Origin of the sequence: Acinetobacter sp. ANC 3832 (genome assembly GCF_002135415.1) — a bacterium.
In the GTDB taxonomy this organism is placed as follows: Bacteria; Pseudomonadota; Gammaproteobacteria; order Pseudomonadales; family Moraxellaceae; genus Acinetobacter.
The window spans coordinates 57,672-173,014 of sequence record NZ_NEGJ01000008.1; the positions used below are offsets into that span (position 1 = coordinate 57,672).

122 protein-coding genes, 1 tRNA gene and 4 pseudogenes (1 of these 127 only partly in view) are annotated in these 115,343 nt (G+C 35.4%); 60 read left to right on the top strand and 67 right to left on the bottom strand.

Features of this window, described 5'->3' with window-relative positions:
* Positions 1-114: 114 nt before the first annotated feature.
* The 4 genes from B9T35_RS11745 to B9T35_RS11760 are packed head-to-tail and all read right to left on the bottom strand — an operon-like array spanning position 115 to position 3,617.
* Positions 115-693 carry a TerD family protein gene (locus B9T35_RS11745; protein ID WP_086191299.1) on the bottom strand — a complete coding sequence of 193 codons (579 nt, stop codon included), beginning with the start codon at positions 691-693 and terminating at the stop codon, positions 115-117.
* Positions 694-696: 3 nt separating this feature from the next.
* Entirely contained in the window at positions 697-1,800 is a 1,104-nt protein-coding gene (locus B9T35_RS11750; protein ID WP_086191300.1) for a DUF475 domain-containing protein, read from the bottom strand.
* A gap of 16 nt (positions 1,801-1,816) precedes the next feature.
* Entirely contained in the window at positions 1,817-2,392 is a 576-nt protein-coding gene (locus tag B9T35_RS11755; RefSeq protein WP_086191301.1) for a TerD family protein, read from the bottom strand.
* Between the two features lie 46 nt (positions 2,393-2,438).
* Positions 2,439-3,617: a TerD family protein gene (locus B9T35_RS11760; RefSeq protein ID WP_086191302.1), complete on the bottom strand. Its 1,179-nt coding sequence runs from the start codon at positions 3,615-3,617 to the stop codon at positions 2,439-2,441.
* A gap of 286 nt (positions 3,618-3,903) precedes the next feature.
* On the opposite strand from B9T35_RS11760, the gene B9T35_RS11765 reads away from it, so the two are divergent.
* From B9T35_RS11765 to B9T35_RS11785, 5 genes are read left to right on the top strand one after another with little or no spacing between them, the layout of a single operon-like run.
* Positions 3,904-4,917, top strand: a complete 1,014-nt coding sequence (locus B9T35_RS11765) for an ATP-grasp domain-containing protein (RefSeq protein ID WP_086191303.1) — start codon at positions 3,904-3,906, stop codon at positions 4,915-4,917.
* A 5-nt stretch (positions 4,918-4,922) separates the two neighbouring features.
* On the top strand, positions 4,923-6,044 hold the full coding sequence (locus B9T35_RS11770) for a phosphoribosyltransferase domain-containing protein (protein ID WP_086191304.1): 1,122 nt from the start codon (positions 4,923-4,925) through the stop codon (positions 6,042-6,044).
* Positions 6,034-6,813, top strand: coding sequence for an HAD hydrolase family protein (locus B9T35_RS11775; RefSeq protein WP_086191305.1), 780 nt, complete (start codon positions 6,034-6,036; stop codon positions 6,811-6,813). The genes B9T35_RS11770 and B9T35_RS11775 overlap by 11 nt, the downstream gene beginning before the upstream one ends.
* The gene (locus B9T35_RS11780; protein WP_086191306.1) at positions 6,806-7,966 is read left to right on the top strand and encodes a cysteine protease StiP domain-containing protein; all 1,161 of its coding nucleotides are present in this window, start codon (positions 6,806-6,808) and stop codon (positions 7,964-7,966) included. The genes B9T35_RS11775 and B9T35_RS11780 overlap by 8 nt, the downstream gene beginning before the upstream one ends.
* Positions 7,963-8,892: an HpcH/HpaI aldolase/citrate lyase family protein gene (locus B9T35_RS11785; RefSeq protein WP_086191307.1), complete on the top strand. Its 930-nt coding sequence runs from the start codon at positions 7,963-7,965 to the stop codon at positions 8,890-8,892. Before B9T35_RS11780 ends, B9T35_RS11785 begins: the two co-directional genes overlap by 4 nt.
* 18 nt (positions 8,893-8,910) lie before the next feature.
* Here the strand turns inward: B9T35_RS11785 and B9T35_RS11790 are convergent, their stop codons facing one another.
* The 8 genes from B9T35_RS11790 to cysK all read right to left on the bottom strand — a co-directional run bounded on the left by B9T35_RS11790 (position 8,911) and on the right by cysK (position 17,701).
* Positions 8,911-10,440 (bottom strand): helix-hairpin-helix domain-containing protein, encoded by a 1,530-nt coding sequence (locus tag B9T35_RS11790; RefSeq protein ID WP_086191308.1) that lies wholly within the window; start codon positions 10,438-10,440, stop codon positions 8,911-8,913.
* 56 nt (positions 10,441-10,496) lie between these two features.
* Complete coding sequence (locus tag B9T35_RS11795; protein WP_086191309.1) at positions 10,497-12,278, bottom strand: PP2C family serine/threonine-protein phosphatase; 1,782 nt, start codon at positions 12,276-12,278, stop codon at positions 10,497-10,499.
* A 43-nt stretch (positions 12,279-12,321) separates the two neighbouring features.
* A complete protein-coding gene (locus tag B9T35_RS11800; RefSeq protein WP_086191443.1) occupies positions 12,322-13,374 on the bottom strand; it encodes a TerY-C metal binding domain-containing protein in 1,053 nt (350 codons plus the stop codon).
* A gap of 98 nt (positions 13,375-13,472) precedes the next feature.
* Positions 13,473-14,108 carry a vWA domain-containing protein gene (locus B9T35_RS11805; protein ID WP_086191310.1) on the bottom strand — a complete coding sequence of 212 codons (636 nt, stop codon included), beginning with the start codon at positions 14,106-14,108 and terminating at the stop codon, positions 13,473-13,475.
* A gap of 20 nt (positions 14,109-14,128) precedes the next feature.
* Complete coding sequence (locus B9T35_RS11810) at positions 14,129-14,770, bottom strand: TerD family protein (protein ID WP_086191311.1); 642 nt, start codon at positions 14,768-14,770, stop codon at positions 14,129-14,131.
* Positions 14,771-14,788: 18 nt separating this feature from the next.
* A complete protein-coding gene (locus tag B9T35_RS11815) occupies positions 14,789-15,427 on the bottom strand; it encodes a vWA domain-containing protein (RefSeq protein WP_086191312.1) in 639 nt (212 codons plus the stop codon).
* 248 nt (positions 15,428-15,675) lie between these two features.
* On the bottom strand, positions 15,676-16,590 hold the full coding sequence (locus tag B9T35_RS11820; protein WP_086191313.1) for a bestrophin family protein: 915 nt from the start codon (positions 16,588-16,590) through the stop codon (positions 15,676-15,678).
* Between the two features lie 112 nt (positions 16,591-16,702).
* Positions 16,703-17,701 carry a cysteine synthase A gene (cysK, locus tag B9T35_RS11825; protein WP_086191314.1) on the bottom strand — a complete coding sequence of 333 codons (999 nt, stop codon included), beginning with the start codon at positions 17,699-17,701 and terminating at the stop codon, positions 16,703-16,705.
* 231 nt (positions 17,702-17,932) lie between these two features.
* Between cysK and plsB the strand changes: the two genes are divergently transcribed.
* Positions 17,933-20,119, top strand: a complete 2,187-nt coding sequence (plsB, locus tag B9T35_RS11830) for a glycerol-3-phosphate 1-O-acyltransferase PlsB (protein ID WP_086191315.1) — start codon at positions 17,933-17,935, stop codon at positions 20,117-20,119.
* Positions 20,120-20,401: 282 nt separating this feature from the next.
* On the opposite strand, the gene B9T35_RS11835 is transcribed toward plsB, so the two are convergent.
* The 3 genes from B9T35_RS11835 to B9T35_RS11845 all read right to left on the bottom strand — a co-directional run bounded on the left by B9T35_RS11835 (position 20,402) and on the right by B9T35_RS11845 (position 23,674).
* A complete protein-coding gene (locus tag B9T35_RS11835) occupies positions 20,402-21,079 on the bottom strand; it encodes a class I SAM-dependent methyltransferase (protein WP_086191316.1) in 678 nt (225 codons plus the stop codon).
* Positions 21,080-21,240: 161 nt separating this feature from the next.
* On the bottom strand, positions 21,241-22,929 hold the full coding sequence (locus B9T35_RS11840; RefSeq protein WP_086191317.1) for an AMP-binding protein: 1,689 nt from the start codon (positions 22,927-22,929) through the stop codon (positions 21,241-21,243).
* Positions 22,930-23,047: 118 nt separating this feature from the next.
* Positions 23,048-23,674, bottom strand: a complete 627-nt coding sequence (locus tag B9T35_RS11845; protein ID WP_086191318.1) for a TetR/AcrR family transcriptional regulator — start codon at positions 23,672-23,674, stop codon at positions 23,048-23,050.
* 146 nt (positions 23,675-23,820) lie between these two features.
* Between B9T35_RS11845 and B9T35_RS11850 the strand changes: the two genes are divergently transcribed.
* From B9T35_RS11850 to B9T35_RS11885, 8 genes are all read left to right on the top strand, one after another.
* A complete protein-coding gene (locus B9T35_RS11850; protein WP_086191319.1) occupies positions 23,821-24,993 on the top strand; it encodes an isovaleryl-CoA dehydrogenase in 1,173 nt (390 codons plus the stop codon).
* 72 nt (positions 24,994-25,065) lie between these two features.
* Positions 25,066-26,667 carry a carboxyl transferase domain-containing protein gene (locus B9T35_RS11855; RefSeq protein ID WP_086191320.1) on the top strand — a complete coding sequence of 534 codons (1,602 nt, stop codon included), beginning with the start codon at positions 25,066-25,068 and terminating at the stop codon, positions 26,665-26,667.
* 10 nt (positions 26,668-26,677) lie between these two features.
* Positions 26,678-27,475, top strand: a complete 798-nt coding sequence (locus B9T35_RS11860; protein ID WP_086191321.1) for an enoyl-CoA hydratase/isomerase family protein — start codon at positions 26,678-26,680, stop codon at positions 27,473-27,475.
* A gap of 92 nt (positions 27,476-27,567) precedes the next feature.
* Positions 27,568-29,562 carry an acetyl/propionyl/methylcrotonyl-CoA carboxylase subunit alpha gene (locus tag B9T35_RS11865; RefSeq protein ID WP_086191322.1) on the top strand — a complete coding sequence of 665 codons (1,995 nt, stop codon included), beginning with the start codon at positions 27,568-27,570 and terminating at the stop codon, positions 29,560-29,562.
* On the top strand, positions 29,559-30,476 hold the full coding sequence (locus tag B9T35_RS11870) for a hydroxymethylglutaryl-CoA lyase (protein ID WP_086191323.1): 918 nt from the start codon (positions 29,559-29,561) through the stop codon (positions 30,474-30,476). The genes B9T35_RS11865 and B9T35_RS11870 overlap by 4 nt, the downstream gene beginning before the upstream one ends.
* A gap of 89 nt (positions 30,477-30,565) precedes the next feature.
* Positions 30,566-31,273, top strand: coding sequence for a CoA transferase subunit A (locus tag B9T35_RS11875; RefSeq protein WP_086191324.1), 708 nt, complete (start codon positions 30,566-30,568; stop codon positions 31,271-31,273).
* A complete protein-coding gene (locus B9T35_RS11880) occupies positions 31,273-31,902 on the top strand; it encodes a CoA transferase subunit B (protein WP_086191325.1) in 630 nt (209 codons plus the stop codon). Before B9T35_RS11875 ends, B9T35_RS11880 begins: the two co-directional genes overlap by 1 nt.
* 329 nt (positions 31,903-32,231) lie before the next feature.
* A complete protein-coding gene (locus tag B9T35_RS11885) occupies positions 32,232-33,641 on the top strand; it encodes a short-chain fatty acid transporter (protein WP_086191326.1) in 1,410 nt (469 codons plus the stop codon).
* A gap of 177 nt (positions 33,642-33,818) precedes the next feature.
* On the opposite strand, the gene B9T35_RS11890 is transcribed toward B9T35_RS11885, so the two are convergent.
* The 5 genes from B9T35_RS11890 to B9T35_RS11910 all read right to left on the bottom strand — a co-directional run bounded on the left by B9T35_RS11890 (position 33,819) and on the right by B9T35_RS11910 (position 40,363).
* Positions 33,819-35,834 carry an FUSC family protein gene (locus B9T35_RS11890; RefSeq protein ID WP_086191327.1) on the bottom strand — a complete coding sequence of 672 codons (2,016 nt, stop codon included), beginning with the start codon at positions 35,832-35,834 and terminating at the stop codon, positions 33,819-33,821.
* A 216-nt stretch (positions 35,835-36,050) separates the two neighbouring features.
* Positions 36,051-36,944: a hypothetical protein gene (locus tag B9T35_RS11895; RefSeq protein WP_086191328.1), complete on the bottom strand. Its 894-nt coding sequence runs from the start codon at positions 36,942-36,944 to the stop codon at positions 36,051-36,053.
* Entirely contained in the window at positions 36,944-38,014 is a 1,071-nt protein-coding gene (locus B9T35_RS11900) for a GNAT family N-acetyltransferase (RefSeq protein ID WP_171264276.1), read from the bottom strand. Before B9T35_RS11900 ends, B9T35_RS11895 begins: the two co-directional genes overlap by 1 nt.
* A 20-nt stretch (positions 38,015-38,034) precedes the next feature.
* Positions 38,035-39,435, bottom strand: a complete 1,401-nt coding sequence (locus tag B9T35_RS11905) for an aspartate aminotransferase family protein (RefSeq protein ID WP_086191444.1) — start codon at positions 39,433-39,435, stop codon at positions 38,035-38,037.
* 121 nt (positions 39,436-39,556) lie between these two features.
* A complete protein-coding gene (locus tag B9T35_RS11910; RefSeq protein WP_228147130.1) occupies positions 39,557-40,363 on the bottom strand; it encodes a MipA/OmpV family protein in 807 nt (268 codons plus the stop codon).
* 350 nt (positions 40,364-40,713) lie between these two features.
* Here B9T35_RS11910 and B9T35_RS11915 point away from each other — a divergent pair, with 350 nt between their 5' ends.
* Genes B9T35_RS11915 through B9T35_RS11935 form a run of 5 tightly spaced genes read left to right on the top strand, consistent with a single transcriptional unit; the run spans position 40,714 to position 44,291 of the window.
* The gene (locus B9T35_RS11915) at positions 40,714-41,433 is read left to right on the top strand and encodes an MtnX-like HAD-IB family phosphatase (RefSeq protein ID WP_086191445.1); all 720 of its coding nucleotides are present in this window, start codon (positions 40,714-40,716) and stop codon (positions 41,431-41,433) included.
* Positions 41,430-42,323 carry an alpha/beta hydrolase gene (locus tag B9T35_RS11920; RefSeq protein ID WP_086191331.1) on the top strand — a complete coding sequence of 298 codons (894 nt, stop codon included), beginning with the start codon at positions 41,430-41,432 and terminating at the stop codon, positions 42,321-42,323. The genes B9T35_RS11915 and B9T35_RS11920 overlap by 4 nt, the downstream gene beginning before the upstream one ends.
* Complete coding sequence (locus tag B9T35_RS11925; RefSeq protein WP_086191332.1) at positions 42,320-42,679, top strand: EamA family transporter; 360 nt, start codon at positions 42,320-42,322, stop codon at positions 42,677-42,679. The genes B9T35_RS11920 and B9T35_RS11925 overlap by 4 nt, the downstream gene beginning before the upstream one ends.
* Positions 42,676-43,083, top strand: a complete 408-nt coding sequence (locus tag B9T35_RS11930) for a DMT family transporter (protein ID WP_086191333.1) — start codon at positions 42,676-42,678, stop codon at positions 43,081-43,083. Before B9T35_RS11925 ends, B9T35_RS11930 begins: the two co-directional genes overlap by 4 nt.
* Complete coding sequence (locus B9T35_RS11935) at positions 43,080-44,291, top strand: DegT/DnrJ/EryC1/StrS family aminotransferase (RefSeq protein WP_086191334.1); 1,212 nt, start codon at positions 43,080-43,082, stop codon at positions 44,289-44,291. The genes B9T35_RS11930 and B9T35_RS11935 overlap by 4 nt, the downstream gene beginning before the upstream one ends.
* A 118-nt stretch (positions 44,292-44,409) precedes the next feature.
* Here B9T35_RS11935 and B9T35_RS11940 read toward each other — a convergent pair whose 3' ends face one another.
* The 4 genes from B9T35_RS11940 to B9T35_RS18685 all read right to left on the bottom strand — a co-directional run bounded on the left by B9T35_RS11940 (position 44,410) and on the right by B9T35_RS18685 (position 45,557).
* The gene (locus tag B9T35_RS11940; RefSeq protein WP_086191335.1) at positions 44,410-44,640 is read right to left on the bottom strand and encodes a hypothetical protein; all 231 of its coding nucleotides are present in this window, start codon (positions 44,638-44,640) and stop codon (positions 44,410-44,412) included.
* Between the two features lie 327 nt (positions 44,641-44,967).
* Positions 44,968-45,044, bottom strand: a tRNA-Met gene (locus tag B9T35_RS11945).
* A gap of 172 nt (positions 45,045-45,216) precedes the next feature.
* Positions 45,217-45,402 (bottom strand): transposase, encoded by a 186-nt coding sequence (locus B9T35_RS18850; RefSeq protein WP_139842029.1) that lies wholly within the window; start codon positions 45,400-45,402, stop codon positions 45,217-45,219.
* Positions 45,351-45,557, bottom strand: coding sequence for a hypothetical protein (locus tag B9T35_RS18685; protein ID WP_086191336.1), 207 nt, complete (start codon positions 45,555-45,557; stop codon positions 45,351-45,353). The genes B9T35_RS18850 and B9T35_RS18685 overlap by 52 nt, the downstream gene beginning before the upstream one ends.
* 52 nt (positions 45,558-45,609) lie before the next feature.
* Here B9T35_RS18685 and B9T35_RS11955 point away from each other — a divergent pair.
* The 4 genes and pseudogenes from B9T35_RS11955 to accC all read left to right on the top strand — a co-directional run.
* A pseudogene (locus B9T35_RS11955) lies at positions 45,610-46,721 on the top strand (DUF4113 domain-containing protein); the annotation flags it as partial.
* A 235-nt stretch (positions 46,722-46,956) separates the two neighbouring features.
* Positions 46,957-47,406 (top strand): type II 3-dehydroquinate dehydratase, encoded by a 450-nt coding sequence (aroQ, locus tag B9T35_RS11960; RefSeq protein WP_086191337.1) that lies wholly within the window; start codon positions 46,957-46,959, stop codon positions 47,404-47,406.
* A gap of 23 nt (positions 47,407-47,429) precedes the next feature.
* On the top strand, positions 47,430-47,849 hold the full coding sequence (locus B9T35_RS11965; RefSeq protein ID WP_086191338.1) for an acetyl-CoA carboxylase biotin carboxyl carrier protein: 420 nt from the start codon (positions 47,430-47,432) through the stop codon (positions 47,847-47,849).
* 16 nt (positions 47,850-47,865) lie between these two features.
* On the top strand, positions 47,866-49,230 hold the full coding sequence (gene accC, locus B9T35_RS11970; protein WP_086191339.1) for an acetyl-CoA carboxylase biotin carboxylase subunit: 1,365 nt from the start codon (positions 47,866-47,868) through the stop codon (positions 49,228-49,230).
* 66 nt (positions 49,231-49,296) lie between these two features.
* Here accC and B9T35_RS11975 read toward each other — a convergent pair whose 3' ends face one another.
* Positions 49,297-49,779, bottom strand: coding sequence for a hypothetical protein (locus B9T35_RS11975; protein ID WP_086191340.1), 483 nt, complete (start codon positions 49,777-49,779; stop codon positions 49,297-49,299).
* 259 nt (positions 49,780-50,038) lie between these two features.
* On the opposite strand from B9T35_RS11975, the gene B9T35_RS11980 reads away from it, so the two are divergent.
* Both B9T35_RS11980 and B9T35_RS11985 read left to right on the top strand, forming a co-directional pair.
* Positions 50,039-51,496, top strand: a complete 1,458-nt coding sequence (locus B9T35_RS11980) for a GGDEF domain-containing protein (protein WP_086191341.1) — start codon at positions 50,039-50,041, stop codon at positions 51,494-51,496.
* A 24-nt stretch (positions 51,497-51,520) separates the two neighbouring features.
* Complete coding sequence (locus B9T35_RS11985; protein WP_086191342.1) at positions 51,521-53,014, top strand: amidase; 1,494 nt, start codon at positions 51,521-51,523, stop codon at positions 53,012-53,014.
* 78 nt (positions 53,015-53,092) lie between these two features.
* Here the strand turns inward: B9T35_RS11985 and B9T35_RS11990 are convergent, their stop codons facing one another.
* Together B9T35_RS11990 and B9T35_RS18855 are read right to left on the bottom strand one after the other, a co-directional pair.
* Positions 53,093-54,253 carry an MFS transporter gene (locus tag B9T35_RS11990; protein WP_086191343.1) on the bottom strand — a complete coding sequence of 387 codons (1,161 nt, stop codon included), beginning with the start codon at positions 54,251-54,253 and terminating at the stop codon, positions 53,093-53,095.
* A 686-nt stretch (positions 54,254-54,939) separates the two neighbouring features.
* Positions 54,940-55,250 (bottom strand): annotated as a pseudogene (locus tag B9T35_RS18855) (Bro-N domain-containing protein); the annotation flags it as partial.
* A gap of 141 nt (positions 55,251-55,391) precedes the next feature.
* Between B9T35_RS18855 and B9T35_RS12000 the strand changes: the two are divergent.
* Together B9T35_RS12000 and B9T35_RS12005 are read left to right on the top strand one after the other, a co-directional pair.
* The gene (locus B9T35_RS12000) at positions 55,392-55,874 is read left to right on the top strand and encodes an Arc family DNA-binding protein (protein ID WP_086191344.1); all 483 of its coding nucleotides are present in this window, start codon (positions 55,392-55,394) and stop codon (positions 55,872-55,874) included.
* Between the two features lie 122 nt (positions 55,875-55,996).
* Entirely contained in the window at positions 55,997-56,491 is a 495-nt protein-coding gene (locus B9T35_RS12005; RefSeq protein ID WP_086191345.1) for a hypothetical protein, read from the top strand.
* A gap of 8 nt (positions 56,492-56,499) precedes the next feature.
* Here B9T35_RS12005 and B9T35_RS12010 read toward each other — a convergent pair whose 3' ends face one another.
* The 7 genes and pseudogenes from B9T35_RS12010 to B9T35_RS12040 form a co-directional block, all read right to left on the bottom strand.
* Positions 56,500-57,120 carry a hypothetical protein gene (locus tag B9T35_RS12010; RefSeq protein WP_086191346.1) on the bottom strand — a complete coding sequence of 207 codons (621 nt, stop codon included), beginning with the start codon at positions 57,118-57,120 and terminating at the stop codon, positions 56,500-56,502.
* A 179-nt stretch (positions 57,121-57,299) separates the two neighbouring features.
* A complete protein-coding gene (locus B9T35_RS12015) occupies positions 57,300-57,674 on the bottom strand; it encodes a hypothetical protein (protein ID WP_086191347.1) in 375 nt (124 codons plus the stop codon).
* A gap of 16 nt (positions 57,675-57,690) precedes the next feature.
* Positions 57,691-57,888: a hypothetical protein gene (locus B9T35_RS12020; RefSeq protein ID WP_086191348.1), complete on the bottom strand. Its 198-nt coding sequence runs from the start codon at positions 57,886-57,888 to the stop codon at positions 57,691-57,693.
* A gap of 93 nt (positions 57,889-57,981) precedes the next feature.
* Positions 57,982-58,542 (bottom strand): annotated as a pseudogene (locus tag B9T35_RS12025) (ImmA/IrrE family metallo-endopeptidase); the annotation flags it as partial.
* Positions 58,520-58,771, bottom strand: a complete 252-nt coding sequence (locus B9T35_RS12030) for a DUF4236 domain-containing protein (protein ID WP_086191349.1) — start codon at positions 58,769-58,771, stop codon at positions 58,520-58,522. The pseudogene B9T35_RS12025 and the gene B9T35_RS12030, both read right to left, overlap by 23 nt.
* 12 nt (positions 58,772-58,783) lie before the next feature.
* A complete protein-coding gene (locus B9T35_RS12035) occupies positions 58,784-59,275 on the bottom strand; it encodes an SH3 domain-containing protein (RefSeq protein ID WP_086191350.1) in 492 nt (163 codons plus the stop codon).
* 16 nt (positions 59,276-59,291) lie between these two features.
* Entirely contained in the window at positions 59,292-59,555 is a 264-nt protein-coding gene (locus B9T35_RS12040; protein ID WP_228147132.1) for a hypothetical protein, read from the bottom strand.
* A gap of 179 nt (positions 59,556-59,734) precedes the next feature.
* Here B9T35_RS12040 and B9T35_RS12045 point away from each other — a divergent pair, with 179 nt between their 5' ends.
* A complete protein-coding gene (locus tag B9T35_RS12045; RefSeq protein ID WP_086191446.1) occupies positions 59,735-59,953 on the top strand; it encodes an excalibur calcium-binding domain-containing protein in 219 nt (72 codons plus the stop codon).
* Positions 59,954-60,086: 133 nt separating this feature from the next.
* A complete protein-coding gene (locus B9T35_RS12050; protein ID WP_086191351.1) occupies positions 60,087-60,530 on the top strand; it encodes a hypothetical protein in 444 nt (147 codons plus the stop codon).
* Positions 60,531-60,864: 334 nt separating this feature from the next.
* Here the strand turns inward: B9T35_RS12050 and B9T35_RS12055 are convergent, their stop codons facing one another.
* The 4 genes from B9T35_RS12055 to B9T35_RS12070 all read right to left on the bottom strand — a co-directional run bounded on the left by B9T35_RS12055 (position 60,865) and on the right by B9T35_RS12070 (position 63,635).
* Positions 60,865-61,101, bottom strand: coding sequence for a hypothetical protein (locus tag B9T35_RS12055; protein ID WP_086191352.1), 237 nt, complete (start codon positions 61,099-61,101; stop codon positions 60,865-60,867).
* Between the two features lie 139 nt (positions 61,102-61,240).
* Positions 61,241-62,596: an amino acid permease gene (locus B9T35_RS12060; protein WP_086191353.1), complete on the bottom strand. Its 1,356-nt coding sequence runs from the start codon at positions 62,594-62,596 to the stop codon at positions 61,241-61,243.
* Between the two features lie 280 nt (positions 62,597-62,876).
* On the bottom strand, positions 62,877-63,116 hold the full coding sequence (locus B9T35_RS12065; protein ID WP_086191354.1) for a hypothetical protein: 240 nt from the start codon (positions 63,114-63,116) through the stop codon (positions 62,877-62,879).
* A gap of 162 nt (positions 63,117-63,278) precedes the next feature.
* Positions 63,279-63,635 carry a hypothetical protein gene (locus B9T35_RS12070; protein ID WP_086191355.1) on the bottom strand — a complete coding sequence of 119 codons (357 nt, stop codon included), beginning with the start codon at positions 63,633-63,635 and terminating at the stop codon, positions 63,279-63,281.
* A gap of 60 nt (positions 63,636-63,695) precedes the next feature.
* Here B9T35_RS12070 and B9T35_RS12075 point away from each other — a divergent pair, with 60 nt between their 5' ends.
* Positions 63,696-64,100 carry a YybH family protein gene (locus B9T35_RS12075; protein WP_086191356.1) on the top strand — a complete coding sequence of 135 codons (405 nt, stop codon included), beginning with the start codon at positions 63,696-63,698 and terminating at the stop codon, positions 64,098-64,100.
* Between the two features lie 176 nt (positions 64,101-64,276).
* Here B9T35_RS12075 and B9T35_RS12080 read toward each other — a convergent pair whose 3' ends face one another.
* Positions 64,277-64,912, bottom strand: coding sequence for a DUF4882 family protein (locus B9T35_RS12080; protein ID WP_228147133.1), 636 nt, complete (start codon positions 64,910-64,912; stop codon positions 64,277-64,279).
* On the opposite strand from B9T35_RS12080, the gene B9T35_RS12085 reads away from it, so the two are divergent.
* From B9T35_RS12085 to B9T35_RS12120, 8 genes are all read left to right on the top strand, one after another.
* The gene (locus B9T35_RS12085; protein WP_228147134.1) at positions 64,887-65,540 is read left to right on the top strand and encodes a LexA family protein; all 654 of its coding nucleotides are present in this window, start codon (positions 64,887-64,889) and stop codon (positions 65,538-65,540) included. The two genes, B9T35_RS12080 and B9T35_RS12085, sit on opposite strands and share 26 nt — an antisense overlap.
* Before the next feature lie 106 nt (positions 65,541-65,646).
* Positions 65,647-65,949 carry a hypothetical protein gene (locus tag B9T35_RS12090; RefSeq protein ID WP_086191359.1) on the top strand — a complete coding sequence of 101 codons (303 nt, stop codon included), beginning with the start codon at positions 65,647-65,649 and terminating at the stop codon, positions 65,947-65,949.
* Between the two features lie 200 nt (positions 65,950-66,149).
* The gene (locus B9T35_RS12095) at positions 66,150-67,244 is read left to right on the top strand and encodes an ImmA/IrrE family metallo-endopeptidase (protein ID WP_228147135.1); all 1,095 of its coding nucleotides are present in this window, start codon (positions 66,150-66,152) and stop codon (positions 67,242-67,244) included.
* Positions 67,244-67,777 carry a DUF4411 family protein gene (locus B9T35_RS12100; protein WP_086191361.1) on the top strand — a complete coding sequence of 178 codons (534 nt, stop codon included), beginning with the start codon at positions 67,244-67,246 and terminating at the stop codon, positions 67,775-67,777. Before B9T35_RS12095 ends, B9T35_RS12100 begins: the two co-directional genes overlap by 1 nt.
* A gap of 388 nt (positions 67,778-68,165) precedes the next feature.
* The gene (locus B9T35_RS12105; protein ID WP_086191362.1) at positions 68,166-69,350 is read left to right on the top strand and encodes an acetamidase/formamidase family protein; all 1,185 of its coding nucleotides are present in this window, start codon (positions 68,166-68,168) and stop codon (positions 69,348-69,350) included.
* Positions 69,351-69,562: 212 nt separating this feature from the next.
* Positions 69,563-69,997: a hypothetical protein gene (locus B9T35_RS12110; protein ID WP_086191363.1), complete on the top strand. Its 435-nt coding sequence runs from the start codon at positions 69,563-69,565 to the stop codon at positions 69,995-69,997.
* Positions 69,997-70,356: a hypothetical protein gene (locus tag B9T35_RS12115; protein WP_086191364.1), complete on the top strand. Its 360-nt coding sequence runs from the start codon at positions 69,997-69,999 to the stop codon at positions 70,354-70,356. The genes B9T35_RS12110 and B9T35_RS12115 overlap by 1 nt, the downstream gene beginning before the upstream one ends.
* 139 nt (positions 70,357-70,495) lie before the next feature.
* On the top strand, positions 70,496-70,768 hold the full coding sequence (locus B9T35_RS12120) for a helix-turn-helix domain-containing protein (protein ID WP_086191365.1): 273 nt from the start codon (positions 70,496-70,498) through the stop codon (positions 70,766-70,768).
* 6 nt (positions 70,769-70,774) lie between these two features.
* Here the strand turns inward: B9T35_RS12120 and B9T35_RS18810 are convergent.
* Positions 70,775-72,042, bottom strand: a pseudogene (locus B9T35_RS18810) (tyrosine-type recombinase/integrase).
* Positions 72,043-72,716: 674 nt separating this feature from the next.
* Between B9T35_RS18810 and B9T35_RS12130 the strand changes: the two are divergent.
* Together B9T35_RS12130 and B9T35_RS12135 are read left to right on the top strand one after the other, a co-directional pair.
* Positions 72,717-72,950, top strand: coding sequence for a DUF2171 domain-containing protein (locus tag B9T35_RS12130; RefSeq protein ID WP_086191366.1), 234 nt, complete (start codon positions 72,717-72,719; stop codon positions 72,948-72,950).
* Positions 72,951-73,295: 345 nt separating this feature from the next.
* Complete coding sequence (locus B9T35_RS12135; RefSeq protein WP_086191367.1) at positions 73,296-73,718, top strand: DNA breaking-rejoining protein; 423 nt, start codon at positions 73,296-73,298, stop codon at positions 73,716-73,718.
* A 95-nt stretch (positions 73,719-73,813) separates the two neighbouring features.
* On the opposite strand, the gene B9T35_RS12140 is transcribed toward B9T35_RS12135, so the two are convergent.
* Positions 73,814-74,386 carry a lysozyme gene (locus B9T35_RS12140; protein ID WP_228147138.1) on the bottom strand — a complete coding sequence of 191 codons (573 nt, stop codon included), beginning with the start codon at positions 74,384-74,386 and terminating at the stop codon, positions 73,814-73,816.
* 435 nt (positions 74,387-74,821) lie between these two features.
* Here B9T35_RS12140 and B9T35_RS12145 point away from each other — a divergent pair, with 435 nt between their 5' ends.
* Complete coding sequence (locus tag B9T35_RS12145; RefSeq protein WP_086191369.1) at positions 74,822-75,283, top strand: universal stress protein; 462 nt, start codon at positions 74,822-74,824, stop codon at positions 75,281-75,283.
* A 51-nt stretch (positions 75,284-75,334) separates the two neighbouring features.
* Complete coding sequence (locus B9T35_RS12150) at positions 75,335-75,778, top strand: universal stress protein (protein ID WP_086191370.1); 444 nt, start codon at positions 75,335-75,337, stop codon at positions 75,776-75,778.
* A 166-nt stretch (positions 75,779-75,944) separates the two neighbouring features.
* On the opposite strand, the gene B9T35_RS12155 is transcribed toward B9T35_RS12150, so the two are convergent.
* Entirely contained in the window at positions 75,945-76,178 is a 234-nt protein-coding gene (locus B9T35_RS12155) for a hypothetical protein (protein ID WP_086191371.1), read from the bottom strand.
* Between the two features lie 423 nt (positions 76,179-76,601).
* Between B9T35_RS12155 and B9T35_RS12160 the strand changes: the two genes are divergently transcribed.
* Positions 76,602-77,078, top strand: coding sequence for a hypothetical protein (locus B9T35_RS12160; protein WP_086191372.1), 477 nt, complete (start codon positions 76,602-76,604; stop codon positions 77,076-77,078).
* A 69-nt stretch (positions 77,079-77,147) separates the two neighbouring features.
* Here the strand turns inward: B9T35_RS12160 and aroC are convergent, their stop codons facing one another.
* From aroC to B9T35_RS12185, 5 genes are all read right to left on the bottom strand, one after another.
* The gene (gene aroC, locus B9T35_RS12165; protein WP_086191373.1) at positions 77,148-78,242 is read right to left on the bottom strand and encodes a chorismate synthase; all 1,095 of its coding nucleotides are present in this window, start codon (positions 78,240-78,242) and stop codon (positions 77,148-77,150) included.
* Between the two features lie 15 nt (positions 78,243-78,257).
* Complete coding sequence (gene prmB / locus B9T35_RS12170) at positions 78,258-79,268, bottom strand: 50S ribosomal protein L3 N(5)-glutamine methyltransferase (RefSeq protein ID WP_086191374.1); 1,011 nt, start codon at positions 79,266-79,268, stop codon at positions 78,258-78,260.
* A 117-nt stretch (positions 79,269-79,385) separates the two neighbouring features.
* A complete protein-coding gene (locus B9T35_RS12175) occupies positions 79,386-79,781 on the bottom strand; it encodes a lysozyme inhibitor LprI family protein (RefSeq protein WP_086191375.1) in 396 nt (131 codons plus the stop codon).
* Between the two features lie 205 nt (positions 79,782-79,986).
* Positions 79,987-80,211 carry a hypothetical protein gene (locus B9T35_RS12180; RefSeq protein WP_086191376.1) on the bottom strand — a complete coding sequence of 75 codons (225 nt, stop codon included), beginning with the start codon at positions 80,209-80,211 and terminating at the stop codon, positions 79,987-79,989.
* Between the two features lie 240 nt (positions 80,212-80,451).
* Positions 80,452-80,832 carry a hypothetical protein gene (locus B9T35_RS12185; RefSeq protein ID WP_139842026.1) on the bottom strand — a complete coding sequence of 127 codons (381 nt, stop codon included), beginning with the start codon at positions 80,830-80,832 and terminating at the stop codon, positions 80,452-80,454.
* A 172-nt stretch (positions 80,833-81,004) separates the two neighbouring features.
* Here B9T35_RS12185 and B9T35_RS12190 point away from each other — a divergent pair, with 172 nt between their 5' ends.
* From B9T35_RS12190 to B9T35_RS12210, 5 genes are all read left to right on the top strand, one after another.
* A complete protein-coding gene (locus B9T35_RS12190) occupies positions 81,005-81,310 on the top strand; it encodes a hypothetical protein (RefSeq protein ID WP_086191378.1) in 306 nt (101 codons plus the stop codon).
* Between the two features lie 169 nt (positions 81,311-81,479).
* On the top strand, positions 81,480-82,853 hold the full coding sequence (locus B9T35_RS12195; RefSeq protein WP_086191379.1) for an ABC1 kinase family protein: 1,374 nt from the start codon (positions 81,480-81,482) through the stop codon (positions 82,851-82,853).
* Between the two features lie 252 nt (positions 82,854-83,105).
* A complete protein-coding gene (locus tag B9T35_RS12200) occupies positions 83,106-84,392 on the top strand; it encodes an acyl-CoA dehydrogenase family protein (protein WP_171264277.1) in 1,287 nt (428 codons plus the stop codon).
* A 31-nt stretch (positions 84,393-84,423) separates the two neighbouring features.
* On the top strand, positions 84,424-85,623 hold the full coding sequence (locus tag B9T35_RS12205) for an acyl-CoA dehydrogenase family protein (RefSeq protein ID WP_086191381.1): 1,200 nt from the start codon (positions 84,424-84,426) through the stop codon (positions 85,621-85,623).
* A gap of 156 nt (positions 85,624-85,779) precedes the next feature.
* On the top strand, positions 85,780-86,283 hold the full coding sequence (locus tag B9T35_RS12210; protein ID WP_086191382.1) for a GNAT family N-acetyltransferase: 504 nt from the start codon (positions 85,780-85,782) through the stop codon (positions 86,281-86,283).
* Positions 86,284-86,350: 67 nt separating this feature from the next.
* On the opposite strand, the gene B9T35_RS12215 is transcribed toward B9T35_RS12210, so the two are convergent.
* The 3 genes from B9T35_RS12215 to B9T35_RS12225 form a co-directional block, all read right to left on the bottom strand.
* The gene (locus B9T35_RS12215; protein ID WP_086191383.1) at positions 86,351-86,812 is read right to left on the bottom strand and encodes an MEKHLA domain-containing protein; all 462 of its coding nucleotides are present in this window, start codon (positions 86,810-86,812) and stop codon (positions 86,351-86,353) included.
* The gene (locus tag B9T35_RS12220) at positions 86,809-88,536 is read right to left on the bottom strand and encodes a thiamine pyrophosphate-dependent enzyme (RefSeq protein WP_086191384.1); all 1,728 of its coding nucleotides are present in this window, start codon (positions 88,534-88,536) and stop codon (positions 86,809-86,811) included. The genes B9T35_RS12215 and B9T35_RS12220 overlap by 4 nt, the downstream gene beginning before the upstream one ends.
* A 331-nt stretch (positions 88,537-88,867) precedes the next feature.
* Positions 88,868-90,082 (bottom strand): alkane 1-monooxygenase, encoded by a 1,215-nt coding sequence (locus B9T35_RS12225; protein WP_086191447.1) that lies wholly within the window; start codon positions 90,080-90,082, stop codon positions 88,868-88,870.
* A 189-nt stretch (positions 90,083-90,271) separates the two neighbouring features.
* Here B9T35_RS12225 and B9T35_RS12230 point away from each other — a divergent pair, with 189 nt between their 5' ends.
* Positions 90,272-91,195 carry an AraC family transcriptional regulator gene (locus B9T35_RS12230; protein WP_086191385.1) on the top strand — a complete coding sequence of 308 codons (924 nt, stop codon included), beginning with the start codon at positions 90,272-90,274 and terminating at the stop codon, positions 91,193-91,195.
* A gap of 132 nt (positions 91,196-91,327) precedes the next feature.
* Here the strand turns inward: B9T35_RS12230 and B9T35_RS12235 are convergent, their stop codons facing one another.
* From B9T35_RS12235 to B9T35_RS12245, 3 genes are all read right to left on the bottom strand, one after another.
* The gene (locus B9T35_RS12235; protein ID WP_086191386.1) at positions 91,328-93,196 is read right to left on the bottom strand and encodes a SurA N-terminal domain-containing protein; all 1,869 of its coding nucleotides are present in this window, start codon (positions 93,194-93,196) and stop codon (positions 91,328-91,330) included.
* A 129-nt stretch (positions 93,197-93,325) separates the two neighbouring features.
* Positions 93,326-93,598, bottom strand: a complete 273-nt coding sequence (locus tag B9T35_RS12240; protein WP_086191387.1) for an HU family DNA-binding protein — start codon at positions 93,596-93,598, stop codon at positions 93,326-93,328.
* Positions 93,599-93,765: 167 nt separating this feature from the next.
* A complete protein-coding gene (locus B9T35_RS12245; RefSeq protein ID WP_086191448.1) occupies positions 93,766-94,176 on the bottom strand; it encodes a phasin family protein in 411 nt (136 codons plus the stop codon).
* Between the two features lie 251 nt (positions 94,177-94,427).
* Between B9T35_RS12245 and B9T35_RS12250 the strand changes: the two genes are divergently transcribed.
* From B9T35_RS12250 to fdx, 8 genes are all read left to right on the top strand, one after another.
* Positions 94,428-95,081: a hypothetical protein gene (locus B9T35_RS12250; protein ID WP_086191388.1), complete on the top strand. Its 654-nt coding sequence runs from the start codon at positions 94,428-94,430 to the stop codon at positions 95,079-95,081.
* Between the two features lie 137 nt (positions 95,082-95,218).
* Entirely contained in the window at positions 95,219-95,692 is a 474-nt protein-coding gene (locus B9T35_RS12255) for an Rrf2 family transcriptional regulator (protein WP_086191389.1), read from the top strand.
* A gap of 1 nt (position 95,693) precedes the next feature.
* Positions 95,694-96,911, top strand: a complete 1,218-nt coding sequence (locus B9T35_RS12260; protein ID WP_086191390.1) for an IscS subfamily cysteine desulfurase — start codon at positions 95,694-95,696, stop codon at positions 96,909-96,911.
* A 129-nt stretch (positions 96,912-97,040) separates the two neighbouring features.
* Complete coding sequence (gene iscU, locus B9T35_RS12265) at positions 97,041-97,427, top strand: Fe-S cluster assembly scaffold IscU (RefSeq protein WP_086191391.1); 387 nt, start codon at positions 97,041-97,043, stop codon at positions 97,425-97,427.
* A 28-nt stretch (positions 97,428-97,455) separates the two neighbouring features.
* Positions 97,456-97,776, top strand: coding sequence for an iron-sulfur cluster assembly protein IscA (gene iscA, locus B9T35_RS12270; protein WP_086191392.1), 321 nt, complete (start codon positions 97,456-97,458; stop codon positions 97,774-97,776).
* A gap of 90 nt (positions 97,777-97,866) precedes the next feature.
* Positions 97,867-98,382, top strand: a complete 516-nt coding sequence (hscB, locus tag B9T35_RS12275) for a Fe-S protein assembly co-chaperone HscB (protein WP_086191393.1) — start codon at positions 97,867-97,869, stop codon at positions 98,380-98,382.
* Positions 98,383-98,419: 37 nt separating this feature from the next.
* Positions 98,420-100,279 (top strand): Fe-S protein assembly chaperone HscA, encoded by a 1,860-nt coding sequence (gene hscA / locus B9T35_RS12280; RefSeq protein WP_086191394.1) that lies wholly within the window; start codon positions 98,420-98,422, stop codon positions 100,277-100,279.
* 16 nt (positions 100,280-100,295) lie between these two features.
* The gene (fdx, locus tag B9T35_RS12285) at positions 100,296-100,634 is read left to right on the top strand and encodes an ISC system 2Fe-2S type ferredoxin (RefSeq protein WP_086191395.1); all 339 of its coding nucleotides are present in this window, start codon (positions 100,296-100,298) and stop codon (positions 100,632-100,634) included.
* Positions 100,635-100,750: 116 nt separating this feature from the next.
* On the opposite strand, the gene B9T35_RS12290 is transcribed toward fdx, so the two are convergent.
* The 12 genes from B9T35_RS12290 to B9T35_RS12345 form a co-directional block, all read right to left on the bottom strand.
* On the bottom strand, positions 100,751-102,202 hold the full coding sequence (locus B9T35_RS12290) for an adenylate/guanylate cyclase domain-containing protein (protein WP_086191449.1): 1,452 nt from the start codon (positions 102,200-102,202) through the stop codon (positions 100,751-100,753).
* A 55-nt stretch (positions 102,203-102,257) separates the two neighbouring features.
* Positions 102,258-102,692 carry an HIT domain-containing protein gene (locus tag B9T35_RS12295; RefSeq protein WP_086191396.1) on the bottom strand — a complete coding sequence of 145 codons (435 nt, stop codon included), beginning with the start codon at positions 102,690-102,692 and terminating at the stop codon, positions 102,258-102,260.
* Positions 102,693-102,928: 236 nt separating this feature from the next.
* Positions 102,929-106,387 carry a transcription-repair coupling factor gene (mfd, locus tag B9T35_RS12300; protein WP_086191397.1) on the bottom strand — a complete coding sequence of 1,153 codons (3,459 nt, stop codon included), beginning with the start codon at positions 106,385-106,387 and terminating at the stop codon, positions 102,929-102,931.
* A gap of 92 nt (positions 106,388-106,479) precedes the next feature.
* On the bottom strand, positions 106,480-107,241 hold the full coding sequence (locus B9T35_RS12305; RefSeq protein WP_086191398.1) for a hypothetical protein: 762 nt from the start codon (positions 107,239-107,241) through the stop codon (positions 106,480-106,482).
* Positions 107,242-107,362: 121 nt separating this feature from the next.
* On the bottom strand, positions 107,363-107,872 hold the full coding sequence (locus B9T35_RS12310) for a hypothetical protein (protein WP_086191399.1): 510 nt from the start codon (positions 107,870-107,872) through the stop codon (positions 107,363-107,365).
* The gene (locus B9T35_RS12315; RefSeq protein WP_086191400.1) at positions 107,873-108,226 is read right to left on the bottom strand and encodes a hypothetical protein; all 354 of its coding nucleotides are present in this window, start codon (positions 108,224-108,226) and stop codon (positions 107,873-107,875) included.
* A gap of 205 nt (positions 108,227-108,431) precedes the next feature.
* The gene (locus B9T35_RS12320) at positions 108,432-109,370 is read right to left on the bottom strand and encodes a Dyp-type peroxidase (RefSeq protein WP_086191401.1); all 939 of its coding nucleotides are present in this window, start codon (positions 109,368-109,370) and stop codon (positions 108,432-108,434) included.
* A gap of 182 nt (positions 109,371-109,552) precedes the next feature.
* Positions 109,553-109,849 carry a DUF6678 family protein gene (locus tag B9T35_RS12325; protein ID WP_086191402.1) on the bottom strand — a complete coding sequence of 99 codons (297 nt, stop codon included), beginning with the start codon at positions 109,847-109,849 and terminating at the stop codon, positions 109,553-109,555.
* Positions 109,850-110,044 carry a hypothetical protein gene (locus tag B9T35_RS12330; protein WP_086191403.1) on the bottom strand — a complete coding sequence of 65 codons (195 nt, stop codon included), beginning with the start codon at positions 110,042-110,044 and terminating at the stop codon, positions 109,850-109,852.
* 79 nt (positions 110,045-110,123) lie between these two features.
* The gene (locus B9T35_RS12335) at positions 110,124-110,909 is read right to left on the bottom strand and encodes a glutathione S-transferase N-terminal domain-containing protein (RefSeq protein ID WP_086191404.1); all 786 of its coding nucleotides are present in this window, start codon (positions 110,907-110,909) and stop codon (positions 110,124-110,126) included.
* A 56-nt stretch (positions 110,910-110,965) separates the two neighbouring features.
* Positions 110,966-111,487, bottom strand: a complete 522-nt coding sequence (gene rraA / locus B9T35_RS12340; RefSeq protein ID WP_086191405.1) for a ribonuclease E activity regulator RraA — start codon at positions 111,485-111,487, stop codon at positions 110,966-110,968.
* Between the two features lie 12 nt (positions 111,488-111,499).
* Positions 111,500-112,165 carry an NAD(P)H-binding protein gene (locus B9T35_RS12345; protein WP_086191406.1) on the bottom strand — a complete coding sequence of 222 codons (666 nt, stop codon included), beginning with the start codon at positions 112,163-112,165 and terminating at the stop codon, positions 111,500-111,502.
* Positions 112,166-112,380: 215 nt separating this feature from the next.
* On the opposite strand from B9T35_RS12345, the gene rpsT reads away from it, so the two are divergent.
* A complete protein-coding gene (gene rpsT, locus B9T35_RS12350) occupies positions 112,381-112,647 on the top strand; it encodes a 30S ribosomal protein S20 (protein ID WP_086191407.1) in 267 nt (88 codons plus the stop codon).
* A gap of 116 nt (positions 112,648-112,763) precedes the next feature.
* Here the strand turns inward: rpsT and B9T35_RS12355 are convergent, their stop codons facing one another.
* Together B9T35_RS12355 and B9T35_RS12360 are read right to left on the bottom strand one after the other, a co-directional pair.
* A complete protein-coding gene (locus B9T35_RS12355; protein ID WP_086191408.1) occupies positions 112,764-113,501 on the bottom strand; it encodes a histidine phosphatase family protein in 738 nt (245 codons plus the stop codon).
* Positions 113,502-113,565: 64 nt separating this feature from the next.
* On the bottom strand, positions 113,566-114,417 hold the full coding sequence (locus B9T35_RS12360; RefSeq protein ID WP_086191409.1) for a 3'(2'),5'-bisphosphate nucleotidase CysQ family protein: 852 nt from the start codon (positions 114,415-114,417) through the stop codon (positions 113,566-113,568).
* 17 nt (positions 114,418-114,434) lie between these two features.
* On the opposite strand from B9T35_RS12360, the gene B9T35_RS12365 reads away from it, so the two are divergent.
* Entirely contained in the window at positions 114,435-115,133 is a 699-nt protein-coding gene (locus B9T35_RS12365; RefSeq protein WP_086191410.1) for an HAD-IA family hydrolase, read from the top strand.
* Positions 115,117-115,343: the 5' portion of an RNA-binding S4 domain-containing protein gene (locus B9T35_RS12370; protein WP_086191411.1), read on the top strand. Its footprint extends 220 nt past the window's final position; 227 of the gene's 447 nt are visible here — the first part of the coding sequence; the start codon lies at positions 115,117-115,119; its stop codon lies off the right edge, out of view. Before B9T35_RS12365 ends, B9T35_RS12370 begins: the two co-directional genes overlap by 17 nt.

Sequence of the window (115,343 nt, forward strand, 5' to 3'; positions counted from 1 at the left end):
AATCATTTTCAAGTACTAAAAGATTACTCTTTTAGTACTCTTAATCTTAACCAGTGATCTTTACAAATAGTCTCTGTAAATCACTTTTACTTCTCATTAAAAAGAAGTCTTATATTAAACAGCGACACCGTAGCTTGCTGCTAAAGCACCAAGACCACCGCTGAAGCCTTGACCAACGGCTTTAAATTTCCACTCGCCACTATGACGATATAATTCACCAAAGATCATCGCAACCTCAGTGCTACCATCTTCAGATAAATCAAAACGTGCTAACTCTTCAGCATTTGCATCTTGGTTAATCACTCGGATATATGCTTTATCAACCATACCGAAGTTTTGACCATTTTGTTGTCCTTCATGAATGGTGACTGCAAAAATAATTTTTGCAACATCAGCAGGAACTTTACCTAAATCTACAGAAATAGTTTCATCATCACCATCGCCATCACCTGTACGGTTGTCACCATTGTGAGTTACAGAACCGCATGGTGATACTTTTTGATTGAAGAAAATAAAACCACCATCAACCAAAACTTTACCATTTTCACCTGTTAAAAATGCAACAGCATCTAAATCAAAAGCTTTACCATCAGTCACACGAGGATTCCATCCTAAACCTAAATCCACCTTGTTCATGGTTGGTGCAGTTTTAGAAAGGTTGATGTTACCGCCTTTTGATAAATTAATAGCCATGTTTTAATTTCCTTTTTCAGTTGTCGATTCAGTTAATTCTTGCTTTTTACTATATGAAATAGATGACATTACAGCCCAAACGATGAATGCTACACCAATTAAACCTGTCACTACTTCTGGTACATGAAGCCCTGTTCCACTCGCCAACATAATGAAGGCCAATGCACCAATGGCATAATGTGCGCCATGTTCTAAATATACATAGGCATCCAATGTACCTTTTTCAACTAGGTACACTGTCATTGAGCGTACAAATATTGCGCCAATGGCTAAGCCAAGCATAATAATGACAACATCACTGGTAATTGCAAAAGCACCAATAACACCATCAAAACTAAAAGATGCATCTAATACTTCTAAATATAAGAAACCACCAATACCACCTTTAACAATAGTTCCTGTGACTGGTGCACCATTAGATTTCTCTGTTTGTTCTTCATCTTCATCATTCGTGCCACCTTCCAGTAAGTGTCCAATGACTTGCACACCGACATAGACTACGATTCCCCAAATACCTGCCATCGTCACAACTAAACGTGACGCTTCAGATACAAAGCTTGCCATAACCAATAATGCAACCAATGAAATGAATACTGAGATGGCTTGAATGCTACCTAAATCAGCCAATTTTTTTTCTAGCCAATGAAACCAATGTTCATCTTTTTCATCATCAAATAAGAAATTGAGGAACACAAGTAACAAGAACATGCCACCAAATGCAGCAATTTCTGCATGATGCGCCATTAATTTTTCAGAATAACTTTTAGGATCATTCAATGCCAATTTAGCAACTTCAATCATGCCCATATCGGCGGTAACACCAACGATAAGTAATGGGAAAATTAATCGCATACCAAATACAGCGATAACAATACCAACAGTTAAAAACAATGTACGCCAAAAATGATTCCAATGCTTTAATACCGAAGCATTGACTACTGCATTATCAAAGGATAATGAAATTTCCATAACTGCCAAAATAGCAGTAATGGTCAATGCTTTCAGCATTGTCATTAGACCTGCTTCAGGCCCGTGGCTAAATCCCCAATATGCTGAAATAGCTAAGCAAATAATAGAAAATATAATTGAAAAACGAAAATGTTTCATTAAATTAACTCAAGGTTTATATGCTAATACCATATTGACTACACATGGCTTGTAAACCGCCGTTATATCCCTGACCTACAGCACGGAACTTCCATTCACCGTTATGACGATACAGCTCACCAAAAATCATTGCTGTTTCGGTTGAGTAATCTTCATTTAAGTCGAAACGAACAATTTCTACATTACTTTGATCATTCACAACACGAATAAAAGCATTTTGAACTTGACCAAAATTTTGACCACGGTTTTGACCCTCATGAATCGTTACCGTAATTGCAATTTTTTGTACATCTGCAGGTACTTTACTTAAATCAATTTTAACTGATTCATCATCACCATCACCCGCACCCGTACGATTATCGCCCGTATGTTCTACTGAACCTTCTGGTGAACGAGTTTGGTTATAAAAAATAAAGTCTTGCTCACTACGTACTTTATCATTTGAGCCTAACAAAAATGCTGAAGCATCAAGGTCAAAATCTACGCCATCAGTTGCTCGCGCATCCCAACCTAAACCAATTAACACATGTGTTAATGATGGATCAGTTTTACTAAGTGATAGATTGCCACCTTTATTTAATGAAATAGCCATATTGCCCTCTTATATGCTCTGGATTATTACTTAGATTTTATTTTGATTAATCTTTTGAACCTTGTGTCCAACGAAAACCAAATTGGTAATGCTGATCTAAATATTGCTGGTCTTTGAAATAAAGTACTTCTCTATTTGCTTGAATTGTATCATTCACATTTTTTAATTCTACTATCGCACACGTTGTGAGATGGTTACCTTCTGTTAAACGTACTTCAATTTCAGGTTGATCTGGTATTTTTATTGTTACGACACCATCCGTTGCAGCCCATTGCGCTGCTCCTTCATAGATATACGTATAGATCACGATTTTTTCAATCTTATCCCATTGATTTCCGTTTATATATAAATTTTCACCATTTACAGCCGTACCTGTTCGATCATCACCATCCAAATACATATAAGGTACTTGGTCAAAATGACCGAAACGATTTCCCAAGGGTTGAATTAAGTCAGTGCGACCATCTTTAAACTTAATCATTGCACCTAAATCTAAATCAATTGATCCTGGACCTTTTAATTTTTGAAAAAATGATTGAGATTTAGGCTGGTTTTTATTCCAATTTAAATTAACTGCAATTTTCCCAAAACCTGAACCTTTTTTGGTTAAATTGATACTTGAATTCGATTTATCCAATTTAATCTTAGACAGATTAATGTTTGATTTTGTAGGTGTAGGTGTAGGTGTAGCTTGATGGCTACTACCTGCAATATCAACTCCAAAGTTTTCAGCTAAGGGTTGTAAACCACCATTAAAACCTTGATCCACAAAGCGGAATTTCCACTTTTCATTATGTTTATAAATTTCCGCCAAAATAAGGGCTTTTTCAGTTTTAGTCTGAGTTTCCACACAAGCCGTTGCAATAATTTGCCCTTCAGATAAAAGCTCTAAACGAATTGGAGCAATACCTTTTAATGTATTTGGTTCATTTAGCGTGACACAAATTGCGATTTTTTGAATTTGGGCATCAATATTCTGAGTGTTTATTTTTAATTGCGTCAGGTAAGGATCTTTCGTGGTTGATTCTTTCAATACAACACTTTGATTTACCGTCTGAGTTTGACCATAGAAAATCATATCTTGATCGCCACGGACTTTTTGTGTGTTTTGCGCAAGTAAATACGCAGTAACATCTAACTCAACTTGTGAGGGAAAACTTGTTTTGATTAAAATTTCTAAGGTCTGAGCATTTAATGCAATATTTCCACCAGCGACAAGTTGCATATATAACCTCTAAAAGGAATCACTCTATTTTTTCTAACTTATTCATATTCTGAATAAATTAAATGAAATATGACTCGGAATTGAGTCAATTGTATTGTTTTACCATAAAAAATATTACATTTAATAGCATATTTTAATTTATTTTTAAGTTTCATCATGTATAGAAATCTTAAAAAATGATTGCTTCTCTGTTTTAAATAAATTATATAACGGAGGCATAAATATATTTTTGATCAAAGCACTTACTTAAACGCCATTATTAAAATTTTTTGAGATACAACACATAGTGAAACCGCAATATAAAATCTGGATTGCTGAAAGTTATTCTTGTCAAAAAGATATTCTTCAATTATTAAAAAACTCTCATTTATCAACATCATTAACTGTTTTTTGTTCACATCGCTATGTGCGACCTGAACTGGAATTATATGCAGATGTGTTCACTCAACAACCCAAAGTGGATGAAAGTGCACAATGGTTATTAGAACAATGTATATCTAATAAAATTGATTTATTATTCTGTGGTAAACATGGTCATTTTATTGAGCAATATCGAGCTGAATTTGAAAAAAATAATATTCAATTAATTACTGGGACATTAAGTGTTGAACAACATCAACAGATCAATAACAAATATCAATTCAGTCAAATTTGTGAATCTTTAGATTTACCTTTTATTCCTGCAACTTTAGTCAACTCAGTTGAAAGTTTACAGAATGCTATTATTGATGCTCAAAAACAGTTTGAAAATATCTGTGCTAAACCTGTTTATGGTGTTTATGGCTTCGGTTTTGTCAGACTAATCAATGATGTGTCTTATTTTAAAAATTTTACCTCACCCACTATTTGTAATACGCAACAGTTCCTTGAGGCTTATGCACAACTCGATGTTGCAACAGAATATTTAATCATGCCTTATTTGAATGGACAAGAATGCTCTGTTGATATTGCGTGTAATGCAGGAAAAATTTTAGCGCAAGTGACTCGTATAAAATATGACTTTTATCAAGAATGTTTTTTAGAGCACCCATGTCATACAATTTGCGCAGACTTAGTGCAACATTTCCAATGTGACGGACTGATTAATATTCAGCTTAAGCAAGATCAGAATGGGAAATGGCATATTTTAGAAATTAATCCACGCCCTGCAGGTGGTTTTGCCTATACCCAACATACAGGTGTAAATTTAGTTGTAGAACTGATTGCAGATAAACTGAATTTATCTTTAGACAAAGAAATAGCAATACTTTCTCATGTCAAAGTTTTACCTATAACTCAAAGCATGAAATTGGATTTTTAAAATTAATGACGCATATTGATTTAAGCCGTGGACGACTGAGTGTTCAAGTTAATCAACATCATCCTGATTGGAAATTGGATGATTTACTTGATTTTGCTGAACGTATTAATCCCAAAAGAGCATTCTTATTTGTTTCAAAAATTTTAGGTAAGCATATTCCTGTTGCACCTTCTGAAATGCAACGCAGTTATATCGATCTTGCACAATTAGTGCCTAAAGATGTGCCTTATCCAATTACTGTGATTGGTATGGCTGAAACAGCAGTTGGATTAGGTGCTGGTGTCTATCGTGAGTTAAAAAAAGATTTCTCTGAAGATGCAATATTTTTAACAACGACACGTCATCCTATTTCAACATTACCGACTTTGGGCTTGTTTTTAGAAGAACATAGTCATGCTCAAGATCAATTTATTTTAAGTAGCCATGATCAAGCTAAGCATGACCATATTATCAATACAAAAACCTTAATTTTAGTAGATGATGAAATTTCAACGGGTAAAACTTTTAAAAATTTAATTCAAAGTTTAAGAAATTCTGGCTTAGCGCACGTTGAGCGGATTATTTTAGTGACTTTGGTGAATTGGGCTGAACAGCATTTAGAAACACAAAGTTTAGATATCCCTGTCGACGTTGTTTCTTTATTACATGGTCATTGGCATTGGGAATCCAACCATAAAACGGTTCAAATTAACATGCCAGATGTCAGCTCGACGCATCAGCAGGCACAAAAAATTATTGCACCAAACGATTGGGGGCGTGAACCTAGCTTCTTAGACTGCTCAGCGTGGTCAAATATTCAAGCAAGTAAACCAAATGAAAAAATTTTGGTTCTTGGTTCAGGTGAATTTAGTTGGATTCCTTTTTTAATTGCAGAGAAATTAGAACAACAAAGCGCTGAAGTTTATTTTAGCTCGACTACACGCTCTCCAATTATGCAGGGTCATGCGATAGAAAGTATTTGTTCCTTTAAAGATAACTATGGCCTGAATATTGATAATTTTGCGTATAACGTTAAACATCAAGATTTTGATCGTGTACTTTTAGTGATTGAAACCGATAAAGACAGTGTAGATCCAAGCCTTTTTGATCAAATTAAAAATTTAGAAGTGGTCAGTTATGAATCCTAAACCATTGGTCTTTGTTGATTTAGATGACACACTTTTTCAAACCAATCGCAAACAGCAACCGACCCCACAACATAAACTAGCAACGACGGATAAAAATGGGCAACCTTTATCCTATATGCGTCCGAAACAGCAAATCTTTGTGAATTGGTTATTGGAATCCACGGAAGTTATTCCTGTGACAGCACGCTCAGTTGAAGGGTTACAACGCGTTCGTCTTCCTTTTCAACATGGTGCAATCTGTTCACATGGCGGAACAATCATTGGTCCAGACCAAAAAATAGATTTAGAGTGGCTGGAAATACAAAAAAAAGCCTCTGAACAACTGAATGGTATTCTTAATGATTTAGCAGATGCTTTGCATGATTACGCCCTGCCTTTGGGTGCAATTCGAACATGGACACTGAAGGAAAATGATTTAGCTATTTATACTGTAGCGAAACAGAATACGCCTAATTCATTGTTTTTAGATCAAATGGTTCAGTACTTACCTGCCCATATTTTAGAACATTGCTATGTCCATATTAATGGTAATAATCTTGCAATTATCCCTAAACATATATCGAAACAAAAAGCAGTCGAGTTTTTTCTTCAGAAATATAACCCGAATCATGAACGTGCAATTGTAGGATGGGGAGATAGTCTCTCCGATGCAGGTTTTTTAACTTGTTGTGATTGGTTTGGAATGCCAAAAAATAGTCAACTCGATCAGTTTTTAACACAAAGTTTAAATAATGATCATGAGACTAAGGGGTTTTTAGGACATGTCTAATTTCCCACATATCAATCAAACCTTAGCTGAATTAGGTTTTCATGGATCTTATCGACCTGAAGATATTACTTTTTTAATGCAGATTGATCATCTGCAGCCTACGTCTGTAGAAGAAAAAGAATATTTAATTCAATCAGGAAAAATGCATTATTCACAAATGATTAGTGTGGAAAATGCGCCCTCTGATGAGCACATACGTCATTATCAACACGCTTTTAATTATGGCGCTGAACGACTGGCTTTAGAGGTACAAAAATTAGGCAACGCTCTATTACAAGGCTTTGATCAAAAACCGATTGTTTTTATCAGTCTTGTTCGCGCAGGTGTTCCTTTAGGTGTATTACTAAAACACTATGTCGAAAAGTCACAGCACTGTTATCACTACGGAATCAGTATTATTCGTGATCGTGGTATAGATTTTGGTGCTCTGCAAGCCATTATTGAACAGCATGGCTGTGAAAATATTGTCTTTGTCGATGGTTGGACTGGAAAAGGGGCAATTTGTAGGGAACTTACCCGTAGCCTACAAAATTTCCCAGAACTTTTTGATTCAGGATGGGATATTCCCCGTTTAGTGACACTTTCTGATTTAGGTGGATATTCTTGGCTGAGTGCAAGTTGTGATGATTGGCTGATTCCTTTTGGTATTTTGGGTTCAGTTATTTCGGGGTTAACATCTCGTACTATTCTCAAAGAAAGCATTGATTATCAAGAAGCCCAAACGGATTGTTATAATCCACAAAAATGGCATAGCTGTTTAGTCTACGACCATCTCCAACCATATGATTTATCTGTTAAATTCATTGAAGAAATTTTAAATTTAATCGATCAACATCCGACATCAGCAACTGTTGAATGGAATAACATCATTCGGTTAAAACAACAGCAACAATCTTTAGAAACCATTGAATGGATTTCATCGCATTATGCTATTCAGAATATTAATCATATTAAACCCAGTATAGCTGAAGCGACTCGAGCTGTATTACGACGTGTACCTGACCGAATTTTATTAAAAGATGTGACCAATCCGCATGTACAACTTTTGCTACATTTTGCACAAGAAAGACAAATTCCTGTTGATATTTTAGGCGAAAAATTAGGCCCATATCATGCAGTAACACTGATAAAAAAAGTTGAGAAAAATAAATGAAACAATTGCAACATGCAATTCAATTGGGCGCAACCATGTACATCCCTGCAACACATTTGCAATTATGGGAAGTGACTGAAGGTATTAAATTTCCGCTATTAAAATCAATCGCGGTCTGTCTTGAAGATGCTGTTTTAGAACAAGATGTACAAACAGCGATGGTTAATTTAAAACACTTATTACAAAAGCGCTTAGAGTACCCAAATCTAAGTGCGCCAACTATGTTTATTCGCCCACGAAATATTGAGATGGCAAAACATATTGTCGATTGGGATTTAAATCATACTTATAATGGAATGATCTTACCTAAATTTACCACACAGCATTTAAAAAGTTGGATGGAGGTTTTACCACCCAACTTACAATATATGCCAACTTTAGAAACAAAAGAAATTTTTGATGTGGGACATAATATTGAATTACATCAGGCTTTAAAATATGATTTTTATAAAACATTATGTTTAAGAATTGGTGGCAATGATTTACTATCTTGTCTGAATTTACGTCGTCCTAAAAATACCACTATTTATCAAACACCAGTCGGTATGCTCATCCCCCAATTAGCAGGTCTATTCATTCCAGATGGCTTTCAATTGAGCTCACCTGTATGTGAGCATTTTGAAAATATCAATTTACTGACCCAAGAAATTAAGCAAGATATGAACAATGGTATTTATACTAAAACTGCCATTCATCCCTTACAAATAGAGCATATTCATTTGGCTTTGCAAGTTCATCCTGAAGAGTTTAATGAGGCTCAGCAGATCCTGTCTAGTGATGCAAAAAGTGTCTTTAAAAGTCATGGCTCCATGCTTGAACCTGCGACTCATAAAAACTGGGCTGAAATCATTTTATTGAGGTACAAAACCTTTGGCTTGATTAAATCACATCTTCCTGTCCATGATAAATTGATGCTGAGTTCTTAAAAAATACAAGTGTATATCTTAGGCTTCAACCATTTGTACAAGGGCTAAGCGACCACCATCTTCTTTTGATAGTAAAATTTGAGCACCATCTTTTAATTCAATTTTACCACCAATAGGGATGTTGGTTTTCGTAACAACATCTGTTAAATCGTGTAAATCTTCATTCACCAACCACCATACACCTTGATGTAAAACAAAATATCCTTTTCGTTTGGTTTGCTCTGACGTTAGCCGCTCATTCGGTGCAATCATGTTATTAACATGCCATGCAAAAATGGACTGACCTGTCCAAACCATTAAGCGATGATTATCGGGTCTAAAAATCCCTTGTTGTCTTGCAGAATATAAATTTAAAATTGGTAGCTTACCCTTAAAAGCGGTATGGCAAAATGGACATTCCGGTTGAGTCGTATTATCAAAGATATACCACTTTTGCCCACATCTGGGGTTATTGCAGGGTTGAATCAAGTCGACCGTTTTAACTAAAGCTGTTTCCCAATCATTTGCAGATGGTCTTTTACTTGGATCATGTAAACCATCAACAAAACTTTTGATAAATAATTCAGATAAATACGGTCCTGTCACTGTATATGGAACTTTATTTGGGTCTGCCCACGGTAACTGACTGATTTTCAATTGGTTAGATTTAACTTGGTTACTATGGTCTGTTGGATGTTCAATGAATAGTGCTTTTTCACCCATCGTTAAACTTTCATCTTTTTGCGGATCATTCATATCATGAATTTTTCCACCACGAAGCGGATGTCGATACAGTAAGTACATATAAATCAATACAGCTAAAGCATGTTTATCCGTTGCTATACTTGGCAATGACCGATTTGAATTATCCTTAGATAAATGATTAGTCATCACAACTTCTGGTGCAATAAAATCTGGTGTTCCGACCACATCAGGTGGATATTTCCCAGGCACAACCAAACCATCAACATCAATAACACAAGCCCCACCTGTAACTGGATCGACTAATATATTTTTATAAGATAAATCGGAATGTGCCAAACCTGCTGCATGCATGCGGCGCACTGCTCTAGAAATTAATATGCCTATTTTTAAATAGTTCAGCCAAGTTCCTTTTTCTCGATCATCTAAAAATTTGTTTTGATTATTGGCACTTGCAAACCATTTCCCTTCTTTTTCTTTACCTTGTATGTTCAAAAAATCATTATTTTTAGAACCATATTCAAAGAAAAATTGCTTTTTATAGGTAGGTGCGGTAATGCCCAATAAATTATTATATTCAACTAAACCATCTGGCCAGCAAAATATATTTTTCCAATAATCACCACCTACACCGTTAAATATTCCCTGCCACTTATTTCCTACTATTTCTTTTAAACGGTCTTTTTGTTGTTCTAGAGCTGCTTTAGATTCATAAAATTTATTTTTTTCTTTACTGAAAAAACACACAACATAACTACGATCTGGTGAAAAATAAACATCTTTCATTGCACCAGATCCAATCACTTCATCAACAAATTCAATGGCACGACCATCTACAGTAGTACATTTAATAATTTTTGCAGACATGTTCTTTTACCTAATTTTTCGTTTATTTCAATACACTTATCGGCAGATTAATAGTGCTATTTTTTCCATAATACTGCCATCGTTCGATCATCATGATGACCTGGTGTGAAAAAATACATCCATTCAAGTAATGCCGTATCTGCAGAATCAACCTTCATTAATGGATTTAATTCAGCATATAATTTTTTCCATTTTTCATGATTTGCTAAACCCACATCCGTTTCAAAAATTGGGTCTGAAATACCATCACTCATTAACATTACAGCATCAATATTGTTAAAACAGCCTATTTTAATGCGTGAACCAAGTTCCTGATTAATACTGCGATCTAGAAATTGAGTTTGCCCTGCATATTCACCACCATCTGGTACATTCATTATTCTTACACTGTCATTGCTATAAACAGCGATAGCGCCATCACCCACAGAGAATGTACTAATAAATGTTTTTTCTTTTTGACTACAAACCACAGCAACTAAAAGCGTCGTTGAGAATACTTTAGGATTCACACCTAACTCATTGGCTTGTTGTTCTATTTGAGCAATAATTGACTTATATATTTCATAATAAACATGAAAAAATTGTTGATTTAATTTCTTCGCAATGTCAGTCGTAATATTATCCTGACTGCCGACTTGCCATTGTTTTAAATCATCATTTAATGCATCAATTGTATGTTCATTTAAATAACGCTGAAATTCATTTTGTACAATATCAACAGCAATACGTGAACCTTCTCTTGAATACTGGGCACTGCCTGCACCATCTGCCACCGTCAGAATAGACCATTGGCTATTTGGAATTTGCACGATAGAAAAATCATCATCACGGAATGTTCCACCATGTTCGTGTGAACGTCCTCGACGACTTGCCGCAATAATTTTATACAAAGGCTCATTAATCAAGTTTTTATCTGTATGTATTTTTGCGAAAGCTTGTCCTGCTTCTGGTTCGATCACCTTCCATAAGCTTCTTGGATCAGGAATAATATTCAATCTGCATTTTGCTGTTCTTGTTTCATTTTCAGCATTTTTACCATAAAACTGAAAAGAAAATTCAAAATCTTCAGCAACATCCGGATGACCTAAAATTGTTTGTGTTTCCGTATCAAAATAAAATACATCACTAGGAAATTTAAAACTTTCAGCTTTAAATTTAATTTCATCTACATCATGTTGAGAAACCACATTAATTTTGGATTGATATTCTTGTCCAACACGGGCATTTTCAACTTGAAATTTTATATCCTGATAAATACTTCGACTAAACACAGATTCTATCTCTTGCCTCTTATTAAGCGTTTGTTGATCAATAACATCTTGAATATTTTCTGCTTGATCTTGAATATCCACATCCAATAACGAAATCTGTTCAATAGGTGACGGTTTTATTTGTTGTTCCTCTTGCAAAGTATCTAATTTATTCTCATTTTCTCTATCAAATTGATTTTGTTCTATGTCTAATAATTTATGAGTCATGAGTTGAACTTCTATTGGAGAGTTTTCATGCGGCGTGAGTTCATCATTATTTTTTTTAACATTCTCTCCTAGCTGATCTTTATCAGTTTTTTCAAGTTTTTGTAAGTTTCCATCATTAAAATCAAATTGATTATTATGTTCTAACTCAGCTATTTCACTCTGAATCAAATTCTGAAAACATTGAGGTTCGGTAATATATGTTGAATAAGATTGTACTTTTATTTTGCTTATTTCATTAAATAATTTAGACAATTGCTCTAAATTTTGTTCGTTATCTAAAATAAACCTTTTAAAACTTTCATTAAATTGATCTTGATCATCTATTAGAATCTGCTGAATCTTACATTTATGCTTTTCCATAAATCCCCCATCTAATCTCTAAATTTTATTTGTTTTTAATGTTTTAACCTTGCCCTCTATTTAAATTAAAATCTCCATCCGAAGAAGAAAAACTAATTTGGCGGTGACACCATGGGCAAACAACAGATTCACGATATCCGTCATAACACATTAAATTTCCACATGAACACACAGCAAAAGCCGTTTCTGCCAAGCAATATGGGCATTCAGGAAATCCATCTAATTCAGCAGTGTTAATTTGTTTAGTTTCTGTATTTAAATCTGACCATGTAAAATAATCTTCAGAAATAGCGCAACAAATATCCAGCTTAAAGTTATAAATATTAATGTTCAAATCAGGTGGGCTGCGATACTGTAATTTTCGCAAGTATTTAATAATATAAGGCTTATTCATTTTTTGACAACGACCAATGAAAGTAGCACATTGTTCATCCACCTTATTTTTACTAATTGATAATTTTTCTTTAGCCAAACGCATATAGCGTTCATCAATCGGTAATAATTCATGTGATTGTTGATGATGCCCAACACTGATACTTTGAGAAACCACTGAAGCTGTAATCCATTTACATAAGCTTTTTACATATTCTTGGTTAATTTCATCAATTGAAATCGTATGTTCTGTGAGTTTACTTAATGCTGAAAAATCGACATCGGTACCTAAGCCAATCGCAACAAGGCTGACTTTATTTGCATATTTTGCATTCCACTTTTCAATCGCTTGCGCATAGTCATCGGTTGGACGTCCATCTGTAAATAAATACACAATAGGTTTCCAATCCCCTTTCACTTCAGCTGATGTTTTCATTACATAACGGTCAATATCTTGACCTAAATGTTCAAGTGCTTTACCTAAATGCGTTCCGCCACCTAACGGTAAAGTAAAATGTTGAAAAGCAAATAATTCAGTCAAGGGCACTAAAGTTCGAACAATACCTGCGTAAGCGATGATAGAAACATAAACCGTTTCTAGAGCATAAGGATCCTTCCTCAAATTACTTAATATATATTCAACGCCGTCTTGTACAGCTTCTATAGGCTGTCCAACCATCGATTCAGAACAATCGATAACAAAAAACACAGGTAAACGTCGCATCATTTTCACCATTTTATTCTTATGATAAAACCATATAACATTGATTAAATTAAAATCTATATTTATTTGTATAGCATTCTTTTTTCAATTTACTACTTTTATAAAACCAACTGAATTTCTGATGGCGGTGGTGGTAGTGAAATAGAATCCGTCACTCCTACACTACTACTTCCTGCAACGACGCTAGCAGATACCCATTTAAAAAAACTCGAAAAACTATTCGAATCCATCGTATCTAAAACTACAACTTGATTGGTTAATTGCAATAGTGCTTCTGTTTTTGCTTTAGGACCTGCCGCACACGCGATAATTGTTGCAAAATTTAACTGTTTAATAGTTGGAATAATTTGTTGATAGGCATATACATCTGAAGGAGAACCATCCGTCATTAGAAATAATAATGGTCGCCAATCACCTTTTGCATCCTCACTACTTTTTTGAACATTCTGCTGCACTTCGTGAGCAAGTAATTCTAATGCCGCCCCCATAAAAGTCGCACCGACATTTGGCACATCTAAATCTGGAATTTGAACTTGCTCTAAGGGCGTTAAAGGCAGATAAATTTTAGCTTCCATATCAAAGGTAATCACACTTAAATATACACTTTCTAAAGCATAAGGATCTTGTCTTAAAGCACTTAACATCGACTGCAATCCAACGTTTACAGAATGAATGGGCTCTCCTCGCATAGACCCCGAGGTATCAAGTAAAATATATACAGGTAAGCGGCGCATTTTTTTCTCTTATTTGTGCTTTAAACGAATTGTTTTAGCCATTCAACAAAATTATCAGATGGCGATGAGGTACCTAATGCATTAAATTTCCAACCGTTGCTTTCACGTACTAATTCAGCAAATAATAATGAACGTTGTTGCTCATATTGCCCTGTTCCAGATAAATCAAAACGAACCATTTCTTTACCTGAAGCATCAACAGCCCGAATAAATGCATTTTTTACTTGCCCAAAATGCTGATTATTTTTCTTACCATTGTAAATTTGAACAACAAAAATAATTTTATGACATTCATTGGGTAAAGTATTAAGTTTGACAACAATTTGTTCATCGTCGCCATCCCCAGCACCCGTTCGATTATCTCCTGTTAACCAAATTTGCCCTGAACGATGCAATAAGTTATTAAAGAAAATAACATCACTATTTTGTAATGTAGGATGACCCGTTGCATCCCAACCTAAATCTTTAATTTTGCCGTTTACATCACATAAGAAAGCAACAACATCTAAATCATATTCAGGAGGCTGCCCACTAAATAGACCACCTAAAAACCCTTTCTTTTGTTCTGCGATATCCCAACCTAATCCAATGGTGACCAATGATAAATTATGTTCAGATTTGACAAGGCTTAATCCTTGCCCTTTACTTAATGTTATACCCATTTTATGACCTTTATATTTTTATAAAACTACATTTACTTCAGGTGGTGGTGGTGGTAAATCATTTAAGCCAATGACTTCTTTTTGCCCTGCATCTACTTTTTGACTTCCAACCGAAATACTTGCTGATACCCATTTAAAAAATGCTTTAATAGCATTTGAATCTGCTGTTGCAAGCTCTACAACAACTTCTGTAATTTGTTTAAGTATCGTAGTATCTGCATTATGACCTGCGGCACAGGCAATAATCATTCCTGTTTTGACTTGTTTGAGTTTTTCAAAACCAATTTTCCAATCATCCGTTGGTGCTCCATCCGTCATGATAAAAACCAGTGGTTTCCAATCTCCACGTGCATCTGGTGTTGTTTTTTGTACTTCCTGATCAATTTTAGTTGCCAGTAAAGCCAATGCATCACCTAACTGGGTTGTACCTGTCGCTTGTAATTGTGGGGGTTGAAACATTGAAATTTCAGTCAAGGGCATAAGCTGACGTGCCGTGGTATCAAAAGATATGATTGCTAAATATGCTGTTTCTAATGCATAAGGATCTTGACGTAAGGATGAAATTAAAATTTCAACTCCATTTTTTACAGCTTCGATTGGTTCTCCATGCATTGAACCAGAAGTATCTAATAACAAATAAACAGGTAGTCTTCTCACTCTTATTCTCCATGATAAATGTTATCGCTATTTTGATTATTCGAAGTCTTCATGATCTTTTATATAAAATTAATCGCATAAAAACAAAGCTTTTTTATTATTTTTACAAGATATTCATTATGCTTTTGAGATTTTCAATTTTCATCGTACCAATTAAAAAATAAACATTGATTATATTTTCACAAAATGGATGCGTCATTTTGACTAGAAACTATAATTTCAATGAATTGTAAAGTTCATTTCTATAATTAACTCAAATTGCCTTTCACAATAGTAATTGCAGGTGGTAACTCTTTTATACCTAATGAACTTAACATTTCACGTTCAATTAATCTCACAATTGAATCTAAAGGTAAATCATTTTCTTGGATACCAAAAGGTTCTTCTAGCTGCGTACTCAAAGCATCAAGACCTAAAAATAAATAAGCAATTAAACCAACCAATACAGGTGTCCAAATACCTAAACTTGCTTCAAGACTGAACGGTAAAATAAAACAAAAACAATATACGGTACGATGTAATAATACTGAATATGAAAAAGGCAAAGGTGTACTTAGAATACGGTCACAACCTGCTTGAATATTACCTAATCCAATAATATGTTGGCTTAAGGTACTATAAATAATGTCTGATATTTGCCCTTGTTTTAATGCTACCACCAAATCTTTTTGAATATCTTCTAAGATAAATTGTGCTGCATTTATATTTTGAGTGAGTTCACCAAAACGGATTGGATCAATTCCAACTTTATCTTTATAAATTTCAATATTATTATTTTGAGTTCTTAAACGATCTCTGAGCAAATTGCTGAATAACATGGTGCCATATATCATTTTTTCACGATGTACTTCATTTAATACATGCGAGTCTCTAGAAATATGTCGAGAAGTTGCAATCAAAGCTCCCCATAATTTTCGCCCTTCCCACCAGCGCTCATAACATGCATTATTTCTAAAACTTAAAAAAATAGAAAGAATGACACCAAAGATCGTAAATCCAATGGCTGGAACTTCTGGAATATTCAAAAAATGTGTTGATGATAAATAACCAATGATTGCAGAAATAAGAATAACAAAGATTAATGCTGGCAAAACTTTAGGAAGTATTGTGCCTTGCCAAGCAAAAAGTAAGGTGAAGTTATTGGCTTTATTACGAACAATCATACGTGATTTTCATCCTAAAAAGTAGACTTAAATTTATTCAAAATTATGAAATAAAATGCCCAATGAAATTCATCAGGCATTTTAATTAATAGACTTACTTCTAGACTCGATTTTAATCTGCTGAAATATCTTCAAACAAAACTGAAGATAAATAACGCTCACCTGCATCGGGTAAAATCACGACAATGGTCTTACCTGCATTTTCAGGACGCTCCGCAAGTTTCGCGGCAGCCGCTAAGGCAGCACCACTTGAAATACCCACAAAAATACCTTCTTGAGTTGCCGATTGACGTGCCCAATCAATGGCTTCTTGGTTTTCAATGGCAATGACTTCATCCACTAAATCTAAATCTAAATTTTTAGGAATAAAATTTGCACCAATCCCCTGAATTTTATGTGGTCCTGGCGTTAGTGGCTCACCACGTTTAGTTTGACCAATAATTGGAGAATCTGCAGGTTCAACAGCAACAGAATAAATTGCTTGGTTTTTTACGTTTTCAAAATAGCTTGAAATACCTGAAATCGTACCACCTGTACCCACACCTGCAACTAAAATATCTACTTTTCCACCTGTTGCAGCCCAAATTTCTGGACCCGTGGTTTGTTCATGAATCTTAGGGTTAGCCGGATTCTCAAATTGTTGCGGTAAATAATAATGTTCAGGCTGTTCAGTCACCAAACGTACCGCTTCATCTATAGCGCCTTTCATCCCTTTTGCTGGTTCAGTCAGTACAAGATTTGCCCCTAGCGCTTTTAGCACTTTACGTCGTTCAATGCTCATACTCGCAGGCATGGTTAAAGTAATATCATAACCTTTTGCAGCGGCAACAAAAGCCAAAGCAATACCCGTATTACCACTGGTTGGTTCGACAATATGCATACCTTTTTTTAATAAACCACGTTGCTCGGCATCTGCAATTAATGCTGCACCAATACGATCTTTCACTGAAAAAGCAGGATTACGACTTTCAATTTTTGCTAAAACGGTAACATTTTGATTGGTTAAACGATTAATACGAACCAATGGTGTATTACCAATCGCTTCTGAATTATTTGCATAAACAGCAATGCCTAAATTTTCAATGTGTGGGAAATTTGAATCTGTAGCCATGATCTTTCCTTGAATCTAAATAAAGTTATATAGTTCTATCATATCGCTTTTTGATGAAATTTTGATATTTCGTAAAAAGATTTACTTATACAAAAAAATGAAAAGTTTATTATTAAAAATCATTAATTTAGTTCAATAAAAATTTAATTGTCTGAATTAGCATCAAATCTATTTGTATAATCGTATAAGATCGCAATCATAATATATGGATTAAAAAACGCTGAGATTCTCATGGCAACCAATGCTTATCAAAAATTTTATCGACAATTAACCAAAAAAGTTTTAGATAAAATCGTCAGCCCGCAAGTTTTGGGTGACACACAAGCACTTGAAAATACAATAAATGATATTGAATCAAATACGACACCTATTTGCTATGTGATTCAGGATGATTCAACTTCAAACAAAGTCTTGATTGATAATGAAACAGAAAAACGTAAGCTTAGTCCTGCTTTTTCACCACTCATCATTGATCAATATCAAGAAGATGATTCCTTTATTACACTTGAACCCAGCAAGTCGAATGCTTCGGCTTATTATCCAGATAAGTTAATCCGTCTTGTTGAATATTTAATTAAACATCCAGATGCTAATGTGCTTTTGGTTCCTGTGACCATTTTATGGGGGCGTGCACCTGAGAATGAAGACAGTTGGTACAAAGCATTAATGGCTGATGCTTGGACAAAACCAACAGGTATTAAACAAGCACTCAATATTACGTTATATGGTCGTGAAAATTACATTGAATTCCATCAAGCAATTTCATTACGATCCTTAATTAATAATGCGCTTGAGGTTGCCCCAAACTTTGCTCCTGCCCATTATGTTGTCAATGAATTAAATAAGTCATTCAATCAATATAAAGAAGCAATTTTGGGTCCCGATTTATCAGATCGTCGTAATGTGATTAGTAAACTTATGACTTCGGATACTGTTAAAGAAGCGATTCTTACAGAAAGTATTCATAAAAAAATCAGTATTAGTGAAGCAGAAAGTTTAGCAAAAAGTTATTTAGATGAAATTGTCTCAGATTTTTCTTATTCAACTTTACGTTTTGCTGAAATTGCCCTGACTAAATTATGGACGCAACTCTATGATGGTATTGAAGTACATAATTTTGATACCGTTCGTGAACTCGCTAAAGACTATGAAATTGTCTATACCCCTTGCCACCGTAGCCACATCGACTATTTATTACTGTCTTATGTAATTTATAATCGTGGTTTGATGGTTCCACACATTGCAGCGGGTATTAATTTAAACATGCCTGTTGTTGGGCAATTGATGCGTGGTGCAGGTGCATATTTCATCCGTCGTAGTTTTAATGGTAATGCACTTTATACCGCTGTATTTAAAGAATATATCTATAGTATGCTCAGCCGAAATACACCCTTAGAATATTTTATTGAAGGTGGACGTTCACGCACAGGTTTATTACTTCCTGCCAAAAAAGGCATGTTAGCGATTACGATTCAAAGCCATTTACGGGGTAATAGTAAGCCTATTGCCTTTATTCCAACGTATTTCGGTTATGAAAAACTATTAGAAGGCTCTTCATATATCAAAGAGTTAGGCGGTCAAAAGAAACAAACTGAATCATTATTTGGCTTATTAAAATCAATTCAAAAAATTGAAAAAGTCTTTGGGACTGTGCATGTGAATTTTGGTGAACCGATTTTCTTAGAGGATATCTTAAAGAAAAATAATGCACCTAAACAAATTGCGTTGCATGAAAATTTACCAGATACAGTTAAAGCAAGCATTGATGATGTGGCTTATGACATTTTAGAGCACATTAATAAAGCCGTGGTGATTAACCCTGTAAGTTTAATTTCACTGGTTTTACTCAACGCACCAACACACTCATTGGCTGAACGTGATGTTTTATTACGTTTAGGACAGTTTAGAAATTTACTGAATCAACATCGCTATGATGAGCGTATGCAAATCACACAACTTTCAAATCATGAAATCATTCAATATGCAGTCAAACTCAAGCAAGTTGAATTTGTTGAACATGACAATGAGCGTTGGGTGAAAGTGAGTGATAAACAAGAAGCTTTGCTCAAATATTTTAGCAATAATATTTTGCACACGTTTATTCTGCCCGCTTCAATTGCCTTTGTTTTAAAATCTCAGCTTGAACATGCAGATCCAATTTTAGTCATCACTAAACAAGAATTGGTTGCTAAAGTTGTCGATCAATACGCTGATATCCAAAAAATGTTCTTCTTAAAATGGCAAGTGACAGAAATCCCAGCTGAAATTGATCAAATTTTAAAATATTTTAGTGCTGAACAAGTGATTCGTATGGATGAAGATCAACAAATTCATATTACTCAAGTCGATGAGTATTTACGTTTACTTTCAGCTTTTGCTCACTTATATGAAGTGAATTTGGAAAAGTCGTCTGCTTAAAAACAATCGCTGATCTTTGCAATTTTTAGTGCGATTATCATATATAAAACTTCATAGCCTCATTAGAAAAGGCTATAAAGTTCAAACGTATTTGCGTAGGCACTAGTTTACTTTTGACTGGACAAAAGTAAACAAAATCCCTTGTTTCACAGACAATACAATCCCTGTACTGCTGTGAAACTGGTGGCATCACTGCCACCTTTATTGCGTATCAAGTCGTTTCAAAAAATAATTTTTCAGTGATAAAACTCATCTAGAAATCTAAGTAAAATATTTTAATTTTTATGCTTTAAAGCCCATAAAACCGTAATAATTCAATACTTGAGCAAAACTTTGCATAGATTTAAATCCTGCATTTTTATAAAAACCTTCAAGTTGTTTAGTAGAAGCCAAGTAAAAGTCCTGCGTTAATCGATCAGCCATCATTTGGCTTTGTTTTTCCGATAAACCCGTGGCTTGTGCTAAATGTTTTAATGTCAAAAGCTGTTGCTCATTTTCAATTTTCATCAAATCATAGCTTAGGCAAAAAGCATTGCTCTTCAATGATTTCCCAATATCTTGAAAATATTGCGCTTTAAATTCAAAAGGTACGAAATGTGAAACAAGAATTGACAGTGCTGCATCAAACTGTAGATTCATAGCTTGCAGTATTGAAGTATCACCATGAATAAAATTAATTTTTTTTTCTAAACCTAAATCTTCAATATGACTTTTCGCTTTTTCTAACATGCTAATTGCAGGATCAATTGCTGTAAAAGTCCACTGCGGAAATTGCTCTGCAAGATATTGCAATTCATAACCAGTACCACATCCAACAATCAACAGATTGGCTTGTTCAGGTAAATAGGTCTTTAAAATAGCATTCACTTGTAAATGAATCAGTTCATAACCAGGAATCAGCTTACGGATATGATCATCATAACCATCAACAACCATTGGATTATTAAAATCTTTTGCCATCGTCCTTATTTTCCTGATAATGATTTAATCAAATACTCTAAAACACTTTATCTCACGCTGACTGATTATGTGTAAAGAATAGACATTACATAAAGCCCTTTTATTTATCCTTTAAAGAGAAAAATAAAGAAGCTTTATGCAAAAGCCTAATGATGTGTAGGTTAAGAAATTTCTTCTAAATTTAACTCATCACGCATAAATTCTTGCAACTTGAATTTTTGTGCCTTACCAGAAGCTGTCATTGGAAACTCGGTAAAGAAACGCACATAACGCGGTACTTTATTATGTGAAATATGTTCTTTACAGTATTTACGAATACATTCTTCTGTGGTTTGATGTTGGTCATGTAAAATAATACAAGCACACAATTCTTCACCATAGCGTTGATCAGGTAAACCTATCACTTGGACATCACTGACATCGGGGTGGCTATATAAGAAGTCTTCAATTTCTTTCGGGAATAGATTTTCACCACCACGAATCACCACGTCTTTAATACGACCTTTAATTTTTACAAAACCTTGATCGTCCATTTCAGCAATGTCACCTGTATGCATCCATTGTGCAACATCAATCACTTCTTTGGTTTTTTCTTCATCATCCCAATAACCGAGCATGACAGAATAACCACGAACGCACAGTTCGCCTAGTTTTCCACGTGGGACAACATGACCTTGTTCATCGACAATTTTAATTTCTAAATGCGGATGAACTCGTCCAACAGTTCCAACGCGGAATTCAATCGGATCTGTTGTTGAACTTTGTGCACTAACTGGTGCAGTTTCAGTCATTCCATAGCAAATTGTGATTTCATTCATATGCATGCGATCAATGACACGTTGCATAATTTCACGCGGGCATGGGCTACCTGCCATAATGCCTGTTCGTAAACTGCTTAAATCAAACTGATCAAACTGCTCATGTTCTAACATCGCAATAAACATGGTCGGAACGCCGTAAGCTGCAGTACATTTTTCTTGCTCAATGGCTTTTAGACTTTCTAAAGGATTAAACACAGCCGCTGGATAAACCATGGTTGAACCATGTGTAATACAGGCTAAATTTCCCATGACCATACCAAAACAATGAAATAATGGTACAGAAATACACACTCGATCTTGCGGTGTAAGATGAATTCCTTCACCCACAAAATAACCATTATTTAAAATATTATTATGGGTCAACATGGTTCCTTTCGGATTTCCTGTTGTTCCAGATGTAAATTGAATATTAATGGTTTCATCAAATTGCAATCCATCACCAATGGTTTGTAACTGCTCTAACTCTGCTTCACTTGCAATAGACAATAAATCAACAAAACAATGAATTCCCGTATGTTGCTGATCATCAATTTTAATTACCGTTTTTAAATGGGGCAATTTAACTGAATTTAAAACTTTATCTGTAGCAGATGAAAGTTCAGGGGCAATTTGGCTCAAAATTTCCTGATAATCTGAAGTCTTAAATGTGGAAGCAATCACAAGTCCTGTACAAGAGACTTTATTCAACACATATTCAAGCTCATTCTTTTTATATGCGGTATTTAAATTAACCAAAATAATACCGACTTTCGCCGTCGCAAATTGCGTAATGGTCCATTCCACACAATTCGGTGACCAAATCGCTAAACGATCACCTTTTTTCAAACCTAAGCGCAGCAAACTACACGCAAAGGCATCTACTTTTGCTTGTAATTCTCTATAACTTAATCGCACATTTTGATGCAAGCTGATAACCGCATCATGTTCAGCATATTGTTGACATGCTTCATCAAATTTAGCACCTATGGTCATTCCCACTAAGGGCTGTTGACTTGTTCCACAGGCATAACTTAACCGTAATTGCGACATTGAATCACACTCCTTGATTCTTTGTAATTTTGCTTTTTTGCTTTCAGTCTAATTATTGTTACTACGACTACTTTTCCTAAACTGCCTGTTCTTTTGTGTTTTAAACTTCGATTAAACCTTATTTTACCTCCTGTAGTTGTACTGCATTGACACAAAAATCAGCAATCTGTTTAACAAAATAGTTTTTACCAGTGTCATCTAATTTCGCATTTCGAGATGGATTTAAAGGTTCAATCACCACAAAAGTCATCGCACCCACCACACAAAGTGCCACTGTATTTAAATCTTCAAATTCAAACTCACCACTGGCTTTACCTTCGGCAAGAATTTCTTGAATACTCTCTTTAATCATTTGTTTGGTGCGAAAACGTGCATGTTCAATTTCAGGATCTACTGGCTCAAACATGAGTGAATACGCAAGTTGTGGGCTATTCATTGCACGTCGTACAAAAGTTGTAACCGCTTTATGTAGTTTCTGTGTCGCATTCAACTCACCTGCTGCAATATGATTTAAGATATCAACCTCAATCGTAATTGCCTCAAAGAGAATTTCAATCAACACTTGGCTTTTATTAGTAAAATAACGATAAACCAAACCACTTGAAACGCCTGCACGGTCAGCAATCGCTTGTATTTGTGCATCTTTGAAACCTCCCTGTGCAATTAACTCACGAGCAGATTGCAAAATCGTTTTACGATTCTGTTCCATTCGTTCTTGCATCAGTGAAGATCTTTTATAGCTCATATTTTGTATTCTCAATTAATTAAAATGAATTGTAAATCATTTTTTGAATTTATATTCACTTTTTAGAAAAATAGTTGTATGTTATTACTCAAGCACAAAAAGAATGCTTTTGGAACAAAAAATATAACCTCTAGGATGACAGGAAGATGAACCTACAAAGTATTGATTTCGGTTTAGATGAAACATTGGTCGCTCTGCGTGATTCAGTTGCTGCATTTTGTGCAAAAGAAATTGCAACGATTGCCAAGCAGGTTGATCAAGACAATCTATTCCCACATCACCTTTGGAAAAAGTTTGGTGATATGGGGCTCATGGGTTTAACAGTAAGTGAAGAATATGGTGGTACAAATCTAGGTTATTTGGCCCATATCATTACTTTACAAGAAATTTCCAGAGCATCAGCATCTATTGGTTTGTCTTATGGTGCACATTCTAACTTATGTATTAATCAAATTAACCGAAATGGTAACGAAGAGCAAAAACAACGCTTTTTACCTAAATTAATTTCTGGTGATTTTGTCGGTGCATTGGCAATGTCAGAACCCAATGCAGGGTCTGACGTGGTCAGTATGAAGTTAAAAGCCGAAGAAAAAGGTGATCATTTTGTTCTGAATGGTTCAAAAATGTGGATTACCAATGGTGGTGATGCTGATGTTCTCGTGGTGTATGCAAAAACAGATTTAAATGCAGGTGCCAAAGGCATGACAGCATTCCTGATCGAAAAAAATATGAAAGGTTTTAGCCACGGCAGTCATCTGGATAAGTTAGGCATGCGTGGTTCAAATACCTACCCTTTATTCTTTGATAATGTTGAAGTGCCAAAAGAGAATATTTTAGGTGGTGTAGGCAATGGAACCAAAGTCTTAATGAGTGGTTTGGATTACGAACGTGCAGTTCTAAGTGCAGGTCCCCTTGGCATTATGGATGCTTGTTTAGATGCTGTAATTCCTTATATTCATGACCGCAAACAATTTGGACAAGCCATTGGTGAGTTTCAATTGATGCAAGGTAAAGTTGCAGACATGTACTCTACTTGGTTGGCATGTAAAGCATTAGTTTATGCCGTAGGTGCTGCATGTGACAAAGCCGACCACAACCGTAGCTTACGTAAAGATGCTGCGAGTGCCATTTTGTATGCTGCCGAAAAAGCCACATGGATGGCAGGTGAAGCCATTCAAACCTTAGGCGGTAATGGTTATATCAATGATTATGATACAGGTCGTCTATGGCGTGACGCGAAACTCTATGAAATTGGTGCAGGAACCTCTGAAATTCGCCGTATGTTGATTGGTCGTGAATTATTTAACGAAACCAAATAATCAGAAATAGATCGCAATAATCTCAAGTCTGTAAACAATCGAATATAGAAAATAATTACAGGGATGTTCACGATGAACGAAATACAAAGCAAAATTAATATTCGAAGTGAAGAATTTAAAATTAACCAAACGGCAATGCAAGTTTTGGTAGATGATTTGAAACAAAAAACCACTCAAATTTCACTGGGTGGTGGTGAAAAAGCACGTGAAAAACATTTGGCACGTGGCAAACTTTTACCACGTCAACGCATTGACCAACTGATTGATGCAGGAACAGCATTTCTTGAAATTGGACAAATCGCAGCATACAAAGTCTATGAAGATGATGTTCCTGCGGCAGGTGTCATTGCAGGTGTCGGGCAAGTACAAGGCGTGACATGCATGATCGTTGCCAATGATGCAACCGTTAAAGGTGGAACGTACTACCCTCTGACCGTTAAAAAGCATTTACGTGCCCAAGAAATTGCTGAACAAAATCATTTACCGTGTATTTATTTAGTCGACTCGGGCGGTGCATTTTTACCGATGCAAGATGAAGTCTTCCCAGATCGTGACCATTTTGGACGTATTTTTTACAACCAAGCGCGTATGTCGAGCATGGGCATTGCACAAATTGCAGTGGTGATGGGCAGTTGTACTGCGGGTGGTGCTTATGTGCCTGCTATGTCCGATGAAACCATTATCGTGCGTAATCAAGGCACTATTTTTCTCGGTGGCCCCCCCCTTGTTAAAGCCGCTACAGGTGAAATCGTCACTTCTGAAGACTTGGGCGGTGGTGATGTACATACTCGTCTGTCAGGCGTGGCAGATCATTTGGCTGAAAATGATGAACATGCCCTTCTCATTGCGCGCAATATTGTTAAAAATTTAAATAAAAAACCGAATCACATCAATTCTGATATTGAAGTACCATTATATGATGCCAAAGAGCTCTACGGCATTATTCCAAGTGATACCCGTAAGCCTTTTGATATTCGTGAAGTCATTGCTCGTATTGTCGATGGTTCACGTTTAGATGAGTTTAAAGCGCGCTTTGGTACAACATTAATCACGGGCTTTGCTTCAATTTACGGTATGCCCGTCGGTATTATTGCCAATAATGGCATTCTCTTCTCTGAATCGGCACAAAAAGGCGCTCATTTTATTGAGCTCTGTACACAACGTAATATTCCCCTGTTATTTTTGCAAAATATCACAGGATTTATGGTGGGTCGTCAGTACGAAAATGAAGGCATTGCCAAAAATGGTGCAAAATTAGTGATGGCGGTTGCAACAGCAAATGTCCCTAAAATTACCATGGTGATTGGTGGTTCATTTGGTGCAGGCAATTATGGCATGTGTGGTCGTGCTTATTCTCCTCGCTTTTTATGGACTTGGCCAAACTCTCGTATCTCAGTCATGGGGGGGGAACAAGCTGCTAGCGTTTTATCAACATTGAAACGTGACCAAATTGAAAGTAAAGGTGAAGAATGGTCAGCACAAGAAGAAGATCAATTTAAGCAACCGATTCGTGATCAATACGAACTCCAAGGACATCCATATTATGCCTCTTCACGTTTATGGGATGACGGTGTGATTGACCCTGCTCAATCGCGTCATGTACTTGGTTTAAGTTTAGCTGCTGCAATGAATGCACCGATTATTCCAACTAAATTTGGCGTATTCCGCATGTAAGAGGTCGAAAATGGATTTTCAATATTTACAACTCGAACAAGATGCACAAGTTGCAACCGTTTGGCTCAATCGTGCAGAACTACATAATGCATTTAATACACAAGTCATTGCAGAATTACATACCTGTTTCACTGCTTTAAATGATCGTGATGACATTCGTGTGGTGATTATTGCAGGAAGAGGTAAAAGTTTTTCCGCAGGTGCAGACCTGAATTGGATGAAAGCACAAAGTGAAGCCTCTTCTACTGATAATGAAGCGGATGCCTTAAAACTTGCCAAAATGCTACAAGCACTGGCAACTTTAAAGCAACCGACCATTGCACGTGTGCATGGTATTGCTTTTGGTGGTGGTATGGGCTTGGCTTCGGCTTGCGATATTTGCGTCGCAAGTACTGATGCTAAATTTGCAACGTCAGAAGTTCGCTTAGGTTTAGCACCATCAACAATTAGCCCTTATGTAATTCGTGCCATTGGTGCACGCCAAGCATCGCGCTATTTTTTAACAGCGGAACGTATTTCAGCAGAACAAGCGCAGAACATTGGTTTAGTCCATGAAGTTGCATCTATTGATACATTAGATCAAAAAGTACAGGAAATCGTGGATGCACTCTTGCTCGGCGGGCCTGAAGCACAAGCATCTTCTAAACAACTGATTCAAATGGTCAATCAACAGTCTTTAACAGAAGAATTACTTATTCAAACCGCACAACATATTGCACATGTACGCCAAGGAACTGAGGCTAAAGCAGGCTTGAATGCTTTTTTAAATAAACAAAGCCCGTCTTGGATTAAAAGCACAACAGAATAATTGACTTCAATCATCATTCAACAACGCATTTTCATTGTTCTTATAAGAATGAAGCTGATTGATGAAAGAAGTCACATGATAAGGATAAAACAATGTTTGAGAAAATTTTAATTGCAAACCGTGGTGAAATTGCATGTCGTATTATTCGTACAGCAAAACAACTGGGTATTGCAACGGTTGCGGTCTATTCAGATGCAGATGCGAACTCACAACATGTTAAACAAGCCGATGAAGCCATTTATATTGGTGAATCACCTGCTTCACAAAGTTATTTACAAATGGATCGTATCATCCAAGCAGCTTTAGATACTGGCGCTCAAGCGATCCATCCCGGTTATGGTTTTTTATCTGAAAATGATCAATTTGCTTTAGCCTGCGAAAAAAATAATATTGTTTTTATTGGTCCACCTGTTGCCGCTATTTTAGCCATGGGTTTAAAAGCAACCTCTAAAGCGTTGATGGAAAAAGCTGGCGTTCCATTAACGCCGGGTTATCACGGAACCAATCAAGATGCAGATTTCTTAAAACAACAAGCGGATGGCATTGGCTACCCTGTTCTAATTAAAGCCAGTGCAGGTGGCGGTGGTAAAGGCATGCGTTTGGTTGAGCGTGGCGCTGACTTTTTAGGTGCGCTATCTTCATGTAAAAATGAGGCAAAATCGAGCTTTGGTAATGATGAAGTGTTGGTTGAACGCTATGTCATGAATCCTCGTCATATTGAAGTTCAGGTTTTTGGTGATTCGCATGGCAATTATGTGCATTTATTTGAACGTGATTGTTCAGTACAACGCCGTCATCAAAAAGTACTTGAAGAAGCACCTGCACCTCAAATGGCAGAAGCAAAACTAGAAGTCATGCGTCAAGCTGCGATTGATGCAGCACGAGCGGTAAATTATGTCGGTGCAGGAACTGTTGAATTTATTGTGGAGCAAGACGGTACTTCATATTTCATGGAGATGAATACCCGTTTACAAGTTGAACATCCAGTTACGGAAATGATTACAGGGCAAGATTTGGTTGAATGGCAATTAAGGGTTGCCTTTGGTGAGCCGTTGCCAAAATTACAGCATGAATTACACATTCATGGTCATGCCATTGAAGCACGTGTTTACGCAGAAGAACCAGAAAAAGGCTATTTACCTGCGATTGGTAAAATCAGTTATCTACACTACCCAGAACAAAATCAAAATGTGCGGGTGGATAGTGGCATTGTCGATGGCGACGAAATCACTACTTATTATGACCCAATGATTGCTAAACTGATTGTTTGGGGTAAAAATCGTGAAGCAGCTTTGGTACAAATGCATCATGCATTAGGGCATTTTCATGTTGAAGGCTTAGGTAATAATATTGCATTTTTGGATCGTATTATTCGCTGTGATTCATTTAAACATGCACGATTGGATACCAATTTAATTCAGCGTGAAGATGAATTTCTGTTTAAAAATATTCAAAAAGCCAATGCACAGCTCATCATTTCAGCAGCATTTACCGCGCTACTTAGTCTTTTTAAACAAAATATAACAGCGAATAACCCAGTTTGGCAGGCTGAATCACTTTGGCGCTTAAATATTAGCAATAGCTATCCTATTAAATTCAAATTGGATGATGAAAATATCCTTGTCAATTTTAGTCCCGTTGAACATGGATTTATTGCAGAATATCAAGGACAAAATTATCAAGTTTCAGGTACTTTAATTGATCAAAACAGTATTCATATCGAAATTGATGGCAAAAAAGATAAATTGGCATTTAGCCAAAATGAGACTGCTTTAACGCTCTTTTCAAATGCTCAAAATTTTAAATTTGCATATATTCGTCCTGATTTTAATACAGATGATTCAGATTCGAATGACCATAATTTAAAAGCACCTATGCCTGGTGTAATCACCAAAGTGCTGGTTTCTGCAAATGATCACGTTAAAAAAGACGATGTATTATTGACACTTGAAGCAATGAAAATTGAATATTCAATTCGTGCGCCGCAAGATGGCATTATTGCAGCTGCTTACTTCCAAGTTGGCGATCAAGTTAAAGCAGGCGATGAATTGGTAGAGTTTCAAGTTTTAGCGGAGGACGTTGCATGATCGAATCCGCACAAAATGACTTTGTTAAAATTGTAGAAGTCGGTCCACGGGATGGTCTACAAAATGAAAAGACACCGCTGACTTTAGAGCAACGCCACTCTTTTATTTTAGATTTAATTAAAACGGGTTTGAAATCGATTGAAGTCGGTTCATGTGTATCTGCAAAATGGGTTCCGCAAATGGCACAGAGTGATGAACTTTTTGCACAACTCCCGCAAGATCCTAATATTCAATTGAGTATGTTGACCCCCAATTTAAAAGGTTTTGAATCTGCGCTTGCTGTAGGTTGTAAGGAAGTTGCTGTATTTACAGCGGCTTCTGAAAGCTTTACCCGTAAAAATATTAATTGTTCAATTGATGAAAGTTTTGAAAAATTTGCAGATGTCATTGCAGCTGCCAAACAAAATAATATTCAAGTCCGTGGTTATGTCTCTTGTATTGTCGATTGTCCTTATGAAGGTGCCATTGATCCACAACAAGTGGCAAAAGTCACCCAACGATTATATAACATGGGCTGTTATGAGGTTTCATTAGGTGAAACCATTGGAACAGCGACACCCGATCGGGTAAAAAAAGTATGGAATGCCTGTTTAGCTGAATTGGATTCACAGGTCTTGGCAGGACATTTTCATAATACCTATGGCATGGCGATTGCCAATATTTACCAATCACTGGAACAAGGTATTCGCGTATTTGATTCATCCATTGCAGGATTAGGCGGTTGCCCCTATGCCAAAGGTGCATCAGGCAATGTTTCGACTGAAGATTTATACTATTTACTGTCAAAAATGGGCTTTCAAACAGGAATTGATTTAGATGCATTGATGCTTGCTAGTCAAAATATTAGTCAAGTCTTACAACGTCCAAATCCATCAAACTATGCCAATGCTTATTGGCAAACCCGTTGTGCTTAAAAATCGTTTTGTACTTTAAAGAATCCTAAACTTAGTCTCAGTTTCGCAATAAAACGCACATGAAGTGCATTGTAAGAATAAGGTGGAATATGCGTAATAAAGTATTTAATAGTGCCGCTGAAGCACTTACAGATATTGTCAAAGATGGACAAACCATTGCTGTTGGTGGTTTTGGTCTCTGTGGCATTCCAGAAGAACTCATTACGGCACTCAAAGATACAGGGGTGAAAAATTTGACCTGTATTTCAAATAATGCCGGCGTGGATGGTTTGGGTTTAGGACAATTACTTGCGACCAAGCAAATTAAAAAAATGATTTCTTCTTATGTCGGAGAAAATAAAGAGTTTGAGCGCCAATATCTAAATGGTGAATTAGAAGTTGAACTAACACCTCAAGGTACGCTTGCAGAAAAACTACGTTCAGGTGGTGCAGGTATTCCCGCTTTTTACACCCAAGCCGGTGTAGGAACGCTCATTGCAGAAGGCAAAGAAGTTCGTACTTTTAATGGTAAAGAATATATTTTAGAAGAAACACTAGTCTCTGATATTTCTTTGGTTAAAGCCTATAAAGCAGATAAAGCGGGCAATCTTGTTTTTAGAAAAACTGCCCGTAATTTTAACCCTGATTGTGCAATGGCAGGTCGAATCACGATTGTCGAAGTAGAACAGATTGTCGAGTTAGGTGAATTAGAAGCCGATGATATTCACTTGGCAGGCATTTATGTCGATCGAATTGTGTTAAACGCAAATCCTGTCAAACATATTGAACATAAAACCCTTAAAACGGAGGCTGTGTAATGGCTTGGTCACGTAATGAAATGGCACAACGTGCTGCTCAAGAACTTCAAGATGGTTTTTATGTCAATTTAGGAATTGGATTACCGACACTGGTTGCCAACTACATTCCAGAAAATATGGATGTTTGGTTGCAGTCTGAAAATGGCTTATTGGGTATTGGTGAATTTCCAACAGAAGATACGGTCGATGCAGATTTGATTAATGCAGGAAAACAAACAGTTACTACTCGTCAAGGTGCTGCATTTTTTTCAAGCTCTGAATCATTCGCCATGATTCGTGGTGGCAAAGTGAATATTGCTATATTAGGTGCGATGGAAGTTTCTGAAACTGGCGATTTAGCCAATTGGATGATTCCAGGCAAGAAAATTAAAGGTATGGGCGGAGCGATGGATTTGGTCGCAGGTGTACAACATGTGGTGGTACTCATGGAGCACTGTGCCAAAGATGGTTCAGCTAAAATTCTGAAAAACTGCGAATTACCACTCACTGGTAAAGCCGTAGTTGATCGCATCATCACAGATTTAGGGGTTTTGGATGTGACTGCTGAAGGCATTAAACTGGTGGAATTAGCAAACGGTGTTTCTTTTGAAGAAATTCAAAAAGTCACAGGTGTAACGATTATTCAATAATTCATTTTATCTGATTAGACATCTTACATAAGTATAAACGCCATTTTTATTTTTATCTTCAAAAAATGAAACGCTTTATATGAGATGTCTAATTCAAGACAAATAAATCCAAGCCAAAAAGTGAATGCCCTGCTTTTGGCTTTTTAATCTGCGGCAATTCAATAAGTCTGCATATTGACACATCGTTATCTAAGACTTCTTGCAGAATAATAACGAGCTCTTTGATTTTTTCCTTTAAGGCTAAATCAAGAGACTCTATGTGAGAAGTTTATACATCAATAGGATATTGATCATTTCATTTAAACATTAACCATGAGATGGAATTTTATATGGATAATACACAAAATATTTTGCAAAGATTTGCAATAAAAGTCAGCGATTGGTCTGAAAAATGGTTTCCTGATTCTTATATATTTGCATTATTAGGGGTTGTGATAGTTGCCGTTGCTGCCATTTTAATTGGTGCACCTGTTAAAGATGTCGCTCTTTCCTTCGGCGATGGTTTTTGGAGTCTTATTCCATTCACCTTACAAATGTCGATGCTGATTGTTGTGGGTTATGTCGTTTCAGTTTCAAAACCTGTTGAAATTCTTATTCAAGCCATGGCTAAAATTCCGAGTAATGGTCGTAATGCCATTGTCATGATTGCCACAGTGAGTTTGTGTGTCTCTTTAATTAACTGGGCAATGAGTACTGTTTTAACTGCGTTACTGGTAATTGCACTGGCGAAGCGTAAAGAATTAAATATGGATTATCGTGCGGCAGCCGCAGCAGCGATTATTGGAATGGGTGCAACATGGGCACTCGGCATTAGTTCTTCCGCGGCACAGTTACAAGCCAATAAAGCCAGCTTACCCGACTCATTATATCAACTCACGGGTGTCATTCCATTTACGGAAACCATTTTTTTACCTCAGTCCATGATTATGACTGGCGTATTAATTATTGCCTCTATCGCAATTGCTTTTTGGTCAGCGCCTAAAGGAAATAGTATTAAAACGATTGAACACTTCCCTATACATTTAGAGGAAGAAAAAGTCGAAGAAATGCAATCTAAACGCCCTGGCGACTGGTTAGAAAACTCACCTATTCTCACCATATTGATTGTTGGTTTAGGGCTTGTTTGGATGTTTAATGAATTTACCAAAAGTAATCCAATCATTGCGATTTCTAGTTTAAATACTTACAACTTTATCTTTTTAATGTTGGGCTTAGCCTTGCATGGCACACCTCGTAATTTTTTAAATGCTGTATCTAAAGCTGTTCCTGCAATATCTGGCGTGCTCATCCAATTCCCACTCTATGGCAGTATTGCATTTATTATGACTCAAGCGATGAATAGCCAAGATTTATCCTTATCACATTATATTGCAGAATTTTTTGTATCTATTGCATCCAAAGAAACCTTTGCGATTGTCATGGGCATCTATTCCGCCATTTTAGGCTTTTTTATTCCTTCAGGCGGTGGTAAATGGATTATTGAAGCGCCGTATGTCATTCAGGCGGCACATGATTTAAAAGTACATTTGGGATGGTCTGTACAAATTTACAATGCTGCTGAAGCCTTGCCTAATTTAATCAATCCATTCTTTATGTTGCCAATGTTAGGCATTTTAAAATTAAAAGCGAAAGATGTGATTGGATTTACAGTCACTCAACTGGTTTTCCACTTTCCTTTAGTTTTATTCTTACTGTGGATTTTAGGAAGAACATTGACTTATACACCACCAGTGTTCTAATCCAATTTAACTAAACATCAAATAAAAGGTCTGAAATTTCAGACCTTTTTTATATCTTAAATGCTCTAATTTAGTTTAAATAGACTTGAGTAACTTCTTTTCAGAAAAATAAGCGTTTTACATAAACCTTTAACTTTCCGTCGTTAGTAATAAATAATAAAGTTTTATGTAAAAATCCTATATATGAGAAGACATTGTATTTACATCAAATAATGAGATTTTTATATTATATAAAACAACACTCACCTGATTTTCAGAAATTTGACCTTTATGCTGCGTTTGTAAAGAAGCAATAAAGTCTGCAAGTTCGACAGAAGGTTTTGTATCAAGATTCGCTATCTTTAATTCCAGAAAATTTAAAATATTTTCAATTAAGCGATTCGCTTGATTATATAAATCAGGACTTTTTTGCTTTTGTACATATTGTTTTAAATCCAATAAATTAACTCCCAAGCGAATGTCTTGCATAATATGAGTATCTTCATAAATATTTTGCGTATTTGAATTTTTGACTCGTGGTAAAAGTTGATAAATTTTATCTAACATTCGATCAATAAAATGCTCTCTTTCTCGTTGATAACGATGAGGTCGAATTGTTCGTTGTACTGTAGAAATAATATCTTTTAATGCATATTTTTCAATTTGACTAGCAACCCATAAAGGTTGTTTTGAACGTAAAGCATGCATCATAAAAATAGCAATACTCACGCCTAAAACAGTCGCTAAACAACCATTTAATGTGGTTAATACATCAGCTTGATAGTTATTTTTAAGTCCTAATAATGTTGCAATATTGGTCGCAAGCACCATCCCAATAAATGCAGTTTTAGGATTGGTCATTAAAATACCCAAACCAATGAATAATGGTGACAAGACCAGAACCAACATTTCAAAAGTACTGATACTCGGTAAAATCAAAATGGTATAAAGCATGACAATAATAGATGAGCCAATAACACACTTCATAAACAGTTTAAGTGTAGGCAATGCACTGTCTAAAGTCGCAAAAAAAGAACATGCAACAGCAGCCATCATGGGCATCGCTGAACTATTGAGATCCCAACCACAAAAAATCCATAATAAACTAGTCACCATAACCGTTAAAAATACAGTCAAGGCAGAAAGAAGCGCCAACTTTTGATCAACAAAACGATTTTTCTTAGAAATTTTTGATAAATTATCATACTGATTTTTATCTAATTGTTCTTGTAAGCAATGCACTTTATGCATGAAATGCAATAACTCTTGCAGACGTAGAATTAGCGCATAAATTGCAATATTATGTTGGCTGGAGTCTTTTTCTGCATAGCACGCTTTAAAGTCTTTAATCTCTTGTTTTATTTCATGAAAAGAATCTTCATTTTTTTGATTAGAAGACCAATGCTTTAATTTTTGGATTAATAAATCTAAGGTTTCAGGCATGTTTTCAGCGCCAATTAAATTTACTCTTAAATCGATCGAAGAAATAATAGGAATAATTTGGCGCATATTATATTGAATATTTTCAACAAGAATTGCCTGTTGTCGCCCTCGTCTACCATCATATTGTAAATGATCAGCAAGTCTTTCTAAATTTAAAGGATAATTCGCCACACTGTGTAAAATCTCATAGCCAATTTCTTGTTTCTTTTCTTGATGTTCTAGTGTTACCCCAATCAGTTTATAAACATCACTAATCCAACGATCAATCGTATGTTTAACCGCTTTAAATATTTGGTTTGGTAATACGATACTGTGAATAACACCACTAATGGTCACACCAATTAAAATTTCTTGTACTCGACTGATGCTAATCGTGAAAATATTTTCAGGCGTGGATACGCTTGGAAATGCAATAAACGAAATGGTATAGCCTGCAAGCATGAACATATAGCTACGTGGCGAACGATCTTGCAAAGAAATATACAAACACGTTGCAGTCCACAGTGCTAAAGCTGTGCATAAAATAATAGGTGTATCAACAAAATTTGAAACTAAAATCAGTGCGCCAGTTGCACCCAAAAAAGTTCCTAAAAAACGATATAAACCTTTAGATAAAGTTGAAGAAGAAAATGGTTGTGAGGCAATAAAAACAGTTGTCACAGCCCAACCAGGATTATCTAAATTAAAAGCCAATGAAATATATAAAGCAATAATAGCGGCAATAGTGGTTTTAAATGTAAATAACCATGCATCCTTAGAAATATTGAACACTGTTGTCCCTAACTTTTATCGCCCATTTTAAACAAGAATTATATTCTCAAATAATGATAAATTGTTAGATTAAAATAGTGATAAATATAAAAACAGTGGCATCAATATCATTAAATCATTTTTAGTTTGCATAATTTTTTTTATTTCCCTTCGAAAAATACAGCGTTTGTTAAGAGTTATGTAAGAAGTCAATTAGAAATCTGGTATAAAATTAGTTTACTCTGTCACCCAAGCTTGGTCTATTTGATTAATTAAGCGCTGATTCAGTTGTTGTTGATGTATTTGCCAAGCATCTATCTCAGCTTGTGTAGGTTCATTTTGTCCATCTGAAGCACTGAGAAATCGTTTAAAAAAGCTTTGATAATGATAAGCAGAAACATCACCTGTAATATCAGCACCTATTAATTTTGCATAACATGCATGTATTAAATCATGTAAATGACTTTCTAAAAAATGACCTTGATCCCAATTGGTCTTCACAACTTCTTTAGATAACACATCTTTATCAATGGATAAATAAATTGAGTATTTCAATGCAGAAATTTCAGTTAAAAAAGCAGACATTAAAGCATCAGGATTTTCAAAACCATGCCAAGCATTTTTTGCACCAATAAAGCGTGTCCATTCTGCATTCTGCCGAACACTCCAATAATGCAACTTGCCTTTTTGTAAGGCTGTCCAATGATTTTCCCAAGCATGCCTTAAACTAATATCAGTAGAACTAATACCAATAACATCAATACGTGCAATATTTTCAAGCTTACTTGCCCAATGCACCCATGACCCGCAATGAATTCCAAAAGGATAGCGCATATTGTCAGGATGGTTATCGCAAACAATCAAATGGAATGTTTGATCTGTTGGCAATCGTGACAATAATAACTGGGTAATATGATGATAATCTCCACTGCCTATTAGCACTGTGCCTAAATTTAAAGAATCAGGTAGTTGATCTGAAAGATAATGTTCAAGCTGTTTAAATTGATCCCATTTACATCCAAAACGGATTTTTTCTTGCCATGCAGATAAATCAATCTCTAAGCTATGATTCGGTTTTCCCGCAGAATCATCAAAATTCAAAACAATGGGACGGCGTGATATTGAAGTCATTATGATTGAATATCCTGTATTTTCGTATGCCAATGTGAATCAGATTCAAAAAAATGTCGTAATTTTCCTAAAATAAAACGTAAAACAGGCTGCCTAATCCAGACCAAATGTCGAGTAAAAGTAAATTTTGCACCTAATTTTTCTTTTACTTCTGGATCTGTCCATCCAGCAACATAAAATTTTAATCCACGTTGTTTAGCGTAATCTAAATTGATAAACCAACTAATGAAATAGATATTGTATTCGGTCGAAAGTGGATAATTTAGACCAATATATTTGTCGATTAATTTATCTTGAAATTCATAGCAAATATTATAAGCAATTAATTTTTGGTTTTTTGAATATAAAAAAACTTTTGCTTTACTTAGGCTATTTTGTAAAATATCATCAAAAAAAGACGCTGTTAACAGATCAAAATGAATATCACTTTGTGTATAAACAGCCAAATAAAGCTGATAAAGCTCCTGTCTAAAGCTCTCATCTAAAAAGCGATCATGTCCTGTATCGAGGGTTTCAATTTGAAGCTCATCTAAACTTTTTAATTTTCGTTTTAAATTTTTACGGCGACTTTTAGACAATCGTGATAAATACTCTTCACGATTTTCAAAATCAATAGGAACATAAGCTAAAGCCTGCCCTTCAACAGATAAAAAACCCATTTTTTCAGCACTCTCGATCAGTTCACAGCTATATCTATTTTCTTCAGCTGTTAATAATGGAGAATTTAAAGGCAAGTCTTTAATAATGGTTAAACTCTGCTTTTGTGCATTTTCCTTTAGCTTTTGGGTTATATCTTCAACCTTAAATCGGTTTGATAATGGTGTATATTCCGTAACTGTTGTACCCATAAAACAAGTCGATAAATACAATAACCTCCCCCAATATGGATACCCCCAAGCCGATTCTATTTTTTTCCGTAGTGGTACATCTAACGTAGTTAATAGATTGAAATTAGTATAAAAAAAAGGTAAAAAATCTTGAGAATTTTGAACTTTAAAAGTCTCTGGTGGATGCTTAATAAAAGCATCCACCAGAGATTGCGGTTCTAATTGATTTAAATTAGTCTGCATATTCATCAAGAGATCTAGACTTACATTTCACGTTTTGCACGGTTTAGAACTTGTTCCAGTAACACCATCGCTTGATCAATTTCAGAACGTGAAATTTCTAATGATGGTGCAAAGGTAATGACGTTTTTATAGTATCCACCTACATCGAGTACCAAGCCGCATTTTTGACCTTGATATTCCAATGTACCTGATAAACCAATATCAACCATTTTATCCAATAGTTCTTTATTCGGTGTGAAACTATCCGTTTGACAAATTTCAGCACGTAATGCTAAACCTAAGCCATCGACATCGCCAATTTCAGGATGACGTTTTTGTAAATCTTTTAAGCCTTCTAAGAAATATGCACCGCTTTCCATAATTTGTTTTTCATAATCTTTTTCAGCCAGCATTTTCATGACTTCTAATCCCACTGCTGTACCCAATGGATTTGATGCAAATGTTGAATGTGTCGAGCCTACAGGGAACATTTGTGGATTAATGATTTCCTCTTTTGCCCATACACCTGCGAGTGGATTTAAGCCATTGGTTAATGCTTTACCGAATACAAGAATGTCAGGAGTAATGCCAAAATGTTCAAATGACCACAATTTCCCTGTGCGGTAGAAGCCCATTTGAATTTCATCAATCACCAGAAGAATACCGTGATCATCCAATACTTTTTTCAACTCAGGATAAAAATTCATTGGTGGAATCACATAACCACCTGTTCCTTGAATTGTTTCAATATAGAACGCAGCAAATTCACTTTCACGAACTTTTGGATCCCAAACACCATGATATTCATTTTCAAATAGGCGTCTGAATTCTGCGACTAATTTCACTGCATATTCTTCAGGTGTCATTCCTTTAGGACGGCGGAATGGGTATGGGAATGGAACAAACTGAGCACGATCACCGAAGTGACCATAACGACGACGGTAACGATAGCTCGAGGTGATTGAAGATGCGCCTAATGTACGCCCATGATAACCACCTTCAAAGGCAAACATTCGACTTTTACCGTCAGTAAAATTACGAACCAATTTGAGTGAATCTTCAATGGCTTGTGAACCACCCACGTTATAGTGAATACGACCTTGAACCCCCGTTTTTTTTAGCATGTCCTCAGCAATGACTTTGCTCAATTCAATTTTAGTTGGATGTAAATATTGGCTTGCAATTTGAGGAAGCTCATGAATTTGCTGAATTAAAGCCTGATCTAAACGCGGATTTTTATAGCCAAAATTGACTGCTGAATACCACATTTGTAAATCTAAATAAGGTGTATCGTTATCATCATAAATATAGCTACCTTGGCAATTGGTAAATATTTTAGGAGGATTAACATAGTGAACGGTATCACCATGAGAGCAATATTTTGCTTCATCTGCCAATAATTGGGCTTCGTCTAATTTGGCACGTTTTGGGAAATTCAGCATAGATGACTGCTCTTCTACATGTTGATGGTTATCGTTCATATTTTTACCTTTTTGCTATTTTCAGTTTTGCTTCTTATGACAAATCCTGAACTAGGTGAATTAAAAAAAACTTAAGGGATTGCTAAAACTTGTAATCAAAACCAATAGATGGTGAAAAGTCAGTATGCTTTTCAATCATTGGGCTATTTGATTGCTGTTTAGATAAATAGTTAAATTCCATTTCAGCGAAAGCATTCCAATGTTTAGAAATTTGATAATTTGCTGTTAAATTTGCATAAGGATGTATGCTTTGGCTCGGTTGATAAGCTTGAATGCCCGTTCGAGTAGATTCAGCAGAACTGACACCGTAGTAGTATTGGTTATAATTCGCATCATTCCATTGCAGACCCATTTCAGGATAAAAAGACCATGCATCTTTTTTGATTTCTGCCAAATATGAAACGGTTGCGACTGTTCCTTTACTTCGTGCGAGTACATCTGTACCAATCTGAGCTTTTAATGCACCGTATGGGGTTGTGCGCATATAACTAGCCCCTGCCATAACTGACCATTTCCGTTGATCAAGCTGGCTTAACTCACCACTTGGACTGTAATAAGTTCCGTCATAATAAGCATTCAACCGAAGTTGATTTTTTTCATCATTCAACAGGTACACACCTGCTTCATCACCTTCTGCATATATTTTTTTATTATCAAAGAATATCGTCGGCAATATACTCTGTTGATAGCTTTTTCCACCTTTATAGGGTTGAAAATCTACTGAATAATCGGCACCAATCGTTAAAGTTGGATGGATCTCATCATCTGCAAACACTACAGATGAAACACAAAGTGATCCAATCAATAGAGATAAGCTGGCTATTTTCATGAGCGTGTAATCAGGTAGATAGATACTTTTATCAGTAATATTAGAATTTATACTTGGCATTGTTTAGACAACCCACGAAGCGTCTTTTCGTCTGGTTAATATGGCGTTTAATTCTTATACGAAACTTAAAGGAACATATTTAAAACGGAATTGCATAATAATTTGTTATTACAAACTTAAAATTAAATGAAAGTTTATACTCTCTCAAAGCTAAAAGATTAGCTAAAAATACATAATTACTTGTTTATTATTTAATTAAACATCAATACCCAGCTTAAAAATGCTTATAAACACCCACAATATGATGCTTATATTTTATATTTCCAATTGAATTGGCTAAGATTAAATTAAGGATAGCGCATTAAATTATGTCATCAATTGATGAAAAAAATAAAGTTGATGAGGCAAATATGTTTCTAATAAGTCAGCAACACAGCACTACCCCAACCATTCCTTGGCATATTTTATGTGACTTTGATGGGACAATTAGTCTAAATGATACCACCGATCATTTACTGGAAACTTTTGCCCAAAGTGGTTGGTTAGATATAGAAAAGCAATGGGAACAAGGTCAAATTGGCTCTAAAGTTTGTATGCAAAAGCAAATTGCATTATTGGATATGACTGAAAAACAGTTACATGACTGCTTAGATCAAGTAGAAATTGATACTGGTTTTTTAGAGCTCGTGAAAATTACCTCTCAATATCATATTCCTCTAACGATTGTGAGTGATGGACTAGATGTTGTTATTCAGTATGTTCTACGACGTTATAATCTTGCCCATTTACCGATTATTGCCAATCATTTAATCCAAGTTGATGAGCGACACTGGGAACTCGAATTTCCCAATACTAATCCACGTTGTATTAGTCAAAGTGGTACCTGTAAATGCAAAGTTGCTCAACAACATGCTCAGGAACATATTATTCTGATTGGAGATGGTCGTTCAGATTTTTGTATCGCCGAAACAGCGGATTACGTTTTTGCAAAAAAATCATTAATTGAACATTGTCGTCAAAAAAAGGTCTTACACACACCTTTTAAAAGCTTTGCAGATATTCATCAACCCTTGGCTAAACTTTTACATAGTGATTTTGAGCTTGATGACTCAGTAATGGTGATCGCATGATGAAGGACCATTCCTTTTTTCTAAAAGGTAACCGTACAGGCATTCTGCTAATACATGGTTTAACAGGCACCCCCAATGAAATGCGTGGTATAGCTCGTTCCTTCCATCAAGCAGGTTATAGTGTTTATGGTGTACAACTCGCAGGACACTGTAGTGACGTAGAAAGCTTAGTCAATACTCAATGGGAAGATTGGTTTAACAGTGTCTGTGAAGCTGTAACTTTATTAAAACAGCATGTAGATGAACTCTTTGTAGCAGGCTTATCAATGGGGGCTCTCTTGGCCCTCAAATATGCATCAGAATATCCAGTTTCAGGTGTAATAAGCTTTAGTCCAACATTTCAATATGATGGTTGGAGTGTACCCTTATGGTCAAAAGTACTTGCACCCATTGTTTTACCGACCATATCTGCTTTAAATATTTGTCGTGATAAAATCTTTAATGAAGCAGAACCTTATGGCATAAAAAATGAAAACCTGCGTGCCCGTATAGTCAATGCCATGAATAGTGGTAATAGTGCAGAAGCAGGATTACCTGGAAATCCTTGGCATTCCTTATATCAATTACAACGTCTATCTCGAAACGTACGCAAGAATTTATACAAAATTACCAGTCCAACTTTGTCTTTTCATGCCTATGAAGATGATGTCGCACATCGGCGTAATAGTCAGTTGGTTTATGATCATGTTTCAGGTTATAAGCAATTAATTTGGTTGAAAAACAGCTATCACATGATCACTATTGATAATGACCGTAAACAAGTTATTGAAGAATCATTAGAATTTATACAACATTGCCAATTTAAAATGAAACATCCTCAAACGAATATTGAACCTACAGAAAAAGTTGATCATTTAAATCGAGAAGAAAAAATAGGAACACCTGCATGAATTGGACGGTGTTCGTAGTCTGGTTACTGACGATTAGTATCGATACTATTGGACAATTGGCATTTAAAGCAGCTGCATCTGAAAACACAGCATTTAAAGGATGGACGCATTGGAAAAATATGGCAAGCCGTGCTTGGTTATGGATTGGAATTTGTAGTTATATTTTTGAATTTGTTGTTTGGCTGGCTTTTCTTTCTCTTGTACCACTGTCAGATGGTGTAATGCTCGGTAGTATTAATATTGTGGTGATCATGCTTGCAGGTCGTTTATTCTTTAATGAACAACTCACCAGAAATCGATTGATTGGTGTCATTCTCATCACCTTAGGCGTTACTGTTGTAGGAATTGGCACATGAAATATTTCTATATCATCGGGTTTTTACTATTAATGTGCTTTGATACACTCGCACAAATTAGTTTTAAATTTGCATCGATACATGCGATGCCACTCAGTTTTGACTTACCTTGGTTAATCCGTGTTTTTAGCCATCCTTGGATTTATGGCGCATTTATTGGGTATATTGGTGCTTTTTTTATTTGGATGAGTTTACTCAAACATGCCCCTGTAGGCCCTTCTTTTGCAGCCTCACATTTAGAGTTAATCAGTGTTACCTTACTGTCCGTTTGGTTGTTCAATGAACCCTTGACTTTGCTCAAAACAATAGGTGCTGTCTTGATTTTAATAGGCGTTTTATTCTTGGCCAAAGATGAAACAGAACAGAGCCTTCAAGCTATTGATCAGCAAAACACACCATCATGAGCAAAGAAATTCCTCCCACAGATGGTTTATCATTACTTTTCAAAGATTTATTCCCTCAAAAAACGCAAAGTGATTTAGCCCGCATTTTATCTGAATTACTCGGTATTCCTACACCTGCACTAACATGTTCAGGCACTGTCGCTTTTATCATCGCCTTAGAAACATTACATGAGTTAGAGCCACAACGCACACAGGTTATTTTACCTGCTTGGACATGCCCACTGGTTGCTCTTGCTGTAGAAAAAATAGGTTTAACTCCAATTTTATGTGATTTAGCACAAAATAGTCTGGAATTTGATCTAAAGCAACTTTCTCAACTGAGTAATACTTCCACGTTAGCAATCGTTGCAACACATTTTGCAGGTCTCGTTTGTGATTTAATAGCCATTCAAAAAATAGCACATCAACATGGTATTTATTTAATTGAAGATGCTGCACAAGCAATGGGAGCTAAAACTCATACACAAAGTGTAGGTTTAATTGGTGATATCAGCTTTTTCAGTTTGGCTTTTGGTAAAGGTTTAACCAGTGCTGAAGGCGGTGTATTATTTAGCCGTCATTTAGAGTTACATCGCAAGTTACTCAAAAATACCGCTCAATTACCTACTTTACATGGATGGGAAATCAAAAGATGTCTCGAATTGATTGGATATTATTGTCTTTATCGCCCGTCGAGTTTAAGTTTAATTTATGGTCATAACTTGCGTAAAGCATTAAAAAATAATGATGAAATTTCAGCCGTCGGTGATGACTTTGACCAAAATAGCATTCCTATGCATCAGTTGGGCAAGTGGCGAAGTGCTGTCGCAGCTTCAGCAGCACAACGCTTAGCAACACACTGGCAATCTGCACAACAACGTGCAACATATAGAATTCAGCGTTTAAAGCAAATACCACATCTACAGGTCTTTGAAAAACGATTAGATACAACCACTACTTATCCATTTTTATTGATCTTGGTTGACCAAATTGAGCTTTGTAAGGCAATTTTAGATGAGTTATGGACTCGTGGACTAGGCGTGACTAAACTTTTTGTCAGAGCAATAAATCAATATCCAGCTTTAGCACACATTCCTGCCAATACTCCAAATGCAATTGATTTTGCAGCACGTAGTTTTACGATCAGTAATTCTGTATGGCTAGACGATGATCGCTTTGAACAGGTTGTTGAAATTTTACAAAAGCATTGTATAAATAAAAAAGATTAAAAACCTAATGAATACAAAAAATTTATCCTGAACTTCGATACTAAACGCATTTTTAAAAGTCCAGATAAAACAAAACCGCCCTGATTGAGCGGTTTTTTTCTTAAAGGTATAGACTGAATTAACAGACTTTACGATCGAAACGGAACATTTCGTTAATACCTGTATAAAAACTACGACCATCTAAATTCAATTCAATTTCCACACCAGATTGAAGCAAAACTTTCTTGCCAACTTCAACCCAAGTAAACCCATCACGAGTATTTTGCATTTTTTTTGAAGGAACTAACGATACAGTAATTTCACAGCCATTAAACGATCTTGCAACTAAATTTTCAGATATATTCAACATTTACACCAATATAATAAAAATACAATTCCATTTTTGGAATTTAACAATAACTATTTCATCGGACAGAAAATCAATTTTTTAAATATTCTTTTATAAAACGCTTTCATTTTTGGATCAAAAAAATAAAGCTATTCTAAGCAACATAAAAGAAGTTTAATATGCTCATTCAAAAAGCAAACTTATTATTAGCATTCGCTATTCAAACATAATTTATCTAAAAGATTTGGTAGAGGAACCATTCAACATCATTCTGGATGTTTTAAATAAAAATACTTTGAAAATAAAAAATGAAACTAAATAAACTGATTTGTTGTCATTATTTCTCGTTGGTAGCGGGAGCTGGATTTGAACCAACGACCTTCGGGTTATGAGCCCGACGAGCTACCAGACTGCTCCATCCCGCATCAACGAATTGACTTTATACGCCTTATTTTTTAATAAAACAAACTTTATTTCAAGATAAGGCTAATATTCATTCATTATTCGTGTGTTCGTTTCTTATTTAATCGTTTTGTCTCATTTATATCTTTAATGGTTAAAATATTGCTTTCCTTATAAATAGACCTCTTGCATAACTCATTTTTTGTTCAATTCTATGTTGTAAATTCCAGCAATCAAATTGAATCTTAAACCCAGTCTTTTACCTCTATTTCTATAACGCTCCGAAAGTATTCTAAAGGTCTTCAACACACCAAATACATGCTCCACACCTATTCTTCTTTTATTGATTTCTCGATTGTATTTTTTAGCTCGGAGTCTAATGGACGACCTCGTTTTGCTTTAATTGGAGTTAAACTTCTTTCATAAAGATCATAGATCCCTTGATAGCCTTTATCTGCCAATTCAAAGGAATCTTTAGGGATTAAATGCAGGTTTCTTTTGAACAATTCAAAATCATGAACTGCTCCTTTACTCATACATAAACTGAGAATTTGTTGGGTTTTATAATGAATAATCGCCTGTACTTTAGCAGGTGTGCAAGTGTATTCCAGTAATTATGAATTATATGGTGATATGTCAAAACGCTTTTTTTCAATTCTTAATGAGGATTTCAATCCAGATGATTTAGAACCGTAATCGATTGATGAATGCTTTATCCATCTAACATCTTACAAAGATGTATTTAACTTGAAGGAATATTGCACAGCTGTAATCAATAAGATTCAAAAGTGGCTAGGTCTTCCCTGTTGTATTGGCATTGATCATAGTAAAACTCAAGCAAAACTCGCCAATCACTTTGCAAAAAAACATGCTGGCTTTCAATATGTATGCGATCTCACAACCTTAGACCTATCACATTTGAAAACTTATTATTAAAAACCAATGTCAGTGAAATTTGGGGCATTGGTCGTAAAATCAGCAAACAGCTACAATCCTATGGCATTCTGAATTGCTACGACTTAACTTTTGCCAATGAACACTATCTTGTTCGAGAATTTTCAGTTCTTATGGCACGTACCATTCGTGAACTAAAAGGTCAGTCCTGCATTCACTTGGATGATCCTCATATCCCGTCAAAACGTATCCTTTCATCTCGTAGTTTTGCTTCTCCACTAACCCAAAAACAACTCTTAAAACAAGCCATGGTATTTCATCTTAAACGTGCGCATCAGCGCTTAATGAGCCAACAACAACTCAGCTCATGTATTCATATTTCTTTATATGAAAAAGTTCCATATCCCCCTTACAAAAAAAGCATGACGCAAGCTATCGGGCTTGAATATGCGACAGATGACTTACTGCATTTAAGCCAAATAACCATGCAACAAATTGATGTTTTATATCAAGAAAATATTAGTTATGTAAAAATTGCAGTCATGTTCTCGGCACTACACCCTAAGCGACAACATATTGATGACTTATGGCAACCTAAACAGCTCATTCAACAACGTAATAAACTTATGCAGACTTTTCTTCTAGCCCAACAACGTTATGGATATGAATGCATACAGGTGGGTTATCACTCCAACCAAAACCACTGGCAAATGAAACAACAATATCTCTCGCCACGCTATACCACTCGCTGGAATGAAATGCTATGTATTGATGATTCACACCTCGCTGTTACACAAAACAAATGAACAGTTTTGGTCAATTCGGTTTACAATCCAAAGAAAGAAAAATACAACAAAAAATGTCATATTTTAACATTGCTAATTCATCACAAAATTAACAATATAGAGCACTGAAAAGGCACAGCATTTCTACGACAATTAAAAGAATTTATAAAATACTTGTAGAAAAACATGCCATAATACGCAAACTTTGCAGACATCTTGCATTTTTTTTTGCAACTTTTAAATTGGAGCAGGCTCAATGAGTTCGACCATTTTGGTCATTCACGGACCAAACTTAAACTTACTAGGAAAGCGTGAGCCAGAGGTCTATGGACATCTCACCCTAGAAGATATTAATCAGCAGCTCGTCGCTCAGGCTCAAAAAGCACAGATTTCTTTAGATACATTCCAAAGCAACTGGGAAGGTGCTGTAGTTGATCGTATTCATCAAGCACAACAGGATGGCGTGCAATTCATTCTCATAAATCCTGCCGCATTAACACATACCTCTGTCGCAGTACGCGATGCCCTACTTGGTGTCGCTATTCCATTTATTGAAGTACATCTTTCGAATGTACATGCACGTGAAAGTTTTAGACATCACTCCTATTTATCAGATAAAGCCGTCGGCGTAATTTGCGGCTTAGGTGCAAAAGGCTATTCTTTTGCACTCGATTACGCGATTGAAAAAATTAAATCTTCAACTTAATTATATTTTAGGACTACGAACCCATGGATATTCGCAAAATCAAAAAGCTCATCGATTTGATGATTGAATCTGATCTTCAGGCTATTGAAGTGAAAGAAGGAGATCAATCGATTGCTTTAACACGTCGTAATCCTATGGTTGCTGCTGGTATTGCCACAATGCCTGCACCTACTGCTGATACTCCTGTGATTAAAGCGGCCTCTCGTGGCGCAGTAGAAACTTCACCAATGGTCGGTGTGTTCTATTCTGCGCCAAGTCCAGGTGAAGCACCTTTTGTGAATGTGGGTCAAACGATTTCTGCGGGTGAAACTTTAGGCATCATTGAAGCCATGAAAATTATGAACCCAATTGAGGCAACTCAAAGTGGTGTAGTTGAAGAAATTTTAGTGAAAAATGGTGATGTAATCCAATTCGGTCAACCTTTATTCCGCTACCGCGCGTAATATTTAGGGGGTTGATATGTTGCAAAAAGTACTCATTGCAAACCGAGGTGAAATTGCGTTACGCATCACTCGTGCTTGCAAAACATTAGGAATTAAAACTGTTGGTATCTATTCAGATGCTGACAAAGATTTGATGCATCTTCGTTTTGTTGATGAAGCTGTATGTATTGGACCAGGTGCAAGTAGTGAAAGTTACTTAAATATTCCTGCGATTATTACTGCTGCAGAAATTACAGGTGCGGATGCAATTCACCCAGGTTATGGTTTCTTATCTGAAAATGCTGAATTTGCTGAGATTGTTGAAAGCTCAGGTTTTATTTTTATTGGACCTCGTCCTGAACACATTCGCCAAATGGGCAATAAAGTTTCTGCCATTTTAGCGATGCGTAAAGCGGGTGTTCCGACTGTACCCGGTTCTGCCCATGCCGTTACCCCAAGTAATGCTTTAGCTGAAGCCAAAGAAATTGGTTTCCCACTGATTGTGAAAGCAGCATCAGGCGGTGGTGGTCGTGGTATGCGTATTGTTGAACGGGTTGATACATTACTTGAATCTGTACAAGCGGCTCAACGTGATGCAGAAATGTGGTTTGGTGATGACACCGTCTATATGGAACGTTTTTTACAAAAACCACGCCATGTTGAAGTTCAAATTCTAGCCGATGGGAATGGCCATGCCATTCACTTATATGACCGAGACTGCTCATTACAGCGCCGCCATCAAAAAGTACTAGAAGAAGCACCTGCACCGGGTTTACCTGAAGAAGCACGTGCGCATATTTTAGAAGCTTGCGTTAATGCATGTAAGTTAATGCAATACCGTGGTGCAGGTACATTTGAGTTTTTATTTGAAGATGGCGAATTCTTCTTTATCGAAATGAATACCCGTGTTCAAGTTGAACATCCTGTCACTGAACAAGTCACAGGTGTGGATATTATTGAACAACAATTACGTATTGCAGCAGGTCTTGGGCTAAATCTTAAACAAGAAGACATTGAAGTTAAAGGTCATGCAATTGAATGTCGTATCAATGCGGAAGATCCTTCAACCTTTTTACCATCACCAGGTAAAATTGAAAGCTTCTATGCACCAGGCGGTGCAGGTATCCGTTTAGATTCGCATATTTACCAAGGTTATAATATTCCACCTTATTATGATTCTATGATTGCTAAACTGATTGCACATGGTAAAGATCGTGAAACATCAATTGCTCGTATGAAACAAGCTTTAGATGAAATCATTCTTACAGGAATTAAAACCAATATTCCTTTGCATAAAGATTTAATTCTAGAAGATAAGAATTTCTGCAAACATGCAATGGATATTCACTATCTTGAAAAACACATGCTTAAGCAAGTTCAAGGTCATGAAAAAGATGCTTAACTAAAAAAGCAGATATAAAAAACCTCTTCGATGTAAGAGGTTTTTTATATCTGAGTATTGCGTTATTTAAGGCAAAATTCGATGCAAAGTTGCAAAACATTGATCCTCTTTTTCAGATGCACAAAATTTAATAGTATTGGTATTTTTCCAACGCACAAAATATTGTGACATTTCCCCAGACTGATCGGTTTGATTGCCTGAACAGTCCTTTTCATTATTTTCATATTTAATTTGCATGACCAATGCAGGTGGCTTTTCATTGGTATTATCTGGTGAAGGTTGATAATCATATAAACCTGTTGACCATTCTTTCGCACTATTCACCACAACTTCATTCGCACCACGAAAGTTGTAATATTCAGTGCATTTTTTATTATTTGGAATTTCCATACCCCATAAGCCTAAAATTTCAGGTCGGGTATCTATACGGATGGTATTCGTTATTTGAGTACTATTATTCGCCGTAGCTTGAACCGTATTTTGTTCATCAGCAAATACCGCATGTGAAACACACATCAATAAAGGAACAAGTAAAGCTATTCTTTTCATACGGAATCAGTACCATAGTTTTTCAGAAGTCTAAATTAGCATATTTTCAAAATAAAACATGGAAAAATAACCATATATGAACAATCTTCTGTTTTTATTAAATCCCAAGTAAATTTATAAGGAGATAATAAAATAAATTGAAAGCGTATTGATTTTTCCTCATAAAAATATATGCTTAACACATAGATTCATAATAATGTGAGTATTTATCAATCAACAACTCACTCAAACTTGCAATGAAAAGAAGTAGGAAAGTAAATTGTCAATATTTACTCAATATTCTGAACAAACATTAAAACAAAACACTCAAGCTTTTTTAATTGTCGGTGTGATTATTTTTGTTTGCGCACTCATCGGTATTCTAGGTCGACCCTTATTCTTCCTCGCTATTCTGTGGCCTGCAAATGCAGTGATGCTTGGGCTTTTTTTACGATTTGAGCATCTTAGAAATTTTGGTGGATGGTTCGGCGCATTTACTGGATTTATGCTTGCAGATCTAGTGAATGGAAATTATTTTCTATTGACACTTTTTCTCACCATTGCCAACCTGCTTCACCCTTTGGTGACGCTCGCACTGATTCGCTTATTTAAATTAGATTTCAAACAATATAATAAGGGTCTCACTTTTCTATTTTTATTTATTATCAGTGCATTTGGTGGCTGTTTAGCCAGCCCAGTTTTTGCTGTACTCACTATTCCCTATGTACCTAATACTTTTATGTCTGTCGATCGAATTTGGACAGATTTTGGTATGTGGTGGACGGGTGAAATACTCAATGTGATTGTCTTCCTACCTATTGTTCTGGCTATTCCAGAAAAGAGTGTCTTTAAAAAGTATTTTGAAGAGCTTAAATTACAACCTTTTCAATATCAAAATGCCTTTCCACTTTTTGCTGTGATCGGTTCTGTTGTACTGACTCATTTTTTTATGGGTCCTGGTGCAATTATGTTCCCAATCGCCGCGCTCATTTGGGCGTCATTAACCTATAACTTATTCTTTGTCGCCATTATCAATAGTATTGTTTGTATGACCTTATACAATAGCTTAACCGCATACTATATTACTGAATCGCCAGATGCTTATTTAGTGACGACGATCTCTGTACGAATTGGCTTATTAATGTTGGCTTTAGGTCCTTTAACCCTAGCGATTATTAGTTTAAATCGACAAAAGCTCTATCATCAGATTTTATACTTAGCCAATCACGATGGCTTAACCACGACATTAAATCGACGTTTTTTCTATGAAGAAAGCGAACGCGCTGTCACAACAATTCCAAGCAAACAGCAAGCGCAGAGTGTTACGATATTATTGCTTGATTTAGATCATTTTAAAAAAATTAATGATAAATATGGTCATGCGGTTGGCGATTTAGTCTTACAAGAGTTTACCAATCAAGTCAAAACTCAAATCCGTTCTAATGATTTATTTGGGCGCTTGGGTGGAGAAGAGTTTGCCATTTTATTAAAAGATTTAACACTCAAACAAAGTATAGAAATCGCGCAACGTATTTGTAATATTGTCTATAAAACCCCTGTTTATCTAGAAGATGGCAGTTCATTAAATGTCAGTGTGAGTATTGGACTCAGCTATCAAACCCTACCGTACTGTATTCCATTTCAACAACTGATTAATCGTGCTGATAATGCGCTTTATAAAGCAAAAGAAAAGGGGCGAAATCAGCTTTGCTTGGAAAGCAACTTACAAACTCGCTAAACAATATAAAATGCAAGGATTGCAATGAATTTTTCAGAGTATATTCAATATGATGGTCTAGAATTAGCTAAATTAGTACAGACCAAACAAGTTCAGGCTCATGAATTATTGACTTGTGCTTTACAGCGTACAGAACAGGTTAATCCAAAATTAAATGCAATTGTCATTACAATGTATGAACAAGCTCAACGCCGTTCACAACAAACTCTGAATAATGGTGCTTTTTCTGGCATTCCCTTTTTACTCAAAGATTTACATCAAGAATATGTAGGTGTTGCTACTTCTTTTGGTTCTAATGCACTCAAACGCTTAAATTATATTGCAACGCAAAATTCAGAGATTGTGAATCGTTGGGAAAATGCAGGTGTTGTCATCTTTGGGCTCACCAATTCACCAGAGTTTGGGATCAAAGGCATTACGGAACCAGAAGCTTGGGGCAGTTGTCATAATCCTTGGAATTTAAAACATAATAGTGGCGGTTCTTCTGGAGGCTCTGCTTCTGCCGTTGCAGCTGGAATCGTTCCTATTGCTGGTGCAAGTGATGGTGGTGGCTCTATTCGTATTCCTGCATCTTATTGTGGTTTATTTGGTTTAAAACCGAGTCGTGGGCGCACACCTTGGGGACCACAATTTAGTGAAGCAATGCATGGTGCAGCGATGCAACATGTTTTGACCAAATCTGTCCGTGATAGTGCAGCGATGCTCGATGCAACCCAAGGATCTGAACACTCCTCTTTATTCAATATTCAAACTCCAAATAAAACCTATTTGGAGATACTTCAACAGCCACTAAAACCTTTACGTATCGCTTTTTCAACTGAATCTCCCATTGGCACCAAAGTTTCTCAAGATGCGATTCAAGCCATTCAAAAAACTGCAAAGCTTTTAGAATCTTTAGGTCATCACGTTATAGAAGCAAAACCTCAAATTGATGGGATGATGCTTGCCAAAGACTTTATTACCACATGGTTTAGCCAATGTGCTTATAACGTACAACAGCTTAAAAAATTACACGGCGCAAAAGACAGTGATTTTGAATTAGATACTTTAGCGATTGCCGCTTTTGGTGCAAAAGCCACTGCCCTCGACTATATTCATAACTTGAATAACTGGGGAAACTATGTGACTCAAATGAATCAATTCTTTGATAATTACGACTTATATCTCATTCCATCAACAGCTTCCATTGCCCCTAAAAATGGTGAGGTCAAAACCCCTACATGGCAAATTCCAATTTTAAAAGGCTTACTGAAAGTTGATAAAGCACATCTATTGGCAAAAGGTAAATTCGTCGAGCAACTAATTAAAAATAATTTGCAATGGGTTCCTTTTACCCAGCTTGCCAATATTACTGGCTTACCTGCAATGTCTGTTCCTTTATATTGGAACAAAGATAATCTTCCGCTAGGTTCACAATTTATTGCACCATTTGGACGAGAAGATTTACTTTTACAACTGGCAGCACAATTAGAGCAAGCCCAACCTTGGCAAGCTCAATATCAAAGCATTGTTGTGTAACTTTTAAATTCCGATACATTTAAGAGTTATAAATAGAAGAAGATTTTAATCATTTAAAACTTCTTCTATTGAGTGTTCTTACGATACTTTTTGTACCTTATTCGGCAACCAATATACAAATAACAATCCAAATAAAGTCGATAGCCCTGCAAGAATGAAGACCATTTGCCCTGAAATGACTTCCCAATAATGACCAGCCAAAATACTACCCGAAGCTACCCCTAATCCCCACATCGTGCTATATAAAGCCTGCCCACGACCTTGCTGACCTACAGAAAAGTTTTGAAAAATAATGCGCATTGCAATCATGTGAAATAATCCAAAGCTAAAAGCATGAATCGTCTGTGCCGTGAATTGCATAATGAAAGACTGTGGAAATATTCCAACCAGAACAAAACGTAATCCTGTCATCAATAAACATGTGATTACTAAATTCCGCCATGAAAATCGATTCAGAAAAAATGTTGCATAAGCAAACATAATAATTTCAGCAATCACCCCCACTGACCATAAAAAACCAATCTCAATCGTACTAAAATGAGCTTGTTTTAAATAATTGCTATAAAAGCTATAAAAAGGAGCTTGAGCAAAAAGTAAGGTAAATTCAATAATAAAGAATGCAGCAACAATGGGACGTTTAAGAATAGGCAAAAGGGGTTCTAATATTTTTTGTGAGCTTGGTGCAGAATCAGGTTCTTTGACTGTAAATGACCAAAGGAAAGCTGTAAAAGCGATGCATAACAGCATAATTGGCAACATCGAAATAGGAATAATTTCAAGTAAAGCCCCTATACTAAATACCCCTACAATAAAACCAATTGAACCCCACTTCCTTACTTTTCCATATAACTCCGCCCTTTGATCACCTAGCCAAAATAAAGTGACTCCCTCAAACTGCGCCAAAATTGCATTTTGAAAAAAACTGAAAATCAGCATGAGTAAGGCAATAGGTTGAAAGTTATTTGGAATCACAAAAATCAAAAACCAAATCGTTGCTTCCATCCATGTTGCAATACGAACCAGTAACATGCGTTTACCTGATTTATCTGCCACCCATCCCCAAATAAAAGGTGCAAAAAAGCGTGTGATAATCGCAATAGAAGATAAAATACCAATTTCTTGATAATTAAAGCCTTGATCTTGAAGGTATAAGCTCCAATAAGGCATGAATGTCCCAACAATTGAATAGTAGAAAAAATAGAAACCTGCAAGGCGATGATGGATAGGTAGGGAGAGCATAAGGTAGTAATCAGTTGTATTTTCAAATAGTTAGTGAAATAAAGAGTTGTATAGGTTTGTACTCAAAAGTACTCATTTGTAGTTCAACTGTATACAAATGAGTATACAAATCTTTTTAAACTAAATTATTACAAAATTTGTATACTGCAATCTATCTATCCAATTATAAAGAAAAAACCGCCCTAAGACGGTCTAATTTTTTACTTCAATAATAAGTATCTTTGGTGAGGCAGCATATTCAGCTCAAACATATGTTCATAGTCATAATTTGGTAATTCAATATCATACTTTTTACATAAATCCTTTATAGCAGAAGTTATATAGAACATATTGTCATGCAACATTGACTCTAGTAATGGGTTTAGTTTACCCAATGTTGGACTGTGTGTTCTCCACCATGCTTGAAATAGTTTAGCGTGAATACAAAGTATTTCTATAGATTGATTTTCATCTATATGAACATCCCCTTTTGCCTTGATACTTAAAGTTTCTAGATAATCTACAGCATCTTGGAAATGGATAGCCAAAAGCTCATTGTAGCGTGGTATGCGGAAGTGCTTGTTGTGTCTACCCCAAAGTTCAGTACGTTTCTTTACACTACCCTCGCAACGTCGATCGACAATTTCTTTCAGACAGGCTTGTTGTTCTGCGTTAATTTTTACTCGGGTGTCTATTTGCCGTTGCAGTACTTCCTTGTCCAGTACATCGAGTACCCATTTGCGGAATTCTTTGGCAATTGGTGTTCGGGCAAACATAGCAATTAGGTGACAGCCACGTAATGAAAAAACCCGTACCGTCAAATTGACGGTCTGAGGATTTTCAATAACTCGTGTCATATTAAAGGTAAATTCATCTGATCTTCGATTAAAGATTTGAGTGACTTTATCAGAACGCGTATATCCAAGCATTTCAGCCAATTCTGATGAAGTAATCCAAATTAGATTATCATTTTGATTACTGGATTAAAATTCATGTCATTAAATGATAGACTGTTCATGTCTAATCTCCTTGCAGGGATAGATAGAAGCCTCGATAGCCGTCCAAAGTTCTCGAGGCTTTTTTTTGCACCTAAATATAGGTGCATTGACATTAATCTACATGCACCTATAATTAGTGTCAATAGCAATGGAGATCATAGATGCAAAAACAGACTAACTTTATTAAAACACAAGTCCGCTTACCTCCTGAAATTCATCAAGATGTTACGAACTTTGCTGAAGAAAATGAACTTTCAATGAATAGTGCTTTTATTGAATTACTAAAAACAGCTTTAGTTAAAAAGGAATCTCGCTCTTCAAACTTTTCAGAAGTAAAAGTTATTAATCTTAAAAACGGTATCAAACGATTAGTTTTCGGGAAATTAGTAAATGTACTAGATCTTGATTACTCTCAAGACTTAAGTACTTTAAAAAAAGATATTCAGTTATCTTTAAATGCCTTAGCGGAATCTTCATTTAGACACAGATTGTCATTTTGGACAAAAGAAGTGTATGTTCATCAAGGCGGACATCATATTGATGTTGTCGATAATGGTAAAGGAAGCCTTGGTTGGTTGGTTGTTGAAGATCATATTACTGATGAATTTACGGAAAATTTTCATAAAAAAAACAACGAAAAGTAAGTCACCACTTACTTTTTATTGATACTACCTAAGGCTCTATTCCTAATAGTGGAAGTTTTAGAGATTAAAATGCTTATATAATAAGCCTTATTACTTTTTCAACGATTATTTATAGGTTAGAAATGAATCCAATTGAAACTATTTTAGATCTAATGTCTGATTATATTAAAGAAGAATCTTGGGCTGGTGCTTGTTTTGCTACGTCGGCTATAAATTATATTTTATTAAATGAACTTAATACCCATTCAAAGCCTATGCTAGGAGTTGTAAACATAGATGGGCATATTTTTGATCATGCTTGGTTAGAAATTAATGATCAAGTATATGATGTAGCTATAGTTTTAGGCATTACAACAAAATTCTTTCATTGTCTTCCTAAAGAAGGCATTCGCGGTCAAGAATATGAGTTTGCAAATTTTCGAACAGGTCAATCATTAGATGTAAAAACAACTCATGGTCTCACAAACTTTAAGAAGTTTATGAAAAATTCTCCTTATTTTAATAAGAAAATTGATTATTGGGATGTTGTTATTTTGCTCGGTAAAAGAATAGGCCTTACGCTATACAAGCAGAAACTCATTCAAAAGTATGGAAATACAAAATGGACTATAGTGTAAAAAGCACCTTACGGTGCTTTTTTAAATTGAATTCCATGGATAAAAGCTGAGAAATCAAAACCATGAAACCAACCTAATGTGCTGAAAAATAATGCTACCCATGTAAGCATTAAGACAAATCCAGTATAGATAGGTACGCGACTAACAGAATATTTTGTTGTAATAATTTTATTATAATTTTTTTCTAAAAATTTACTTTCTGGTTTGTTAATTTTTTTAATCACCTTTTCCTTAAACTTTTTCATTTCCTCTTTTTCTTCATCTGTCTCCGCACTTAAACTGAATAGAGGAATAAAGTTATCTTTCCCAATTGTATCCTTTAACTTATTTTCGATTTCACTAGTTTTAAGTTCCCACCATTCCTGCCAATATTTAGCACCTGCAGCAACTTTAATTTGATGACCAGAAATAATAATTCCAGAAAAACAAATAATAAATTCAACAATAGGCTTTGGAGCTTGATTACTAAAAACTGCTGCTAATAACACACCTTGAAATAACATAAAAAAATTATTTCTATTTATAAGTTGTGAAATCTCAAAATTTCTTGTTTCAATAGCTAATTTATACACAGCTTTAAGCTCTGAAATTTTGGCTTTATTTGAATCTATTCCATCATCATTAGACATATAAATCACTGCGTTGATAAAAGCTTGCAGGTGCTTGCAGGCTTTTAATTTTGATAATACATACTTTTATTAAATAAGTTTTTTATATAACTTTTATTCTTCTAAAACATATGCTTGACACATTTAGATACTTATTTGGTTGATGAAAAGAGTATCTTGAAGTACTTTTTTAATTCAGGCTAAGAATTGTTAACACTCCAAGTATCTGTTGTTTGCACACAATGCTGACAACGCATATCTTGCTGAATGTAAGCCCCTAATAAACTTTCTTCATCAATAAATCCATCACCAATACATGAAGATGAACCATCTTCATGCTCTCTGATCATTCCATCACAAAGGACTTTATAAATTAAAGGTTTAATTGAATTCTCATAATGAAATTGCTGATGACTACTCATTTTCGAGAAGTTATTTGGATCACCTAATAAAAAATGGGCTACACCGATACTTGCATCTGGCTTAATATTATTCTCTTCTGCAAGTGCAATAATTGACTCTTCTTCATTTTCAACAATATGTTGCAAAACACTGATTTGATCTGTATTTAACATTACTAGCTCCTAATCTTTATTCTTCTGAAATATGCGTATCACATAAAGCACACTCTTCTCCATAAGAAGAATCATAGCTTCCATTGACAGCTACAATAGGAGAATCTTCAGAATTGGCATGGTTATTAATACATTCATTACAAACATTTGCTTGCGGATATTGATCGCTAGCACGATCAGCCGACATATCACCCCATAATGTACATAACTGCATAGTATTTCCCTCTTTATTTTTTGAATATATAGGGTACTAATATTTCAACATTAAGTAAAATTATTTTTTTGAAATATATAAAAAAAAGCGCAATTAAGCGCTTTTTTCTACAACCCTTAAAACTCTTGGCTTTCTTGGAACTTCTATTCCAACCAAGTTCTCGAGAAAACCAACATTCACATCCAAAGCTTTAGCTATATCCTCTGCAAAGATTTTCTTTTTCGCAAGCATAGCAAAGCAGGCTTGAAGGAGCTCAGGTTTCTCCTTAGGGATTAAATGATCTTCTTTTTCAGTAATAGATTCACTGTTTTTTCTCAAAGCAATTACACCACTGGTGTATTGTTCTTGAGTCAATAAACCTAAAGACTTTGCTCTATAAAAAATCGTAGACTTACTTACCTTCCAAGTCTGCTTAAATTCACTCAATTTAGACCAGTTATAACGACCGCCTCTAAACCATGTAGGGAAATGAGTTCGCATCATTGTTTGAGGAATCAAAAGCGCAGATGCAAACTGATTTGCCTCAGATTCAGTAATACGGTCACTAGTAACCATACCATCATGAAGTACTAAATGGCCAAGCTCATGAGCAAGATCAAAACGCTGGCGGCATTCACTTTCTTTTGCTTCATTACGAACAAAAATTGGGCGTGCTCGACTTTACAGGCTCACTTCGAGCAGTTTCCTTCTTTACCTGATTAGGGCTAAAGCTGCTATATGAAAGACCAGTACCAGGCATTCCAACTGTTGTTCTTGTACCCTTTTTTCCAAGGTTTACACGCGCGCCCTTTCCGCCTAGTGAAACACTTGAAACACCCTTTTTCGTAATATTTAAACGTACACCCAGTGCTATCTTTAGACTTTTTCTAAAATTAAAACCCACATAAATCTCCAATTATCTATAGCTTTTATTGCCACCAGATGTATAACAATATAGACCTCCACGAGGACCATAACAAAAACTGCCTGAACTACAAGAACAAGATCCTGAATACGTTTGAGTGGTTTTTTTATGTTGATAATTTTTATTCATTGATACATCTTTTGACGTACTCGATGTAATTTTAGTGGTTGAGTAATTTCTATTGAAACAATACTCAGCAGAGCATAAATATTTCGATGAAACCCATTTGGGAGCATCATTTTTTTGTGAAATCCTTGACCAATCTTGACTTATATCATAAATATAAACTTCATCACCCCTATCTAACTTACCTATAACCTTTCCATTAATTGGATTGCTTCTAATATTTAATGTTTCATTGTTTACAAACTTTTTAGAAATAGTATGAAATTCACTTTCATTCAAATCTAACCCTTCAAAGGCATATGATTCTGGCATATGAATTAAAGTAATAAATCCCAAACACAGCAGAAACTTATTCATAAGAAATTATCCATTTTTAATTATTCTTTTTACATACAAAATTTGCTAGATCACTCTTGCTAGAACCAGGAACTAAATCAAACCATTTTGTTGGGTTGACCTTGTTTGCGTTCACAGAGATATCACTACCACCTATTTCACGCATTTTCATGGTAGAACAATTCGTTTCTGTCTTGGTGTAATAGGTATCGTAAACACCTATACGCTTATTAATTGCAGTAACAATATTGCCACTACGTTTAGATTCAATTAGATAATACTTACCTTTATCACCAGCCACACTACGCGGTATGAGCGTTTCAGCGTATGCTACGTGCCCCCCATTAAAACCAAACTAAAGAGAAGTGTTTTTTTCACATCATCACCCTTAAATTTTTATGGTAAATTTATAATAAACAATACATTAAATATACTACAATTGAATTTTTATGAAAGATGTTATTAGATCAGATAGAAATTATGAAATTTTTACTTATCTTAGTTTTGGGGTTCACTTCCATTCAGGCTTATGCCAAAAAATGTGCTGATTTTAGTACTCAGCAGGAAGCACAGAAATGGTATGAACAGCGCAAAAAATCAGGGCAAACTGGTTGGAAAAGTTTAGACCGTGATGCCGATGGACATGCGTGTGATTGCTTACCAGGTGGAAATGGCACAAAATGCCCGAAGAAGAAATAGTATTTTTCAAATACTTTGAGGAATATAGTCTGTTTTATTAAGACAATATATAGACTACTTAAGGATTAAAATTAACTTTCATTATTATTTATAATCATTTAACTTTATCAGCTATTATAAAAGTGATGAAAAAATGATTAAAAAATCTTTAAGTAAAATTATACTTCTTAGCCTACTGACCACACCAGTAACTGTCACTTTTGCATATGATGCTGCAAGTGAAGGACACCGAATGTCTCAACATTTTGTGGAACAACAGCGTCTACAAAATCAACGAGAAAGAGAGATTCAAGCACAGTGTGAGCGCCAACAACGTGCAATACAAACACAACGTCAGTTTGAACCTTCAAGACAGCAATATAATACTAGACCTGTTTCTGAAGCTGAAATTAGAAAAGATTTAAACGACTTAGCTGACATCATTAACTCTGATGAGACTAGAGAGTCTATTGAATATATGAAAAATATGAAGTCAGATCCTGCGGTAGATTCAAACAGAAGATCATATGAATATGCTGAAGGTTTTTTTACTCTGATGAATGACATAAACCGAAGAGCTTCAAAAATAAACCAATGATGATAATTCGTCAGTTCCATATGTTTGTTTTAAGCTAGCAGGTTTAGGTTAAGAGAAGCCCTCAGTAAAGGGTTTCTCAAATAGCTTTATTCTATTGATCTAATCACCAACGTAAATAGTCACAAAGAAATCATGATGGTGCGCTAAACCCCATGATTTTTCCATATAAAATATTGATACTTAAAGATAACTTTTAAGCATTTCGCATAAGGGGTATTATGTTAATTTTAAATTTTCTAAAAAGTTCAAATGAAAGTCTCCTATTATTTCAGCACACATCAAACGAATATTAAAACAGATTACTAAGAGTATTTTTAATTTCTTTTCAGTTAAATCATTCATTATCAACTTTATAAAAAATAGGATTTTGATTAAAACCGTCCCAAAAGCAAATTAATCTTTTGCAATTTTGGCAGATAATTAGAGATTTAAACTTCATATATAATTTTTCAGAATCTATTTCACCTTGAAATTCATCATACTCAATATCTGATATCATTAACCATTCAATTGGATTTGGTATTTCACCTATATTTAGACGATTACCACATTTACATAGAATTGCAGGCATTTATTTTCTTCCTGTATTAATAATAAGTTTCTGTCGTATTAAGGCAATCTTGAGCGACTATTGGACTTTATAAATATAATATACAAATACTTAGATAGCTTAGTCCATTTAACATAATGGTCGTTATGCGAAATAGCCCTCAGTTGAGGGCTTTTTGAAACAACTTAAATATAACAAATAATAGTGAAATCCATACAGGTAGCATCAATACCGACAGCATAAAACCCTGACTCCACATAATATAAAGAATCATTAACATAAAAGCCAAAACAACATAATTGGTGTATGGTGCAAATAACGCTGGGAATTTAGTCTTGACGCCCTGCTGTTTCATTGCTTTTCTGAATTTTAAATGAATTAAACTGATCATCATCCAATTCAATACTGCTGCTGCTACTACAATATAAATCAGGTAACTTAATGCTTTTTCAGGTACAAAGTAATTAAGCAAAACACAACCAAAAATGAGCAATGCTGAAAATAAAACGGCAGGAACAGGAGTCCCTTGTTTAGTAACGTACTTAAAAATTTGTGGTGCATTACCTTGCTCTGCCAAGCCTAGTAGCATACGACTATTGGCATACATACCACTATTACAAACAGATACCGATGCTGTCAAAATAATAAAATTAAGTAAATGTGCAGCCCAATCAATGCCCATTTGCTTAAAAATAAGTACAAATGGACTTTTATCTAGACCACCTAAATCTAATTGATTCCAAGGTACCAAAGACAAAAGAATAGCCAATGAACAGATGTAAAACAAAAAGATCCGAATAACGGTCTGATTCACAGCTTTAGGAATATTTTTTTCGGGATTTTCTGTTTCAGCAGCAGCCATACCAATCAACTCAATTCCGCCAAAAGCAAACATCATAAAAGCCAACATATAAAATAGGCCTTCAAAGCCATGCGGGAAAAATCCACCATGTGCCCATAAGTTGCTAATAGAAGCCGTTGAGCCAACATCTGCCGTCATTAGCAAATAGATACCAAAAATGATCATTGCAATAATTGCGAGGACTTTAATCATCGATAGCCAAAATTCAGATTCCGCATACAGCTTTACATTGGCTAAATTAGCAAGGGTCATCACAATAAAAAAGAACAATACAGATGTCCAAGCAGGAATATGAGGCCACCAATAATTGACATATTTCCCAATAGCAGTCAGCTCGGTCATTACCACCAAAATATATAAAACCCAATAGTTCCAACCTGTCAAAAAGCCAGAAAATCGTCCCCAATATTTAAAAGCAAAATAACTGAATGAACCTGTAACGGGTTCATGTACAATCATTTCACCAAGTTGGCGCATAATCAAAAATGCAATCAAGCCACCAATCATGTAACCTAAAATAATAGATGGGCCAGCGGATTGAATAATATGTGCTGAACCTAAGAATAAGCCTGTGCCAATTGCACCGCCCATAGCAATCAATTGAATATGACGGTTCTTTAAACGGCGCTGAAGTTTAGGCGTCTCGCTATTCAAAACAGAATCTCATTGGATAAAACGTGAATTGTAGATGCTAAGCACTATAGAACCTAGCCCATCAATGGAAATAATTTTAGATTTACATTTTGAGGATCTAATTTATCGTTAGATGAAGATAGAACAGTTGAAGTTGATCATAAATACTTTAACAAAGATAGGAAACTTCAGCAGTCTACCAACTGTCATTTTTGAATTTCTAGATCATGCTAAAATTAAGGTTATGACTTAAGGGGATTAAGCTTAGAAAACTAATTAAAACGTTTCAAAGGAACTGATATTAAACCAATGGGCAATAACGCATCCAATCATCTTTAAGTTTTTGTAACTCATCTCCAACTAACTCTTCATTATAATAAATACAATATGTTGCATTTGGATATTCAACCACATGCTTATATAACATACCAACAAGCGACTTATGGATCGTTTCAGGAAAATCTCCACCTAAGATCAGCTCATCAAACTCATAATTAAAATATACATTTTTCTTTGCTTCAAATGCTTCCATCACACTCACAACATATCTCGATCTTAAAAACACGTAACTTACACCACTTCGCCCTATTGATATAGATATGGTTTATATATGCAATCAAAATATTAACGTGAAGGTCGATCAAACAATTTACGCTCCACTGCTCGTCTATTCACCAGCCCTTGCATCACTTTGCCACCACCCTTAACCGGAATCAATTTGATGAGGTTCAAGACGCACAACTCTATAACCCAGATCTTCAGCTAAATCATATTTATTAAATGCATTTGCTATCTTTTTGCCACCACGACCAACTGACCATCGGCTACCCGCAATTTCTATAAGAAGATTCAACTTTACAATATAAAAATCAAACCGCCAATTTTTGGTTGATTCAAATTGAAACTTACGGCGAAAACCAATTCGATATTCTCCTAATTCTTGGAATAGGGTTTCTTCTGCTTCTAAATATTTTTCTTTAGCTTTGGTTAATCGTTTAGTCCGTGGTTTGATTTTTAGTGGACGTTTCTTGGTTTTACAGAAATAGTGATCAACATCCATACACCCCCAATAAAAACCTTTAGTATATAAATTCATAATCAATCTTAAAGAAAATAATTTATGAACTCTCACCCAATCAAACAAATTATTGAAGCTTGTGATAAAGCCATTACTGCTAAAGACTTCGATTCACTTATGCAGTACTACTCAGAAGATGCAGCACTTGTTGTTAAACCTGGTATGACCGTAAAAGGTAAGGATAATATCCGTAAAGCATTTATCGCTATATCAAACTTCTTTCAAGAACAACTTATAGTTGAACAAGGTGAGATTATAGTTATTGAAGGCGCTGACAATGCTTTAGTTATCATGGAAACGGTTCTTCATTCACCTGATGAGAAAAATGAATCAAGCAAAAAAATTAGACGTGCAACTTATGTATTTCGCCAAGAACCTGACGGCCGTTGGTTGTGCACCATCGATAATTCTTACGGTACTTCTTTATTAGACGAAAGCAATGACTAAAACATAGCCTATAAGAAAACCCCGCTAATATCTAGAATTGGGCGGGGTTCTTTGTGCCGTAATCCGTTTGGCAAGTGACCAAGAAAACTTAGCTAAATTTTTTAAATGGCATATTAGTCCTAATTGGAATATTACGTAATACAAAACCCAACAGATCGTAGGTTCTTTAATTTTACTTAAATAACGGTTCCACAAATATCCGTAGTACCTGAAGGGTAATTAAATTGCATTTTTGAGTGGTCTGATATAATTTCATAGGATACATTTTGCCCAATAGGGTAGTTATTTACCCCAACTAAACGTCGTATCTCCACACCGATTAAAAATTTAAAATTATTCAAAGGTGTTGTATATGTCCATTGATATCCTTTATTTACACCATTAATTATAGAGCCAATTTTTTTTGTGTTTTGATTGTAATAAATTCCTACTCTTATATTTTCTACTGCTGCCTCTTCGATATTTGAACCTTGAGGAATAAGCTCACTTGAAGGATTGGTCATTACCATACTTGTCGGTCCACTGTTTTTTTCATCCCCAACACTAACAGCTCCAACAACTACCCCTTCCTCATTACTTGTTCCTGCCATAAATCCAGAAATAAGTTCATCCCCTTTTAGATTTATAGGCCTTTTAAATAAATATTCAATTGAAAAAATATTTGATTGTGGAACAACAATGGCATCCTTAGAAATAAAAATTCCGAATATATCTGTATTAGCAACTAACTGGGTTGTAAGTTTTTGTCCAGTATCAATAATTAAATTAGCTGCATTTGAGGTGGGGTTGGATGATTCAATATCTAGAACCACTCCTCCAACTTTACATTCCGCCCAAATTGCAGGAGTGAGTTCACCTGCTGTAACTGAATGGGAGAAAGACAGTTATTTGCCTAAAGCGGCTTCCCTTGAGGCTATAGCTAATAAATTTGGTGTGACAACCGAATATATTCTTACTGGCAAGGGTGATTCTTCTCTTATGCAAAAGGAACAGTCAAATATTGTGCCTATATCTCCCAAAATGGCTCCTGTTCTTTCTTGGGTGCAAGCAGGAACAATGACCAATGTAGAAACGGTTGATATGTCGCAAGTGGAGGAATGGCTTCCTCTCCCTGATAGCGATTGTGAAAATTGTTTTTATTTAAAAGTTCAAGGTCTAAGTAATTACCCTACTTTTCAAGAGGGTGACTACATTCTGGTAGATCCAAGTTTGCAATTTAGCGATATGAATTCAGGCGATATTATTGTTGTTAGAAAATTTGATGAAGCAACTTTTAAAAAATTGGTTATAGCGACTGATGGCTCTAAGTACCTACAAGCACTCAATCCTGAATTTAAACCCAATATCATTCCACTTGATGAAAACTGTCATTTTGTTGGTGAGGTAGTTGATTGTGTTCGCTATATATATCGAGCTAAAAAGAAAATGCGTAAGAGTTAAAGTTTAAATCTAATTGACTGGGTGTGGAATTGGTCGGTATTGGAAAAATGGTAGGTCGTCAAATTTGGCGTGCAGAATAATTAAAATTTCTTAAAAAGAGAACATAATGATCGCAACACTTAATAAATCCAAAACTGCCCTAACGATTAATCGACAAGAATTTAAATTGGCATTAGCTAAAATTGACGCAGGAATTGATAAGCAAATAGCCTCGCTTAAAAAAGCCAAGCAAAGCTATGACGCTGCGGAAATTGCACGTGAGGTCATTAGTGAAGCAAATATCTTTGAAGCCATTATAGAAGGCTTTAACGAAGCAGAAGAAATCAATCTAAAGCTAACTGATATAACCAACCTTGAAGTGGCACAAGGATGGATAGATGATTTTTTAGAAAAGTATTCAGATATATAAGATTAAATAACTGCGAACCCGGCTGATTTCATCGGGTTTATTAAGTATTTAGAAACTAAATGGTAACTATTGCTATAATTAAGTAGTACACGCTTTATAAATTTGGCATTATCAACCTGATAATGGATAATCTTTTAATTTGGCCTAACTAATGAATTTTATTGAAGATTATGAACACATTAAGTTTTAGGATTGAAATATTGAAATGGGCTGCAAACAATATTGGATTGCGCTTAGATCAAGTCGTTTCTAAAATCTCTGAAGCTGAAAGAACTCAAAAGAAATTGCTTGCTGGTGAGTTTTCTATCAATCAAGCAGAAAGTTTTGCAGAAATAACAAAAGTTCCTTTTGGCTCATTATTTCTAAATACTCCTCCAGAGACCATCTACAAACCCACTATTCCTGATTTAAGGCAAAAACAAGACCCTATACCTTTGAGTGATTTTTTTTACGAAGTCTTGGATGATGTCCAAAAGAAACAGGAATGGTATGTTGAATTTTTGCTCGAGAATAACGCAGAAAAATTAAATTTCGTGGGTAGATTCAAAAATCATGAAGATATAAATGTTACTACTATCGCCAGCGATATACGTAAAACATTAAATCTACCAATAAATTTAAACACAAGAACTAACAGGGAGCATTACCTAAAGCTACTAATCGAGCGCTGTGAAAAAGTAGGTATTTTAGTTTTTAAAAATAGTATTGTTAAATATGCAACTCGAAAAACTCTAGATACTAATGAGTTTCGTGGCTTTGTTCTTAGTAATGAATATGCTCCAGCTATATTTTTAAATGGTCAAGATATGCCATCTGCCATGATTTTTACTCTTGCTCACGAATTAGCACACATCTGGTTAGGAGAATCAGGTGTTGATGATTTAGATATTTATGGGAACAATCCAACAGAGGTTTTGTGCAACAAAATTGCAGCATCTGTCCTCGTTTCCAATAGTGAGTTTGATGAAGCTTGGGAAATATACCATGGAGATATTTCTTGGGTAGCTAATGCCCTTCATGTAAGTAAATTGATGATTGCTAGATTAGCACTTACTTACAACAAGATTACATCAATCGAATATAAAACTATTCACGAATCAGAAAAAGAAGCCTACAACAATATCCCCAAAAAGGATGGTGCACCTAGTTTCTTAAAGCTAGTGCCAGGAAGAAATAGTCGGTTATTAACTAATGCAGTAGTAAATCAAGCTGTATCAGGCAATATGCTATTAAGGGATGCTGGGAGATTATTAAATGTCAGCCCACAAAACATTATGAAATTGGGTGGCATATAATGCAGACAAAATATTTACTAGATGCGAATATATTCATTGAATCACACAATCTTCATTATCATCCTTCTTTTTGTGAAAAATTCTGGGATTGGATTGTTAGTGGACATAAAGAAGGGATATTTTATAGTATTGATAGGATCAAAGGAGAGCTTGTTCATCAAGCAAAAAGTGATGATGAGCTGTCAATAAGATTGCGTGAAGAAAGAATACCTTCTAATTTTTTCATCCCAAGTTTACCAGACCCAATAGTCGCTCAACAATATGGTCATCTTATGGGGTGGTTAGATTCCAAAACAACCCATTATTTGCCCAAAGCAATAAAAGAATTTCAAGATCATAAAATTGCTGATCCATTTTTGGTAGCAACAGCTATGGCTCACAACTATGTGATTGTGACTAAAGAAAAGTCAAATCCTGAAGCTAAGAATAGAGTTAAAATTCCAGATGCTGCTTCCGAAAACCGAGTAAAGTGCATCACTCTACAGCAACTTTTAAGAAGACACGCTCATAACGACTTTGAATTTATATTATAAATTTAACAAACCTTATCGAACCCACCCTGTGTGGGTTTTCTATTGTCTATTGAAAGATAAAAAATCTTCATCAATATTTTACGAAAACATTTTGGGTAATTTATAAAAATAAAGCTTTAAATGAGTGCTTTTTGTTTTCAGTATTTATGTGATTGAAAATTTAAAAGTTATATCAATTAATTACATTTGAAAAATGTATGACTCAGTTAGCATAAAATCAATATTTTGAAAAATAAATTTTACTTTCAATAGAATATTTTTAATAAAGTAAAAAATGGCACTCATATTGCATCAATAAAAAAGTAATTAAATAAATTTTGTTATAAAAACGGGGAGTCTAATTTTGAAAAAGTCATTTTTATCTTTAGTTATATGTGGAACATTTTTCATGAATTCCGCTCAAGCCGAAGAGTTTGAAGTTCTAAAGCAAATTTTTGATAAACCAACATTATTAAAAAGTGGAAATTACACTGGTAATTATTATGTTCCTTCGACTTTAAATACGATCCAGTGGGGATATTTACCAAACAAAGACTCAAAGCCAGTATTAACTGTTCCATCTGGTAGTGTTGTTACTTTTGATACAGTTTCACATGAAGGGTTACTTGAAGACCAAGGGCGAGATGCTGAGAAATACTTTAAATCGAAAGGCGTAAAATCAGAATTCATTCTAGATGAAGCAAAAAATATTACTAAATCAAAACTTGATCATGACTTCCATAAAGATGGACCACATATTGTTACTGGACCAGTTCTGGTTCAAGATGCAGAACCTGGTGATATTCTGAAAGTAGAAGTGATTAAAGTTGAACCACGTGTTCCATATGGAGTTATTTCAAATCGTCATGGTAAAGGTGCTTTAGTTGGTGAATTCCCTAAAATTAAACCACAAGCAAATCCATCAGCTGAGCATCCTGAACGCTATGGCAATGTTTCAGTTTTCACGCCAATTGAAAAAAACGCTAAAGGTGATTATGAAGGGGTCTTAAAAACAGACTCAGGGAAATCTATTCGCTTTCCACTCTACCCTTTTATGGGAATCATGGGGGTAGCAGCAAATACGTCAGAACCAGTAAATTCCGTTCCTCCTGCATTATACGGTGGTAATATTGATATAAATGAACTAGGCGCTGGTTCTACAGTTTATTACCCAGTACAAGTAAAGGGCGGATTATTTTATACAGGTGATAGTCACTTTGCTCAAGGTGGTGGTGAAGTTGCTTTAACAGCACTTGAAGCGTCTGCTCGAGCTACATTAAAACTCACTCTACTTAAAGCTGGTAAAGACAAAATACCTGGGAAAGAAATACAACAACCTTTAGGGGAGAATGATAATTTTTGGATTACCATTGGTCTTGATGAAGATTTAAATCAAGCGATGAAAAAATCTACACGTGAAGCTATCCGTTTCTTAAACCAAGAATATGGAATTGATGAAACTATTGCTTATGCCTACTTAAGTGCTGCAACTAATTTTAATGTTTCACAAGTTGTAGATAAAACTAAAGGTATTCACGCAATGATTCGCAAAGCTGACTTTGAAGAGTTTAAAACTGATAAGAAAAAAGACTAAAATTCTTAGTTTTAATTTTAACCCGTTACTCATTTAGTAGCGGGTTTTCTTTTGCCTATTAAAGCATAAAATTAAGATTTTTTAAAATAATGTAAGTTTTCTTATAATTAATATTAACAATAAAGATAAGATTTCTTATATTTATCTCACAGACAAACAAAAGCCCCAACACTTGCAGGCGACGGGGCTTTTACTCAAAGAGCCAGATAAGTATGAACATAAAATCAAATCCGATCAACTATATAGCTGTAACAGTTCTTGTGGCTTCTGTATCACTTGGTGCATTAGCACTCAATTACACGCCTCAAGCGACGATATATAGCCCCGCTTTCGCTGTACCAAACACAACTCCTGTCGAATATGGCATTCAAGCATTAAAACTCACTTCTGATAAATCTGGCGTAGCAACTATCAAGCTTGATGGATTTTTGGTTCAGGTTGGCTTTGACTTTGAAATGCACCCAGACAGCTACGGTGTAACTGGTTCTGATTTCACAGCAATAGAAATCAATAATCTTTCAGTAGATCAAATCACCGATTTAAACGGCAAAACATACCGTGATTTCACTGATTACAACGATCATCGCAATATCAATCTGTTGATCTCTGCTTATATCGAAAAAAATAATCTAGTGGAGGCTGTGTAATGACTTCTACTACTCAATCTCCTGAAGTTATTAACTTCGGAAAATTCAAAGGTACAGCGCTAACCGAACTAAAACACAGTTATGTTCGCTGGTTACTAACTCTCGAAGCTCTGAATGAAAACTTACGTAAAAGCTTGAAATCGTTGCCTTGGATTCAAGAAGAACTTGATCGAGAATCTGCGTTCCAAAAGCGTAAAGCTAAAGCGATTCTCTTTAGTCAGCCTTGCTTTCAGCGTGAGCGTTACTCGGCTAACCAAAGCTACTACAAGTTGGCTACATCTGACAGTAACGAGTCTTGCTTATTAATGGCTAAGATCAAAAATAAGAAACACCAACTACATAAGCAGGTGGCTTCATGAAATTCAACTATTCCTCTATCACCCGAACACTCACTGTGTTCGGGGCAAAGATGACCCACGTGTTTAGTAACGTCGGTGTGGGTGAAATTGAAGAACTAGTTACGGATGCGAAATTTAAAGAAGCGAATTGGAGAAAATAATGACTCTTAGAAATTTAACTTCAGTCTCTGAAGAGGAAAAATGTAACGTCTTAAACCGTTTCTTAATGGCTCATGAAGATCAACTCTTCCCCCAAGAAGTAGTAGCATTATATCTCAATTGCTCACCTTGGACTTTGGCTAAGATGCGTACCGAAGATGAGGCACTACCATTTTCTAAAATTGGATCAAGAGTGGCATATAAAAAACGTGATGTTTTAAGCTACTTACAGTCAAAGACAGTTACCAACACTGCTCAATATCAAAAAACTTAAAGCGGATTATTCCGCTTTTTTAAACTCTTTTAATCGCTCAATCCAAACTGCATCGTGATTAAAACAATCTATTTTCTCTTGATATACCGCTTCAATCATATTCATACAAAGCCTTAATTCCTCCATAGGTATTTGAACATAGCCGCCTGTTACATCTACCCGAGCTTTAGCAGTATGATTTAACAAGCGTTTCGTCACATAAATATTAAAACGCAATAAGTTACAGATTGTAGCAAAGGTGCGTCTAAAGTCATGAGTCGATACATAAAAATCTACTTGCTCACCAATCCGCTTTAGAGTTTTATCAATAGTTGTTGCATGCACATTCCAAGAAGTTGGTATTTTTGTCGCAGGAAAAACCCTATCATTTTCCTTTAATAAAAAACGCCCCTTTAGAACTTCAATTAAGTGATCTCCGATAGGAAAACAATGTGATTTACCATTTTTAGTATCTGCAAATGTGATTACACCATTTTCAAGATCAACGTCGTCCCACTTCAAACTACATGCTTCTACACGGCGACACCCGGTATACATCACAAATAAGATAATATCTCTATGCGTATTACTTCGAGCTGTATCTTCTAGATTAAGTTCATCTTGATAATTTAATACTGCCTTATAATATTTAAAAATCACATCTCTGTTTAAATAGCGTTCACGACTCTTAATTTTATTCCATCCAACCGTTATAGAAATTACATCAATAGGATTGGTCTTCAGAATAGGCTTTTCATCTGTTGAGTAAAGTACATGCATATATTTCCATAACGTACCTAACATTGAAATTGCACCATTGGCACTCGATTCACTAATTGCTGAGGTTTCAAGAAATTTATCTAATAAGCTATTTTTAGTGACTTCAAATATTTTATGATTGCCCCAGCCTTTTAAATAAAGATCTACATATTTTCGATACTGACGTATTGTTTTGGGTTTAAAATCATTTCGTGCAATGTAAATTTCTAAGGCCTCATTAATAGTAATAAGTAAAGGATCACTCTCATCTTTGAGTGCTTGCTTCTTAATGAACTCACCATTAAGGATTTGAGAAATGATTAATTGTGCTTTTTTTCTAGCGCCTGCAGCGGAAATCCCATCAGTTTGACCAACTACAACACGGAAAAGTTCATTGTTATATTTCTATCGACAATAAATGTTTTGCTTTTAGGTGTTACTCGTACAGCGAAACCAATTAAATCGGTGTCACGATAAATAATCTGCCCTTTTTCAGCAAAATCTAAATCATCTACATTTTGCTTATTAATTCTAATCTTCATAAGAACTCGATATATTTTTAAGACGACCCATTTAAAAGAATTTCTCAAGAGTATACAAATCGTATACATAAGCTATAAATTCAATTATATATCAAGCCAAAATACAATATAATATGTTGTTTTATATAGTTTTATTTTTTCATGTTACATCATGCTTGTATTATTATAGCAAAAGTAGAATCCTGCTAGGCGATGATGAATAGGTAGGGAGAGCATAAGGTTGTAATCAATTCTATTTTCAAGGAGTTATAAAATAAAGAGTTGTATGTGTTTGTACTAAAATGCATTCATTTGTAATCCAACTGTATACAAATCTTTCTAATCTAAATTATTACAAAATTTGCATACTACTTAAAAAGTATTCACTTTCAAGAATTCATAATACTCTGCTATACATTTAATGTCTTTTAATAAAAATGCCTTACGCTATTCCAAAATTTACTTTCGATAATTTTAAGCTTCAATCGCACAATCCATTTTATAAAGCTATTTATATCGCTCCCTGTTAACTTTTAAATCATTATGATCAATCTTCTCATAAATGATTACATAAAAACCATAAAGTAAAGTTCCTTAAGGGTTTGTACCAGTTTTATTGCATTTGCAGATTTAACACTATAAATAATTTAGATTGGTTGTTCGATTTAACTCTACATTTGAGGTATGAAATGACAACTATTAATGCGACTGATATTAAAAAACATGCAGAAGTAATTGCGTCATGTGGCACTAAAGTAGGTGAAGTAGATCATCTTGAAGGCACAGATCAAATTAAACTCACGAAGCATGGTGATGGTCATCATCACCTCATCCCTATTTCTTGGGTAGGTGATATTAATGGTGACAAGGTTACGTTAAAAAAAGATTCTCAAGAAGTAAAAGATAGTTGGACTTCTATTTAATTGGATATTAAAAAGCTCTCTTTTGAGAGCTTTTTATTTAATAAAACGAATGAAAGGCGCTTTGCCCTATTGCATAGACTAAAGCAGTTAAAAATAAATACATCACAACAAAAACGCTTATATCAATAACTTTCATTATTTTCCCCATTTTTTTGCTGTTCTTTTTTTATACTACATTAATACAAGAACTCCAATGAAAAATATTCTTATTTACAAATTTTATTGTTATTTTATAAATAATTAAGTATATCTTAATTATGAATATACCAACACTTTCATTACTAATAGCAATAGATAAATTAATGCTATGCTAAACACTCATACCAAATGAGTTGAGACAGTAAGATGAAAAAAAGCTTAAGCATTGTAGTATTAACAGCTTTAATTACTGTTGGTGCACCTCCCACATTTGCAAAATCACTAGAAAAACAAGTGATATTCAAACAAGGGGAAAATAAAGCCGTTTTGAAAGGAAAATTCAAAGGCTATGATGATGTTCAATATACTTTACGTGCAAAACAAGGACAGACTTTAAAATATAAAATATCGAGTAATAAAAATTTAGCTTATATCAACATTTTTGCACCAAACAATAAACCAGGCAAAGATGAAGCTTTAATGATTGGATCTACTGACTCAACAGGTAAAATCGTTCTGCCATCCAATGGTGAGTACACAATCCAAGTTTATCAAATGCGAAACAGTGCCCGTCGCAATACTGTCGTGAATTTCAGTCTAGATATACAAATTTTGAATAATGCACATTAAAATTGTGAGTAATACAATTCAAGAGAAAATATTACTGTTCTAGATTTTAAATGTTAGTTATTTATTTTTCTAATTTTCACTATTTTAAAAGCCCTCTAAAGGGCTTTTTTAAACAACTCTTTTTCAACTTTACGTCTATTCACAAGTCCTTGCATGGTATTACCACCCGCTTTCACCCATACATCAAACTGATTCGCTGCACTATAGTAATCACCTGCATTCAACATTCTAAGTAAGGTAGAATCCTTAAATGCGCCAATACCAATGTTATAAGCAAGTGATACAAGTGCATCAAACTGATTTTGATTCAGTGATACAATAACTGCATTATTCACAGCTTGTTCAAACTTTCTCAAATCCGATTGCATATAGAACTTAGCCTGCTCACTTGTACAAGTATCACCATGTTTTACTCTTACTCTATTCGGATAAATTGTCGTACCAAAACCGATCGTCCAAACACCAACACCGTCATCATAAGCTTTAAGCGCTTTACCCTCAAAACCACAAATGAGATCAATAGAGTTTTGGCTTACACTAAACTGCTGATCAATCGCTATTCCAAAATTTTCAGAAACAACGGTATCTGAAGCCGTAGCAATGTCATCATATTTAAATCTTTGCCTTAATTGTCTACAGCACCATTTATATATTTGATTAAAACTCATCTTCATCCAATATCAAGAAGCCAAATGTACTTTTAATTTCTCTAATCATCTTAAGCAACAATTCATCACTTCTAAGTTCGATTTAAGCTTTTCATCATATCAAGAAATAACTAACCTCTTCGCATTCCTTTACGTAACATACCCAAAATGAAGCCTTTAAATTTTGAGGAATAAAAATCATGAGGCATTTTACATCATGAAGGACAAACGCTTTATTTTGCTCTTCTGAACGTAAATAAAAACAATATGTAAGATATTTGAGAAATTAAGAATAAAACCATAATTAATTTATGGTTATTTTTAGCCGATAATCACATTTTTCATTCATTTTAAAACATAGATCAAGTATCCGTTACTCATTCAAATTGCGAGCTGAACTTCAATGTGCTATCAATAGATTAAGAACTAAATATTATTGAAAGACGGAGAATAATGATGAGCTATAAACATATTTTAGTCCCTGTAGATGATTCTCCAATTTCCTATGCTGCCATTGAACATGCGGAGCAACTTGCAAAATCATTTGATAGCCATGTTACTGTCATGAGTGTCTTATCTGTTGACCCAATGGTGGGTGTTGATTTTTATAAAGTCATGCCTTCAATTACAGAATATGTATTAGCAGCAGAAAAAAATGCGCAAGCAAGATTAAATGATATTCAGCAAACCTTAATACAACACGGCATTTCAACAGACATCAAAATTGTACATGATGTTCCTACAGCTACAGGCATATTAAACATAGCAGATGAACTCAATGTTGATCTGATTGTGATGGGTTCTCACGGACGTACAGGATTTAAAAAATTCATTCTTGGCAGTGTAGCTCAAGAAGTCTTAGGACAATGTCCTATTCCCGTCCTAATTGTAAAATCTCAAATTTCAAAAAGTGAATAAATTTCTTTTTGAATCATCGTTCAATTTTATCGGCTATATAAAGGGGATCTTATGACTTATCAACATATTTTAGTACCAATCGATGGCTCTGAAATTTCATTTGCTGCAGCGAAACAAGCAATTTCAATTGCAAAATCTTTTGGTTCAAAACTAACTGCTATTAGTTTAGTTGCAGAAGATCCATTTTCAGGCTCAGACTTTTATTATAGTACTGCAATGCTGAAAGACTATATTGAAGAAGCCTATGCAAATGCAGAAAAAGCTTTGAAAAAGGTATCTGACATTGCATTAGAGCAAGGTTTAACCATTGAGACAAAAATAGTCAAAGGCATCGTTTCAGCAGATACGGTTATTGAATCTGCGGATGAGCTTAAAACTGATCTGATTGTGATGGGCTCACATGGTCGTAAAGGCTTTCAAAAATTCTTCTTGGGTAGTTTTGCTCAAGATGTTTTGGGCAGAACCCATACCCCTGTACTCATTGTTAAACAGTAAGTAGCTGCATAGCGCCTTTTACGTTTTCCTGAATAAGAGAAGAATATAGAGGCTGTGAACACTAATGCGAGATACCGAATCACTTTAGAATCTGAAATATAAAAACCCACAATGTATTGTGGGTTTTTACTCTGAATCATTTAAAATATTTTTTAAATCTGAAAGATCAATTCACTGCAATAACTTTGACTAAAATGGTTTGAGACTCTTCAAATTCGTCAAAAATTTGTTTACGAGTGAGTTCTTTAGATTTCACACGAAAATCGTGTTGTTGAAAATGAATCACGGATGGAATATGATCAAAATAACTTCCATCGGCATCTAAACTTTCTTCAAATAAAGGGGTGCCTAATTGATATTCTTTACTTTTCAATACAACGTATTTCACAGTTGTTTTCATCATTCACACTCCTTTTTCACTTGCGCTTTATTTCTAGTTATAACAGCTTTTCATGAGGATGAAAGGACTAAATCACAAATATCGTTTAGATAATCCTCAATTGAAATATTTTGCATAAAGAAATAATTTTCTGTCACTCAACAATACAAAAACATAAATTTAAGCATCTTATAAGTGACATTTACTCACTTTTAATTTTAGTTGATTTATATTCAATTCCGATTCACTAAAGTAAATAATGACTTCTGAAATTAAACTTTCTAGATTTATCGCTGAATCAAATTTGTAAAAGATCAGCTGTAACAAGAAATACAATTATTTCCCGTCTAATTGAAGGCATTGTGTTTCTTTTTTTACAATAAAACGGTAAATTTACTACATTGTAGTTCGTTCAATAAAAAGTCTTAAAATACAGGTATAACCATGAAATTAAAATTAGCATTCCTTAGTACAATGGTTGTTTTGGCAGGTTGTGCAGGCGCATATCCTGAAAGAGTCGTAACCAAAGGTCCTTTAATTTGTGCAGCAAATGAAGTCTGCCCTGAACTTGCAATGCGTTGGAATGAAGAAAAACGTAATGGCTTTAGAATAACCACTGAAATTAATAATGCTCAACAATTTGACATTAAACAATTCGTATTCTTAGTCGATGGTCAACCGTACACCTATTCCACAATTGAACCGACAAAATACACCTCTTTAGGCACAACTAAAGTTTCATCTAATTCTATTAATGTTCCTGTGAGTTTCTTAAACTCATTTAGAAATGCCAAGACAATTGATCTTAAACTGGTTACAGATGAAGGTGAAATTAATCGCCCTATTCTGACTGCTGATGGTCAAAAATCTTCTGCTTATTTGACTTTCCTAAAAGGTTATACAGGTGATTTAACTCAGTAAGTTTTATTGTGTTTTAAAATCAAGCATAAAAAAACCAGACTAGATGTCTGGTTTTTTTATGCTTGATTTTTATTTAGGTTCAATTGGCGCAAATGGAGCAACGACATCAGCGTTCTGAGCACGATTACGCATAAAATGATCCATTAATACAATTGCAAGCATTGCTTCAGCAATTGGTGTTGCACGTACGCCTACGCAAGGATCATGACGACCTTTGGTTAATACATCAGTATCTTCACGATTAATATTGATGGTTTTACCTGGGGTCGTAATACTCGCTGTCGGTTTTAAAGCAATCGCAACACGAATATTTTGACCACTTGAAATCCCACCCAAGATTCCACCTGCATGATTTGCTAAGAAACCATTTGTAGTCAGCTCATCACGTGTTTCATGACCAAATTGTTCTGCAACTGCAAAACCATCACCAATTTCAACACCTTTAACGGCATTAATAGACATCATGGCATGGGCAATATCTGCATCCAAGCGATCAAAAACAGGTTCACCCCAACCTACTGGAACTTTTTCAGCAATAATTTCAAGTTTTGCACCACAACTTGTACCTTGTTCACGTAGTGAAGTGACTAATGCTTCGAAACGAGGAACGGCATCTACATCACCACAGAAAAATGGATTGTTAGGTACTTCATTCCAATCTAACTTTTCAGCTTTTTCAGTGCCAATTTGTGTTACATGTCCACGAATTTCTATGCCAAATTTTTCAGCTAGATATTTCTTCGCAATTGCACCCGCAGCCACACGCATTGCTGTTTCACGTGCACTTGAGCGACCACCTCCACGATAATCACGGAAACCATACTTATGTGTATAGGTATAATCTGCATGACCTGGGCGGAACGTCTGCGCAATATTGCCATAATCTTTTGATTTTTGGTCAGTATTGCGAATCAATAGACCAATGGATGTACCTGTGGTTTTACCTTCAAATACACCTGAAATAATTTCTACTTCATCTGGCTCTTTGCGTTGTGTTGCAAACTTAGACGTACCTGGTTTACGACGATCTAAATCTCTCTGTAAATCTACTTCAGAAAGTTCCAAACCGGGTGGCACGCCATCGACAATTGCCATCAAGCCTGCACCGTGAGATTCACCACAAGTCGTTACACGGAAAAGTTGCCCTATACTATTACCTGCCATGATGCTCACAAATCCTTATGCTTGAATGGATTGAATAAATAAATCTCTATAAGTACGACATTGCTCTGCTGTTAAAGCAAAAATGCCCGAACCACCTTTTTGGAATTGTAACCAGTAGAAATCAACAGTATTAAAGTTTTGTTTCATTGCCCATTCAGAATTACCCACTTCAATGACAATCAAACCATCTTCAGTTAAATAATCTGCAGCTTGTGCAAGCATTTTACGAACAAGATCTAAACCGTCTTGCCCTGCTGCCAATGCCAATTCAGGCTCATGTAAAAACTCAGCAGGTAAATCTGCCATGTCTTCAGCATCTACATACGGTGGATTAGATACAATTAAATCATATTGATTTTCTGCAGGAATTTTAGAGAACAAATCAGATTCAAGTAACGCAACTTGATACTGCATGTTGTGATGTTCTGCATTAATTGAAGCCACTTCTAAAGCTTCTTTAGAAATATCAGTTGCATCTATTTCTGATTCTGGGAATGCATAACTCAACGCAATTGCAATACAACCTGAACCCGTGCACATGTCTAAAATGCGACGTGGCATTTGTGGGTTTGGATTTTCTGGAAGATTATTGACACCTTCGCGACTTTGACGATTTTCATCTAAAAAATACGGCGCAAAACGATTTTGAATGAGTTCTGCAATCGGTGAACGTGGAATGAGTACACGTTCGTCAACGTAATAAGGTTTGTCACAAAAATAGGCAAGATTCAATAAATATGAGGTCGGAACTTTTTCATTGATGCGACGCTCAAGTAAATTAATAAATTCTGTTTTTTCACTTGGCAATAATTTCGCATCTAAAATCTCTGGATTCGCATTCCAGTCGAGTGCCAAAGTTTGCAATACTAAAGCAGAGCTTTCAGCAAAGAAATCTTCTGTACCTTGACCTAGATGTGCATCATATTGACGTAGAGCTGAAACACCAAAGCGAATAAAATCGCGAATGGTGATTAGGTTTTCAGCGGCTTCCTGTAAATGTTCAGGGCTAATAGTCAGTTGATCCACTTAAGGCTTCTCCAAAATCGATATTTTTTAAACGCCTTATGATACCTTGTTTTGCATTACATTTATAATGCTTTCCACTTTTTCAATGCAGAGTTCTGGCACTATCGATAAAAGAATCTAGCGATAACGATAAGATTGCTTCTCTAACATATTGCCGTGTTGCACTGTCATTTTGAGTGCACAACTTAAATATCGTGATTTATGTGCAATCGAAATAGATTGATTATTTTCATCACAACTTTTATCTCTAAAATCAAACCATTGTTTTTGGGTCTTTTTCTTTGCCTTTCTTTCATCTGCCGTATATTGAGACAAAATAATATTAAAATAAGATTTCACGCGCTTATCTTGTGCTTTTAATTCATCACTCATACAACTTGCACTATTGTTATTACTGATTCCTGCAGAGCTCATACACACTGCATAATTTGAGCTATAACCCATTGCTTGAGTTTGCATTGGTAATATCGGTAGCAATAAAGCCACGCTCATACCCCAAAATTTATAAGCCATCTTCAATCCCCCAACTTTAAAAATTCATTTTTTGTATTTAAAACGACCTCATTCGAGAAATATATGAATTTCAACAAAATGAAGAAATAAAAAAGTCATACATAGCGAATGAGGTGAATCTCTAATGAAGTTTAAAAGAAGACGAACAGAATAACAAAGCAAATATTTATATCTACTTTAGAGGATATTGCGAAAGCAACTTGATTTATACGATTTGAAAATAATGTTTTTCAGCAACCAATTTAATCTTGATACCTTTATACAGTCTTTCCTTGGAATCTGAAGACTTAGTGACTTTATCGTAAAACTTTTCATCATCGACTAAGCGTGCATAGGTTTTATAACCTATCTCAAGTTTTTCAGGTTTTTTTCCTTTTTCAGAAAACTCCTCAATCAACCGATTTACTTTCTTGGCATTTAAATTGTCCATAAATCATCACACTTTGTATTAACAGTACTGTAATAGTTAACATGCTTTTTTTACAGTCCGATGAATTTACTCAAATTCAATAACATATTTAACTTTTCAAATAGAAATCCTACATCGATATTAACAGTAAGTTCTTTATTGTCACCTTGAAGAACACATAAAAGACTTTATGCAAAAATCAATTTACATTGTCTTTTGCATAAACGCATCAAACCAAATATTACCTATATATACTTTGTGTTAATTCCAACAAATATCAACTTTATTGTTCAAACTTTTCACACAGTCAAAGCTACTGGATGACCATTGTTGATCTGAGATCATTTGCTTATTTTGACCATTTCTTAAATAACTTTTTGCTTTTAAAGTCGCACCACCATTCACTTGAATCTCGGCTTTATTACACCCCTGCTCAGACAATTCATTTTGACAATGTTCATAGGCAATCAAATATTCTTTATTGGCAATATTCAACACAACTTTACGTGTACCTGCTGAGAAGCCCTCATCAATTGTGCACTTTTGTATATTATTTTTCGTATTTGCAAAGAAACATTGATCTGCATAAATTGACATTGAAAACACAGATAAAATACTGATCCCCAAAACTTTTCTAAACATTTCCCAAACCATTTCGTATTTTTCCTATTGATCCATAAAATAATAACTCGCTAATAGGATAGCAAATTCATTCACATATCAGGATAAAACAGTGCTTTTCCAGTTTCCCATGACTTGATTTCAAAGCAATCCGACACTATATATAGATTAATTTTCTGCTCTCAGTATTGAAATGAGTTATAAGCACAACAATTTAATGGCAATGCGTCAAAACTATTGGAAAGACGAAACAAGTCCGAATGTACAAGTTGAAAAGCAGTTTTTTCAACACGCTTTAACAGAACACGGCATTTTTGATACAGCCACTTTAGACGATGCACGATACTTCTTTTTTACCTTGCCCAGTATTATTATTGTGAAAGGTTATGCCTTAGGTTTTCTTGATCAAACGGTTAAACAAATGATCTTTATGTATATTGAAGCGAATAAATCAGAGCTCATGAAATATCATGATGTGAAGATCCAATTTCATATGTAAAATCCTGTTTTATTTAAAAACAGGATCTTATGCAAATGCACTACAATCATCTTGATTGACTTAAATTACACCCACTATTCAGCAGTTTGAACTATTTTAATACGGTCAGACCATGTAATATCCATTACAATTATTCATCTGCTCGAATCGCTTAAAGGATTTAATCTTCATGTCAGATCAGAACGAGAAGCTTAAACAGTTAAAAACATCCTCTATGGATCGTCGCTTATCGATTGCGAAAGCATCCTTACTGGCGGGTTCACGTTGGGCAGCCTCTAGTGCAAGTTCTATATTCTCAAGTGAAGAAGAAAAAGAAAAAAAACGTAAAAAAGCAATGAAAGAGCAAGCGGAATATTTAGTTTCTGAAATTGGTAAGCTTAAAGGCTCTATCGTCAAAATTGGTCAGATGATGGCACTTTATGGTGAACACTTTCTTCCAGAAGAAATTACACAAGCCTTAAATACATTAAACAATCAAACGGTTGCACTTGCTTGGCCTGCGATTAAAGAACAGCTTATAAGCCAATTGGGTTCTAAATTAAATGATTTAACCATTGATCATGAACCTATTGGAACAGCTTCTCTGGCGCAAGTACATCGTGCAATACGTAAATCTGATGGCTTGGAAATTGTGCTTAAAGTTCAATATCCGGGTGTAGCGAATGCCATTGATTCAGATATGAGTTTGTTTAAAAACATGCTCAAACTTACACGTATGGTTCCACAAACCCGTGAGTTTGATCAGTGGTTTGATGAAGTTAAGGAAATGATGCATCGTGAAGTCAATTACCGACTAGAAGCGGCAACCACACGTCGTTTTGCAGATCGTTTGAAAGATGATGCTCGTTATGAAGTACCCGATATTATTGATGATTATTGTACAGATCAAGTGTTGTGCATGACCTTTGAACGGGGTGTACCAATCAATAGCCCTGTCATGCTCTCTCTACCTCAAGAACGTCGTAATTTATTGGGTGAAGCTTCACTTGAAATTGCGGTTCGTGAGCTATTTGAATGGGGTGAAATGCAAACTGATCCAAACTTTGGTAACTACTTGGTTCGTTTGGGGAATGGTACAGATATTCTAGATAAAATTATTTTGCTCGACTTTGGTGCTATTCGTCAGTTTGACACTCAATTATTAACGGTTGCGCGCAATTTGATTCATGCAGGCTATGACCACAACGAAGATGCTATGGTTCGCTCGATGTCTGGTTATGAATTTTTTGATGGTATGCCGTCAGATGTTAAACCGGGTATGGCAAAAGTATTTCTATTAGCAACAGAAGCATTCAGCACTTTGGCGAATAATCCTGACTTACCTGAAGGCGTAATGGATGAACAAAACCGTTACGATTGGAAAAAAAGCCAATTACATAGTCGTGTAATGCAACGTGCTTCAAAATCGATGGCATCTCGTTATTTTAGCATCCCGCCCAAAGAATTTATGTTTATTAGCCGTAAATTTATTGGTGCTTATACCTTTATGACCGTCATTGAAGCAAAAACCAATGTACGTAAAATGATTACACCTTTTATTTGATTTTTCATTTGACTAAAATGATATAGGTGACATGTTCAGTTTTGTCATTTTAGTCAACAACCAACTTTTGTTGGATAATTTAAAAAACAAAATAATATTTAAAATCAAAATTATAAATACAGTTCAAACTCATTTTTCAATGTACATCTTTGGTCAATAAGATTGTCAGCTTTGACATAGTTTTTTATTTATTTGCATGTCAGGATAATCACATACCAACACTAAAAAACACAGGGTATTATAATGACCAATATGGCAAACAAAGCTCAGGGGTTGGGCTTAGCGCTAATCACAAAAATTGCAGGAAGCGACATACTTGATCAACTCAAACTACGTAAGTTTGTAGAAAAATCTTTGTATCAAGGTTCAAAAGTCGGTTTTAAAACACTCAGTACCACACAAAAAGTCTTTAAGTCCGATTCCAATGTCAGTAAACAACGGTTGCCGAATCAACAAAAATCACTGTTCGATCTAAGTCTGACTGAAGAACAACAAATGACTTGTGATGCGATGGATCAATTTGCATCTGAGGTTCTTTATACTTTGGCACATAATGCCGATCAAAATGAGACTTTTCCAAAAGAACTCTGGGAACACAGCACGAATTTGGGCTTAAATTATTATGCCCTGCCTGAAGCTTTAGGCGGTGTTGCTTCAGAAAAAAATATTATCAGTAATATTTTAATTGCAGAACGTTTAGCAAAAGGTGATTTCAGCTTAACAGCCGGCTTACTTTCAACTTTTAGTGTGATTAATACCATTATGCAATGGGGATCAGAAAAAGTTCAGACAACATATTTACCTGGCTTTGCTGAAGATGCAGATATTCAAGCGACGTTTGCGATTCAAGAAGCAACGCCTGCATTTAATCCATTCCGCCTTAAAACTAAAGCGACTTCAAGTAATGGACAATATTCCATTACAGGTGAAAAAACTTTAGTTATTCTAGGTGAAACTGCTGATTTATTGGTGGTGAATGCTGAACTGAATGGCACACCTGAAGTATTCATTGTAAAACGTGATGGCAGTATTACCTCTAAAAAAACGCCTGCAATGGGCTTAAAAGCAACTGAAACAGTCACGTTAAAATTCAATAATACCCCTGCTGAGCGCTTAGGTGATGAAGACTTTAACTACACCGCTTTCCTTGATTTAGGAAATTTGATGTGGTGTGCCATGGCTGTGGGCACATGCGAAGCGGTGAAAGAATATTGTGTTAAATATGCCAATGAACGTACAGCTTTTGGTGAGCCAATTTCTCATCGTCAAAGTGTTGCTTTTATGATTGCAGATATGGCGATTGAAATTGATGCCATGCGTATGTTGGTTTTAAATGCAGCCAGTCTTGCTGAGGCAGGACAATCATTTCATCGTGAGGCGTATTTAGCACGTTTACTTTGCGCTGAGAAATCGATGTTAATCGGGACCAATGGCGTACAAATTTTAGGTGGTCATGGTTTTACTAAAGAACATCCAGTAGAGCGTTGGTATCGTGATTTACGTGCAACAGCAATTGTACATTCAGGCTTACATGCTTAATCCATAAGTAGAACAATAAGGAATATGAATCATGAATTTACAAAATCCTAAAAAATTCAAAATGCTTTTGGATCAAGCACACGAAACAGCATTAAATGTACTTCGCCCAATTTCACGTAAGTATGATAAAGCTGAACATGCTTATCCTAAAGAACTGGATATGCTTGCTTCACTACTGGATGGGATGAATGATGGTGGTGATGGCATGAATGCTGGTGCTGCAATCAATAAGCGTGGCAATACTGATAGCAGCAATAAAAATGGCACCAATATGTCAACAGCATTGGGTGTAATTGAAATGTGTTATGGCGATACTGGCTTATTATTAAGTATGCCACGTCAAGGTTTAGGTAACTCTGCTATTGCAGCGGTTGCAAATGATGAACAACTTGAACGCTTTAAAGGTACTTGGGCAGCAATGGCCATTACTGAACCAGGTTGTGGTTCAGATTCGGCTGCAATTCGTACTACGGCGACCAAAGATGGTGATCATTACATTTTAAATGGTGAAAAGATTTTTGTGACATCAGGCGAACGTGCTGATTCTGTTGTCGTTTGGGCAACATTGGATAAAAAACTAGGTCGTGCTGCGATTAAATCTTTTGTTGTGCCTAAAGGTACAGCAGGTATGAAAGTTGAACGTCTTGAGCATAAACTTGGTATCAAAGCATCTGATACAGCAGCCATAAGTTTTATTGATTGTCGTGTTCCTGCAGCGAATCTATTGGGTAATGAAGAAATTGATGTTGCCAAAGGTTTTGCAGGGGTTATGGAAACCTTTGACAATACACGTCCATTGGTTGCTGCCATGGCTGTTGGTTGTGCCAAAGCATCTTTAGAGCGTATTAAAGAAATTTTTAAAGATTCTTTAGATGCAGATTATTCAACACCCTATCTACAAACTTCTCACATTGCGGCACAAATTTATCGTATGGAAGCGGAGTGGGAAGCTGCGCGTTTACTGACCATGCGAGCGGCTTGGATGGCAGATAATAAAAAACCAAACTCTCGTGAAGCTTCAATTTCTAAAGCCAAAGCAGGTCGTATTTGTAATGAAATTACTTTACGTTGTGTCGAGTTGGCTGCAAGTGTAGGTTATAACGAAGATGAGTTATTAGAAAAATGGGCGCGTGATTCAAAAATTCTCGATATTTTTGAAGGCACACAACAAATTCAACAATTGATTATTGCTCGCCGTGAATTAGGTAAATCATCAAGTGAATTAAAATAAACTTCTTGTAAAAAGCCCTTTAGCTTCTCCTTCGAGAAGAAATTAAAGGGAATAAAAAACAATCTTATTCACATCACCAAATAACTTAGAAAAGATAGACTTATACAAAGCATCGTATTATAAAAGTCTATCTTTTTTATTTTTATCAATTTTGATATGTACCAATTAAGACCGATACAAGCCAGAGATAATGCTGAACTTGCACGTATTATTCGTGAAGTTTCTAAAGAATTTGGATTAGCACCTGAATCAGGCTTTGCTGTTGCTGACCCTACTTTAGATCATTTATATGATGTCTATAGTCAACCAAATGCCCAGTATTGGGTTGTAGAAAATCAACACGGACAAATCTTGGGTGGGGGAGGTTTATCTCCGCTTCAAGGTGATAACAGTATTCTTGAAATTCAAAAAATGTATTTTCTACCTGAAATTCGTGGTTTGGGTTTTGCAAAGAAAATTTTACAAGAAAGTTTTTATTTTGCTCAGAAGCAATATTTTAAAGCATGCTACTTAGAAACCACCAAAGAACTTTGGCAAGCTGTGAAGCTCTATGAAAAACTTGGTTTTGAATATCTAGAATCCCCTAAAGGCAATACAGGTCATAGTCATGCTTGCGAAATTTGGATGCTTAAAAAAATTAGTTCTAAGCATCCAGTCTAAATTAATTACTTAAAACGTAAAATTTTCTGATATCTATATAGAGAAATATTTTTATATAGGTCAGATTCTAAATTCCAGCCCACTCAGGTAGTTTTTCTTCTAACCAGAATAATGCGGCATGACCTATTTCTTGATTTTGATCATCAAATATTTTCCAAACAATACCATTTTGGATCATAAATAAATCACCATTTTTTTTCACTCGTGGCCCTTTATAATTCATTGCAATACCATTTTCTTGTACGATATTTAACAATCTTGATCTTTCAGCTCTATCTATTTCGGAAGCACTCAATTTAGATTTTAAATTTAAAAACTCATCCAAAGTATATCCAAATGTCTTTATTGCTTGTTGATTAGCATAAATAAACGTTGGTTCTACATCATGCTTATGAGCAAGTAAATGGTATGGTGCGAATTGATCTATCCATTCGAAAAAATCAGATGTTAAGTCTGGGCTTGGTAGATTACGCCCCATATATTTTAAAAAACTTTGATTAATGTACATCAATAGTGTTTCTACTTTCATAAATTATGTACTCGAGGATTAATTCCTAGCAATTGATCGGGATCAACAGGTATCTCTACTAATAATGATTGTTTACAATCAAGAGCTATATTTAAAATTTCGCTCAGATTAGATAAATCTGGATTTAATTTTCTGGCTTGCCAACCGTTTGCTTGAGCCAATAAGCAATAGTCAATTGGAATAACACTTGCATGCCAATATTCAGGCGATGTTTCGCTTAAAATTGTCTTTAATCCCTGCTCTACAATTGAGAACATCTGATTATTCAAAACAAATAGAGTGATTCCTAAATGTGCAGCTTCTGCTAATGATCCTGAAAACAATTTAAAACAACCGTCACCCGTGAAAATAAAGACATGCTGAGTGGGTTTAGCTAATTTTGCGCCAATAGCTGCACCCAGTGAATATCCCATTGCAGAACCTCTATAAAGTGAATAGAAATCAACGTTATTATGAGGTCGTTGAGTTACATATTGACGATCTTTATAAGCTAGGCACACATCACTAAACGCTATTGATTTTTCTGGCCACCATAAATCTATCTGTTGATAAAAATGTTCCATATTTACATATTTCTGACAAGGAGGAGTAATTTGTCGAATATTCAAATTCAATGGAGCTACTGGGGCATTTAAGTTTTCAAAAATATGTTCTTGGTTTAGTAACTCAGAAATCAATTCATCTAAAGCAGCATATAAATGGATATACTCATTCTGAGCACGGTGTTCAAATGTCTGATTAATTTGGCCATAGGCATTTAAAATATGCCCACAGAAAAAAGTTGAACCCGCTGTAAAGTTTTTTAAATTAACGGTATATTCATCTGGGCAAGCGCCCAATACCAATAGGACATCGTCTTCATTCAGATTCTGAAAGTGGTTAATCGCCAAGTCGTTACCACCAAATCCAAGGTATCCATAAGAATATGGATTATTTCGATCTACTGCATTTGCCCCATTCATACTCCATACTAAATAAGGTTTTATTTTATCAGCAAGGTTATTCAAGAGAGTTTTGGCATTCGAATATCTTGCCATTTCCTCACCAACTAAAATTGTAATTTTTTTATTTTTAGACATTTTTATAAGTTTAGAAACAAACATTTTCATTTCTAAGCTCAAATACTCCTTAAATTTTGGATGAAATATTTTTATTTCATCTTTAGTATTTAAAATAGGCTGTGAGAGTACAGAATGGATAAGAACAAAAACAATAGGTTTAGAGTTAAATAATCGTTCTTCAGCTAAAACCAATAAATTTTTAATCGTTGTTACATCATCAAAAACAAAAACACTTTCAGGTGATTCAGCTTTAAGTTGCTCAATCATATTATTCCCAAGCGATGAACTATCTTGTAACGGAGCTTTTCCAAATAAGTCTTTATCATAAGCAGGGACAATATATACAGCTGGAATATCATGTAATTTAGCATCACTCAGTCCACATGTAAGAAGTTTTGTTGCCGCTCCTAGAGTTGCTACACTGGCTGCAATTTTTCCAGTAGATAAGTAATATCCTAAGGGTACAAAACCTGCACTATATTCTGCTAAAGTAAAAAAACGAGTTCCATTATTTTTTAATTCTGACCAAGGAGAGATGTATTTAAGAAAATGTATGACTCCTCCTCCTGTAACCCCGCTAAAAAGTTGTATATCTAAACGTTGGAAAAATTCAAATAAAACCTCATACCCTGTTAAGGAAAAAGTCGTATTTTCTCTACTCATGGTTAATGTCCACTTTTATTAGAAAATAATAAATATCACATTAATTTAATGATTATCAGGCTATTTTTTCTACTAAAAACACATATTAAATAGATAATGACGAGTACTTAATATTTTAAAAATTTTATTATCTACAGAGCCCTGTTATTCTTATATTCACTCTACAGACAATGCCTAATTTTTACTTGCTATCATCATATTTTTAACTCATGTTACTAAAATGAACTCCTACCTCACTAAGAATTAGTCAAACTTCCATCAAAATAGTTTTAGATCTATATCAGACGTAAAAAAAGCTCAAAATGAGCCCTTTTTATACCTAAGATACTGTTTAGCTGAGTAACTTATCCAGAACACCAAATTTTTTAAAAAGCTTTGTGCGTCGTTTTGGATGAATATTGGCTTTATTTAAATCCCCTTGATAATGATCAAATACTCGCTTATCCATCATCTTAAACCACAAAGATGGAATAAGTGCGGGTAACAGCATACTTGCATATCCACTTGGCAGTTCCGGCGCTTCATCAAAATGTCGCAATGCTTGGAATGGACGTGTTGGATAAGCATGATGATCTGAATGGCGCTGTAATTGATATAAGAATAGATTGGTCACAATATTATTATTGTTCCAACTGTGTTCAGGCATCGTCCGCTCATATTTACCTTGTTCATCTTTTTGACGCAACAAACCATAATGTTCAATATAATTAATGATTTCGAATAAACCAATACTATATGCAGATTGCGTCAATAAGTAAGGAATCGTCTCTTTGCCAAATAAGGCAATCATTGAACCATGAAAAGCTGCCGTCATACTCCACCCTTGCAAAAGCTCATTGTCTTTCGACCAGAAAGATAAATTTTTACGTTTTAAACGGCGTGTTTCTATTTCAACCGCAGATTTAAATGAGCCTATCACTGTCCGTGGTAAGAACTCATAGAATGTTTCGCCCATTTTTGAAGATGCAGGATCCTCTGGCGTTGCAGCACGCTTATGGTGCCCATACGGATGTTCAATACGGAAATGATTATACGCTGATGGTACAAGTGCCAAATGTGAGAGTAAATGATCGATACGACTAGATTTATGGCTAAGTTCATGCGCTGTATTAATGGCAATCCCATTGATTGCTCCCATCGACATTCCCAACAAGATTTTATCTAATAGTGAAGTATTTTTACGACTCACTAAGTAGCATGCATATACATTGGCGATATATTGTAAGGGAATAAATGTTTTGACCAAGCGTGCATAATAAGGATCTTGTTCAAGGAGTTTAATATCTTCAGCAGTTGGATTGTTTTTATCTTTACCAATCAGCGTATCAATTGTTGGAATAATCACATGTAAAACTAAAGGACCACCAATTGCGAATAATTTTTTCAACGGACGTGGTGCAAATTGATAACCTGCTAGAATCCCAATCCCAATAACAGGTAATGATGGACTAATCGCCCACAAATAGCGCTTTTTATCGAGTGCTAATCCTGATTTAGCAACAGCGTCATGTAATTGTTGTTCTGTAATTTGTACTGGTGCATTCATCGCTTCATCTTCCATATATTACTGCTTATGTATATATTTCAATATTCAAGCGTACAAAGACAGTTGTAAGCGTCCAAAAAACCTATGAAAAAGTCTTTGGCATCTTCTACATCGCATTTGTCCTTTTCGCACATGTATTATTTTTATTTATTTTATATGCTTATAAAAATAGGATATTGAACTCATTTTATGGATGCATTAAGCAAAATTTTTGAGGATATTCATCTCATTCATTCTGAATATATTTATTTACAGACTAAAGGAAACTGGTCTTTTTATAGTCCTGAACAATCAGCTGTAATTGCTCATATTGTGCTTTACGGACAAGCACATCTTAGTTTTCCAAATCAGCTTCGTTTAACGCTACAAACAGGAGATATGCTGCTCATTCCTTCGGGGCTTGAACATCAAGTGATGAGCCAAGCAAATCATAAATTACTTGAATCCATCAATATTGAGCCTTTATTTAATGGTTTAAGACATGATGCAATTGAATTTGGACAAGGTGAGCATGAAAAAACCTTAATTCTCACTGTGCGTTGTCAAATGAATGCAATTATGGCTCGCCCTTTGGTTAATGCCTTACCACCCTACCTACATATTCAAAATGCATTGAGTCATGATGCACCTGAGTGGCTCAGAATTGGGCTTTATTTTGTGTCATCCGAAACACAGCGTGCATCTGCGGGTCGTAATAAAATTATGGATCATATTGTCAGTATTATGATGATTGAATGTGTACGTGACTATATTCAACAACTGCAAGATGATCAAAACAACTGGCTGAATGCACTGATTCATCCTGAACTTGCAAATGCATTGGCTGTAATTCACAGTCAACCTGAACTTGCTTGGACTGTAGAAAGCTTAGCCGAAAAATGTTGTATGTCCCGCTCTAAGTTCGCCAGTTTATTTAATCAAATTGTTGGTGAGACACCACTGGCATATCTGCAACAGCATCGTTTACGTTTAGCCAGCCAACTGCTTAAACAAGGTCAACTTTCCATCCAACAAATTGCGCATCAAGTGGGTTATTCTTCTGAAACAGCTTTTAGTCAAGCCTTTAAAAAGCAGTTTGAACTCAGTCCTAGTCAATATAAACAACAAGGTTAAAAAAATGGTTAAAGCTTAGGCTATTTAAAAGGTCTATTTTTTATAATCTAAAATCAAAAGCTTATAAATATCCAATTCTGAAAAAATGAAGCAATAAAAAAAGCGCCTTAGCGCTTTTTTTAAATCAATTAATTATTTAATTTTAGCATGCGATTTTAAGTATTCTGTGTAATCTGCCAATGCTTGTTGACCACGCAATTGTTGATATAGCTTCGCCAACTCTTGAATTTGAGCAGGTGTAAGAGAATCAACAGGTGCTTTAGTTACTTCAGCAACAGCAACGACAACCATTTCATTGGGTAATGATACTGTTGCAACAGACCACATCCCTGCTTTTGGAACGGGCACACTGAAAGCAACACGTTCAATTTCACGTTTTAAACCTTGTGAACGTGTAAATACACCTGCGTGTTCAAATGCCAATGCATGTTTGCTTAACACTTGCTGAGCAGGTTGTGCTTTAAAGTCCGTCAACATCGTCGCGACTTTCGCTTTTGCAGCTTCATAAGCTTTTTGATCAATCAGTTTAGCTTTTACTTTTGCAGTCACTTGAGCTAAAGGTTGTACACCTGCTTCATGGTAATTACGCACTTTTACCCAAACAGTATCACCATTCGCCAACTGAATATTGCTTGATGCATTTCTGTCACCATTTTTAACATCATCGTTAAATAGTTTTATTTTAACGTTAGGATCCGACAAAATTGGATCTTTTGTTAACAATGACACTGCATTCACAGAAGTAATTTTTGCGTCTTTCACTTCTTGTGGAATGGCATCTAAAGCATCACCACTTACGACCAACTCATTTAAACTATTTACTGTATCTGAGTAAATATTAGCAGTTTTAGCCTTGATCACGTCTGCAATTAAATCTGCTTTTTTCTCTTCAAAAGAAGGAATCGCAGTTGCAACTGTATTTGCCTCAATTAAATGATAACCAAATTGAGTTTTAACAGGTTTTGAAACTTGACCATTTTTAGAGGTGTTTACAGCATTATCAAAAGTATCCCCAAAGAATCCAGCAACATACGAGTCTAATGAACCGCCTTTTGTTTTAGAGCTTGGATCTTCTGAAAATTGCGCTGCAGCTTGGGCAAATGGCATACCCGCTTGAATTTTTGCATAAACTTCATTTGCAAGCTTTTCAGCATCAGCCGCAGAACGAGAATCTGTTGTAATTAAAATATGCTTAACTTCACGTTTTGCATCTTTATTTTGCTTATCTACAAATTGCGTATACGCTTGTTTCAATTCTGCATCTGTTGGTGTCACATTTGGCTTAGCCACCATTGCAGGCATTAAAACTACATAATCAACATCAACCGAAGCTGTTTGTTTAAACTGATCTTTATGCTTGTTGTAATAATCTGTGATTTCTTGATTTGAAACCTGAACATTTTTCTTATAATCATCTAATTTCACACTAGATAAAAATAAATTACGCTTCTCTGATTGCAGATTCGAAATTTGTTCAACATCAAGCTTACTCACCAAAGAATTATCAAGAATGCTGCTTGTCAGCATTTTCAAAGCATGATCTTGGCGTAAATTTGCAATGAGTGCCTGACTGGTCATACCAATAGAACGAAGATAATTACCATACAAGTTTTCTGAAAATTTACCATTTTCTTGGAAACTTGGTTGTTGTGCCAACATTTGTTCAATTTGAGAATCACTTAATGAAATGCCCAGTTTGTCAGCCTGTTGAATTAAAAGCGCACGTGAAATTAAACCATCCAGTGCAGCATTTTGAATAAAAGATTGATTCAATAAAGACTCATCACCCTGAGCCATTGATAAATACTGATCTTTATAATTTTTCGTCTGAGCTTCTAGGTCTTTTTTAGAGATATCTTGACCATTGACTGTTTTGGCTACGTCTGCTTTTTGTCCCCCACTAAAATACCCCTCAATACCGACTAAAGCCAAAGGAGCTAAAAATAAAATGAGTAGGAGTTTACCGAGCCAACCCCTTATGACTTTACGAAACGATTCCATAAGTATTCCAATATTTTATTTCGTACGGATTCTAACTGATATTCGAAAATGAATGAATGCGCAATACATTATAATTTTAGATATTTCATAAAAAACGCGCCATAAAGGCGCGTTTTGGCAACTAAAAGATTATGCTACAGAATCTTTTAAACCTTTACCTGCTTTAAAGCTAGGTACTTTGCTTGCTTTAATTTGTAGTTCTTCACCAGTTTTAGGGTTACGACCCGTGCGAGCTGCACGATCTTTAACGCTAAATGTACCGAAACCCACTAAAGTGACAGTGTCACCTTGTTTCAATGCTTCACCAATTGAAGCAATAGTCGCATCTAATGCTTTACCAGCATCGGACTTAGACAATCCCCCTTTCTCTGCAATCGCGTCGATTAATTCTGATTTATTCATGAAGATTACGTCCTCTTATATCGTTCGTTTAAGATTCAAGGCTGTAGTTTAAAAGGCCATGACGACTTTATAGCAATGCTTTGGGGGAAAACGCAAGACTACAAACTCGCTTTTCACAAAAATAACCGACAAAAAATGCAAAAATAGGGATTTCCTTTATCTCATCATCATTTTTTTTGTATTTTTTCTTTCAATTTTTGATTTTCTTCAACCAAAGCATCTACCTTAGAATGCAACTCTAAAATCAAATTTTCTAAATGCTTTAAATCTTTTGCAGTCACTAAACCAATTCGATTTAATGAATGATTTACACGTTGGTCTAATAGCTTTTCAACTTTATCTTTAGTATCAGTCACAGATTCTTTGGTTTTTTCTGCAACTTTATTGACAGCATCATCGGCTAAATCGACAGTTTTCGACTCTAACTCTTCACCGACTTTGACTAAAGTATCAAATAACTTATTACCTTCCTCTTCTGCTCTAGAAAAAGCGCCTAAACCTGCCAACCAAATTTGTTTTGTATATTTTCTAAAATCTAATGCTGCTTTACGAGATGATTTAGAGCTCACTTGGTTCATATCTTTCACATTTTCTTCAGAATTTTCTATGTGATCATCTTTACTATCTATTCCCATAGACTTAAACTCCTCAATGTTTTTTTGGCTTTCGTGGCTAATTATGTACAAAATACCATTATATTAACAAATAAAGCTCTTGAACGTTTTGTAAAACTGTTCTACAAAGCAAAGTATTGTTATTTTTGCACACGTTAACGCTCCATCACAATTTAATGAGATTGGATTCTCTATTTTAGCTATAGGATTTTTTTATGGATGATTCGCAACAAAAACAAGGTCAAACTCGTTTGTTGCTGAACATTGTCATGATTATATTAGAGACAATATATTCTTTCGTATTGAAGCATGATCGTGTTGTTCGCTTACAAGCCAAAAAATTTGTCGAACAACAAATCACGATCCGAATGAATAGCTACATTCCTTATTTTGATTTTTATATTCAGTTCACAGACAAAGGGATTTTGTTTGATTTAAAAGAACCTGAAAAATCTGTTGATCTTTCAATTAGCAGTACCATCATTGATTTTATTCAAATCTTTGTATTTGCCAATAAACGCAGTATGAAAAAAATGCGTTTAGAGGGTGATTCAACTTTAAAAGATGAATTTCGTGATTTAGTCATGCATTTAACCATGCCCAAATTAATGTCGGATTGGACAAAATGGCTGACCAACCCTGATGATGATCAACGAACAACCGCTTCAAAAAAACGAATTGCTCCTTTATTAGAAAAAATTGATCAACAACGTTCTAGAATCAACACATTACAAGTTGAAGTTAAGCAATATCAAAATCGCGTTAAAAAACTTGAAAAAAGCAAAAAGCGCATGAGCGTGGCTTTTTATGTAACTGGAATTCTATTTATTATGTTAATAGTGTACAATTTATATGTAATTTTTAATTAATTTTAAGAACAAACATCAATTTACAATTAATATGAAGAATCCTGACAAATTTAGTAGGAATTCAATAGAAAATACTTGACTAATTTAGTCAGGATTCATAAAATCAAAGCATCTAGTCTAAACATGTGTATCGAATCATGCGCTTAACCACTCGCGGTCGCTACGCAGTGACTGCTCTTCTAGACCTAGCTTTGCAGCCAATTGAACAAACGATCACGCTTGCAGAAATTGCAACACGCCAAACGATCTCAGTTGCCTATCTAGAGCAATTATTTGCAAAATTAAAGCGTCACGGCTTAGTTTCCAGTGTACGTGGTGCAAATGGTGGATATCATCTTGCGCGTAGTGCTAGCGAAATTACTGTTTTAGAAATCATTGAAGCTGTAAACGAAACTGTAGATGCAACTCGTTGCGACCATAAAGGCAACTGCCAAAATGGTGCGATGTGTCTAACGCATGATTTATGGCAAGAACTCTCCCTCCACATTGCCGATTATTTAGCTAAAATTTCTCTTGCTGATCTCGTCGCTCGTGACAATGTACAAACCGTTGCCATTCGCCAAAATCCAGCAAGTTTTGATTCAGCCCTTTTATCGGTTACAGGTATTTGACATGAAACGTCCAATTTATCTTGATTACGCAGCAACGACACCTGTCGATCCTCAAGTCGCAGAACGCATGATGGAGTGTTTAACGTTTGACGGTACATTTGGTAATGCAGCGTCTCGTTCACATGCTTATGGTTGGCAAGCAGAAGAAAAAATTGAATATGCACGCGAACAAGTTGCTAATTTAATTAAAGCAGATCCTCGTGAAATCGTTTGGACATCTGGTGCGACAGAATCTGACAACCTTGCACTAAAAGGTGTTGCTCAGTTTTATGTATCTAAAGGCAAACATATTATTACCAGTAAAATTGAACACAAAGCAATTTTAGATACTTGCCGTGAATTAGAGCAAGAAGGTTTCGAGATTACCTATATTGAACCTGAACCAAAAACAGGTTTGATTACACCAGAAATGGTTAAAGCTGAACTTCGTCCAGACACCATTCTTGTTTCCCTGATGATGGTTAACAATGAAATTGGTACAGTGACAGATGTTGCCGCAATTGGCGAATTAACTCGTGCTAATAAAACCTATTTCCATGTAGATGCTGCTCAAGCCGCAGGTAAAGTTGAAATCGATCTTTCTACGATGAAAGTTGATTTAATGAGCTTCTCTGCTCACAAGATTTATGGACCAAAAGGCATGGGTGCACTTTTTGTATGCCGTAGCCCACGTGTTCGCCTTAAAGCACAAATGCATGGCGGTGGTCATGAACGTGGTATGCGTTCTGGTACCCTCCCTACTCACCAAATTGTCGGTATGGGTGAAGCATTTGAACTTGCAGGTAAAAACTTACATGCTGAACAAACGCGTTTACGTGTATTGCGTGACAGATTGTGGAATGGTCTACAAGGTTTAGAACAAGTCTTCCTGAATGGTCACCCAGAATTCAACGTTGCAAACTATCTCAACGTCAGCTTTAACTTCGTTGAAGGCGAATCATTGATGATGGCATTGAAAGATGCTGCAGTTTCTTCAGGTTCTGCATGTACTTCTGCAACACTTGAACCATCTTATGTACTTCGTGCATTAGGTTTGTCTGATGAGCTTGCTCATAGTTCAATTCGTTTCAGCTTTGGTAAATACACCACTGAAGCAGATATTGATCATGTATTAGAAGTGACGAAAGCTGCTGTACAAAAATTGCGTGATCTTTCTCCACTTTGGGATATGTACAAAGACGGTATTGATTTAAGCACAGTTGAATGGGCTGAACACTAATCATTTGAAGGCATCTTTGTGATTTTATTCAATTGTAAATCACTCAGATGCCCCCATATATTTATTAAGAATATTCGTCGTTAACAATTATTGTTATCAACGGCTGACCCCGAGGTTTGGAGACGCATCATGGCTTATAGCGAAAAAGTAATTGATCATTACGAAAACCCTCGTAATGTTGGTGTTTTAGATAAAAATGCTGAAAATGTTGGTACAGGTATGGTCGGTGCACCTGCATGTGGCGATGTTATGCGTCTTCAAATCCAAGTGAATGACGATGGCATTATTGAAGAAGCACGTTTTAAAACTTATGGTTGTGGCTCAGCAATTGCTTCTAGTTCATTGGTTACAGAATGGTTAAAAGGTAAATCTTTAGATCAAGCTCAAGCCATTAAAAATATTGACATTGCGACTGAACTTGCGCTACCACCTGTAAAAGTACACTGCTCTGTTCTTGCTGAAGATGCAATCAAAGCCGCTGTACAAGACTATCGTAGCAAAAAAGTAAAAGTTTAATTTTACCCAGTTGATAAATGGAGTTTTCATGATCAATCTAACCGAAAGTGCTGCAACTCATATCAGCAATTACTTAAAAAATCGCGGTAAGGGTGAAGGTATTCGCGTTGGCGTGAAAACTTCAGGCTGTTCTGGTTTGGCTTATGTACTTGAATTTGTAGATGATATCGATTTACATGACCAAGCTTTTGAACAGTTTGGTGTGAAAGTTTTCGTTGATCCGAAAAGCCTTGTCTATTTAGAAGGCATGGAAATGGACTATGTAAAAAATGGTCTTAATGAAGGTTTCGAATTCAATAACCCCAATAAAAAGGGAGAATGTGGTTGCGGTGAATCTTTCACAGTTTAAAACACATTAACTTTCTTTTTCCCTTAAAACAGTGTTATGCACTGTTTTAATCACATTTATTCTCTTTAAAATCGCGGATGAGTATTTCCAATGAATCATTTTGAGTTGTTCAATCTCCCTGTAGCACTCGATATTGATTTAGCAAACTTAAAGACTCATTTTTTAAATTTGCAGCAACAATATCATCCTGATAAAGCTGAAGACAAAGATCAAGCCTTGATTAAATCAAGCGAAATCAATCAAGCATTCAAAACTTTATCGAACGTTGACAGTCGTGCAGCCTATTTACTTGCACTCAAAAAGCAAGACCACCATTTAGATCAATCGATCAGTGATTTTGAGTTTTTACAATCTGCATTAGAAATTCGTGAACAACTTGATGAAGCAACGGATACTGAGCAATTACAATCATTGAAAAATGAAGTAAATCAGTGGATTGAAGGTTTAGTTCGTGAGTTTAAAATTGATTACGTAGATGAAGACTGGGCTGAAGCACGCGACACTGTTCGTAAATTACGCTTTTTCCAAAAAGTTATGAATGACATCAATAAAGCAGAAGATCACATGCTTGATGATGAAGATTTTGATTTAGATGATGACTATTAATTTTACTTTTTTGACTTATTTTCAAGGGATTTAACACATGGCACTCTTGCAAATTGCAGAACCTGGACAATCAAGTGCGCCACATGAACACCGTATTGCAATTGGCATAGACTTAGGTACAACCCACTCTTTAGTTGCCACGGTGCTTTCTGGTCAAGCCAAAGTTCTGAATGATGAGCATGGTCGTGTATTACTTCCTTCTATTGTTCATTATTCAAAAAATACCACAGAATATGGTGATGCGGCTAAGCCCTTCATTACTACAGATCCTAAAAATACACTGGTTTCTGTAAAGCGTTTCATGGGTCGCTCAAAAGCGGACATTAAATTTCAACACCCGTACACTTTGGTCGGTGAAGATAATCAGATGCCTGCTTTTGAAACCAACCAAGGGCGTAAAACACCTGTTGAAATTTCTGCTGAAATTTTAATCCAATTAAAAGAACGTGCTGAAACAAGTTTAAAAAATCCGATTAATGGTGCAGTCATTACTGTTCCTGCTTATTTTGATGAAGCTCAACGTCAAGCGACACGTGATGCAGCCCAATTGGCTGGTCTGAATGTTTTACGTTTATTAAATGAACCTACAGCAGCTGCCGTTGCTTATGGTTTAGATCAAGAAACCAACCTAGCCACTGATAACAACTATGTGATTTATGACTTAGGTGGCGGTACATTTGATGTTTCAGTTTTACGTTTCTCACAAGGCGTTTTTGAGGTTCTAGCTACGGGTGGTCACACAGCACTCGGTGGCGATGACTTAGATCGCTTAATCGTGAAATGGGCAAAAAAACAACTCAAAATTGAAACATTAGATGATGCAGAATATGCACACTTTATTGTTTCTGCGCGTAAGGCTAAAGAAGCTTTAAGTGATAAAAATACAGTTGATTTAAAAGTTTTAGATCTGGTTTTAACATTAGATCGAACAACATTTGAAGATATCATTAAAGTGGCTTTAGATAAAACCATCAGTGTCTGTAAACGTGTTTTACGTGATGCGAAACTTGATCTAGATGACATTCAAAATGTTGTTTTAGTTGGTGGTTCTACACGTTCTTATGCTGTTCAAAATGTAGTTCGTGAAGTTTTCAAACAAGAACCACTATGTACAATTAATCCAGATGAAGTTGTTGCAATTGGTGCTGCAATTACTGCGAATCAATTGATTGGGAACAGCCAAGATGGTTCTTTATTGCTTGATGTTACCCCACTTTCACTTGGTTTAGAAACTATGGGTGGTTTGGTTGAACGCTTAATCTCTCGTAATACAGCCATTCCTGTTGCACGTCGCCAAGAATTCACCACCTATCAAGATGGCCAAACAGCCATGTTGATTCATATTGTGCAAGGTGAACGTGATTTAGTTGAACATTGCCGTAGTTTAGGTCGCTTTGTCTTACATGGCATTCCACCTATGACTGCTGGTCAAGCACGAATTGAAGTGACTTTCCAAGTTGATGCAGATGGCTTACTCAGTGTTGCAGCCAAAGAAACAACGTCTGGTGTCAATGCATTTATTGATATTAAGCCTTCTTATGGCTTGTCTGATGATGATATGCAACGCTTACTAATTGATGGTTATAAGTTTGCTGAAGAAGATAAAAATCTTCGTCACTTACAGGAAACCAAAGTTGAAGCGCAACGTGAACTTGAAGCTTTAGTACAAGCTTTAAAAGTTGATTTTGCACTTTTGTCCGATGATCAATTGAATCAATTGAATCAAGCAAAAATCAAACTTGAACAGCAATTGGAAACAACGGACATTACGGCGATTGAAGCTGCTGTAGAACAACTGAAAGTTCATAGTGATGCCTTTGCTGCCGCACGTATGAATCAACATATTGATCATGCATTAAAAGGCACAAAACTTGACGATTGGTCAAACTCAAACTAATTTATAGGTACAGATTATGCCACGTATTAAAGTTTTACCTCATGCCGTGATTTGCCCAAATGGTGCTGAGTTTGAAGTTGAGCCAAATGCCAACTTGTGCCAAAGTTTGCTGGATAATGGTGTCAAAATAGAACATGCTTGTGATATGTCTAAAGCATGTACCACTTGCCATATTGTTGTTCGTAAAGGTTTTGATAACCTTGATGAAATGGATGATGTAGAAGCAGATTTACTGGATCGCGCATGGGGACTAGAGCCAGATTCACGTCTTTCTTGCCAAGTTCAAATCACTGATGAAGATTTAGAAATTGAAATTCCTAAATACACCATCAACCATGCTTCAGAAAATCACTAATTATTTTAGCTTTCTCAGATAAAATAAAACCACTCAAATGAGTGGTTTTATTTTTTGCACTTAATTTAGAGACAGATTAAGCTTTACTCAAATATTTATTTTAAGATCATGATTTATTAAATTGAATACGGTGATTTAATCTCATCTTCCAAATTCAATCTTGCTATACCTTGAGCATTGGTCAGTTGTTGCTGTAATTGAATCCGTTCAATCATTTTTTCCAAGACATCAACCAATTCTGGATACTCATAATTCTGAACTTCTTCCAAATTCAATACCAAATGAAAACCTTTATATTCATAATCAAACCACTGTTGATGCTCATTACGATCTTGTTCATAGCGCTCCATCACCTGCCATGTTTTCACAAGACCTTGAATTCCTTTTAATTCAACTGGTGTCTTAGGCGCACATAAATAATCATTTCTAATGAGCTTATACGTTTCATCTGAAATTAAAATTTCATCTATTTCTGCCGCACCCTGTAAACGCGCTGCTAAATTCGCATCACGCCCAACAATGGTATAGGCCATACGGTGTACAGCCCCATAATTACCAACGTGACAATATCCCGTACTAATCCCCATACGGATATGCAAAGGTGCGTAACCTATTTTAATCCAACGTTCACGCAGAAATTTCATCTGCTGACGCATCGCAATTGCCATATCTACACAATTTTTTGCATCTTGCTCAACGCCTTGAGAATCAGGATCGCCAAAAAAGATTAAAATTGCATCACCCATAAATTTATCTATGGTTGCACCATATTGCTTGGCAATTTCAGTCATATGACTTAAATAATCATTCAGTAAGAAAGCTAAGTCATCTGGAATTAATGTTTCTGATAGCTCAGTAAAACCTTGAATATCTGAGAAAAAAATCGAAATTTTCTTACGTTTATATTCTAATTTTGCTTCTGACTCGCCTCGCATAATAGACTGCCAAAGCTGCAAAGGTGCATAACGGCTCAATTGGTTTGAGAGTTCAATATAACGATTCATTTCTTTAAAATAATTATCTTTCTGAACACCAATAAGCTTGGCACGTCTATTTTGGTAATAATTACCGATATTGATAAAAATCATAATACTTAAAAAGGATAAAACAGAAAGTTCAACACTAGTTTGCTGAAAATAATCTTCAAAACCAAAGATAAAAATAATATTGATATAAAAAACGAGTATTGCAATCAGGCTCGCAAGTGAACCCATCATAAATGAAACTTTATTATTAATTGCAGTGTAGATCAGGCCAAATAATAGGACAAATGTCACAACTAAACTTAAATGCACTGCTGCCAGTGCTGATGCGACAACAACAACATCTATAATAAAATAAACTTTTTTACGAACTTGATTGTCAAATTTATATTGAATCCAGCGCGATAACTTAGGCGTGATCAAAAAAATAAACAGTAAAACAAAAGGAAAATAAATTTGATAATGTGCAATAGGTGAAGTGAAGTAATATACAACCACTATCAAAGCAACGATCATGTATCCCATTAAGCGTTGGAATACTTCAAATTGCCTTGGATCTTTATCAAGCATACGATCTAGTGGCACTAACTCATTCACTCCAATTTCTAATTACAGCACAACATCCTTGTGCAATTTTTTCTTAGTCCATACGCCAATCGAATGGCATATCACCTTGTCCACGTAAAGCCAACATTAACGTTTGACGCATATGAGCCAAAACATCGCTATTATATGGAACAGCTTGCGTACCCCAAACTGGTTTAGGCCAAGCAACATCATTTTGATAACGTACAACATGATGAAAATGCAACTGAGGAACAACGTTTCCAAGTGCTGCAACATTCATTTTATCTGCACGGAATACACGTGCTAACTGGCTAGATAACCAACTAGATTCACGTAAAAATTGTTCTTGATCTGCCTGACTCAACTCATATAGCTCTGTAATTCCAGGTACACGCGGAATTAAAATAAGCCATGGAAATTGCATATCATTCATTAAACGACATGTTGAAAGCGGAAAGTCGCCGACAAAAAAAGTATCTTGAGCAAGTTGTGGATGCAAACTAAACATATCTTTATAAATGACGCAAAATTAGAAGGATGGCTAATACTACCACATCAGTTTTAGCCTGAATATTATTAGTATTGTGTTTTAGTACAAATAAATACAGTTTGACCCGAAAGCGATCACATAAACCCAATAAAGATTCTCATAAATATTTCAAGCCTTTTATTTGCCTATTTAAAAAGCCAAAATCACGCATTTAACCGTGCAATTTTAGCCATTTATAGAACTTTAGCCTAATATTAATTCAACTCATTCAATAATTTATTGAGCAAATCTAAAATAAACTGAATACGCTTTTCATACTCATCTAGCATCACCATGACTTTCAATCGTTGCCCACCTTCCATACGATAATAAGTAGGATGCTTTTGCATTAATTGAATAATACTCATTGCTTGTACGGGCGTATCTGGAGAGAATTCAACATACCCACCATTTGCACCAATATCAACTTTCGTAATACCTAATTGTTCTGCTTTAATTCGAATTTGATGCACATGAAACAGTTGTTTAACCGATTGTGGTGGCACACCAAAACGATCGATCAACTCCATTCGAATATTATCAAGCTTCTCTTGGGTATCTGTATTGCTAATACGCTTATAGAACAGTAAGCGTTGATGCACATCTCCTAGATAATCATCAGGAATCAGAGCTGGCATATGTAGATTAATTTCTGCAGTTAACAATAAAGGTGAATCAAAGTTTGGCGTTTTTCCTTGTTGGATCGCTTTGGTCGCCTTCTCTAACATTTCCATATACAAACTATAACCAATAGCTTGCATTGAACCACTTTGCTGTTCACCCAATAATTCACCTGCACCACGAATCTCAAGATCTTCTGTTGCCAGAATAAAGCCCGCACCTAAATTCGAAGCACGTTGAATGGCATCTAAACGCTTTTCAGCATCACCTTTTAAACCCTTAATTGAAGGCACCATTAAATAGGCATAAGCTTGGTGATGTGAACGCCCAACACGCCCACGCAATTGATGCAATTGCGCTAAGCCCAATTTATCTGCACGTTCAATAATAATCGTATTGGCATTTGGAACATCAATCCCTGTTTCAATAATGGTTGAACACACCAATACGTTATATTCTTTATGATAGAACTGTTGCATCACTTGTTCGAGTTCACGCTCGCGCATTTGACCATGTGCAACAGCGACACGTGCTTCTGGCACTAAATCACGAATATTCTCTGCGGCACGTTCAATGCTATCAACCTCATTATGCAGAACATAAACCTGACCACCACGTAATAACTCACGCAGAATCGCTTCTTTCATCGTTTCATTGGTTTGATCTAATACAAAGGTTTTAACCGCTAAACGACGTGCAGGTGGTGTGGCAATAATAGATAGATCTCGCATTCCTGAAAATGCCATATTTAGCGTTCTTGGAATTGGCGTGGCTGTTAATGTCAACATATCCACATCAGCACGCATCGCTTTAATACGCTCTTTGTCACGTACCCCAAAGCGATGTTCTTCATCAACAATCATTAAACCTAGATTTTTAAATTGGATACTTTCTTGCAAAATTTTATGTGTACCAATCACGATATCTACTTTGCCATCCGCTAAATCTTCAATGGTCTTGGTATGCGCTTTATTTGTCCCAAAGCGAGATAATACTTCAATTCGGATGGGCCAATCTGCAAATCGATCTTTAAACGATTCAAAATGCTGTTGTGCTAAGAGTGTTGTGGGTACAAGTACCGCGACTTGTTTATTATTTTGTACAGCAACAAAAGCTGCTCGCATTGCCACTTCAGTTTTACCAAAACCAACATCACCACAGACCAACCGATCCATAGGTTTTGCCAGTTGCATATCATGTAAAACAGCTTCAATGGCATTGGCTTGATCAAGGGTTTCTTCATAAGCAAAACCGCTTGAAAATTGCATATAAGCACTTTGTTCAACATCAAAACTAATACCCGGTTTTGCTTGACGGCGCGCTTGAAGATGCAATAATTCCGCCGCAACATCATGAATTTGCTCTAAAGCTTTACGCTTAGCCTTACTCCACGCATCTGTACCAAGTTTATGCAAAGGTGCTAAATCTGGATCACCACCGCTATAACGGCTAATCAGATGTAGATTGGTTACAGGCACATAGACTTTGGCATCATCTGCATAATTTAATTGTAAAAACTCATAGTCTTGATCATCAATATTTAAGGTGACCAATCCTGCATAACGACCAACACCATAATCAATATGCACTACAGGTGCGCCAATACTCAATTCAGTCAAACTACGAATGAGAAATTCTTCTGAAACATCTTGTTGACGCTTACGGCGACGCTGAACAACACGATGTTCATAAAGTTGATTTTCAGAAATAACCGAAAGTTGTCCAACAACGACCAAACCACGATCTAGTGGTGCATTGGTGATTGCAATGGAATACTGCGTTTTTTTAAATTCCGCAAAATTCTCAACAACAGGAATATCACCTAGACTGAGTCGTAAAGCATCTTTCAGGGTTTCTCGACGACCCGCACTTTCAGCAACCAATAACACAGGATGATTCGCTGAATCGATGTATTTTTTTACAGCTGAAAAAGGTTTGTCTTGTTTAGGATCTACAGGAAGTTTCGGCGGCTGCTCAACCTGTAAATTAATCACACCTGCTTTTTCAATAATTTCTTCTGTCGATGCAATAATTCTTGCAAAATTATTTAAAGATTCAAAAATTTGATTGGATTGTAAAAATAATGCTTCAGGTGCAAGTAAAGGTTGATCAATATTATGACGCCGATCTTCATAACGACGCATCACATCCTTCCAAAAGTTTGCTAAACCTTCATCTAAATAATTATCTGTAATGATAACAGCATTACTAGGTAAGTACGAAGTAATGCTACTTTGATTTTGCATTGCTTCTTTACTAAAGAAGAGTGGAAAGTAAAATTCTAATCCTGGAGATGCAATACCCTCCAAAACATCTTGATAAATCGGATTTTTCTTTGGATTTGCTGTGGGAAAGCTCTCTGCATAACGATCTCTAAATGTAGACCTAGCTTCTTTCAATGGAAATTCTTTTGCAGGTAAAACTGTGAAACGATCTAGTTTTGTTGTAGTTCTTTGCGTTTCAGGGTCAAAAAATTTCAGGCTATCAATTTCATCATCAAATAAATCGATACGGATTGGCGAATTTTGTCCTGATGCGTAAATATCCATGATACTGCCACGAACGGCAAATTCACCATGATCATAAACTGTATCAACCAAATGATAACCTGCTTGAATCAGTTTTAATTTTTGTTGTTCTAAATCAAATTTTTGTCCAACTTTAATATCAAAATGCTCACCCAAAACCCATGAGGTTGGTGCAACACGTTGTGCCAAAGTAATGGCTGAAATCAGTAATATACCTTTCTTTGGCATATTAGATAGAATAGATAATCTTTCTGAAACAATGTCTTGATGTGGAGATAAACGATCATAAGGCAATATTTCCCAATCAGGAAAAATCGTCGGTTTTACCCCATAAAATTCAAGTTCACTTTCTAATTGCCCCAAGTGTTGGTTATTACGTGCAACCAATACAAATAATTGATCTGACTTTTCTGATATTTCTTTAAATAATAAAGATGCGGACGAACCGAGCATTGAGCCGATCCATCTTTTTTCGCCTACTTTGAGTTGTTTTAAATTGAGTTCAGAAATTTCTTTTTGGAACATAGAGATCGCTTTGGGTCTAAAAGACATGGGCGATATTTTAGCATGCAATTTTTTCTAATTTAGGCAATGTTTGAATTACTGGTTAAATAAAATTACTTTTTAAATAAATCAGTCAATTTTGTCCATAAACTTTTTTTAGAATCTTGTTTAGAGCGTGTTTGTTCTTTTTGTCTAGGTTCAAGCAATGTTCTGTATAAAAATTCATCAGGACAAGCATCATCCAAAGTATATTTCGTCTGAAATAATTCAAATAAAAGTTCATTGAGTATGACACTTGCCAGTCCAAATTCATGTACTGAATTTTCATAATCCTCTATATAACGACATTTATAATATTCTTCCCACCCTTCCATTTCATCTTCATTAAACTCCGATTCAGAAATATTTCTGGTCTGCAACTCACCATTTTCATCTTCAAATTCATGTATATAAAATGCAGGTGCATTTAACCATTGCTGTTCAAATGATAGCATTACTCCTGATTGGTAACTTTCATCATCAGCTTGTTCAAAACAACGAATTTGTTGAGCATTTTCATAGATTGCATAGCCCGCAGTATTTGCACTATCTACTCGTAAAAAAACAATTATCCGATCCATTAAACCTATCTGATTAAATTTTTCCTGCCAAATTTCAGGTGTATAAAACATGCTATGAACATAACCGGCATGATGTAATATCAAATAACCATTTACTAAATAAAAGCTAAAATCCTCTTCACTTCCTGTATTAAAATCCGATGTCCATTGCTCTCTTTTGTATAAAGGTTTCCCTTCTAATTCTTCAATTAATGCGACTGCCTGTAATTCATTACCCTGAAATGGCAATATCAATCCACCCACATGAGTTCCCATACATTTATTCCTTATCTTATCTTCTCTTTTAAATTCTACACATCGGGAATTAAGATCTTGAATTTACATTATTTTCAATAAGAGTACTTTAATTGTATTTTATTCATAATTGCTCTTTTAATTAAAAGTTACTAAACACCACCATTTTACCTTCAGGATAAATACCACTCCAACCGCATGGCAAACCACCTTCATAATAAACCTGTAAAATTTCTTGCCAAATTGGAGGGAAGTCATCATTTGCATAACAATTAAAAATTTTATCAAAATGAATTTCCATCATTTCTTCTGCAACACAAATCCCATCATTCATTTCCAATCTTTCAAGTAGACCATTTAAATTTTTCTTAAAAAAACCATAGTAATTCGTTTTAGATAAATTGTAATGAATTCTTAAACTTAATTCGAAACTAAAATTCTCTGGAAATTGTGTACTAAATAAATTCTCCCAGCTACTAAACTGATCTTCGTTATCCTCAAGCAAATAATTCAAAGCAACTGTTCTATCCGTTATTATTAATTGGTCATTATCTGTTTTATAAGGCTTAGAAAAGTAATTATCTCCTTGTAAAAAATCAATAAAGCCTTTTGCTCTTTCAGCGATTTCCGCCCAGTTTTTAGCATAAGCCATTTATTTATCTCTTTTAAACTTTTTATAATAATCATTAAGTTTTTGAATAATTTGCTTCAATTGTTGTAAATTTTCTTCTGTATTTCCCAATCTCGCAACATAACGACTTGATCCAATTTCCAAATCAATCTTTTCATTCATTAAAATAGCTTTATAAAATAACGCTTTTAAATCATCAAAATTGTTTAACTTACGATTAGAAAAATACTCTAATCGTTCTGACAATGAATTAACCACAATACCATCTACGATATAGCCCTGTTCCGTATCAAATTGAATATTGTTTTCTCGCAGATACATCTGCTCAGCACTTTCTTTATTGCCTTTAAAAAAATCTGCGAGCTTATTCAACATCAGTGTTATTCCAAATAATTTACTCTGTGGATGATAGCAAAATTAGAATAAAAAATTAAATCGATTTCAAATAAGCTCAAGACATATACAACGATAGATTTCTTATATAAAGCCATTTAACTTCGCATTTAAAAAAAGTTGTTAAGGTTTATATAAGAAATCCAATTTTAAAGATTCGCTCTACGACTTAAATCATTAATCAGAATCACTCGCCTAAACCATCAAGAAAATCGACAGTTGGGACAAAAAATAATGTTCCTGTTTGTGCTGTACTAAAATCTAAAAGGCGGTCTAAATTCCCTTCAGCATCCCCTTGAAACATATGTTCTAACATTTGTCGTGTCACACTAAATTTTCGTGCATAACCAATAAATAAAGTACCATATTCATTTTTTGAAGGATTAGAGAAAGGCATATTGGCACGCATAATTTTGAGTTCATTACCATTCTCATCATGCGCTTTACTCACAACATTATGTGCAGTGTTTGGCTTTACATCATCACCCAACTCAACATCATTAAACTTTTTACGCCCAATCACTTTTTCTTGTTCTTCATCACTTAATGCGCGCCATTTATCCATATCATGGGTATATTTTTGAATAAAAGCATAACTTCCGCCTTTAAAACTTAAATCCTCTTCGCCAACCAAAGCATATTCTGCAGCAATTTCAGGTTCGGGATTTTCTGTCCCATCGACAAAACCAATAATTGCACGCCCATCAAAATATCGAAAGCCATGTACTTCATCAATGGAATGAGTCACATCTTTCAACTGTTCTTGAATAATACTCCCCAGCTCATAACACAAAGCCTGACGATCTGCTCTTATATGAAAAAATAAATCTCCAGCAGTAGACACTGCTGTATATTTAGGTCCCTTTATCTCTTTAAATGTTTCCAATTCCTGCGGTTTACTCTGATTCGGAAAGAGTTGATCCCAAGCATGAGAACTAAAACCCATCGTTGCACTAAATTGAGCATCTGGAAAACGATTGGTCAAACTTCGAGTTAAGGCTGAAAAATTTGCTGAAAAATCGATAATAGTGTCTGTAATCGAATCTTCCTGATTCAATCCTAAAACGATAAATAAGGCATTTTCACCTGGTCGATTAAGTACAGGCTGGATTCTAGTATGAGTCATATATCAATGCCTTTATTTGTTGTTAATTGAGATAATTTAGCATGTTAGCAAGTGGCTGATTGTAAAAAAGCGAAAAAATTATAGATCACTTATTTTAATACCGAGTACCTAACTGATTTATTACATAATGCCTTTTATTTTTCTTTAAGAGTAAAAAAAGGAGGTACTAATGGTCTATATGCTTAACGAATTAAATCATAGCCCATAATTTTAAAACATTGCTGATCTTCCTCAAAAGCAATATTCAGATCAAGCAATAATGCCCTAAAAGCATTACATTCATCTAAAATTAAATCAGCAACCAACTGTCCTTGATGCTTTCGAAGTAAGGGTTTCACTTTCATATATTCAATATTAATAAAATAAGGCATGCCTTGCTGATAATATGGACTCCAGCCCCCAAAATACCAAGGGGTGCTTTTTTCAAAAGTTGCTTCGTTATTTTTTATAGACTCATGCGTAAGTGATTGATCTATCAATCAGACTGCAAAATAAGCAGGTGGAAAATTGAGCTGAGTGATTGAGTGTTGTAATTGAAGCCATTTTGCATCATTCATTAAAGGAATTAAATTCCTCTCTTTTATAATTCGATTTATTTTTAATCTAAAATCTATATAATTTCGATTAGCCTTTATTCTTTGTTTATATAAATCATAACTTTCCTGTAAGTTCATCCATCCCCCTAATATTTTTACAAATAAAAAGCACCCTTAACGATGCTTTTTCAATTGAACCATTTTATTGAAAAAAGTATTAGCCGTATTGTTTTTGCAAATATTTCACAATGGCTTCTGATTCAAATAACTCAACGCCTGTATTTGGATCGATTAAATAAGGAACTTGAATATCATTTTTTGCACGCCCCATCACCTCTACAATTTTTTCACGCTTCCCACCTTGCAAAGGTACATATTTACCAGGTTTTAGGCGCAAAACAGCAGGACCTTGATCTTGCCAGCGCTCTTTAGGCACATTATGCAAAATAAAAGGCAATTCAAGTTCAGTTAATACACCACGCACAATACGAGAATATGGACTCGCTTCAAAACTCCATAACTCTAGAGCTTGTTCAGGCGCTTCACGATTAATAATTTTTTTATCAACCCATACACCACGTGCGCCATTCAATAATGTACCTGCTAATGCTACAACTGGATATTTTGGGTAATGTGCATATTTTTTTGGCGTCTTGCCACTTTTACCATAATGCTGAAATAAATAGTTGATGATATCTTGAGACTGATACATAGAAACACCCGTATTATCATCCACTAAAAATGGAAAGCGTAACTTACCGCCTGTGTCTTTCACAATTTTACGGTATTTTTTCCCACCTTTTGGACAAGGAAACACTTCATAATCCAAATTTAATAAAGTCAGTACTTCACGTACACGGCGACAAAATGGCGAACCTTCAAATTCATACAGTTTTAATAACTTTTCAGGTTGATTTGGAAAAGCTGTACCTGTTGCTCCACGTCCACCTCCAGCAATGGTTGAAGCCAATGCCTGAACGACTTTAATTTGATGATGCACCATTTTGTTATCCTTGAGCTTTTATTAACTGATTTAAAAATCAGTTTTAAAGATGGGTGTTATAAATCTACTAATTTTTCTTTTGAAACCACAATGCCGTTATTATCCGCATAGATAAACTCACCTGCATTAAACGTTACACTGCCAAAATACAAGGGTACATCCACTTCGCCTATGCCTTTACGATTACTTTTTTTCGGGATTGAAGCCAATGCATGTACACCTAAGTCCAATTCAGCAATTGCGTCCACATCACGTACACAACCGTAAATCACCACACCATTCCAATGATTTTTAACTGCAGATTCTGCAATCATATCGCCCATGAGTGCACAACGCATGGAAGCTCCACCATCTACCACCAAAACTTTCCCTGTGCCATCTGTCGCCAGTAATTCTTTTACGCGTGAATTATCTTCATGACACTTTACGGTCACAATTTGTCCACCAAAACTTTTACGCGCACCATAACTTTTAAAAAAATGACCATCCATCGATGGAATGAGTGTCTGAATATTTTTTTCTGGCTGATTTTCTGAAAAATCATCTAATAAATCACAAGTGACAAATGCTACTGACACGGTTACTCTCCCTTATTTGAAATTTTGTATTTGTAAATTATCATAAATTACGAATGGGTTGGTCTGTGTTTGTGCAGCCTCGACCATAGTCTGAGCCACTTGTTCCGCGCTTACAGGTTTATATTTAAACGTATCGGGCACAAGATGTGAAAATTTTTGATAGAGCTTTTGTGTTGCGCTTTCTAATGTTCTTTTTTCCTGACGATCCCCCAATAATAATGATGGACGGATAATTGAAATGTATTTTAAATCCAGACCTTGAATATAGTGTTCTAACTCACCTTTCACCTTACTATAAAAAATTCTTGATGAAGCATCAGCCCCCATTGCACTTACCAATAAATAATGTGTTTCAGTCATTTCGAATAAATCTGCAAAATGAGCATTAATTTCATAATCAATATTATAAAATCGCTCTTTAGAACCTGCTTTTTTAATGGTTGTTCCTAAACAACTAAACGCATGACTAAAGCCATTTACATCTTCATCATTCAGTAATAGAAAATCATCTAGAATAAACTGTTTTATTTTTGAGTGTTTTTTAAACTCTTGATCTTCACGGCGTACAATTACTGTTATTGCCTTACAGGCTAAATTTAAATTCAATTGTTTTACTAGCTCACGCCCCACCAGTCCTGTCGCACCAATCACAACCGCATTCTCTATCGACCTAGTCATTTTTCAATCAATCCTGTTTGGTTTCATATAATTTAACGTTTTCTTTTCAATTTATCTGCATCTAAAATGTTGTCAAAGCATGTCAAGACTTGACTTTGGTGCTTTAGTTAATCACAATATGGCACTTGTTTACGGGCTGGTGATAATTCTTCTGATGTTGGATTTCAGTTGCAATTTCAGCCCGCCCAGACCAATCTATTTCAAGGAGTGCACGAGTGGCAAACTCTGCTCAAGCTAAAAAACGTGCTCGTCAAAACGTTAAAGCACGCAAACACAACGCAAGCTTACGTTCTATGGTTCGTACTTATCTTAAACGTACACTAGCTGCTATTGCTACTGGTGATTATGCTGCTGCTACAGAAGCGTACAAAACTACTGTACCAGTTATTGACCGTATGGCTGATAAAGGCATCATCCATAAGAACAAAGCTGCTCGTCATAAGAGCCGTTTAAATGCACAAGTTAAAGCTTTAGCTAACTAATTTATGCATGTGAAAAAAGCCCTAATTAGGGCTTTTTTTGTGTCTATGCTTTATCATCAATATATAAAAAAGGCCTGTATAAGACTTATTTTATGCATCTAACATGATATCAATCATTATTTTTCTAAAAGCTGAAACTCCCTAATCGAAAGTTGACTGACTTCACCTCGCCAAATCCACTTCAATGAACTCTCAATGAAGCTCTCTCCTTCAAACCATACAAATAAACCTTCCATCATTTCTGGCCAGTCTGCTTGTTGAATATGATTTCGCCCTGAAATGACTGCAATAATCGCAGCAAGAATAGTGTCATGACTGACTGCTAGGCTTAAAGCATTTTTATGTTGTGGATGAGTGTTATAAATCAACTCCAAGACATCAACAACGCCCGTGATTGGATGTTTCATTCCCGGCAATGCATTATTCACAAAACTGTTAATAAAGCCCAAAGCACCTTGTTTACGAAAGTAAGGTGCTGCTTGTTTAATATCAAGCACAAAACTTCCTGGCTCTACCAATAATCCTTGCTCCACTATCTCTATATGGTGCGTATTATTATCGATAGAAATTGCATCAGCACCCTGAATCATCAAAGCTGCCGTATCTACACAACGCTGAATTGGACTTGAAATGCAATGTTGAATCATCCGATCTGTATGATGAATCAGATAAGATCCCCAAGATTGGGCTAAATCACGACCTTGTGATGTTAATTGCAAGTCATAGCCTGCCAAACCCTGACCATCAACAATTTCACGTATTGAATGACGTGTAAATAAAGTCACAGGAACATTCGTATCTGGCAATAAATCAATTGCTTTCAACATACTCTTCGGCAATAACTCAAGCGCCATACAAACTCAGTTTCATTTTTAATTTATTTTCCACACTATAGCATGTCAAAAAAAATGCTCAATCTTACAAAGTCACGTTTGATAGCGCATCTAAAGCAATTTTTTGGTTATCTTTATCTCTAAATGCGATAAATCCATCATTGAGTACAGTATCTCGCTGATTATAAGTAAATGGCACAGCATTTAAACTCACTAAACCACCACCAATGCTTTCTAATAACCCTTGCCCCGAACTTGTATCCCATTCAGATGTTGGATGAAATCTTGGATAAATATCAATTTCACCTTCTAACATCATACAAAACTTATAAGCACTACCTGCTTCACGACGAATAATAGGAATTTCCTGTTCAATAAAATCGATATATTGTTGATATTTTGGATTTTTACTACTATGACTCAGACCAATTTGAATGGCATCAGCTTCAGCATCTTTAAATTTATTATATCGTTCCCACGTTTTCTGACTAAATGAATATTTATAAGGTAATTCAGTTAAATAGCCGATATACATCACTTGCTCAGTCGGTACAGCAATCACAGAAAAAATGGTTTGATGATTTTGAATCAAGCTTAGATTAATGGTGAATTCATCCCGTTCATGAATAAATTCTTTTGTTCCATCTAAAGGATCTAACATCCAACACGTCCTCCATTCATGACGTTTTGAATAATCACTTTCTTCTGAAAGCACTGGAATATCAGGTGTTATTTCAGCCAATGCCTGTAATAAAAACTGATTAACCCTTAAATCGGCTTGAGTCACAGGAGAGTGATCATCCTTTTCATCAATATTAAACTCACTACCCGCGCAATAATTTTGGTATTCTTCTAACAAAATCTGACTCGCTTGCGCCATGATAGGTACCAGTTTTAAAATTTGCTGATCTTGTGGAGCTTGAGTTGTTATAAACATGAATGTAACCTTCTTTTATGCATAAATTAACTACACCGATTCTCATGTTTGACATGGACGGTACCCTACTCGATCTCGCTTTTGATGATTTAATCTGGAACTTTAAACTTCCTGAACGTCATGCAGAGACACATCAATGTTCACTCGAACAAAGCCACGCAATATTAGGGGCTTTCTATCAAGAACATAAGCATACACTATCTTGGTATTCTTCTAAATATTGGACGTCTAAAGTTGGTGTCGATGTATTACAACTTCAATATGACTTCCAAGAAAAAATTGCACCACGTTTAGGTTGCTTTGAATTACTAACAACACTAAAAGAGCTCGGTTATCGTTGTTGGTTGCTGACCAATGCAGATCAAGCAGGCTTACAGTTAAAACTTGAAAATGTGGATTTAAGCCCTTATTTTGAACTCATGATTAGTAGTGAAGAAATTGGATACTCTAAGGAGTTTGTAGAGTTTTGGGAAATTCTACAACAAAAGCACCCGTTTGACCCCGCATCTGCTGTCATGGTGGATGATACTGCACCTGTATTGAAAGGTGCTGAACAGTTTGGTATTCAACACTTAGTGACGATTGTACAACCATCGAGTGGTAGAGCAGCTCGCAGCGCATTAGAACTGGAATACCCTGCTATTCAGGATTTAACTGAGCTTTTAACGTATCTGGATACAATTCAAAGAAAGGAACGCGATGTCAAAACAGCATGAGCAACAACCTGTTGAATCAATGCGTATCGATAAATGGCTTTGGGCTGCACGTTTTTTTAAAACTCGCTCCATCGCCAAAGATGCCATTGAGGGAGGTAAAGTCCATCAAAATGGTGAACGAGTCAAAGTATCCAGAGAGATACGTGTAGGCATGGAATTGACAATCCGACAGGGTTTTGATCAAAAAACAGTGCGTATTAAGGCACTCTC

What these genes read in the sequence shown, in the direction of transcription:
- mfd (WP_086191397.1), bottom strand. Translation starts at nt 106,387, where the DNA reads ATGTTCCAAAAAGAAATTTCTGAACTCAATTTAAAACAACTCAAAGTA.
- B9T35_RS11885 (WP_086191326.1), top strand. Translation starts at nt 32,232, where the DNA reads ATGGATAATACACAAAATATTTTGCAAAGATTTGCAATAAAAGTCAGC.
- B9T35_RS12255 (WP_086191389.1), top strand. Translation starts at nt 95,219, where the DNA reads ATGCGCTTAACCACTCGCGGTCGCTACGCAGTGACTGCTCTTCTAGAC.
- B9T35_RS12140 (WP_228147138.1), bottom strand. Translation starts at nt 74,386, where the DNA reads ATGAGTTTTAATCAAATATATAAATGGTGCTGTAGACAATTAAGGCAA.
- B9T35_RS11785 (WP_086191307.1), top strand. Translation starts at nt 7,963, where the DNA reads ATGAAACAATTGCAACATGCAATTCAATTGGGCGCAACCATGTACATC.
- aroQ (WP_086191337.1), top strand. Translation starts at nt 46,957, where the DNA reads ATGAGTTCGACCATTTTGGTCATTCACGGACCAAACTTAAACTTACTA.
- B9T35_RS12260 (WP_086191390.1), top strand. Translation starts at nt 95,694, where the DNA reads ATGAAACGTCCAATTTATCTTGATTACGCAGCAACGACACCTGTCGAT.
- B9T35_RS11790 (WP_086191308.1), bottom strand. Translation starts at nt 10,440, where the DNA reads ATGTCTGCAAAAATTATTAAATGTACTACTGTAGATGGTCGTGCCATT.
- B9T35_RS12150 (WP_086191370.1), top strand. Translation starts at nt 75,335, where the DNA reads ATGACTTATCAACATATTTTAGTACCAATCGATGGCTCTGAAATTTCA.
- iscU (WP_086191391.1), top strand. Translation starts at nt 97,041, where the DNA reads ATGGCTTATAGCGAAAAAGTAATTGATCATTACGAAAACCCTCGTAAT.
- B9T35_RS11805 (WP_086191310.1), bottom strand. Translation starts at nt 14,108, where the DNA reads ATGCGCCGCTTACCTGTATATATTTTACTTGATACCTCGGGGTCTATG.
- B9T35_RS12110 (WP_086191363.1), top strand. Translation starts at nt 69,563, where the DNA reads ATGAACATAAAATCAAATCCGATCAACTATATAGCTGTAACAGTTCTT.
- B9T35_RS12130 (WP_086191366.1), top strand. Translation starts at nt 72,717, where the DNA reads ATGACAACTATTAATGCGACTGATATTAAAAAACATGCAGAAGTAATT.
- B9T35_RS12045 (WP_086191446.1), top strand. Translation starts at nt 59,735, where the DNA reads ATGAAATTTTTACTTATCTTAGTTTTGGGGTTCACTTCCATTCAGGCT.
- B9T35_RS12055 (WP_086191352.1), bottom strand. Translation starts at nt 61,101, where the DNA reads ATGCCTGCAATTCTATGTAAATGTGGTAATCGTCTAAATATAGGTGAA.
- B9T35_RS12175 (WP_086191375.1), bottom strand. Translation starts at nt 79,781, where the DNA reads ATGGCTTATAAATTTTGGGGTATGAGCGTGGCTTTATTGCTACCGATA.
- fdx (WP_086191395.1), top strand. Translation starts at nt 100,296, where the DNA reads ATGCCACGTATTAAAGTTTTACCTCATGCCGTGATTTGCCCAAATGGT.
- B9T35_RS12305 (WP_086191398.1), bottom strand. Translation starts at nt 107,241, where the DNA reads ATGGGAACTCATGTGGGTGGATTGATATTGCCATTTCAGGGTAATGAA.
- B9T35_RS12145 (WP_086191369.1), top strand. Translation starts at nt 74,822, where the DNA reads ATGAGCTATAAACATATTTTAGTCCCTGTAGATGATTCTCCAATTTCC.
- B9T35_RS12310 (WP_086191399.1), bottom strand. Translation starts at nt 107,872, where the DNA reads ATGGCTTATGCTAAAAACTGGGCGGAAATCGCTGAAAGAGCAAAAGGC.
- B9T35_RS12160 (WP_086191372.1), top strand. Translation starts at nt 76,602, where the DNA reads ATGAAATTAAAATTAGCATTCCTTAGTACAATGGTTGTTTTGGCAGGT.
- B9T35_RS12090 (WP_086191359.1), top strand. Translation starts at nt 65,647, where the DNA reads ATGATCGCAACACTTAATAAATCCAAAACTGCCCTAACGATTAATCGA.
- B9T35_RS11770 (WP_086191304.1), top strand. Translation starts at nt 4,923, where the DNA reads ATGACGCATATTGATTTAAGCCGTGGACGACTGAGTGTTCAAGTTAAT.
- B9T35_RS12345 (WP_086191406.1), bottom strand. Translation starts at nt 112,165, where the DNA reads ATGACTAGGTCGATAGAGAATGCGGTTGTGATTGGTGCGACAGGACTG.
- B9T35_RS12050 (WP_086191351.1), top strand. Translation starts at nt 60,087, where the DNA reads ATGATTAAAAAATCTTTAAGTAAAATTATACTTCTTAGCCTACTGACC.
- B9T35_RS11985 (WP_086191342.1), top strand. Translation starts at nt 51,521, where the DNA reads ATGAATTTTTCAGAGTATATTCAATATGATGGTCTAGAATTAGCTAAA.
- iscA (WP_086191392.1), top strand. Translation starts at nt 97,456, where the DNA reads ATGATCAATCTAACCGAAAGTGCTGCAACTCATATCAGCAATTACTTA.
- B9T35_RS12355 (WP_086191408.1), bottom strand. Translation starts at nt 113,501, where the DNA reads ATGGCGCTTGAGTTATTGCCGAAGAGTATGTTGAAAGCAATTGATTTA.
- B9T35_RS12295 (WP_086191396.1), bottom strand. Translation starts at nt 102,692, where the DNA reads ATGTTTAGTTTGCATCCACAACTTGCTCAAGATACTTTTTTTGTCGGC.
- B9T35_RS12120 (WP_086191365.1), top strand. Translation starts at nt 70,496, where the DNA reads ATGACTCTTAGAAATTTAACTTCAGTCTCTGAAGAGGAAAAATGTAAC.
- cysK (WP_086191314.1), bottom strand. Translation starts at nt 17,701, where the DNA reads ATGGCTACAGATTCAAATTTCCCACACATTGAAAATTTAGGCATTGCT.
- B9T35_RS12200 (WP_171264277.1), top strand. Translation starts at nt 83,106, where the DNA reads ATGGCAAACAAAGCTCAGGGGTTGGGCTTAGCGCTAATCACAAAAATT.
- B9T35_RS11880 (WP_086191325.1), top strand. Translation starts at nt 31,273, where the DNA reads ATGGCTTGGTCACGTAATGAAATGGCACAACGTGCTGCTCAAGAACTT.
- B9T35_RS12010 (WP_086191346.1), bottom strand. Translation starts at nt 57,120, where the DNA reads ATGTCTAATGATGATGGAATAGATTCAAATAAAGCCAAAATTTCAGAG.
- B9T35_RS12335 (WP_086191404.1), bottom strand. Translation starts at nt 110,909, where the DNA reads ATGGTGCATCATCAAATTAAAGTCGTTCAGGCATTGGCTTCAACCATT.
- B9T35_RS12155 (WP_086191371.1), bottom strand. Translation starts at nt 76,178, where the DNA reads ATGAAAACAACTGTGAAATACGTTGTATTGAAAAGTAAAGAATATCAA.
- B9T35_RS12195 (WP_086191379.1), top strand. Translation starts at nt 81,480, where the DNA reads ATGTCAGATCAGAACGAGAAGCTTAAACAGTTAAAAACATCCTCTATG.
- B9T35_RS11780 (WP_086191306.1), top strand. Translation starts at nt 6,806, where the DNA reads ATGTCTAATTTCCCACATATCAATCAAACCTTAGCTGAATTAGGTTTT.
- B9T35_RS11870 (WP_086191323.1), top strand. Translation starts at nt 29,559, where the DNA reads ATGATCGAATCCGCACAAAATGACTTTGTTAAAATTGTAGAAGTCGGT.
- B9T35_RS12020 (WP_086191348.1), bottom strand. Translation starts at nt 57,888, where the DNA reads ATGCAGTTATGTACATTATGGGGTGATATGTCGGCTGATCGTGCTAGC.
- B9T35_RS11810 (WP_086191311.1), bottom strand. Translation starts at nt 14,770, where the DNA reads ATGGGTATAACATTAAGTAAAGGGCAAGGATTAAGCCTTGTCAAATCT.
- B9T35_RS12115 (WP_086191364.1), top strand. Translation starts at nt 69,997, where the DNA reads ATGACTTCTACTACTCAATCTCCTGAAGTTATTAACTTCGGAAAATTC.
- B9T35_RS12225 (WP_086191447.1), bottom strand. Translation starts at nt 90,082, where the DNA reads ATGAATGCACCAGTACAAATTACAGAACAACAATTACATGACGCTGTT.
- B9T35_RS11840 (WP_086191317.1), bottom strand. Translation starts at nt 22,929, where the DNA reads ATGTCGCAATTACGGTTAAGTTATGCCTGTGGAACAAGTCAACAGCCC.
- B9T35_RS12330 (WP_086191403.1), bottom strand. Translation starts at nt 110,044, where the DNA reads ATGAACTTACAGGAAAGTTATGATTTATATAAACAAAGAATAAAGGCT.
- B9T35_RS12240 (WP_086191387.1), bottom strand. Translation starts at nt 93,598, where the DNA reads ATGAATAAATCAGAATTAATCGACGCGATTGCAGAGAAAGGGGGATTG.
- B9T35_RS11755 (WP_086191301.1), bottom strand. Translation starts at nt 2,392, where the DNA reads ATGGCTATTTCATTAAATAAAGGTGGCAATCTATCACTTAGTAAAACT.
- B9T35_RS12360 (WP_086191409.1), bottom strand. Translation starts at nt 114,417, where the DNA reads ATGTTTATAACAACTCAAGCTCCACAAGATCAGCAAATTTTAAAACTG.
- B9T35_RS11745 (WP_086191299.1), bottom strand. Translation starts at nt 693, where the DNA reads ATGGCTATTAATTTATCAAAAGGCGGTAACATCAACCTTTCTAAAACT.
- B9T35_RS12005 (WP_086191345.1), top strand. Translation starts at nt 55,997, where the DNA reads ATGAATCCAATTGAAACTATTTTAGATCTAATGTCTGATTATATTAAA.
- B9T35_RS12000 (WP_086191344.1), top strand. Translation starts at nt 55,392, where the DNA reads ATGCAAAAACAGACTAACTTTATTAAAACACAAGTCCGCTTACCTCCT.
- accC (WP_086191339.1), top strand. Translation starts at nt 47,866, where the DNA reads ATGTTGCAAAAAGTACTCATTGCAAACCGAGGTGAAATTGCGTTACGC.
- B9T35_RS12220 (WP_086191384.1), bottom strand. Translation starts at nt 88,536, where the DNA reads ATGAGTAGAGAAAATACGACTTTTTCCTTAACAGGGTATGAGGTTTTA.
- B9T35_RS12250 (WP_086191388.1), top strand. Translation starts at nt 94,428, where the DNA reads ATGGATGATTCGCAACAAAAACAAGGTCAAACTCGTTTGTTGCTGAAC.
- B9T35_RS12210 (WP_086191382.1), top strand. Translation starts at nt 85,780, where the DNA reads ATGTACCAATTAAGACCGATACAAGCCAGAGATAATGCTGAACTTGCA.
- B9T35_RS12190 (WP_086191378.1), top strand. Translation starts at nt 81,005, where the DNA reads ATGAGTTATAAGCACAACAATTTAATGGCAATGCGTCAAAACTATTGG.
- B9T35_RS11845 (WP_086191318.1), bottom strand. Translation starts at nt 23,674, where the DNA reads ATGAGCTATAAAAGATCTTCACTGATGCAAGAACGAATGGAACAGAAT.
- B9T35_RS12205 (WP_086191381.1), top strand. Translation starts at nt 84,424, where the DNA reads ATGAATTTACAAAATCCTAAAAAATTCAAAATGCTTTTGGATCAAGCA.
- B9T35_RS11915 (WP_086191445.1), top strand. Translation starts at nt 40,714, where the DNA reads ATGTTTCTAATAAGTCAGCAACACAGCACTACCCCAACCATTCCTTGG.
- B9T35_RS11930 (WP_086191333.1), top strand. Translation starts at nt 42,676, where the DNA reads ATGAAATATTTCTATATCATCGGGTTTTTACTATTAATGTGCTTTGAT.
- B9T35_RS11865 (WP_086191322.1), top strand. Translation starts at nt 27,568, where the DNA reads ATGTTTGAGAAAATTTTAATTGCAAACCGTGGTGAAATTGCATGTCGT.
- B9T35_RS11905 (WP_086191444.1), bottom strand. Translation starts at nt 39,435, where the DNA reads ATGCTGAATTTCCCAAAACGTGCCAAATTAGACGAAGCCCAATTATTG.
- B9T35_RS12035 (WP_086191350.1), bottom strand. Translation starts at nt 59,275, where the DNA reads ATGAATAAGTTTCTGCTGTGTTTGGGATTTATTACTTTAATTCATATG.
- B9T35_RS12070 (WP_086191355.1), bottom strand. Translation starts at nt 63,635, where the DNA reads ATGGATGTTGATCACTATTTCTGTAAAACCAAGAAACGTCCACTAAAA.
- B9T35_RS11895 (WP_086191328.1), bottom strand. Translation starts at nt 36,944, where the DNA reads ATGACTTCAATATCACGCCGTCCCATTGTTTTGAATTTTGATGATTCT.
- B9T35_RS11990 (WP_086191343.1), bottom strand. Translation starts at nt 54,253, where the DNA reads ATGCTCTCCCTACCTATCCATCATCGCCTTGCAGGTTTCTATTTTTTC.
- B9T35_RS11835 (WP_086191316.1), bottom strand. Translation starts at nt 21,079, where the DNA reads ATGGCAAAAGATTTTAATAATCCAATGGTTGTTGATGGTTATGATGAT.
- B9T35_RS12180 (WP_086191376.1), bottom strand. Translation starts at nt 80,211, where the DNA reads ATGGACAATTTAAATGCCAAGAAAGTAAATCGGTTGATTGAGGAGTTT.
- B9T35_RS11855 (WP_086191320.1), top strand. Translation starts at nt 25,066, where the DNA reads ATGAACGAAATACAAAGCAAAATTAATATTCGAAGTGAAGAATTTAAA.
- B9T35_RS12230 (WP_086191385.1), top strand. Translation starts at nt 90,272, where the DNA reads ATGGATGCATTAAGCAAAATTTTTGAGGATATTCATCTCATTCATTCT.
- B9T35_RS11975 (WP_086191340.1), bottom strand. Translation starts at nt 49,779, where the DNA reads ATGAAAAGAATAGCTTTACTTGTTCCTTTATTGATGTGTGTTTCACAT.
- B9T35_RS12315 (WP_086191400.1), bottom strand. Translation starts at nt 108,226, where the DNA reads ATGTTGAATAAGCTCGCAGATTTTTTTAAAGGCAATAAAGAAAGTGCT.
- hscA (WP_086191394.1), top strand. Translation starts at nt 98,420, where the DNA reads ATGGCACTCTTGCAAATTGCAGAACCTGGACAATCAAGTGCGCCACAT.
- plsB (WP_086191315.1), top strand. Translation starts at nt 17,933, where the DNA reads ATGGCAACCAATGCTTATCAAAAATTTTATCGACAATTAACCAAAAAA.
- B9T35_RS12185 (WP_139842026.1), bottom strand. Translation starts at nt 80,832, where the DNA reads ATGTTTAGAAAAGTTTTGGGGATCAGTATTTTATCTGTGTTTTCAATG.
- B9T35_RS11820 (WP_086191313.1), bottom strand. Translation starts at nt 16,590, where the DNA reads ATGATTGTTCGTAATAAAGCCAATAACTTCACCTTACTTTTTGCTTGG.
- aroC (WP_086191373.1), bottom strand. Translation starts at nt 78,242, where the DNA reads ATGGCAGGTAATAGTATAGGGCAACTTTTCCGTGTAACGACTTGTGGT.
- B9T35_RS11925 (WP_086191332.1), top strand. Translation starts at nt 42,320, where the DNA reads ATGAATTGGACGGTGTTCGTAGTCTGGTTACTGACGATTAGTATCGAT.
- B9T35_RS11875 (WP_086191324.1), top strand. Translation starts at nt 30,566, where the DNA reads ATGCGTAATAAAGTATTTAATAGTGCCGCTGAAGCACTTACAGATATT.
- B9T35_RS12135 (WP_086191367.1), top strand. Translation starts at nt 73,296, where the DNA reads ATGAAAAAAAGCTTAAGCATTGTAGTATTAACAGCTTTAATTACTGTT.
- B9T35_RS12015 (WP_086191347.1), bottom strand. Translation starts at nt 57,674, where the DNA reads ATGTTAAATACAGATCAAATCAGTGTTTTGCAACATATTGTTGAAAAT.
- B9T35_RS11750 (WP_086191300.1), bottom strand. Translation starts at nt 1,800, where the DNA reads ATGAAACATTTTCGTTTTTCAATTATATTTTCTATTATTTGCTTAGCT.
- B9T35_RS12245 (WP_086191448.1), bottom strand. Translation starts at nt 94,176, where the DNA reads ATGAACCAAGTGAGCTCTAAATCATCTCGTAAAGCAGCATTAGATTTT.
- hscB (WP_086191393.1), top strand. Translation starts at nt 97,867, where the DNA reads ATGAATCATTTTGAGTTGTTCAATCTCCCTGTAGCACTCGATATTGAT.
- B9T35_RS12215 (WP_086191383.1), bottom strand. Translation starts at nt 86,812, where the DNA reads ATGAAAGTAGAAACACTATTGATGTACATTAATCAAAGTTTTTTAAAA.
- B9T35_RS11900 (WP_171264276.1), bottom strand. Translation starts at nt 38,014, where the DNA reads ATGCAGACTAATTTAAATCAATTAGAACCGCAATCTCTGGTGGATGCT.
- B9T35_RS11935 (WP_086191334.1), top strand. Translation starts at nt 43,080, where the DNA reads ATGAGCAAAGAAATTCCTCCCACAGATGGTTTATCATTACTTTTCAAA.
- B9T35_RS11800 (WP_086191443.1), bottom strand. Translation starts at nt 13,374, where the DNA reads ATGCGACGTTTACCTGTGTTTTTTGTTATCGATTGTTCTGAATCGATG.
- B9T35_RS11910 (WP_228147130.1), bottom strand. Translation starts at nt 40,363, where the DNA reads ATGCCAAGTATAAATTCTAATATTACTGATAAAAGTATCTATCTACCT.
- B9T35_RS12235 (WP_086191386.1), bottom strand. Translation starts at nt 93,196, where the DNA reads ATGGAATCGTTTCGTAAAGTCATAAGGGGTTGGCTCGGTAAACTCCTA.
- B9T35_RS11850 (WP_086191319.1), top strand. Translation starts at nt 23,821, where the DNA reads ATGAACCTACAAAGTATTGATTTCGGTTTAGATGAAACATTGGTCGCT.
- B9T35_RS11760 (WP_086191302.1), bottom strand. Translation starts at nt 3,617, where the DNA reads ATGCAACTTGTCGCTGGTGGAAATATTGCATTAAATGCTCAGACCTTA.
- B9T35_RS11860 (WP_086191321.1), top strand. Translation starts at nt 26,678, where the DNA reads ATGGATTTTCAATATTTACAACTCGAACAAGATGCACAAGTTGCAACC.
- B9T35_RS11795 (WP_086191309.1), bottom strand. Translation starts at nt 12,278, where the DNA reads ATGGAAAAGCATAAATGTAAGATTCAGCAGATTCTAATAGATGATCAA.
- B9T35_RS12100 (WP_086191361.1), top strand. Translation starts at nt 67,244, where the DNA reads ATGCAGACAAAATATTTACTAGATGCGAATATATTCATTGAATCACAC.
- B9T35_RS12105 (WP_086191362.1), top strand. Translation starts at nt 68,166, where the DNA reads ATGAATTCCGCTCAAGCCGAAGAGTTTGAAGTTCTAAAGCAAATTTTT.
- B9T35_RS18685 (WP_086191336.1), bottom strand. Translation starts at nt 45,557, where the DNA reads ATGAGTAAAGGAGCAGTTCATGATTTTGAATTGTTCAAAAGAAACCTG.
- B9T35_RS11920 (WP_086191331.1), top strand. Translation starts at nt 41,430, where the DNA reads ATGATGAAGGACCATTCCTTTTTTCTAAAAGGTAACCGTACAGGCATT.
- B9T35_RS12365 (WP_086191410.1), top strand. Translation starts at nt 114,435, where the DNA reads ATGCATAAATTAACTACACCGATTCTCATGTTTGACATGGACGGTACC.
- B9T35_RS11965 (WP_086191338.1), top strand. Translation starts at nt 47,430, where the DNA reads ATGGATATTCGCAAAATCAAAAAGCTCATCGATTTGATGATTGAATCT.
- B9T35_RS12075 (WP_086191356.1), top strand. Translation starts at nt 63,696, where the DNA reads ATGAACTCTCACCCAATCAAACAAATTATTGAAGCTTGTGATAAAGCC.
- B9T35_RS11775 (WP_086191305.1), top strand. Translation starts at nt 6,034, where the DNA reads ATGAATCCTAAACCATTGGTCTTTGTTGATTTAGATGACACACTTTTT.
- B9T35_RS12320 (WP_086191401.1), bottom strand. Translation starts at nt 109,370, where the DNA reads ATGACTCATACTAGAATCCAGCCTGTACTTAATCGACCAGGTGAAAAT.
- B9T35_RS11940 (WP_086191335.1), bottom strand. Translation starts at nt 44,640, where the DNA reads ATGTTGAATATATCTGAAAATTTAGTTGCAAGATCGTTTAATGGCTGT.